The sequence below is a fragment of the Campylobacter sp. Cr9 genome (assembly GCF_020138295.1).
Classification (GTDB): domain Bacteria; phylum Campylobacterota; class Campylobacteria; order Campylobacterales; family Campylobacteraceae; genus Campylobacter_E.
The window spans coordinates 1-82747 of the sequence record NZ_JACGBH010000010.1 but is presented as its reverse complement, the minus strand read 5'-3'; the positions used below and the strand labels follow the sequence as shown (position 1 = coordinate 82747).

74 protein-coding genes, 1 tRNA gene, 1 other RNA gene and 2 pseudogenes are annotated in these 82747 nt (G+C 29.2%); 23 read left to right on the top strand and 55 right to left on the bottom strand.

What is annotated here, in order from left to right; all coding sequences use genetic code 11:
- From AVANS14531_RS06335 to mltG, 16 genes are all read right to left on the bottom strand, one after another.
- The coding region (locus tag AVANS14531_RS06335) for a cache domain-containing protein (protein ID WP_336611734.1) at positions 1-864 on the bottom strand (864 nt) is incomplete at its 3' end.
- 178 nt (positions 865-1042) lie between these two features.
- Positions 1043-1765: a fumarate reductase iron-sulfur subunit gene (locus AVANS14531_RS06330; protein ID WP_239818423.1), complete on the bottom strand. Its 723-nt coding sequence runs from the start codon at positions 1763-1765 to the stop codon at positions 1043-1045.
- On the bottom strand, positions 1758-3749 hold the full coding sequence (locus tag AVANS14531_RS06325) for a fumarate reductase flavoprotein subunit (RefSeq protein ID WP_239818422.1): 1992 nt from the start codon (positions 3747-3749) through the stop codon (positions 1758-1760). Before AVANS14531_RS06325 ends, AVANS14531_RS06330 begins: the two co-directional genes overlap by 8 nt.
- 18 nt (positions 3750-3767) lie before the next feature.
- Entirely contained in the window at positions 3768-4487 is a 720-nt protein-coding gene (locus AVANS14531_RS06320) for a fumarate reductase cytochrome b subunit (RefSeq protein WP_239818421.1), read from the bottom strand.
- 52 nt (positions 4488-4539) lie between these two features.
- Positions 4540-6018, bottom strand: a complete 1479-nt coding sequence (locus tag AVANS14531_RS06315; protein WP_336611733.1) for a DASS family sodium-coupled anion symporter — start codon at positions 6016-6018, stop codon at positions 4540-4542.
- Positions 6019-6724: 706 nt separating this feature from the next.
- A complete protein-coding gene (locus AVANS14531_RS06310; RefSeq protein WP_336611732.1) occupies positions 6725-7678 on the bottom strand; it encodes a hypothetical protein in 954 nt (317 codons plus the stop codon).
- Between the two features lie 30 nt (positions 7679-7708).
- Positions 7709-8200, bottom strand: a complete 492-nt coding sequence (locus AVANS14531_RS06305) for a flavodoxin domain-containing protein (RefSeq protein ID WP_336611731.1) — start codon at positions 8198-8200, stop codon at positions 7709-7711.
- Positions 8201-8316: 116 nt separating this feature from the next.
- Positions 8317-9900: a DASS family sodium-coupled anion symporter gene (locus tag AVANS14531_RS06300; RefSeq protein WP_336611730.1), complete on the bottom strand. Its 1584-nt coding sequence runs from the start codon at positions 9898-9900 to the stop codon at positions 8317-8319.
- A gap of 41 nt (positions 9901-9941) precedes the next feature.
- A complete protein-coding gene (locus AVANS14531_RS06295; RefSeq protein WP_336611729.1) occupies positions 9942-10514 on the bottom strand; it encodes a 2-oxoacid:acceptor oxidoreductase family protein in 573 nt (190 codons plus the stop codon).
- Complete coding sequence (locus AVANS14531_RS06290) at positions 10511-11365, bottom strand: 2-oxoglutarate ferredoxin oxidoreductase subunit beta (RefSeq protein WP_336611728.1); 855 nt, start codon at positions 11363-11365, stop codon at positions 10511-10513. Before AVANS14531_RS06290 ends, AVANS14531_RS06295 begins: the two co-directional genes overlap by 4 nt.
- Positions 11365-12489, bottom strand: a complete 1125-nt coding sequence (locus AVANS14531_RS06285; RefSeq protein WP_239816916.1) for a 2-oxoglutarate synthase subunit alpha — start codon at positions 12487-12489, stop codon at positions 11365-11367. Before AVANS14531_RS06285 ends, AVANS14531_RS06290 begins: the two co-directional genes overlap by 1 nt.
- A 2-nt stretch (positions 12490-12491) precedes the next feature.
- Complete coding sequence (locus tag AVANS14531_RS06280) at positions 12492-12794, bottom strand: 4Fe-4S binding protein (RefSeq protein WP_336611727.1); 303 nt, start codon at positions 12792-12794, stop codon at positions 12492-12494.
- A gap of 43 nt (positions 12795-12837) precedes the next feature.
- Positions 12838-13707, bottom strand: a complete 870-nt coding sequence (gene sucD, locus AVANS14531_RS06275) for a succinate--CoA ligase subunit alpha (protein WP_239816918.1) — start codon at positions 13705-13707, stop codon at positions 12838-12840.
- Positions 13708-13717: 10 nt separating this feature from the next.
- The gene (gene sucC / locus AVANS14531_RS06270; RefSeq protein ID WP_239816919.1) at positions 13718-14881 is read right to left on the bottom strand and encodes an ADP-forming succinate--CoA ligase subunit beta; all 1164 of its coding nucleotides are present in this window, start codon (positions 14879-14881) and stop codon (positions 13718-13720) included.
- Positions 14882-14890: 9 nt separating this feature from the next.
- Positions 14891-17062: an NADP-dependent isocitrate dehydrogenase gene (locus AVANS14531_RS06265; RefSeq protein WP_336611726.1), complete on the bottom strand. Its 2172-nt coding sequence runs from the start codon at positions 17060-17062 to the stop codon at positions 14891-14893.
- An 82-nt stretch (positions 17063-17144) separates the two neighbouring features.
- Positions 17145-18143 carry an endolytic transglycosylase MltG gene (mltG, locus tag AVANS14531_RS06260; RefSeq protein ID WP_442862404.1) on the bottom strand — a complete coding sequence of 333 codons (999 nt, stop codon included), beginning with the start codon at positions 18141-18143 and terminating at the stop codon, positions 17145-17147.
- On the opposite strand from mltG, the gene AVANS14531_RS06255 reads away from it, so the two are divergent.
- The 3 genes from AVANS14531_RS06255 (at position 18040) to AVANS14531_RS06245 (ending at position 22828) form a co-directional block, all read left to right on the top strand.
- Entirely contained in the window at positions 18040-20553 is a 2514-nt protein-coding gene (locus AVANS14531_RS06255; RefSeq protein WP_336611725.1) for a YhdP family protein, read from the top strand. The two genes, mltG and AVANS14531_RS06255, sit on opposite strands and share 104 nt — an antisense overlap.
- A 65-nt stretch (positions 20554-20618) precedes the next feature.
- Complete coding sequence (locus AVANS14531_RS06250) at positions 20619-21629, top strand: hypothetical protein (RefSeq protein ID WP_336611724.1); 1011 nt, start codon at positions 20619-20621, stop codon at positions 21627-21629.
- Positions 21630-21796: 167 nt separating this feature from the next.
- Complete coding sequence (locus AVANS14531_RS06245; protein ID WP_336611723.1) at positions 21797-22828, top strand: cytochrome-c peroxidase; 1032 nt, start codon at positions 21797-21799, stop codon at positions 22826-22828.
- A 136-nt stretch (positions 22829-22964) separates the two neighbouring features.
- On the opposite strand, the gene AVANS14531_RS06240 is transcribed toward AVANS14531_RS06245, so the two are convergent.
- From AVANS14531_RS06240 to mobB, 19 genes are all read right to left on the bottom strand, one after another.
- The gene (locus AVANS14531_RS06240) at positions 22965-23435 is read right to left on the bottom strand and encodes a tRNA (cytidine(34)-2'-O)-methyltransferase (protein WP_336611722.1); all 471 of its coding nucleotides are present in this window, start codon (positions 23433-23435) and stop codon (positions 22965-22967) included.
- Positions 23428-24489 carry a CCA tRNA nucleotidyltransferase gene (locus AVANS14531_RS06235; protein WP_336611721.1) on the bottom strand — a complete coding sequence of 354 codons (1062 nt, stop codon included), beginning with the start codon at positions 24487-24489 and terminating at the stop codon, positions 23428-23430. Before AVANS14531_RS06235 ends, AVANS14531_RS06240 begins: the two co-directional genes overlap by 8 nt.
- On the bottom strand, positions 24489-24851 hold the full coding sequence (locus AVANS14531_RS06230) for a CiaD-like domain-containing protein (protein ID WP_239816927.1): 363 nt from the start codon (positions 24849-24851) through the stop codon (positions 24489-24491). The genes AVANS14531_RS06235 and AVANS14531_RS06230 overlap by 1 nt, the downstream gene beginning before the upstream one ends.
- Complete coding sequence (locus AVANS14531_RS06225; RefSeq protein WP_239816928.1) at positions 24848-25090, bottom strand: hypothetical protein; 243 nt, start codon at positions 25088-25090, stop codon at positions 24848-24850. Before AVANS14531_RS06225 ends, AVANS14531_RS06230 begins: the two co-directional genes overlap by 4 nt.
- On the bottom strand, positions 25078-26127 hold the full coding sequence (gene leuB / locus AVANS14531_RS06220) for a 3-isopropylmalate dehydrogenase (protein ID WP_336611720.1): 1050 nt from the start codon (positions 26125-26127) through the stop codon (positions 25078-25080). Before leuB ends, AVANS14531_RS06225 begins: the two co-directional genes overlap by 13 nt.
- Positions 26124-26600, bottom strand: a complete 477-nt coding sequence (locus AVANS14531_RS06215; RefSeq protein ID WP_239816930.1) for a 3-isopropylmalate dehydratase small subunit — start codon at positions 26598-26600, stop codon at positions 26124-26126. Before AVANS14531_RS06215 ends, leuB begins: the two co-directional genes overlap by 4 nt.
- Positions 26601-26609: 9 nt before the next feature.
- Positions 26610-29837 (bottom strand): S8 family serine peptidase, encoded by a 3228-nt coding sequence (locus AVANS14531_RS06210; protein ID WP_336611719.1) that lies wholly within the window; start codon positions 29835-29837, stop codon positions 26610-26612.
- Complete coding sequence (locus AVANS14531_RS06205) at positions 29827-32553, bottom strand: S8 family serine peptidase (protein ID WP_336611718.1); 2727 nt, start codon at positions 32551-32553, stop codon at positions 29827-29829. The genes AVANS14531_RS06210 and AVANS14531_RS06205 overlap by 11 nt, the downstream gene beginning before the upstream one ends.
- 2 nt (positions 32554-32555) lie before the next feature.
- Complete coding sequence (locus AVANS14531_RS06200; protein WP_336611717.1) at positions 32556-32879, bottom strand: AzlD domain-containing protein; 324 nt, start codon at positions 32877-32879, stop codon at positions 32556-32558.
- A complete protein-coding gene (locus tag AVANS14531_RS06195) occupies positions 32864-33520 on the bottom strand; it encodes an AzlC family ABC transporter permease (RefSeq protein WP_239816934.1) in 657 nt (218 codons plus the stop codon). Before AVANS14531_RS06195 ends, AVANS14531_RS06200 begins: the two co-directional genes overlap by 16 nt.
- A complete protein-coding gene (locus tag AVANS14531_RS06190) occupies positions 33517-33669 on the bottom strand; it encodes a hypothetical protein (RefSeq protein WP_239816935.1) in 153 nt (50 codons plus the stop codon). The genes AVANS14531_RS06195 and AVANS14531_RS06190 overlap by 4 nt, the downstream gene beginning before the upstream one ends.
- 101 nt (positions 33670-33770) lie before the next feature.
- A complete protein-coding gene (locus AVANS14531_RS06185; protein ID WP_336611716.1) occupies positions 33771-35084 on the bottom strand; it encodes an oligopeptide:H+ symporter in 1314 nt (437 codons plus the stop codon).
- 63 nt (positions 35085-35147) lie between these two features.
- Positions 35148-35224 (bottom strand) — tRNA-Ile (locus AVANS14531_RS06180).
- Between the two features lie 153 nt (positions 35225-35377).
- The gene (locus AVANS14531_RS06175) at positions 35378-36778 is read right to left on the bottom strand and encodes a UDP-N-acetylmuramoyl-tripeptide--D-alanyl-D-alanine ligase (protein ID WP_336611715.1); all 1401 of its coding nucleotides are present in this window, start codon (positions 36776-36778) and stop codon (positions 35378-35380) included.
- Complete coding sequence (locus tag AVANS14531_RS06170; protein ID WP_336611714.1) at positions 36778-37614, bottom strand: hypothetical protein; 837 nt, start codon at positions 37612-37614, stop codon at positions 36778-36780. Before AVANS14531_RS06170 ends, AVANS14531_RS06175 begins: the two co-directional genes overlap by 1 nt.
- A 3-nt stretch (positions 37615-37617) precedes the next feature.
- Positions 37618-39498 carry a methionine--tRNA ligase gene (gene metG / locus AVANS14531_RS06165; protein WP_336611713.1) on the bottom strand — a complete coding sequence of 627 codons (1881 nt, stop codon included), beginning with the start codon at positions 39496-39498 and terminating at the stop codon, positions 37618-37620.
- Between the two features lie 8 nt (positions 39499-39506).
- Positions 39507-39692: a hypothetical protein gene (locus AVANS14531_RS06160; RefSeq protein WP_239816940.1), complete on the bottom strand. Its 186-nt coding sequence runs from the start codon at positions 39690-39692 to the stop codon at positions 39507-39509.
- Positions 39679-40542 carry a class 1 fructose-bisphosphatase gene (locus AVANS14531_RS06155; protein ID WP_336611712.1) on the bottom strand — a complete coding sequence of 288 codons (864 nt, stop codon included), beginning with the start codon at positions 40540-40542 and terminating at the stop codon, positions 39679-39681. The genes AVANS14531_RS06160 and AVANS14531_RS06155 overlap by 14 nt, the downstream gene beginning before the upstream one ends.
- Positions 40542-41012, bottom strand: a complete 471-nt coding sequence (mobB, locus tag AVANS14531_RS06150) for a molybdopterin-guanine dinucleotide biosynthesis protein B (protein WP_336611711.1) — start codon at positions 41010-41012, stop codon at positions 40542-40544. Before mobB ends, AVANS14531_RS06155 begins: the two co-directional genes overlap by 1 nt.
- Before the next feature lie 56 nt (positions 41013-41068).
- On the opposite strand from mobB, the gene AVANS14531_RS06145 reads away from it, so the two are divergent.
- Positions 41069-41464, top strand: a complete 396-nt coding sequence (locus AVANS14531_RS06145) for a hypothetical protein (RefSeq protein WP_336611710.1) — start codon at positions 41069-41071, stop codon at positions 41462-41464.
- A 43-nt stretch (positions 41465-41507) separates the two neighbouring features.
- Here the strand turns inward: AVANS14531_RS06145 and ald are convergent, their stop codons facing one another.
- From ald to AVANS14531_RS06120, 5 genes are all read right to left on the bottom strand, one after another.
- Entirely contained in the window at positions 41508-42620 is a 1113-nt protein-coding gene (ald, locus tag AVANS14531_RS06140; RefSeq protein ID WP_239816944.1) for an alanine dehydrogenase, read from the bottom strand.
- 98 nt (positions 42621-42718) lie between these two features.
- On the bottom strand, positions 42719-43276 hold the full coding sequence (locus tag AVANS14531_RS06135) for a manganese efflux pump MntP (RefSeq protein WP_336611709.1): 558 nt from the start codon (positions 43274-43276) through the stop codon (positions 42719-42721).
- Positions 43266-45857 carry a DNA gyrase subunit A gene (gene gyrA, locus AVANS14531_RS06130; RefSeq protein WP_336611708.1) on the bottom strand — a complete coding sequence of 864 codons (2592 nt, stop codon included), beginning with the start codon at positions 45855-45857 and terminating at the stop codon, positions 43266-43268. The genes AVANS14531_RS06135 and gyrA overlap by 11 nt, the downstream gene beginning before the upstream one ends.
- Positions 45858-45896: 39 nt before the next feature.
- Entirely contained in the window at positions 45897-46460 is a 564-nt protein-coding gene (locus tag AVANS14531_RS06125; RefSeq protein ID WP_336611707.1) for a phosphoribosyltransferase family protein, read from the bottom strand.
- A 61-nt stretch (positions 46461-46521) separates the two neighbouring features.
- Entirely contained in the window at positions 46522-47451 is a 930-nt protein-coding gene (locus AVANS14531_RS06120; RefSeq protein ID WP_336611706.1) for a ribose-phosphate pyrophosphokinase, read from the bottom strand.
- A 182-nt stretch (positions 47452-47633) separates the two neighbouring features.
- Here AVANS14531_RS06120 and AVANS14531_RS06115 point away from each other — a divergent pair, with 182 nt between their 5' ends.
- From AVANS14531_RS06115 to AVANS14531_RS06090, 6 genes are read left to right on the top strand one after another with little or no spacing between them, the layout of a single operon-like run.
- Positions 47634-49292, top strand: a complete 1659-nt coding sequence (locus tag AVANS14531_RS06115) for a lactate permease LctP family transporter (RefSeq protein ID WP_336611705.1) — start codon at positions 47634-47636, stop codon at positions 49290-49292.
- A 16-nt stretch (positions 49293-49308) separates the two neighbouring features.
- Entirely contained in the window at positions 49309-50241 is a 933-nt protein-coding gene (locus AVANS14531_RS06110) for a DMT family transporter (RefSeq protein WP_336611736.1), read from the top strand.
- Positions 50238-51122, top strand: coding sequence for a 3-deoxy-8-phosphooctulonate synthase (gene kdsA, locus AVANS14531_RS06105; protein ID WP_336611704.1), 885 nt, complete (start codon positions 50238-50240; stop codon positions 51120-51122). The genes AVANS14531_RS06110 and kdsA overlap by 4 nt, the downstream gene beginning before the upstream one ends.
- Positions 51123-51124: 2 nt before the next feature.
- Complete coding sequence (gene ribH / locus AVANS14531_RS06100) at positions 51125-51595, top strand: 6,7-dimethyl-8-ribityllumazine synthase (protein ID WP_336611703.1); 471 nt, start codon at positions 51125-51127, stop codon at positions 51593-51595.
- A complete protein-coding gene (nusB, locus tag AVANS14531_RS06095; protein WP_239816953.1) occupies positions 51585-51971 on the top strand; it encodes a transcription antitermination factor NusB in 387 nt (128 codons plus the stop codon). Before ribH ends, nusB begins: the two co-directional genes overlap by 11 nt.
- The gene (locus AVANS14531_RS06090; RefSeq protein WP_336611702.1) at positions 51968-52420 is read left to right on the top strand and encodes a prepilin-type N-terminal cleavage/methylation domain-containing protein; all 453 of its coding nucleotides are present in this window, start codon (positions 51968-51970) and stop codon (positions 52418-52420) included. The genes nusB and AVANS14531_RS06090 overlap by 4 nt, the downstream gene beginning before the upstream one ends.
- A gap of 42 nt (positions 52421-52462) precedes the next feature.
- Here the strand turns inward: AVANS14531_RS06090 and AVANS14531_RS06085 are convergent, their stop codons facing one another.
- The 3 genes from AVANS14531_RS06085 to AVANS14531_RS06075 are packed head-to-tail and all read right to left on the bottom strand — an operon-like array spanning position 52463 to position 55476.
- Positions 52463-53266 (bottom strand): Gfo/Idh/MocA family protein, encoded by an 804-nt coding sequence (locus AVANS14531_RS06085; protein WP_336611701.1) that lies wholly within the window; start codon positions 53264-53266, stop codon positions 52463-52465.
- The gene (locus AVANS14531_RS06080) at positions 53266-54384 is read right to left on the bottom strand and encodes a 5-methyltetrahydropteroyltriglutamate--homocysteine S-methyltransferase (protein ID WP_336611700.1); all 1119 of its coding nucleotides are present in this window, start codon (positions 54382-54384) and stop codon (positions 53266-53268) included. The genes AVANS14531_RS06085 and AVANS14531_RS06080 overlap by 1 nt, the downstream gene beginning before the upstream one ends.
- Entirely contained in the window at positions 54385-55476 is a 1092-nt protein-coding gene (locus AVANS14531_RS06075) for a DegT/DnrJ/EryC1/StrS family aminotransferase (RefSeq protein WP_336611699.1), read from the bottom strand. It lies immediately after the preceding gene.
- 142 nt (positions 55477-55618) lie between these two features.
- Here AVANS14531_RS06075 and putP point away from each other — a divergent pair, with 142 nt between their 5' ends.
- From putP to AVANS14531_RS06055, 4 genes are read left to right on the top strand one after another with little or no spacing between them, the layout of a single operon-like run.
- Positions 55619-57118, top strand: a complete 1500-nt coding sequence (gene putP / locus AVANS14531_RS06070) for a sodium/proline symporter PutP (protein WP_336611698.1) — start codon at positions 55619-55621, stop codon at positions 57116-57118.
- Positions 57119-57164: 46 nt separating this feature from the next.
- On the top strand, positions 57165-59705 hold the full coding sequence (alaS, locus tag AVANS14531_RS06065) for an alanine--tRNA ligase (protein ID WP_336611697.1): 2541 nt from the start codon (positions 57165-57167) through the stop codon (positions 59703-59705).
- A complete protein-coding gene (locus AVANS14531_RS06060) occupies positions 59699-60157 on the top strand; it encodes a hypothetical protein (protein WP_239816960.1) in 459 nt (152 codons plus the stop codon). Before alaS ends, AVANS14531_RS06060 begins: the two co-directional genes overlap by 7 nt.
- Positions 60158-60161: 4 nt before the next feature.
- A complete protein-coding gene (locus AVANS14531_RS06055; RefSeq protein ID WP_442862403.1) occupies positions 60162-62111 on the top strand; it encodes a penicillin-binding protein 1A in 1950 nt (649 codons plus the stop codon).
- Positions 62112-62164: 53 nt separating this feature from the next.
- On the opposite strand, the gene AVANS14531_RS06050 is transcribed toward AVANS14531_RS06055, so the two are convergent.
- Entirely contained in the window at positions 62165-62914 is a 750-nt protein-coding gene (locus AVANS14531_RS06050) for a hypothetical protein (protein ID WP_336611696.1), read from the bottom strand.
- A 52-nt stretch (positions 62915-62966) separates the two neighbouring features.
- Between AVANS14531_RS06050 and rnpB the strand changes: the two genes are divergently transcribed.
- The 3 genes from rnpB (at position 62967) to AVANS14531_RS06035 (ending at position 64110) form a co-directional block, all read left to right on the top strand.
- Positions 62967-63291, top strand: an RNA gene (gene rnpB, locus AVANS14531_RS06045) — RNase P RNA component class A.
- Between the two features lie 17 nt (positions 63292-63308).
- Positions 63309-63677: a YbgC/FadM family acyl-CoA thioesterase gene (locus AVANS14531_RS06040; RefSeq protein ID WP_239816962.1), complete on the top strand. Its 369-nt coding sequence runs from the start codon at positions 63309-63311 to the stop codon at positions 63675-63677.
- Position 63678: 1 nt separating this feature from the next.
- On the top strand, positions 63679-64110 hold the full coding sequence (locus AVANS14531_RS06035) for a low molecular weight protein-tyrosine-phosphatase (RefSeq protein ID WP_239816963.1): 432 nt from the start codon (positions 63679-63681) through the stop codon (positions 64108-64110).
- A 1007-nt stretch (positions 64111-65117) separates the two neighbouring features.
- On the opposite strand, the gene AVANS14531_RS06030 is transcribed toward AVANS14531_RS06035, so the two are convergent.
- Complete coding sequence (locus tag AVANS14531_RS06030) at positions 65118-66758, bottom strand: methyl-accepting chemotaxis protein (RefSeq protein WP_336611695.1); 1641 nt, start codon at positions 66756-66758, stop codon at positions 65118-65120.
- 180 nt (positions 66759-66938) lie between these two features.
- Between AVANS14531_RS06030 and AVANS14531_RS06025 the strand changes: the two genes are divergently transcribed.
- Both AVANS14531_RS06025 and gltS read left to right on the top strand, forming a co-directional pair.
- Positions 66939-67820 (top strand): formimidoylglutamase, encoded by an 882-nt coding sequence (locus tag AVANS14531_RS06025; RefSeq protein ID WP_336611694.1) that lies wholly within the window; start codon positions 66939-66941, stop codon positions 67818-67820.
- Positions 67810-69003, top strand: coding sequence for a sodium/glutamate symporter (gene gltS / locus AVANS14531_RS06020; protein ID WP_336611693.1), 1194 nt, complete (start codon positions 67810-67812; stop codon positions 69001-69003). Before AVANS14531_RS06025 ends, gltS begins: the two co-directional genes overlap by 11 nt.
- Positions 69004-69055: 52 nt before the next feature.
- Here gltS and AVANS14531_RS06015 read toward each other — a convergent pair whose 3' ends face one another.
- The 10 genes from AVANS14531_RS06015 to AVANS14531_RS05970 are packed head-to-tail and all read right to left on the bottom strand — an operon-like array spanning position 69056 to position 79305.
- The gene (locus AVANS14531_RS06015; protein WP_336611692.1) at positions 69056-70420 is read right to left on the bottom strand and encodes a uracil-xanthine permease family protein; all 1365 of its coding nucleotides are present in this window, start codon (positions 70418-70420) and stop codon (positions 69056-69058) included.
- Position 70421: 1 nt separating this feature from the next.
- Complete coding sequence (locus tag AVANS14531_RS06010) at positions 70422-71564, bottom strand: GDSL-type esterase/lipase family protein (RefSeq protein ID WP_336611691.1); 1143 nt, start codon at positions 71562-71564, stop codon at positions 70422-70424.
- Positions 71561-72493, bottom strand: coding sequence for a DUF459 domain-containing protein (locus AVANS14531_RS06005; protein ID WP_336611690.1), 933 nt, complete (start codon positions 72491-72493; stop codon positions 71561-71563). Before AVANS14531_RS06005 ends, AVANS14531_RS06010 begins: the two co-directional genes overlap by 4 nt.
- The gene (locus AVANS14531_RS06000) at positions 72493-73830 is read right to left on the bottom strand and encodes an MBOAT family O-acyltransferase (protein WP_336611689.1); all 1338 of its coding nucleotides are present in this window, start codon (positions 73828-73830) and stop codon (positions 72493-72495) included. Before AVANS14531_RS06000 ends, AVANS14531_RS06005 begins: the two co-directional genes overlap by 1 nt.
- Before the next feature lies 1 nt (position 73831).
- On the bottom strand, positions 73832-74812 hold the full coding sequence (locus tag AVANS14531_RS05995) for a UDP-N-acetylglucosamine--N-acetylmuramyl-(pentapeptide) pyrophosphoryl-undecaprenol N-acetylglucosamine transferase (protein WP_336611688.1): 981 nt from the start codon (positions 74810-74812) through the stop codon (positions 73832-73834).
- On the bottom strand, positions 74812-75987 hold the full coding sequence (locus AVANS14531_RS05990; RefSeq protein ID WP_336611687.1) for an FtsW/RodA/SpoVE family cell cycle protein: 1176 nt from the start codon (positions 75985-75987) through the stop codon (positions 74812-74814). The genes AVANS14531_RS05995 and AVANS14531_RS05990 overlap by 1 nt, the downstream gene beginning before the upstream one ends.
- Before the next feature lie 2 nt (positions 75988-75989).
- Complete coding sequence (locus tag AVANS14531_RS05985; RefSeq protein ID WP_239816974.1) at positions 75990-76211, bottom strand: hypothetical protein; 222 nt, start codon at positions 76209-76211, stop codon at positions 75990-75992.
- Positions 76201-77142, bottom strand: coding sequence for a UDP-3-O-(3-hydroxymyristoyl)glucosamine N-acyltransferase (gene lpxD / locus AVANS14531_RS05980; RefSeq protein WP_336611686.1), 942 nt, complete (start codon positions 77140-77142; stop codon positions 76201-76203). The genes AVANS14531_RS05985 and lpxD overlap by 11 nt, the downstream gene beginning before the upstream one ends.
- 1 nt (position 77143) lies before the next feature.
- On the bottom strand, positions 77144-77605 hold the full coding sequence (gene ilvN, locus AVANS14531_RS05975; protein ID WP_239816976.1) for an acetolactate synthase small subunit: 462 nt from the start codon (positions 77603-77605) through the stop codon (positions 77144-77146).
- Positions 77602-79305 (bottom strand): acetolactate synthase large subunit, encoded by a 1704-nt coding sequence (locus tag AVANS14531_RS05970; protein ID WP_239816977.1) that lies wholly within the window; start codon positions 79303-79305, stop codon positions 77602-77604. The genes ilvN and AVANS14531_RS05970 overlap by 4 nt, the downstream gene beginning before the upstream one ends.
- A 161-nt stretch (positions 79306-79466) precedes the next feature.
- Here AVANS14531_RS05970 and AVANS14531_RS09260 point away from each other — a divergent pair.
- From AVANS14531_RS09260 to AVANS14531_RS05955, 4 genes and pseudogenes are all read left to right on the top strand, one after another.
- A pseudogene (locus tag AVANS14531_RS09260) lies at positions 79467-80045 on the top strand (cache domain-containing protein); the annotation flags it as partial.
- Positions 80046-80153: 108 nt separating this feature from the next.
- Positions 80154-81146: pseudogene (locus AVANS14531_RS09255) on the top strand (methyl-accepting chemotaxis protein); the annotation flags it as partial.
- Complete coding sequence (locus AVANS14531_RS05960) at positions 81143-81919, top strand: tetratricopeptide repeat protein (RefSeq protein ID WP_336611684.1); 777 nt, start codon at positions 81143-81145, stop codon at positions 81917-81919. The pseudogene AVANS14531_RS09255 and the gene AVANS14531_RS05960, both read left to right, overlap by 4 nt.
- Before the next feature lie 82 nt (positions 81920-82001).
- Positions 82002-82466, top strand: a complete 465-nt coding sequence (locus AVANS14531_RS05955) for a hypothetical protein (RefSeq protein ID WP_336611683.1) — start codon at positions 82002-82004, stop codon at positions 82464-82466.
- The last annotated feature ends 281 nt before the right edge of the window (positions 82467-82747 follow it).

Below are 82747 nucleotides of genomic sequence, written 5' to 3'. Positions count from 1 at the left end.
TTTAATTAAACTTCCTAAGCTCTCATCAAATTCCCTAGCTTCACTTGTAGCACAAATAGTCCAGTTTAAATCATTATGGTAAGCACAAACTGCTACTTGATCAATATTATTAAGATTATATTCAATAGGAGTTATTTCACTTGACTTGTTTTTAGAAGTGCTTATTTCTTGTAATTTTCTAGTAACTTCATCTGCTATTGTTGCAGGTTTTAATTCTTGTTTGCTATCTGCATAAATTGTAAATAATTTTCTACTATCAAAAGCAAAGGTTGAACTTGTTCTTGATGGCTTAAGAGATAAGATATTTTCTCTCATTTCTTCTAATAAAACATCTCCTGCTATAACACCTACAATCTTGCCATTTTCAAACACAGGTGCTGCTATTGTTGCTGCATTTTTGCCTAATGCGTCATTATAAAAAACTTCATTTCCTATAATAACTCTACCTTCGCTTACAGCTTCTTTATACCAACTATCGTTTCTGTATTCTGTATTTTCTAAAACATTAGCTTTTTCTTCTTTATTTACTTTTTGAAAAATTTTGCCATCGCTAGCTCTTACATAAAAAATACCAGCCTTAAAGCCTGAAACATCATAGTATAAATCTAAAACATTTAATATGCCTTTGTCATTTTTACTATCAACTTCATCAAATTTTTCTACAAGTTCTGCTATAAAAGTCTTTTTTCCTGCAAAATAAGCATTTATATACATCATAGTAGAATCTAATGTGTTTTTCTTGCTTTGATTTAAAGCACTATAAGAATCGTTTTTAGAGCTTTCATAATTTACAACGCCTAAAACGATAAAACATAAAATCAGTGGAATCCCCACTAATAATGGAACTTTATTTGTAAGTTTCATTTATAACCTTTCTAAATAAGTGTAATTTGTTTAAAAAGGCGTAATTGTATCATTAAAAACTAATTTATAACTTATATAAAATAAAAAATTTAATTAATAAGAATTTAAAATCTAATTTTAAGGTTTAATTCCTATTTCAAATTCTTTTTGAAATTTGAAATAGGATTTTAAAGAAAACTTAATTCTTATTTGTAGCTAATTTGCGTCTTAAGTAAGCGATTTTTGTTTGCAATGGTAATTGTTTTGGACAATTATCTTCACAAGCAAGTAAGCTCATACAAGCAAAAATACCATCATCATCACCAATTAACTCATAAAAATCATCTAAAGTTCTATTATCATGTGGGTCTTGCTCGTATCTTGCAGCTCTCATAAGTCCAGCTGCTCCAATGAAGTTTGGTCTCATAACTTTAGTTGCACATGAAGCTATACAAATACCACATTCAATACATCTATCAAGCTCAAATGTTTCTTCAGCAATAGCAGGCTCAACCTTTTCTTCAATCTTAGAAATATCAGTAACTTTATCAGTATGTATCCAGCTTTCAACTCTTTTACACATACCTTCCATCCATTCACCTGTATTAACGCTTAAATCCTTAATATGCTTAAATGCAGGTAATGGCATAAGCTCAATTACTCCATCAGGATAATCTCTAGTTAAAGTTCTGCAAGCTAATTTTGGTTTACCATTAATCATCATCGCACACGAACCACAAATTCCAGCACGACAAACAAAGTCAAAGCTTAAACTCGCATCAAATCTTTCTCTAATCATATTTAAAACTATAAAAATAGTCATACCATCAGTTTCTTCTAGCTCATAAGTAGCAAAATGCGGTTTGCTTATTTTGCTATATGGATTATATTTAAATGCTTTTATTGTTAATTTTCTACTCATAATCAACCCCTATTCTTTGGTTTGGTGCTTTAAATTTAGCTTGTAATTCATAAGGCATTAACGCATCTTGAATTTCATATCTGTTTTTGCCTTCTGCTTGCATTTTTTCTGTTATTTCATCTACTTGCTTTTGGCGAACTTCGCTTAATGGGTTTTCTATGATATTTCCTTTTGCACCATATCCACGGAATGCTGGTGGCATTTCCATTTTCATGATATCTAAGTCTTCATATTCAACTCTAGGTAAAGTAGAACCTTCATCCCAATAAGTCATAGTTCTTTTCATCCAGTTTAAGTCATCTCTTTTTGGATAATCTTCTCTATAATGTGCTCCACGGCTTTCTGTTCTAAGTAATGCACCACGAGCTACACAAAGTGCAACTTTTAGCATTCTAGGAACTCTATAAGCTTCTTCAAGCTCTGGATTTGAACTATTTAATTCTTTATCTTTAATAGCTACTTTTGAGCTTTCTACTAATAATTCTTCAAGGCGTTTTACTGCATATTCTAAGCCTTCGCCTGTTCTAAATATAGCAACATGCTCCCACATAATATCTTTCATTTCATTTTTGATTTCAAAAATATTATATTTACCTTCACGATTTGCTATTTCTTTTAAATAATTTGCTTCTTTATTTAAAAACTCTTGAACCACATTCATATCAGCTACAATTGCATTGTTTTTGCAATACTCAGCAAAATAATCTCCTACAATCATACCTGCTACAACGGTTTCAGCACAGCTATTTCCACCAAGTCTATTAAATCCATGCATATCCCAGCAAGCTGCTTCACCAGCTGCAAAAAGTCCTTTCATGCGTGGAGTTTCTCCGTTTGGCTTAGTTCTAATTCCACCCATTGAATAGTGTTGCATAGGAAGAACTGGCGCCCAACCTTTTGGACCTTCATCAGCAGGGTCAATTCCGTTAAATGTCTTACAAATATCTTGAACATCTCTTAAGTTTTTTTCTACATGAGCACGACCTAAAATTGAAATATCAAGCCATAAATGCTCTCCATAAGGGCTCTTTACACCTTTTCCTTTTCTAATATGTTCCATCATACGACGACTTACAACGTCACGACTAGCAAGTTCTTTTTTCTCTGGCTCATAATCAGGCATAAAGCGATATCCATCAACATCTCTTAAAACCCCACCATCACCACGGCAACCTTCTGTTAAAAGTATTCCACTTGGAACAATCGGTGTTGGGTGAAATTGAACCGCTTCCATATTTGATAAAGAACAAATTCCAGTCTCAAGTGCCATTGCTGCACCTGTTCCTTCACAAATAACTGCGTTTGTGGTTTGCTTATAAACTCTACCATAACCACCTGTTGCAATCATTGTGCCTTTTGAAACAAAAGCTGTTAGGCTTCCATCAATCAAACTTCTTGCAACTACTCCTAAACAAACGCCATCTTTATGAATAATTCTTAAAGCTTCCATTCTATCTATGATTTTTACATTATGCTTTATAGCTTCATTTGCAACACCAAAAATCATACAATGCCCAGTAGCATCAGCTATATAACAGGTTCTCCATTTTTTAGTTCCACCAAAATCCCTTGCGTTTATTAGTCCGTGTGCTTCTGCTTTTTCTTCTATTGTTACTTTTTGAGCGTTGATTACAACACTTCTAGGACCTTTAGTAATTCTAGTCCAAGGCACACCCCAACTAGCTAATTCACGAACAGCTTTAGGTGCTGTTTGAGCAAACATACGAGCTACTTCTTGATCGCAACCCCAGTCGCTTCCTTTTACAGTATCAGCGAAGTGTAAGTCTTCATTATCGCCTTCACCTTTATTTCCATTAGCAAGGCTTGCTTGCATACCACCTTGAACTGCTGCTGAGTGAGAACGCTTAACAGGACAAATACTTAATAGCGTAACCGATTGACCACTCTTAGCAACTTCAACTGCAGACCTAAGACCTGCAAGTCCTCCACCAACTATCAAAGCATCACTAAATTCTACTTTCATTCTAAGCCTTTCTGTTTGTTATAAGCTCATTCCAGCTTTTATGAATACTGCTAAATTAGCAAGTCCTAAAACTATAAAGAAAATACTAATAATCCATTTTAATTTCTTAAGAGTTTTTCTTCTAGCTCTTGCAGTTTTTACATCTTCACCATCAAACCAACCCCATTTAACGCAAAGTCTATAAAGACCTATTCCGCCATGAAGTTCAACAGCAAATAATAAAATCAAATAAAACGCCCACATATTGTGATTTACAATTCTTTCAACAGCACCTAAGAATCTAATTGTCTCAGGATTAAAAAACATCATAGCAAGGTGCATTGATGCAAAGAAGAACATTAAAAATCCGGTACAGGCTTGAATAACCCATAAAGTTGTATCTTCATGCTTGATTAGTTTTGAATGCTCTCTTGTGATTTGCCATTGGCGATAAGTAATAGGTAATTTTCTCATTCCAAGCGCAGCATGAACAAAGAAAATAACAAAAATTACAAACACCATACAAGATACTATGGCAGGTTTTGGGGTATCAAAAATAGCTGAACCTTCAAAAAACTTAGCCGTAGCATTAAAAAAATCAGGGCTAATTAAAACGGTAGAAACAAATATCATATGTCCCCACATAAAAAGCCCTAGAATTAAACCAGTAGCACTTTGATAAAAGTCAAGCTTAGCAGGTAAGCGTGATTTTGTGCCATCAACTCTTTTGCCTAAAAAATTCTCAATTTTACTAGACACTTTTACTCCTTTTCTTAATTTTTTTTCATTCTACTAATGATTTATAAACGACTTACGAAAAAATATGTGGAATAATAAATTTAAACCACGGATAAGCAATAAGTGTGTAAATTAGTAAATAAATCGCTCCAAAAATAGCACCTAATTTCCAAAACTCACTACCTTTTATGTATCCACTTGCAAACCAAATCGGACTATGTCCTGTTCCATAAGGGGTTAATACGCTAATCATACCCATAGGAGCTAGTAAAAACATCATTATAAATGACGCATCAAAGCCTTCAATTTTGCCTGCAATAATCGCAAATACTCCAACAACTGCGGTAACATAAGCAGTGCCTGATGCGAAAAAATATCTTAATAAACAAAATACTAATAATAAAACAAACACAGCAGTAGTAGGTGAAAATCCACTTAATAAACTATCTGTATATTTTGATAAAAAGTCTAAGAAGCCAACATTTTTTAAACCCCCTGCCATAGTTACTAAAGTTGCAAACCAAGTAAGAACATTCCAAGCTGGTTTATTAGCTAAAAAATCATTCCAAGTAATAATATTTGTAACTATCATTAGAACAATTACAATTAAGGCTGTTGTTGTAGCGCTCACGCCGAATTTTTTTGAGCCTATCCATAAAATTAGAGCAAGAACTGAAATGCTTAACATTAATAATTCTTTTGGTTTAATTGAGCCAAGTTTAGTTAATTCTTCTTTAGCCCACGCACTAATTTTACTAGAGCCTTTTACTTCAGGCGGATAAATATAATATGTTAATAATGGTGTGATTAAAAATAAAATTATTCCAACAGGTAAAAAGCATAAAAACCAGCCCATCCAATCAACTACTGCTATTCCTGATTTTGATAAAATTTCTAAAGCAAGTGGATTTGGTGCTTGACCTGTTAGAAAAATTGAGCTTGAAATACAAGTAGTAGCAAGGCTTACCCATGCAATATAAGCACCTACTTTTCTAGGTTCTTTTTCTGGTGAGCTATCATACATGGTAGGAATACTCATAGCAATTGGATAGATTGTCCCTCCACTTCTTGCTGCATTGCTTGGGATAAATGGGGCTAAAATTAAATCAGCAATAGCAATTGCATAGCCTAAACCTAAAGTAGATTTACCCAATTTATTAACCAAAATTAAGGCAATTCTTTTTCCAAGACCACTATTTTGATAGCCTATTCCTATCATAAACGAAGCAAATATAAGCCATACAACCGAATTTGAAAATCCTGTTAGACCCCAGTTAATCGCAGCTTCTGCACTAATCTTTGCACCTACTTCGCCTGATTTTACTGGTCCAACCTTAAACAATACAGCTAAAGCAATAGCGATAATTCCTAAAAACGCAGGTGGCATAGGCTCTAAAATAAGCCCAACTACTAAAGCAGCAAAAATGCTAACAAAAATCCAAGCATTCATACTAAGCACCGAATAATCGGCGAAAATGTATGAACAAGCATAAACAAACAACCCAGTAAAGATAGGGGCTATAAGTTTTGCTAAAGAAACTTTGCCTTTCATACTAACTCCTAAAATTAAGTTTAAATTAATATATTACAAAAATCTAAAGATTTTCTTAAATTTTGTAATATTTTTGTAACTTTATTTAATTAATATTTTTTCTTTATATTTAATTAAGAATTAGTTTATTGCGTTAAATGTAAGCTTTTGATTTATTAGCTTTTGTTTAAAGAATTTGAATTAGGAATTTGCTTTTTTTGTTTTTGTAATATTTAAATATTGTTTTAAAATTCCTAATTCAAATTCTTTGTAAATTTAGAATAATAAACACTATCAAACAAACTAGTCTTAATTAATAAAACAGAATTAAAATCAAGCTTATATTTAATGTAAAACGAAAAGAATTAGGAAATAGAAATTTGCTTTTTAATTTGTGCAATATTTAAATATTAATTTGCGATTTCTAATTTAAGTTCTAAAGATTTTAGGATTATATCAATTGTGAGATTATCATAAAAATAGAAGAACTTATTTAATTTTAGTTCAAATTCCTATTTCAAATTCTTTAAAAGTTTAAATAAAACTACCGATAATCATTATTGGCTCGGAACTCAATCCAATCAGAACAACTAAGCACACAAACTAAACAATAAAAAGTGAAGTATTAGAGTTTAGAAAATATAAAAGAATAAAAGGAAAATATTCTGAGCTTATATTTATTTGTTAAAACAAAAAGAATTACAAAATAGGAATTTGCTTGACTTTTTTATTTAGAAGTTTTAGAAATTAAGTTTTGGCAAAAGTCTTGAAAAACCTTTAAATTTTCATCATTTAAATCATCTTTATTGATTTTAAATTTTAAATATTTTGTAATAATTATTAGATTTTTTAAATCAAATGATTTTATAGATTTGATTTTAAAAAGCCAAAATCCGCATTCAAATTCTAAAAAATCATCATAAAAATTAAGCCTAATAATATTAAATTTTAGCTCAAAAATCAGCGTAATTATAAGATTTAAGATAGTTAAAATATATATTATGATAACCTTATCTCTATATTTAAAAGCTGCAATTATAAAAACAAACCACATTAATAAAATCAAAAAATATTTATTAAAAGTCTTTAGTCTTATACTATGTCTTATCTGTGGTAATTCATAATTATTAGGGTATTTTCCCTTGATATTTAGCACATAAAAAATACTTGTAAAAAATATAAAAAATGGAAAAATATATTTTAATTTCTTATAATCATCTATTACTCTATATCGCTCATAAATATAGCCGTTTGATTCTAATTGCCTAACTACTGGATTGCTAATTTTGTTATATAATTCAAAATCAAAAAAATTAGGAATATAATAAACCACAACCCTTTGACCTTCTAATTTACTAGCATAACTTTTATATCCTTGCATAAGAAAAGCTTTTCGTTTATTATCATTATCGTCAAGCACTTCAATATACCAAGCTCTATTTTTATCACTATAAATATAAACTCCGGTATCAACTAATATTCCTTCAATTTTTTTAAGTTCATCAATGCTTTTTGTATGATCATTAATATACTCTAAGCTATACACTACCACCATAATAGACATTATAAAAACAAAAAATGCTGAGATTAATTGAAATAAAAATAATAAAAAATTACCTTTTTTATCATAACAAAGTCTAAAAATAAATATCAAATATAAGTGTTTAAAAAATGCTTTCATTACTAAAAAAGGAAGCTTAGCTTCCTTAAATTATAAATATTTTTTGATGTTTTCAACCCAAGCATTAATTCTTGCTTCGTTTTTATCGCCATCAGCTTTATCAAGGCAAAGTCCTCTTAAAGCGTTTCCATGCTGAAGTCTTGAGAAAGTGTATTTATAATCATTTGAGCAAACTTCACCTATAAATCTTGCTCCACTAAATGCTAATTTATCATAAAAATCAGCTACACCCGAGCAAAAACTATCAGGATGTCTTTCTTGTCCGCCAACACCAACAATAGCTACATTTTTATCACTAAAATCAATAGTATTTAATAATTTTACCTTGCTTCCCCAATCTTCTGCAAGTGCTCCAAAGAAATAGCTTGAACTCATTAAAACTAAAGTTTTATATTCTGCTAATGCGTTTATTTCAACATCTTTAATATTTATAACATCAGCACCGATTTTTGCTGCGATTTGCTCTGCGAAAGCTTTTGTTGTGCCGCCTTTTGTAGCGTAAAAAATACCAACTTTTTTCATCATTTCTCCTTGTAATTAAATTGTGTTTTTATTCTAGCCTAAAGAAGATAATCTTTGTGTTAAATTAGTCTTGGAATTTGAAATAGGAATTTCCTATTTCAAATTCTTTAAAAAAATTAATAAAATCCTAGTATTTTCCACCATACTAAGCCGACGCAAATCATTACTACAATATCAACAACGCTTACTATAAATCCTACTATCCACCATCTATTAAGACTTACATAACCACTTCCAAAAACCACTGGTGCAGTTCCTGTCGCATAATGAGTTAGCGCCATCATAATATTTCCTGCTGCTGCTAGCATAAAAGCATATAGCATAGGCGGTGCTCCTAAATCAAGCCCCGTTTTATAAAATACCAAAAACATCGCTGAAATGTGAGCCGTTGTGCTTGCAAAAAAATAATGAGAATACAAAAATGCTAAAGTAAAAAATATCATAATAAAAGTAGTGCTAAGTCCTAAAGATGAAGCTACTAATTTTAATTCTTGACCCAAAAACGCAGCTAAGCCTAATTTATCAAGCATAGTTGCAAGCATAATTAAAGCAGCAAACCATACTAAAGTATCCCATGCAGTTTTTTCTGCTAATAATTCATCATATTTTAAAACCCCAGTTAAAAGTGCAATAGCAAGTCCTAAAGCAGCAACACTAGCAGGATCAAAACTTAAAGCCTTTGAATACTCACTAAAGCCAAACCAATTAGCAAAATTGCTAGGCATTCCAGCCCATAAAAATAAGCATAATCCAAAAATACTAAGCATGATTTTTTCATCTAAACTAAACTTACCCATAGCTGCTAATTCTTTTTTAGCAAGTTCTCTTGCATCAGGCGTTTGTTTTAGCTCAGGTGGACTTAAAAAATATATCACTAAAGGCATTAGCAATATTGCACACATACCAGGAACAAACATTCCTAAAGCCCACTGCCCCCATGTAATACTAATATTTGTATTTGTTGCATCTGAGATTAATTTTACTACAAGTGGATTTGGTGCAGTTGCAGTAATAAACATAGCTGATGTAATTGGGTTTGATTGATAATTTACAAGACTAAGATATGTTCCTGCTTTATTTTGTGTAGGGCTATTTGGCTCTGAACCTAAAGCTTTAGCAATTGATTGAACAATAGGGTTAATAATACCACCACCCCTTGCTGTATTTGATGGAGTAATAGGAGCTAAGAATACTTCGCTTAAAGCAATTGAATATCCTATACCTAAAGTTTTTTTACCAAATATGCTTAAAAAATAAAACGCTAATCTTCTTCCAAGACCAGTTTTAATAATACCACGAGCAAGCATAATTGATATAACTATAAGCCAAATTAAGCTATTTGAAAACGCACTTAAAGCATCTTTAATAGCAGCTTTGCTTCTTGCAGCACCACTAATATCAGCACCCACACTAATTGTGCTTATTGCAACAAATGCAATAGCTATTAAGCTAACTGCGCCAAGTGGCATAACCTTTAAGATAATACATAAAATCGTAGCTATAAAGCAACCTAAATAAATCCATGCAAGTCTAGCATCACTTAAACTTAAACTAAAAATTTTTTCACTTGAAAAATCAGGATGAGCTTTTAATAAAGCTGCTTGTTTTATAGAAACTAAACTTTCAGGAACCGGAATAAAAACAAAAGAAAGAGCTATTAATATACATAAAATAGCTAATGGAATTTTGTCCTTTGACATAAGTTTTCCTTAAAAAGCCCCATTTAAGGGGCGAAATTAAATTATTCTCCTAAAGCTTCTTTAGCGTATTTAATACCTAAATCATAAGCTTTAGCATTTGCATCACGAGTTTTTGCTGGAACGTGGCTTAACATTACTTCTTTTACAGCTTCAATATCCATACATTTGCTCATATAAACAGCAATTGCAAGTGCTACAACTGATTGAGTTGCAACATTTCCAACTTCATCTTTTGCTATTGTAATAATAGGAATTTCAATTATTTTAAATTTCTTCCTATCTTCTTCGCTAGGTTTTACAAGGTTTGGTTCAACTACTATAATACCACCTTCGCAAACGCCATCTTTAAACCCTGCATAGCCTTTTTGAGCAGTTGAAAGCATAAAAGAAATTTCTCCTTCTACTGCGTAAGGAAATAATATTTCATTATCGTCTAAAATAATATCAACCTTAGTTGGACCACCACGAACTTGAGAAGTATAGGTGCTTGCTTTTATAGCATAACCACCATTATTATTGCTTCCGCCCTTTTCCATCCAAGCAGCTGCTAAAATTTCTCCTGCGGTAATTACACCTTGTCCGCCTTCTCCACCAAATCTTAGTTGGAATTTCATTTAGCACCTCCTAAAGCATTTAAATCTACCATTCTATTTGCTTGTGCTGCACGGCGAACTTCTTCATAAGCTTTGCAATACTCAGGCTTAGTTTTATTCTCATATAAAATTCCTGTTGGGAATTTATTTGCTCTTTCTTCTTCGCTTAATTTATCAAATTTTGATTTTTCTACTGAGCGATTACTAATCCAATCAAGCATTTGAACAGCTTCACCCATTTTGTTTTTACGACCTAGGTTAATATGGCAGTTACTAAAGCAATCAATAAAACTATAACCCTCATGGCTCATTGCTTTATAAATCATATTCTCAAGCTTATTTGCTTCAATTACATTACCACGAGCAATAAAACTAGCACCTGCAGCTTTTACAAGCTCACAAGCATCAAAACTTGGGTCAATATTACCAAATTGAGCAGTAACTGTATAAAATCCTTGTGGAGTCATTGGGCTTGTTTGAGAGTTTGTAAGTCCATAAATAAAGTTATTAATCATAATATGAGTTAAATCTATATTTCTTCTTGCTGCATGGATTAAATGATTACCACCGATTGCAGTTGTATCGCCATCTCCTGTTACAACGATTACATGCTTTGTAGGATTTGCTAATTTTATACCTGTTGCATAAGCTAATGCACGACCATGAGTAGTATGAACTGTATTGCAATTTACATAAGAGCTCATTCTACCGCTACAGCCAATTCCACTAACCATACAAACATCGTTCATATCCCAGCCCATTTTAGCAATAGCTTTAATAATACATTTTAAAACAACACCATCACCACAGCCCCAGCACCACTGAGTAGGCATTTTATCTACTCTTAGATATTCATCATAATTAAATGACATTAGAAACTCTCCTTTACTTTTGCTTCAATTTCACTTGGAGTAATAGGACGACCATTAGCTCTATGTAAGCTAGCAAAATCATCTCTTTTACTTGCTCTTTGAATTTCTTCTAAATATTGTCCCATATTTAGCTCTGTTACTAAAATCTTTTTAAATCTTGAACAAACTTCAGCTAATTTTTTCTCATGCACTGGATATAAAGTAATAGGTCTAAATAAACCAACCTTATAACCTTGTGCTCTAAGTCTAGTAATTGCTTCTTTTGCTGCACGAGATACACTACCATAAGCAATAATACAAATATCAGCATCATCTAGCATAAATTCTTCAAATAATGCAATTTCATCAACTTTATTTTTTACCTTACCTATAAGTCTTTTCATATTATAATCAACTATTTTTCCATCTTCTGTTGGAAAGCCTATATCTCCATGATGAAGTCCTGTTACATGGTAGCGATAACCTTTAAAGAATGGATTTAAAGTAGCTGGTTCATTCATTTCTGCTTTATATGGCTTATATTCTTTAGGATCACCTGTAAATTCACGGCGTGGTTCTATTTTTAAATCTTTTATTTCAGGTAAAATTGCCTTACCATTCATATGTCCAACCGTTTCATCCATTAATAAAAACACTGGAGTTGAATATTTATTCGCATAATTAAATGCAGTAATTGTTAGATTATAACTTTCTTCTAAACTTGCAGGTGCAATAGCAATACTTGCCATATCGCCATGACTTGGAGATTTAGCTTGGAATAAATCACCTTGAGCAACACGAGTTGGTAAGCCAGTTGAAGGTCCTCCACGCATAACATTTACTATAACGATTGGAATCTCAGCTATATAAGCAAGTCCGATTTGCTCTGATTTAAGGCTAATTCCTGGACCACTACTTGCTGTCATTGCTTTTGCACCACTCATAGCAGCACCTAAGGCAACACTAATTCCACTTATTTCATCTTCCATTTGTATAAATGTTCCATTATTTTTTGGTAAAAGATGGCTTAATTCATGAGCTATTTCACTACTTGGAGTGATAGGATAGCCACCAAAAAATGTGCAACCACAATCAATTGCAGCTTGAGCTATTAGGTTATTTCCTGTTGATATTACTTCTCTCATTGTTACGCCTTTAACTTTTTAAAATTATTAGCTTTAATTGCTGCAGCTCTGTCTTTGCCTTCTTGAGAAGGTTTTGCAAACTTAAAGCTCTTAGCATCAGCAACATTAATCGCAAAATCAGGGCAGTGATTTTCACAATCTCTACATCCGATACATGATTCTGGATTAACCACTTCAATCATTTGACCAAGCACTGCACTTGGCTCATCTCTCATAGCAATAACACCCATAGGACAATAGCTTACGCATATATTACAGGCTTTACATCTTTTCTCATCAACCCATACAGGAGCGTTAGTTTCCATTTGTTTTCCTTTCTTTTACCTAGCCAAAAGGCTAGGATTTAAATTACTTTAAAATTTCTTTGATTTTTTTACCGATATCTGCAGGAGAATCAACTACATGAACGCCATAGCTCTTTAAAGCTTCTTTTTTAGCAGCAGCACTCTCATCAGCACTTCCAACTATTGCACCAGCGTGACCCATTCTTTTACCTTTTGGAGCTGTTGCACCAGCAATAAATGCTACTACAGGTTTAGTTATGTTTTCTTTTATAAATTTAGCAGCTTCAACTTCTAAGCTTCCACCGATTTCACCTATCATAACAATAGCTTTCGTTTGCTCATCTTTTTCAAACTCAGCTAATAATTCTTTATAAGCAAGTCCTATGATTGGATCTCCTCCGATTCCAACTGCAGTTGTAATTCCATAACCACCTAAAACAACTTGATTTGCTGCTTCGTAAGTTAATGTTCCACTTTTTGAAATTACGCCGATATTTCCCTTTTTAAATATAAAGCCTGGCATAATTCCTAATTTACATTCATCTGCTGTAATAATTCCTGGGCAATTAGGACCTATAATTTTCATACCTTTTTTATTTGCATAAGCTTTTGCAAACATCATATCTTTTACAGGAGTGTGTTCTGTAATTACAACTGCAAGTTTAATACCTGCATCAGCTGCTTCAATAATACTATCTCCAACAGCAAATGGAGGAACGAAAATTAAGCTTGTATCAGCACCAGTTTTACTAACTGCTTCTTTAACTGTATCAAATACAGGTTTTCCAAGATGAGTTTCTCCACCTTTAAATGGAGTTACACCACCAACAATATTTGTGCCATAAGCAATGCATTGCTCTGCGTGAAATGTAGCTTCTTTACCTGTAAAGCCTTGAACTATTACTTTTGTATTTTTATTTACTAATATACTCATTATTTTCTCCTTACTTTACTAAGCTTTTTACGATTTCAGCACCATTTGCAAAGTCTGTTGCTGCGTGAATATTTTTAAGACCTGAATTGTCTAAAATCTCTTTTGCTTCTTTAGCATTTGTTCCATCTAGGCGAACAACCACAGGAATATCAATTTGCGTTGTTTTAGTAGCTTCTAATACACCATTTGCAATTCTATCGCATCTTACGATACCACCAAAGATATTGATAAAGATTACTTTTACATTTTTATCTCTCATAATAATTTCAAATGCTTTTGCAACCGTTTCAGCACTTGCTCCACCACCAACATCTAAGAAGTTTGCAGGTTTGCAACCACTATAATTAATAATATCCATTGTAGCCATTGCTAAGCCTGCACCATTTACCATACAAGCTACATCGCCATCAAGTTTTACATAGCTTAAGCCATATTTACTAGCTTCAAGTTCAGCTGGATTTTCTTCTGTTTCGTCTTTTAATTCTGCAATATCAGGATTTCTATAAAGACCGCTATCATCAAAACTCATTTTTGCATCAAGCGCGAAAAACTCACCTTCAGCAGTTTTTATAAGTGGATTTATCTCAACTAAATTAGCATCTTTTGCTAGATATAATTTATATAATTTATCAATAAATGTAATTAGTTTTTTACCTTCATCTTTATTAAGTCCTAGAACTTTTACAACTTCAAGTCCATGGAACATTTTAAAGCCGATTGCTGGGTCAATTGTAACTTTTGCTATTTTTTCTGGTTGCTCTGCTGCAACTTTTTCTATATCCATACCACCTTCGCTTGATGCTATGATTGTGATTTTTTCTTCCATTCTATTAAATAATAATGCTAAATAATATTCTTTTTCTATATTTGCACCGCTTTCAATATAAAGCTTTCTAACAAGTTTTCCTTCAGGTCCTGTTTGATGAGTTACAAGATTCATTCCTAAGATTTTTTCAGCATACATTTTAACTTCATCTAAACTCTTAGCGATTTTTACACCGCCACCAAGACCACGACCACCTGCGTGGATTTGAGCTTTAACAGCCCAAACACTTCCGCCTAATTCTTTAGCATTTGCTACAGCTTCTTCAACACTAAATGCAACCTTACCTTTTAATGTAGGCACACCAAACTTAGCAAAAATTTCTTTTGCTTGATACTCGTGTATATTCATTTTTACTCCTTAAATTGATTTTATAATATTATTAAATGTAACACTTGGTCTCATGATTTTTTCAGCTACTTCGCCTAAAACATAATAACCATCTAAATCCACAGCTTTTCCTTCTTCATTCATATATTCTTCAATAATTTTAGAAGAATTTGAATTCAGATTTTCAGCAATGTTTTTGAAGTGATTTTTCATATTTTCATCTTTATTTTGCTTAGCAAGTGCATTTGCTAAATAAATTGCAAAATAAACATGACTTGTTCTATTGTCATTTTCTTTTGCATTTCTACTAGGTGCTTTATTTTCATTTAAATAAGTAGCAATTGCCTCATCAAAAGCTTCAGCTAAAACCATAGCCTTAGCATTTCCTTTATTTCCTTCAAATTCTAATGAGCTTTGAAGTGCTAAAAACTCACCTAAACTATCCCATCTTAAGTGATTTTCTGTAATTACTTGCTCTACTTGTTTTGGAGCTGAACCACCAGCACCTGTTTCAAACATTGCTCCACCATTTAGCATAGGAACAATTGAAAGCATTTTTGCACTCGTGCCTAATTCTAAAATTGGGAAAAGGTCTGTTAAATAATCTCTTAAAACGTTTCCTGTAATTGATATGCAGTTTTTACCACTTCTAATTATTTCTAAACTTTTTTTGCAAGCCTCATAAGGACTTAATATTAAGAAAGTTTCTCCTAATTCTTTTTTAACTAAATCAATGATTATTCTATCGCTTGCTCTTTTACTATCAAGCCAGAATATTCCTTGCTCGCCACTTAATTCACATCTTTGTTTTGCAAGTTTTATCCAGTTAGCTATTGCATCAGGTTTAGCTAGATTTATTCTATAAATATCGCCTTTTTTAACATCATGTGAAATTAAAACTTCGCCATTTAGTTCTATTTGATAAGTAGCGTCTAAGTCAGCTATGAAAGTTTTATCATGTGAGCCGTATTCTTGAGCTTTTTTAGCCATTAAACCAACGTTGCTAACCGAACCAACCACGCTTGGATTAATTGCACCATTTGCTCTCATATCATCTAACACAGCCTTATAAATAGTTGCATAAGTTTGATCAGGGATAACTGCATTTGTATCCATTTCATTGCCGTTTTTATCCCATAACTTAGCACCATTTTTAAGCATTGCAGGCATTGAAGCATCAACTATTACATCGCTTGGAACGTGAAGATTTGTTATGCCCTTGTCAGAATTTACCATTGAAATTGGAGCTCTTGTATTTAAAATCTCTTCATATCTTTTTAGGATTTGCTCTTTTTTGCTTGAGTTTTCAACCTTGCTTAAAAGTTCGCTTAAGCCGTTGTTTGGATTTATTCCTAAATTTGCAAACTCATCGCCAAACTCAGCAAATAAGTCTTTAAAATATACCTTAAGTGCATGAGCGAATAACACAGGATCGCTTACCTTCATCATTGTAGCTTTTAAATGAAGTGAGAATAAAATATCTTCTTTTTTGCAAAGCTCTATTTGTTTTTCATAAAACTCATCTAATTTTGCAACATTCATAAAAGTTGCATCCATTACTTCGCCACTTACAACTTCAAATGATTTTAGTTCAGTTTTTACACCATTTACAACTTTAAATAATCTTGCTGTGCCATTTTCTTTAACTAAAACAGCTTTTTCATTTGAGAAAAAGTCATCGCTATTCATACAACTTACAAGGCTTTTACTATCTTTACTAAAGTTTTTAGTCTTATAAGGATTTGCTTTTGCATAGTCTTTAACAGCTTTTGTGCTTCTTCTATCTGAGTTTCCTTGTCTTAAAACAGGATTTACTGCTGAGCCTAAAACTTTTGCGTATTTTTCTTTAATAGCCTTTTCTTCATCGTTTTTTGGCTCATCTGGATAATTTGGAACATTTATTCCTTTGCTTTGCAATTCTTTTATGCAAGCTTTAAGCTGTGGAATTGATGCTGAAATATTTGGTGTTTTAATAACATTAGCACCATCTTTTTTAACAAGCTCTCCTAAATGAGCTAAAGCATCTTCGCACTTTTGTCCATTTAAGCACTCAGGAAAACTAGACATAACTCTAGCAGCAAGTGAAATATCTGCAACTTCAACTTCTAAATTAGCATGCTTTAAAAAAGCCTTTGCTATCGGTAAAAAGCTAAGAGTAGCCAGTGCCGGTGATTCGTCTGTGAAAGTATAAACAATACTCATTTTAACTCCTTTAAATTTGAATTTAAAGGAATGTATTACTACTCGGTAAATGGCAAGTAAGTGAATAAAAAAGCTAACTAGACTATCTTTGTCTAGCTACTTCTTGCTCGTGAGCTTGTAAAGTTGTGTTAAACTTGTGAGTTCCCGTTTTTTTATCTCTCATAAAATATAAATAATTTGTCTTAGCAGGAGAAATTGCTGCAAGTATTGCAGGGGTTGAAACGTTACAAATTGAAACACTTGGAAGACCTGAGTTTTTATATGAATTAAACTCTGAATTATCTTCTCTAATCATTTGTGGTGTTACTTTTACATGTGAATTCATTCCGTAATTTAGCATTCCGTCCATTTGCAACTTCATGCCCTTATTTAGTCTATTATAAATAACACTTGCTACAATAGGCATCTCGCTTTCGTTCGCTGCTTCTTTTTGAATAATACTTGCAACTATAACAAAACGATAAAATTTATATTCTGTATAATCTCCAAAAACCTTTTTGCTTATTGTTTCATTGCGTTTTTTCGTAAAATCTAGTAAATATTTTATAAATAATCTTTCGCTAATACCTAATGGAATTGAATAAGTATCAGGTGTAAGCATTCCTTCTTTTCTACTTGATTGAGAATATAATTCATCTAATAATTTATCAGGATTTAAGTTAAGCTTTTTAGCTGCAACTTCTCTTAAAAAATATTCACTTGTTTCGCCTGGAATTAATGTAATATTTACTAAGGCTGCTTTATTTTTCGTAAGTTCATTTAAAAACTCCCATCTTAAAAGCTGTGGTTTTGATATTGCTATCCATCCACTTTGAGGTTGTCCGAAAAATAATAATAAATATTGGTCTAATTTGCTAAATTGCAATTTTGTATTATTTAAACTTGTTATAATCTTTGCGTTTGAGCCTTGCGGAACATATACTACTGAGTTTGACTTCACAGGTTGCAATAAATAAAACAAAATAGCTAGGATAAAGATGAAAAAAACATCTAAACACATAAATAAAATAGTAAAAAGTCTTTTTATATTCATATTTTTAATAATTGCCTTTGTAATTGTATTAGCTAACGGAATTTCAATTAGGAATTTAGAATTACCAAATATTGAAATAACAGAGCTTTATATAAAACTTGATAAAAAATTAATATTAAATGCAAATAAAGTTTATATCAAAAAAGCAAACAGCAATGAAGATATAAACATCAATGCACTTAGAAAAAAAATCCTAGACTTAAAAGAATTTAAACAAATTTTAGCATTTTTTCAAAACATAAACATTAAAGAAGTTAAAGTAAATGATAGCGATAAAATACAAGTTTATTATGATCAAAAACATTTAAATATTTCTAGCAATGACATTGAAACAAATCTAATAATAAATCCATATTTAAATGAATTATTGATAAATATAAGTAGTTTAAGATATAAAGATTTGTATTTTTATGGAGATTTAAGAATTGCAAAAAGCATAGAAATAAAAGGCTATTTGCATTCTAAAAACAATGATTTAAATGCTAAATTAAATGTAATTAATAGCAAAAATGATTTTTCTTTGGATATAGAAAAATTAGAAATTAAAAATCAAGAAAAAGCTTTGGCTCATTTTGATAAATATTTAAAGCCTATTATGAAAGAATGGCTTATAGATAGGGTAAAATTTGAAAATTTTAAAGGTAGCTTTGCCTTTTATATAAAAAATAATAAATTAGAAAAATCATTAGGAGATGGAATATTTTTTAATGTAAATGTAAGATATAACGATAAAGCTCCGATAGCCTATGCAAAAGAAGTAAAACTAGCATTAAATGATATGCAATTAGACATTACAAGCTCTAATTTAAGTTCTTTAAATAATGTTAAAGTAGATAGTTTTAGCCTTAATTTTGATAATTTATTACGCCCTAATATTTTAATAAATATACAAGCAAATAATGTATTGTATAACGAAGGAATAGAAAAAATCATCAATGCTTATAATGTATTTTTAGGTTTAAAACAAACTAGTGGAACTTCAAAAGCAAATGTAAAAATAAGCCTAAGAAATGATAAAAAACACGATGTTTTAGTAAATGTCAAATCAAACGGAGCATATACTTTTAATAATCTTAAATTTAATGCTAATGTAAATGTTAGCGTAAATAATAAATTAGTAAATGTTACAGGAGATGCAAATACAAACGAGATTAAAATAACTAATGGTGTTTTTAAACTAGATGCAGGAACTAAACTAGCAAGCATAGAAGCTAAAAATCTAAATATTGATTATAAAGAATATTTTAATTTTAGTGATAGTGCTAAACTAAACCTTAATCTAAACACCAAAACACTTGAATTTCCTAAACTAAATTCCACGATTTATTTAGGCAATGATTTGCTGATTAAGAGCAAAATTGTTGATTTGTTGCCGTATTCTAAAAAACTTCAAAGTTTAAAATTTAGCAATGGAGAGATTGAATTAAGCAGTAAAAATGATGTATTTTTTGTAAATATTACTAATGCGATGTTTGATTTTAATATCTATAAAAATAATCCTAATAATTTAGATAATAATTATAAATATATTAAAGATGATTTTTATATAAGCATTAAAAAAGATGAAACAAAAATAACGACTAAAAGCAAATTAGTTGAACTTAGCTCAAAAAATAATAAAACAATTATAAATTTAAACAATGCAATAATTGATGCAAATAAACTAGATAACGATAAAAGCGATAATTCTAGCATAGAACTTAATTTAACTAATTCTAAGATTTTTTATAAAGATTTTAATCTTAATTTTGAAAAACTAAACCTTAATAAAAGCAATTATCAAACTATGATAAAAGCTACTTTTAAAAACGGCGGAGAATTATCGGCTAAAATTAGTAAAGATAGTTTTTTAGCTTATATTAGAGAGCTAAGCCACAAAACATTAAATGAAATCACAAATAAAGAAATCTTTATAAGTGGAGAAATTGACCTAGATGCAAATGGTAAAAATCTTGATGATTTTGAGGGTTTATTAAATGTTAGGGGGGCATATCTAGCAAATACAAAAAACTATATAAATCTAATAGCGTTTATTGAGAGCGTTCCTAGCATTATGACTTTAAATAAGCCTGGTTTTACTAAAAAAGGTTTAGGAATTAAGTTTGGCTCAATTGAGTTTAAACATAAAAACAACCTAATAAATATTGAAAATGTAAATATCTTAGGTTATAGCATTGATTGCAGTGGTAAAGGAATTATTAATCTTAATTCAAAAACAGCAGATATTGTTCTAAATATTTTTACTTTAAAAAATACAAATAAAATAATCAGCAATATTCCTATCGTAAAAGAGATTTTCATAGGTGGCAAGGATAATAAAATCGCAACTCAGCTAAAAATCAGCGGAAGTCTTGATAATCTTGAGTATAAAACTACTCTAGCTAAAGATATTTTAACAAGTCCCTTTGTATTGCTAAAAAATATCGTAACCTTGCCTAAAAACTTAATAATTAGGTGATTTATTTTTGGAATTTGAATTAGAAATTACGAAACAATCTAATAATTAATATTAAAGGAGAGTAAGTGCTTAAAATATTAACTATTTTACTAATTACAAATATTTATTCATATCAAATAAATAAGTTAAAAATAGAGCTAGATAGTATTTATAAAAGCTTTCCTTATATTACCAAAGAAATAAGACAAGACCAAGATGAATTTTTAAAAAATATTAGTGATTGTAAAGATGATAATAATTGCATTATAAATTCTTATAAAGCTAGGATAAAAGAACTTAGCACTAGTCTTGAAAACTCAAAAACCTATCCTAAAGAATTAATAGAACATATAAAAATAATTCAAGAAAACTCAACTGAGTGTTATAAGCGTAAATGCACAGTAGATTGCGAAGAGATATCAATAAATAATTTTTGGCAAGATTTTTTTAGATATAAGGATATAAAAATCAAACCAAAAATTGTAGATGCTAAGCCTTACTCAAGCCAAGAAGTAAAAGACACTCTTAAATACTGCTGGGATTTAGGGCTTGATAGAAAAGTTTATAAAAATTTAGGGCGTGATAATATCTATGGTGTTGATAATGATGTGAGTTATTCTTTTTTTGAAGTTGATAAAAATGGAGAGCTCTATTTTGCAAGTAAAATTAAGGGTAAAAAATACATAAAAAAACACAAAAATATAACTATTAGCGATGTAATTTTAAATGATAAAAATTACTTAGCTTTATTAGGTAAAATTGGAAATATTTTGTTTATAGAAAAAGATTTTTGCAATCATCCTATTAAGAATAAAAATCTGTTAGATGTCATAAAAAAATCTAATAGAATAAAAATATCAACAGATTTTCATGAGCTTACACAAAGAATTTTTACGATAAATTACAAAGAAAGAGATTATTTTTTGGTTTATAAGATTTACTATTATAATGCATATCCAACATATGAAATTTATATACATAGTATTGCAAATATTGTATCTAACGCATATTATCTTTACACAAGAGCATACCCTTATACATTTACTGAATTAGAATCTTTACATTGTGAAACAAATTTAAAAAAGGAGAAAGAATAATTTCTAATTCCTATTTCAAATTCTTTTAAATTTTAATACTTTTATGGCAGTAATTAAGATTTTTTATTAGTTAGTAAAATATAAATTTTTAAAAAATTATATAAATAATATTTTTTATTATCTAAAAAACTTTATAATTTTTCTACTTTATTTAAAAGGAGAAAGTAATGAAAAAAATTATGTTATCTTTAAGTTTATTAGCAAGTTTAAATGCTAGTAGTTTAATAGAAGCTGCAAAAGACGCAGGATTAGTTGCAATTCCTAGCGATAAAGCAAAGCTTGAAGAATTAATCAAGCAAAACGCACCTGATTATGTAGAATATCCAACCACAAAAGAAAGAGTTGAGCTAGGTAAGAAGCTTTATTTTGACCCTAGAATTTCAAAAAGTGGCATAATCTCATGTAACACCTGTCATAATCTAGGGCTTGGTGGAACAGATGGCATACCTGCTAGCACAGGTCATAAATGGTCGCCAAACCCACACCATCTAAACTCTCCAACGGTTTATAACTCTGTATTTAACTCATCTCAGTTTTGGGACGGAAGATCAGGTCATTTACAAGATCAAGCAAAAGGCCCTATTCAATCATCAGTTGAAATGGCAGCAGTTCCTAGCGAAGTAGTTAGCAAGATAACTTCTATTCCTGAGTATATTCAAGAATTTAAACAAGCTTATGGAAAAGATGTAAAAATTGATTTTGATTTAATTGCTACAAGTATAGGAATATTTGAAAGAACTTTAATCACTCCTTCAAGATTTGATGATTTTTTAAATGGTAATGAAAAGGCTTTAAGTGATGATGAGAAAAAAGGTCTAAAATTATTTATAGATAAAGGCTGCACCGCTTGTCATACAGGAATTAACCTTGGCGGAACTCTTCAAGCATTTGAAGTAGCTAATAAATATCAATACGCTAATATAGGTGATTTTAAAGGAGATAGCGACGGACTTATAAAAGCTCCAACTCTAAGAAATATAGCACTAACAGCTCCATATTATCATAATGGTGCGATTTGGGAACTTGAAGAAGCTGTGAAATCTATGGGTAAAATCCAACTAGGAATTGATATAAATGATAGTGATACTAAATTAATCATTTCGTTTTTAAAATCACTAACAGGTAAAATGCCAGAGATTAGCTACCCTATTCTACCTGCTTCAACAAACAAAACCATTAAGCCTGATTTAGAGTATTAAAAGTCTTAGGATGAAAATCCTAAGCCTAATTCTATTCGTAATTTCAGGAATTTGAATTAGGATTTTGCTTTTAATAATTTAAGTTTAATAATCCTTTATGTAAAGTTTTAATTCAAATTCTAAGATTTTAATTTGCTTATTCTAAAGTAAAATTTGAATAATTTTGTCTTAAAGCTTCACCACTTAAAAATGCTACACTTTGAGCTAAATTTAGCGACCTTCCATAGCTTTTCATAGGAATTAAAAAAGTATTTTTATCATCTAAAATAGCTTTAATTTCAGGTTGTGGAAGACCAAAACTCTCACTCCCAAAAACAATAAAATCACCCATGCTAAAACTAGCATTAAAATAGGCATTGTTTGATTTTGTGCTAGCGAATTTCATTTTTGAAATATCATTATTTTCTAAAAAATGCTTAGCATTATCCCAAAAAATAGGCTCTAATTTATCCCAATAATCAAGCCCTGCGTGCATAATCTTTTTGCTTGAAAAGTCCAAAAAATGAGGTCCAACTAAATGCAATTTAAAACCTAAGTTATAACACATTCTACCTATCGTACCTACATTTCCTGCAATTCTTGGCTCAACTAAAACTATATTAAACATTTTTTAAATACTCCTTGATAGCTATTTCTTCGCATTTTAATGCTTCTTCTTTTGAGCTTATATTTTCATATAAAACTTTTATTTTATCATCATAAATTCCTAGTTTTAAAGCTCTTTTTTTAATATCTTTATTAAGCCCTAACCATTCTTTTAAGGGCATTTTAATAGCGATTTTGCATAAATTATAATCATCTATAATGCTAATTTTTGGCTCTTTTGTTAAAAATAAAAGCATTTTTTTATAAGGCATTAATTGATAATATATATTAAAATAATCAATGAAATAAAAAAACATTAAAGCAAATCTTTTTTCCTTGCAAACTAAAAATTTATTATCTTTAATCTTTTTTAAAACTGAAAAAAAACTAGCTTTACTAACATTAAAACCAAAGCATTTTTCAAATAAATTAAGCTTATATAAATAATAAAGCCCTATTTCTGGGTATTTTGCTTCAAATAATTTTATTAATTCATTATAAATTCTATCTTTGCTAAGATTTGAAATATCAATTTTTTTTAAATATTCTAAATCTTTTTTATTAGTCTTTAATTTAAATCTAGCAATAAATTGAATGAATCTTAAAACCCTTAGCGAGTCTTCTTTAAAAGTATCATAATTTACTATTCTAATAAGCTTTTTTTTACAATCTCTTATGCCTTTATGTAAATCTAATACTTCTTTAGTAAAAATATTTATCATAATTGTATTCATACAAAAATCTCTTCTTAAAGAGCCTTTATATTCATTATTTTCAACTTTTACACTAAAATCTGTATGTAAATTGCCTATTTTTGTTTCGGTTCTTGCAAGTGCTAAATCGTAGTTTTCTTTTTTATATACAAAAAAACTTTTTCCAACACCTAAAGCATTTAATTCTTTAGCTATTTCTTCCATTTTACCTGGGCTTACATCATAAATTTCTATATCGTAATCATTTGTGTGATTGTTTAGGTAAATATCCCTAACACAACCACCTACAAAATAAGCTCTTTTTGTATATTTTGATAAAGTTGATTTGATTTCTAAAAAGGTCTTTTCATTCCAAGGAAGCATTAATTTTTTAAACGCTCTTCAATATTTGCTAATAAAAATTCAATAAAAGAAATTGTAATTTCCAATCTTTTTTGCAAATCTTCTTCATTTTGTTTTGTATTTAAAGCTTCAAAAAGAACCAAAATTCTTTCTTTAATCTTTAATAAATATTGCTTTTCATAGTTTGTTAGCATAGGAGTTTGTTCTTTGTTCTTTTGTATATCTTCAATTTTTGATATTAATTCTTCTTCTACGCTTTCTTGATTTATTATCTTAATATCTTCAAGTTTTTCTTCTTTTTTATTTTCATATTCTTTTTTTACTTCTTCGGCTGCAACTTGAGATAATCTATCTATCATTTGTGATAATTCTTCATTATTCATATATTTAATAACCACCTTTTAAACTCATTATATTCTTGTTCGCTTTTTGCATTCATAAAAAAATCATACATTAATAAATTAAGCTCTAATTTATGAACCTTTGCTCCACTTAATCTAAAAATACCTTCCTTAGCTGCTTGATTATTTTTATCTTTTTTTAAAATATTTTTATAAATCTCAAGGGCTTCAGCTCTTAGCCCTTGTTCTTCATATATTTTTGCAGCTGTTATTGTTTGCATTCACAATACTTTGCTATCAAATTACCCATTTCTTGAGTATTTAATTTAATCTTTGCATTAGCTAAATCAGCACAACCATAGCCTTCACTTATAGCTTTTTTAACTGCATTTTCTATTTTTGTAGCATTTTCTTCATCATTTAACGCAAATCTTAACATCATAGCAGCGCTTAAAATTGTAGCAATTGGATTTGCAATGCCTTGCCCAGCAATATCAGGAGCACTTCCATGAATTGGCTCATATAAGCCAACCTTACCACCTATACTTGCACTTGCAAGTAGTCCGATTGAGCCAACTACCATACTAGCTTCATCACTTAAAATATCTCCGAATAAATTTTCAGTTAAAATTACATCAAATTGCTTTGGATTTTTTACAAGTTGCATTGCAGCATTATCTACATACATATAACTAAGCTCAACTTCTGGATAATCTTTAGCTAATTCATCGCAAACTTCTCTCCATAAAGCTGAAGTCTCAAGAACATTTGCTTTATCTACCATACATAGTTTTTTACGGCGTTTCATTGCACTTTCAAAACCTATTTTTGCAATTCTAATAATCTCATCACGGCTATAAACCATAGTATTATAAGCTTTATCGTATGACTTTTCTCTTGGCTGTCCAAAATAAATCCCACCCGTTAGCTCTCTTACTACAAGTAAATCAACGCCTTTTACAACCTCAGCTCTAATTGTACTAAGCTCTTCAAGTCCTTCATACACAAAAGCTGGGCGAAGATTTGCAAAAACTCCTAAAGCTTTTCTAAGTGCAAGCAATCCACTCTCAGGTCTTAAATGGCGTTCTAAATTATCCCATTTAGCCCCACCAATTGCTCCAAATAATACAGCATCAGAATTTAATGCTGTATCGATTGTCTCTTGCGGCAGTGGAACTCCAACGCTATCAATTGCTGCTCCACCCATTAAACATTCTTTATATTCTAAATCAGGGCGAACAACTTTTAAAACTTTTATCGCTTCATCAATTATCTCAGGCCCTATTCCATCACCTTTAATCACACAAATTTTACTCATTTTGCCACCTTACTAGCGTATTCAATAAGCCCACCAGCTGCAAGTAATTCTTGCATAAATTCCGGAATTGGATTTATTTTATAGCTTTCGTTTTTTGTAATATTTTTAATAACACCATTTGTTATATCTATGTCTAATTCATCATTTTCTGCAATTTTATCAGTATCATTGCATTCAAGTATTAAAAGCCCTGTATTATATGCGTTTCTATAAAAAATTCTTGCATAAGTTTTTGCGATTACGCATTTAATATTTGCAGCTTTTATAGCTATTGGAGCATGCTCACGACTAGAACCACAGCCAAAGTTTTCGCCTGCAACTATACAATCATTCTCGCCAATTTCTTTAAAAAATCCCGGTCTAGCATCTTCCATAACATAACTAGCCAAAACTTTTTCATCGCTTGTATTTAAATATCTTGCAGCAATGATTAAATCTGTATCTATATTATCGCCAAATTTAAAAACTTTCATGTATCTCCTTTAAAAAATATAATTAATTCCAAACATAAATTCATTTGTATAATTCTTCAAATTTTTAGCTTTGTCAAAATCTGTTGAAAAATCAAAATGTTTTCCTTTATTTGTTGAATTATTATTATACATATAACTTAACTTATAGTTCATAATCATTTTTAATTGATTATTAAATAAATATTCTATGCCTATATTAGCATTACTTACGAGATTTTTATAAAAACCATCACTTATTTCAATTTTATTTAAATAATTTAAATTTCTTCCCTTTAGTGAATAATCTTTATAAAAATTATATTCTATATCAGTTCCTACTGATAATGATAAATTATCAAAATAAGTATTTAAATTAAAACCAAGATTAGCATAAGAATAAAATTTACTAAAACTATCAAGCCCTACGCTAAATTCATTTCCACGCTCATTAAAGCTATTTTGCCTACTATAAATCCCATTTATAGCAATATAAGGCTCAAACAGATTTGAAACAAAGCCATCGCTGTGTAATTTATAAGATAATTTTAATGTATATGCTAAAGAATTATCATAAAATTTTGCAAAATTATCAAATCTTTGGGTTTTATTTAAAGTATTTAAATAACTTAAATTATTTGATATTACTAGGTTACTTAAATCATAAGTTAAATTAGCCTTTAAACCTATTGTTTTAGCGTCATTTTTAAAATTATCATTATACATATTAACACTATCATAAACAAATCCAAAAGCAAGTTTTAAATCATCTTTAATTAAAGCATTACTTATTAAAGTTTTGCTTGAATTTGCTTTTAAATCATCAATACTATTATGTCCGAAACTTTGCTCAATATTAAAATTATTTTTTAAAGCACTTGCATGAATATTTTTAACTCTTGCAATATTCATAAGGCTGTTTTTATAAAAATCTGTTGCAAAAAGCTTATTAGTATTTTCTTCTAATTTATCTTTTGTAGTATTTAATACATTAGCATAAAACAAATCAGCTCTTTTTAAGTTATACTCAGCTTCACTTAAAGCCCCATCAAGATTGATTTTATTATACGCTAAATCATTGCTTGTTTTATCTTGTTTTTTACTCTCGTAATCTAAATAATTATCAAGTTGAGTGAATAATAATTGATAATTTTTCTTAGCAAAATCATTTAAATCATTTGCCTTATCTAAATCAATTCTTTTAACCATTACACTTACTTTATCGTTAGCATAAGTTGGCTCGTTAATTTCTAGAAAAGTTACTAATGATTGAACTGATTTAAACCTATCTTCAATGCTTTTTGCTGTTAATATATCAACATTTTGACCTTGAGCAATATTAACACCTGATTTTACTCCTACTAAATTAAATTCTCCATCTAGCTTAGCATTTCCTAAAACCCTAAAACTCTCACCTAAATTTGAATAAATCTTACTATTTGCACCTAATGTAAGACTTCCTAAAGTCACACCTTCATTTACTAAAACACTATTATTAGTAATGCCACTTACTATTGTATTGCTTAATCTTAATACACCATTTGTATTTGTAAAATGTGCTTGATTTTTCTTACCTGCTAGCCATAAAGTTCCATTTTTAATCTCACTTGCACCTGTAAAGGTATTATCTCCACTTAAAACTAAAGTTCCTATGCCATCTTTAATAAGACCATAACTACCTTTAATATTATTTGAAAATACATATAAATTATCTAAATCAACATTAGCATAAAAGTCTTTTCTAAACTCAGCTACTCCATTCATAGCACGAGCAGGATTTAAAATACCAACACCAAAACGAGCCTTTATTTCATCTTCTGTGCTAGTTGAACTAGTAACCTTAAATGCAGTTGTAAATAAACTTTCTTTAATATTATCATTACTCATCCAAGGATATTTTTCATAAATTAAAGCAGCCACACTAGCAGTTGCTGGAGCACTATAACTTGTGCCTTGATGTCCGTTTATTACAAAAGGAGCTGAAATACAATCATCCCAACCATATTTTTTGCAAGTATTTCCGTAATGATAAACTTCTTTAACAAGCCCATCATTATCTGTTATATAAAAATGCTTTCCATATTCATCTACTCTTGCTTTTTCTGTTTTATAACCTAATACAATCACCCAACCTTTTCTTAAAGGGCTATCAATAGGTAATGCGTGAGTTGTAAAAGGCTTATCAATATTATCAATAACATTTCCTGCTGCATTAAATACTAAGGCATTATTCTTCATAATTGCTGTATAAAACACACCTGTATTAGGACTTGAATTATTTAATTCGTGATATTCATAAGATTGATTAAAAAATCTAACTCCACTATTTGATAAAGCATCAATCGTAGCAGCTAGATTTATCTTATCGCCTTTCTCGTCTTCACTAATAGGACTTACTATATTTGCAAATTTTATTTTATTTGCAATAAGACTTGCAGTATCCATTACATTTTTGCCATGTAAAATAGGATTATTGTTGCTATCTTTTAAAAATGAACTTGAATATGCTTTACTTTTAAAATTCTCATTATTTAATCTATTTTCTAAGCTATTCCATTTATCATTTGTATTGTTTATATAATCATAATGCTCATTAAATAATACATTTGTTAAATCATTTGTCCCTGAATCATTTATACCTATAATAATTCCATTACCTAAAAAACCTTGATTCCAATTAGGACTAAATCCATAGCTTGATTGCTTTGCTTCTGCTCTTGAATTAACATCATTTATATTTGCTTTATCATTTGAGCTTTCATAATTAGAAACATTATTCGCTACACTAAAAGTCTTTAAAGAACTATCATAAAGCTTGCTAAATACTTCTACGGCTTCTTTATTTTCGCTTGTTAGTTTTGTGCTTAATTCAACTTTGTTTTCTATTTTAATGCTAGGTAAATTTGTATAAGTTTCTTTAATTTCTGCTTTGCTTATATTTGTATTAACAAGATTTAGCACTAGATTTGGCTCGTTTGTATTAGGAAGATTTGGCTCAACTAGATTTGGAATACTAGGTTCTGGCTTATTTGGAATTGGCTCAACTGGACTAGGAACACTAGGCTCTGGCTTATTTGGATTATTTAAATCCGGATTAATTGGAAGTGGATTAATAGGCTTTGGAGTAACTTGATTTGGACTACTTATAGGTGTTGCTTTTGGAGTGGAATTTGAAATCGGAACTACAACTCCACCACCGCCACCACAGGCGCTAAATAAAACCAAAATAGTGGCTAATGATAACTTGCTCTTAAAATTCATATAAAAATCCTAAATAAAATTTATTTGTATAATGCTTTTTTGCGAAAGTATTATAATAATGAAAATTAAAATTTATTTTATTATTTAAACGATAATCAAAACTAATTCCCAAATTATGCAAAAATCTTTTATAAAAACCATTTGAGATTTCTAAATTATTAGAAAAATCATATTTTGCTAAAAAATAAAAATCTTTATTAAAATTATATTCTAAATCAATAAAAGGCTTTATTTTGATATTTTGAAAATCAAAATTCACATTTAAACCTAAATTAGCATAATAAAAATCTTTTTTGAATTTTTCAAATTTTAAGGCTAATAAATCACTATTTTCACTAAAGGCTTTTTGATAATACTTTAAGTAATTAAGTCTTAAATAAGGGCTAATTTGATTATTTAATCCTAATTCACTTGAAAGAACAAGAGCTTTATTTTTAAAACTTGAACTTAAATTAAATCTATTTACATTATTTTTAATATCAAAATACGAAATCAAATTCTTTAAATAATAATCATTTAAATCTAGGTTATAACTAGCTAAAAATCCTAAAGTTTTAGCATTATTTTTAAAATTATCATTATAAATGTTTGCATCATTATATATAAAAGCAAGACCTAAATTATCAATATTATGAGCTATTTTAAAGTCATACGAGCTTTCTTTTAAATCGCTGATTTTATTGTAATTATAGCTTATGCTTGAAGTATCATTTAAATTTTTGCTTACGTTTTTAATCCTTGCGATATTTAATAATGAATTTGTATAAATGTCTTCTGCAAATAATAATTTCGTAGTAGGTATTAATTCATCTTTTGTTGTATTGATTATCGCACTTGCTACTAAATTATATTTTAAAAACTCATTTTCGCTTAAATTAGCATTTAAATTGGGCTCTTTATAATTTGCTGTATCTAATGGTAATTTAGTTTTATTATTTTCATAAAACAATCTATCAAAATGTGTAAATAAACTTGTGTAATTTTTCTTTGCATAAGCATTTAATTCAGGTAATTTGCTTAAATCTTCAATTTTATCAACCTTTATACTAAGCTTAGTGCTTTCATATTTTGGCTCTTTAATTTTTAAAAATACTGAGTTTGAAACTATATTTTTAAATTGTCCTTCAATACTTCCTGCTGTTAATAAATCTTCTCTTTCCTTATTTAAAGTATAATTGTATTTAACGCCAACTATATTCAAATCCCCATCAAGCTTAGCCTTATTCACCACATTAAATTTTTCACCTATATTTGTATAAATTTTACTTGTATTAAAAAGAGTTAAATTATTTACACTAAGCCCTTCATTAACTAAGGTTCCATAATTTGTAAGATTTGCAGCACTTGCATTACTCATTCTTAAAATTGCATTATTTATAACATTTGCTTTATTTGTATTACTAAGCCATAAAGTGCCTTTTTTAATATTTATATCACCTGTAAATGTATTTGCTCCACTTAAAGCAAGAGCTCCGATTCCATCTTTAATAAAATTTGCTGAGCCACTAATATTGTTTGAAAATACATATAAATTATCTCTATCTACATTAGCATAAAAATCATGCCTTAAACTTGCAACCCCATTCATTGCTTTTGCAGGATTTATAATGCCTTCTCCAAAATGAGCTTTTACATCATCTTCATTTGTTCCATAAACCTTATAAGCTGTAGTAAATATACTTTCTTTAATATTATCATTACTCATCCAAGGATATTTTTCATAAATTAAAGCTCCAAGGGTTAAAATAGCTGGGGTGCTAAAGCTAGTTCCCGCATTGCCATTTATTGAAAAAGGTGCTGCTATACAATCATCCCAGCCATATTTTTTACAAGTATTTCCTGCAGCATATACATACTTTTTTACCCCATTGTCCATAATATAATAAGTATCTTTATATCCTGATGGTTTTTTATCATAATAACCAAGTGCTATTATCCAGCCTTTTCTAAGTGGGCTATTTAAAGGAAGTGCATGGTTTGAAAAATCTCCAGTAGTTGGAGCGTTTCCAGCTGCACTAACAACAAGAGCGTTATTTTGCATAATCGCTGTATAAAAATCTCCTACATTATCTTCACTAGTATTAATTAATCCTGTTCTAGCAAATGAGCGATTGAAAAACCTTACCCCACTATTTGATAAATAATCAATAGTTGCAGCAAGATTTACATTATCTCCTGAGCTTAAATTATTTCCATCTGAATCAATTAAAGGTAAAGGCACATTAGCAAACTTTATGTCTTTAGCTAAATGATTTGCTGTATTCATTACTAAAGTTCCATGGTTTGCTTTTTCTTTTGTTTTTTCATTGATTAAAATAGAGCTTTTATAAGTTTTTTGAGTAAAATTAGCATTATTAGCTCTATATTCTAAATCGTTCCAATATAGTGTTGCGTGATTATTGTAATCATAATGATAGTTAAAAGCTAATTTACTTAAATCTTCTGTTCCTGAATCTAAAATCGCTAAAATTATTCCTGTGCCTAAAAATCCTTGATTCCAATTAGAACTAAATCCAACGCTTGTAGTATAAATAGAAGCATTTTTGCCCGCAACGAAGTTTAAATACTTACTATCATATAAACTGTTTCCTAAATCAAATTCCGCAGTGTTTTGATAATTTGAATAAGTTTTTACAACAGGTGTAGGTGAGCTTGCACCGCCTCCGCCGCATGCACTTAAAAATAATAAACTAGCTAATAAAATACTAAATCTCAAAATTAAACCTTAAAAATAATTTCATGTAAAATATAAAACACACCAGTAGCGGCGATTATGCTAATAAAACCTTTTTTAAAAATTATATGAGTAATCAAAGCTACAAGACCAGCGATTATATAATCACTTGCGTAAGGTGGATTTTCATAATCTAAGCCTTTATATAAAAAGCAAACTAAAATAACCATAATTAAAAGTGGCATATGTTTTTCAAGATACATTAAAAGCTCATTTGGTTTTTTTGTCCCAAAAAATATATAAGCTAAAGCCTTTAAAACAACAGCGCTAAAACCAGCAATTAGCAAAGCAATCATCGTATAAGACATAATTTCTTTCCTAAAATCAATATAAATATTCCTGAAAAAATACAGCTTAGCATCATATATTGCTTATCTATAAAAAATAAACCAACAAGCCCTAAAAATAATGCTATAAAAAATACTTTATTTTCTTTATGTTTTATGTAAAGCTCATAAGCTAATACAATAAATAAAGCGTTTAAAGAAAAGCCTAAAGCACTATAATCAGCTTTAGAGTAACTAGCTATAAAATATCCTAAAACACAGCCAAAAATCCAATATAAATGATTAAAAGTTAGGATTAAAACCGCAGTTTTTTTATCATAATCTTTTGCACTAAGTAATGCAAAGCTTTCATCGGTTAGAGCAAACATTGCATAATATTTTATAAATCCTAAATCTCTAAAATATTTTAAAGCTCCTAAAATATAGAAAAAATGTCTAAGATTTAGCAAACTTGCAGCTATTAAAATCTCTAATAAACTAGCACTCGCACTAAGTAATGATAATAATAAAAATTGCAATGAACCAGAAAAAACAAAAACAGCAGCAACAAATACTTCAAAAAATGTAAAAGAATTTGAATACGCAAGTATGCCAAAAGCAACACCTATTACAATGTATGCAACTGCAACTGCAAAAGTATCAACTAAAGCTTGTTTTATCATTTTGTGTACTTTTTGATATATTCGTCTACATCTACTTGTTTTTTAATAGTTTTTTCTTGTTTTACATTATTATCATCATCTTGAAAATAGATATAATCAATTCCAAAAAGAACACCAATAAAAATAATAAGTGGGATTAAAAATACCATCATTTCTCCTTTATACTCAAAAGAATAATAGCAAATATTTTTAAAGCAAAAAGCATTTTTTAAATTTTCAAATTCCTAATTCAAATTCCAAACACTAAAAACTAGATTTTTAAATATTTATGTAAAACAAAAATAATTAATGATAAAAATAATACAAAAAAACCTTGTATGCTAAGATAAACTTCATAACTAATAAAATCAATATATTTTACAATTATACCTTCAATTCCTTGAGCAGCAGCAGAACATAAAAACCAAATTCCCATAGTGCTAGTTTTAAACTCAACCGAAGATACTTTTGAAACAACACTAAGACCAAAAATCCCAACACAAGTTTGAGAAACGCCTAACATTAAATAAGCAAATAAAATAAAGACTGGATTTATGCTATCGTTCTTACTTAATTGACCAAGAAAAATAAATGAACTTGCAGCTACAAATAAAGATATTGCAATAATTAAAGCTTCATTTATATTATTATTTTTGCTAATTTTACTTAAAATCGTGCTTGTTACAATACTTACTAAAAACATAAAAGCTAAATACCAACTAGCAGGAACTAAATAATCATTCACATAAAACTGAACTTTATTTTTAATCAATATATTTAAAGTATTAAAACCTTGAAAAATAAGCATATAAAAAAACACAGCTGCTAATAAGTAGAATGCAAATTTTTTAAACTCACTTTTATTTTCAACTTTTTTATAAATAAAAAAATAAAAAAATATCAAGAGTAAAACCGAAACAATGCTTATTATTTTACTAATTGCTAAAAGATCAAAAAAGCTTAAAAATACCACAAAAGCTATGAAAAATAAAATCATTTTTATATTATTTTTAAAAAAGTCATATTTTATAGGCTCATCTGATATGTTTTTTGCATTGAAGATAAAAACTAAAATAGCACAAAATACACTTAAAAATGCTGTTAAAAAAGCCAATTTATAAGAATGAATTATAAGTAAACCTGCGCTCATTTGTCCTAAAAAGCAACCGATATTTACAAAGATATAAAAAATACTAAATACATATTCGCTATCATTTGGATATGTTTTTGATAATAAGCTCGTTATATTTGATTTAATCAAAACACTGCCAAGAAGAATAAAAATCAAAGCTAAAATTAAAAAATCAAAACTTAAAACCAAATAACCTAAAGCAATGAAAACAATTCCATATAAAACACATCTTTTAGCACCTAAACAAAAATCGCTTAAATACGCTCCAAACATTCCAAAAGCATAAATAGCAGCACCCAAACTAGCACTAATAGCACTAGCCTCACCTTTGCTAAAAGAAAAAACATCCATTAAGTAAAATACGAAGATTCCTAAAAAGCCTAAAAAGGCAAATCTTTCTAAGGCTTCTATATAACATATAGGTAATAATACTTTTGATTTATTTTCTAACATGATTTTCTCCTAAAGAAAAACCTAAGCCATAGAAAGATTTAATTCTATTAAATTTAAAGGAGGTGGTGGATTTACTAGGACTCGAACCTAGGACCAACCGGTTATGAGCCGGTTGCTCTAACCAACTGAGCTATAAATCCTCCGTGATTAAAAGCGTAATAGTATCTTTTTTTGCTTAAATAATTCTTAAAATTTTTATAATTTAATAAATTTTTTAATTCCTAATTCAAATTCCTTTATTTTTCAAAGGAATTTGAATTAGGAAATTGCTTTAAATTTTTTAAAGCAATTTATCAAATATAATTTGGTGCATCGTTTGAAAAAATTATTAAATCTTTTTCTTTGGTATTGTTTGCTAAAGTATTTATTAATTCTGCTTTATCTTTTAAAATTATTTTATCAATCTTTAGATTTTCATCATAAATTAAAGCATTGCTTTCGCTTGTAATTATCGCTAAATCAAAACATTCATTAATTACTTCGCAAAGCTTTATATTAAGCTCATCGCTAGCTTCAATAATTCCTGGACTTACTAAAACTCTTTTTCCAGCTTTATAATCCTTTATTATTTTATAACTATCGCTCATTCCATCATAGTTTCCATTAAAACCATCATCAATTATAAATTTTGGCTCTTTTGAGATAATTTCTAGTCTATGAGCTGTTGGCTTTATATTTTTTACTTCTTCTTTAATCTGCTCATAACTTAAACCTAAAGCTTTAGCTAAACTAATACAAGCTGCTAAATTACTAGCATTAAAACTACCTAATAAATTAGCAAAATAATCTTCGCCTTTATATTTAAAACTAAGCCCATCAAGGCTTGCATTAATATCGCTTAATCCATCATCATAAGAAGTGGTTTCATTTACACTACTATGCGTAATTGCAAGCTCAAGCCTTTCGCTTTGTAAGGCTTCTTTTTTTGTAGCTCTTGTGTTTTCTATATTTTTAAAATATTCTAAATGTGCTGTGCCGATTTGCCCTATTATTACATAATGAGGGCGAACTAATTTGGTGATTTCTAATATATCGCCTTGTTTTCTTGCACCTGCTTCAATGATTAATAACTCAGTATCAGGCTCAAGATTTTCATTAATATCTTTTATAAGCCCTAAAGTAGTGTTAATGCTACCTTTTGCATAGTGGATTTTAAAGTGATTTTGTGTAATTTGAGCTAAAAAATGCTTTATGCTGGTTTTTCCATAACTTGCAGTTATTAAAACTACTTTGCAATTATTTAATTTTGTAATCTTTTCGTAAGCTTTGTTATAAAAGCCCTTATTTATAAAATATTCACATATATAAGAACAAATAAACGCAAAAGCTAAAATATCAAGCGTATGTGGGTCAAGCTTATAATAAAAATGAAGTGGGCTAAAAATCAAAACACCTAATAAATTAAATGCAAAAAGCCTTTTAATTCTAGCTGTAAATACCAAAGGCTTATCAATATTTTTAGCTAGTAAAACAAGTGCTATTAAATAAACAATCATTAAAGCTAATGCTAAATAATGATTAATATCACAAGTGATTACATAGAGTAAAAAAGGAGCTATTAGATAATAAAAATGCCAACGCTTTTTGGCAAAATTAAAAATAACTCTTTTAAATTTATAACTATTTAGCTGTAAAACCAAAGCTAAATAATAAAGCATTAAAAACGAAAAAATCGCTGAAACAATATAAATCATCAAAATAACCCTTCATCACTTGTATTAAGCTCTTTTAAAAAATCAGTTTTGCTAATCTTACTAAGCATATAAGTATTGTTTGTAACCTTGCTTACTTCTACTAAATTAATATGTTTTTTAATCTCTTTTATAACCTCTATATTTTGCTCAAAAAATACAACCTTAGAGCCTTCACTCATCTTAACTATTTCATTATTTTCATTTAAAAAAATAAAATCTAATAATTTAAGATTTGAACAATTAATTTCTAGCTCTTTAATTGAGTGAATTTTTGCTAATTGCTCTGTAAAAATAACAGGTATAAAAACATTATAATAATATTCATCATTCAAGATTAAATCTTGATAAAAAAAGCTTGATCGCTTGATAATATTATAAGAATATTCTTGCTTGCTTACACTCAAACTCAGCTCTTTTAAATAATCCAAATCACTGCTAAAAAGCAAATCTTGTTTTAGTATTAATTCAAAATCTTTAAATAAATCATTGCTTAATACCGAAACATTAAGCCTTTTTAAACATTCTATGCCTAATTCATCAAATAAAATAGCTCTTTTATTCATAGAAGAAAAAGCAATTATTCTAAGCATAGAATGATAAAAATCATCAACCAATAAATAAGCAACTTCTTCATCAACAACCTTAAGCTTATCTGTGCTAATTATCGCATAAGCACCTTTATTTATAGCTTCTTTTGCTTCTTCTTCACTATTTGTAAAAAAAGCACTAGCCATAGTAACACTACTTAAGTTCGTGCAAAAATTACTAAGCCTTAAATTATTAGACTTATTTATAATTTTTGCATTAATTAATTCCGAAAAATTGCTTATTTGCAAGGCTTATCCTATAATTGCACCATTTTCGCAAGGACTTAATGGACTAAGTAATACTAAGCTCTCATCTGAGTTTTTAGCACTTAAAATCATTCCTTCGCTTAAATGTTTAAAGATTTTTCTACTTTCTAAATTAGCAAGTAAAATAATTTGTTTTCCAACTAATTGCTCAGGTTTATAATATTTAGCAATTCCACTTAAAACTTGGCGTTTTTCAGTGCCTAAATCAAGCTGAAATTTTAGTAATTTTTCACTACCTTCAACATTTTCACATTCTAAAACAGTTGCTACTTGCATTTTAATTTTTGCAAAATCATCAATTTTTATTTTTGGCTCTTTTATTTCTTCTTTAACTTCTTTAATCTCTTGCATATTTTCAACCTTTAATTCAACTCTAGAAAATAAATGTTCGCACTCGCTTACCTTAAAGCTATTTTGTAAAACAAACATATCATTATATGCTTTAGTATCAATGCTAATTCCTAAAGCATTTGCAATTTTTAAACTTGCTTTTGGCATAACAGGGCTTAATAAAATACTAGCATTCTTTAAAATATTAAAAATTACTACCAATAAGCTTTGAGTTTTTTCGCTTTCGTTATTTTTCATCATATTCCAAGGCTCATATTTTGAAACCATAGCATTTGCAACACTTAAAGCTTTTAAAACTTCATTTATATATTCATTCATTCTAAGCTCATTAATTGCATTTATACTTGCTTTAAAATGCTCGTTGGCTTCATTTAATTCTTCACTAAATCCTGATTTAAATTTCACGCTTAAATCAAAGTATTTTTTAGCCATTGAAATGCTTCTACTTAATAAATTGCCTAATTCATTTACTAATTCGCCATTTATTTTATTAACCATTGCCGCTTTGCTAAAATCTCCGTCATTTCCAAAAGGCATTTGAGATAGTAAAAAGTATCTTAAAGGCTCATTTCCAAATTCATTTTTGATATCTTGTGGATTTATAACATTACCTATACTCTTACTCATTTTCTCGCCTTCAACAGTCCACCAACCATGTGCTCCTATCATCTTAGGCAGTGGCAAATCAAGGCTCATTAAAAAGCAAGGCCAATAAATAGCATGGAATTTTAAAATATCTTTCCCAACTAATTGAACATTTGCAGGCCAAAAAGACATTTTCGCATCATCATCTAAGTATCCTAAAGCACTTAAATAATTACTAAGTGCATCAAGCCATACATAAATAATATGCTTATCATCATTTAATTCATCAGGTATTTTTATCCCCCATGAAAAGCTAGTTCTAGTAACTGATAAATCTCTTAAACCTTGTTTAACAAAGGCTATTACTTCATTTTTTTTACTTGCTGGCATAATACAAGTTGGATTTTCTTCATACCATTTTAATAATCTATCTTGGTATTTGCTTAATCTAAAAAAATAGCTCTCTTCTTTTAATATCCTTGTAGGCTTTTTACAATCAGGGCATTTATCTTCATCTAAAAGCTGAGTTTTAGTATGAAAAGTCTCGCAAGATACACAATAATGCCCTTCATATTCATCTTTATAAATATCGCCTTTTTCATACATTTTTAAAAATATTTTGCGAACAATTGCTTTGTGCTTTTCATCTGTTGTTCTTATAAAATAATCATTGCTAATTTCAAGTTCAGCCCATAAATCTTTAAAGCTTTTACTAACTTTATCAGCATAAGCCTTAGGACTTTCGTTATTTTTAATAGCACTTTCTTCTATTTTTTGTCCGTGTTCATCTGTGCCTGTTAAAAAAAATGTTTCATCTCCACGAAGTCTTGCAAATCTTGCAAGCGTATCTGCAATTATAGTAGTATATGCGTGTCCTATATGAGCTTTATCATTTACATAATAAATAGGAGTTGTAATATATGTTTTCATCTAAATCCTTAAAAGTTAAAGTCTTGTGAAGCACCTTGCGACATATTTTCATAAGTTGCTTTTACAAAAGTATCTCTTATTTCGCATTCGCAAAGTTTTTCACAATCTATACAAGATAATTTATTTTGTGTTTTTTGTTGGCAATCTTGCAAGGCAATTTTTGCAGCATGCAAATTACTCTCATAAATATTCATTCAAATAACCCTTTTCATACATTGAGCCTAAATAACAAGGCGTACTTGCATGAATTGTGCTAAATTTTAGACTTAATAAGCTTTCATATCCTTTTGAACCTTTTATGCCATCGCTTGAAAATCCACCAGCTTTTTCATAAATATAAGCGAAAGGAAATACTTCAAATAAAGCTCTAAGTTTTCCTAATTTACCATCATTTAGGGTTGCTTCGCTTGTATTTGGGTATGAAAATAAGCCACCACCTTTAATTAAGATTTGATGTAAATCACTAACCATAGCACCACTATATCTTAAGCGATATCCATCAGCAAATATCTTATCAATCATAGCTTTATGCTCTTTGCTCCAATCTTTTTGAGTGCCACCTGTTGCGTTTAATTTGCCTTTTTTTTCTAATTTTAAATCTTTTAGATAATTAAACTCTTTTCCATCATATTCATATAATTTTGGCTCGTTTATACAAATTACAAGCTGAGTTCTAGGTCCATAAATTGAATAAACAGCCGCTTTTAAATTAGCAGGTTCAGCTGTATTTTCATAGATTGCAAAAATACTTCCAACAGCAAAATTAACATCAAAAAGTGAAGAACCATCAAGTGGATCGTATGCAACAACATATCTTGCATCATCATATAAAAAATGTGGATTTTCTTTTTCTTCGCTAATAATTGCTTTTATAGAGCCAACTTTACTAAGCTCATTTGTAATTATCATATCGCTTAAAACATCTTGTTTAAGCTGTAAATCTCCACTAGCATTATTAAGCTCTGTATAACCATATTCTGGATTATCAAAACTTTGTTTAATTTTTAAAACACTTGCTTTTATAGCTTGAATTACTTCTTGCATTAAATCTCCTTAGCATTCTTTAGAACAAAATCGCTAATACTAGCAATATCATCTAAATTAAATTGAGTTAATCCGTAGTCTTTATTAGAATAACTTGCTAATGCTAAAGAATATTCTAAATAACTCTCATCAATTTCTTTACAAAATACGCAAAGTCTTGGCAGTGGTAAAATCTTAAGACCCTCAACCAAAACAATATCAGCACTAAATTGCTTAATAATTTGCTCAATTTCAAGTGAATGATGATAAAACATAGTAGTTTTATTTGGACTTAGCACTGCAACTTCTGCACCTGTTTGATAAAATTTAAAACTATCTTTACCATTAGTATCAAATACGGCTTTATCTTTTGGATCATGCTTAATTATTGCTACTTTTAAGCCTTGATTTTGTAAATATTCTGAAATTTTACAAATTAATGTAGTTTTACCCGAATTTGATGGGCCTGTGAATGCGAATGCTTTTTTCATTGATTAACCTTTTTTATTAAAAATTATAAAATTATAAATTAAACAAAGAAGAAGTTATGAAAAAAGCCATATTATTAATAATTTTTATATTTTTATCAGCTTGTGTAAAAGACAAAAATGAATTTTATAATTCTAAAGAAGAGATAATGCTAAGGTCTTATTATATAAAAGACTTTATTATAAGCTACTTAGGAGTTAAAGATAATAAAGATATATTAATTATCGCTAGTAAAACTAAATTAAACTCAATTTTGGTTGATAATATCAGTATGGATTTTGAGAGTATTTCTAAAGATTTATTCAATCTACCTTATCAAAATGATTTTTTATATTTTTATAAAACAAGCTTTGATTTAATAAATAAATCAGTAATAAATGTAATTTTAAACAATGATAACGAAACAAGTATAAACATTCAAAAGATTTCAAAATCTCTTGAATATCATTTGTAATTCCTAATTCAAATTCTTTTGGAATTTGAAATAGGAAATTGAGTTATTTTGCAATGAAATTATTAGGATTAAAGTATTCTAAATTAAATGCTTCTGCAACGCCTTCATGAGTGCAATGACCTTTATGTGTATTTAATCCATGTCTTAAGCTCTCAAAACAAGTAATCGCTCCAACTACTCCTAAGTTTGCTATTTTTATACCATAAGGAGTTGTTGCGTTTAATAAAGCTAAAGTAGCTGTTTTTGCTACTGCACCTGGCATATTAGCAACTGCATAATGAATAATTCCATCTACTTCATAAATAGGATTTGTGTGAGTTGTTGCACGGCTTGTTTCAAAGCAACCTCCTTGATCTATCGCAACATCAACAATTACAGCACCTTTTTTCATATGTTTTAAATGTTTTCTTGATAATAATTTAGGAGTTTTTGCACCAGGAACTAAAGCTGCTCCAATAACCACATCAGCATCTTTAATACTATCTAAGATATTTGAAATATTACTATAAAGTGTGGTGATTTTGCCGTTAAATACATGGTCAATATAATCAAGTCTATTTGCATCACGACCTAAAATTACAACTTCAGCACCCATTCCAAAAGCAAGTTGTGCAGCATTTAATCCAACCATACCGCTTCCTAAAATTACAACCTTACCTTTTTTAACCCCTGTAAGTCCGCTAAGAAGCATACCGTTGCCACCATAAGTTTTCTCAAGATATTTACAGCCTTGAATAACCGCTAAACGACCTGCGATAGCGCTCATTGGAGCTAGACAAGGTAAGCTTTTTCCTTCTTGAATAGTTTCGTATGCAAATGCTGAGATTTCTTTTTCTATAAGCATTTTTGTAAGCTTTTCATCTGCAGCAAGATGTAAATAAGTATATAAAATTTGCCCTTTTTTAAAGAATTTATATTCACACTCAATTGGTTCTTTAACTTTAACAATCATCCCTGCTTTATCAAAGATTTCTTCTTTTGTTAAAATTTTAGCTCCAGCTTTTATATATTCTTCATCACTTATATCAATTCCAGCCCCTGCTTTGCTTTCTACTAAAACTTCATGCCCATGATTAATATATTCAACAACATCTAAAGGTGTTAACCCAACTCTATATTCTTGGTCTTTAATTTCTTTTAAACAACCTATTATCATAAATACTCCTTATAAGTTAAAGGAGTATGATATATAAAAATAAAAAATCTAAAAAGAAATTTTTTAAAAAAATATGAAAATTGTTACAATTTTACAAGTTATATGTCTTCTAATATATGCACAATAACTATTTTGCAAGCTAAGAATAATAAAAGCAAACTTCCTATGGGTTGTAAAATCTTTTTGTTAGCCTTAATTTTACTAATTAAAAAACTTGAAATACACATTAAAAATGTAATGCTAAAAATTAAAATAATAGACATTAACAAATCATATTTTAATGAAAAAATCATAAGTCCAGCACCTAAAGCATCAATACTTGTAGCAATACTTAGCATAAATAAAGAAAAATAATTTATATTAATTTCTTCTTTATTTTCATCTAAAAATTCTTTAAATAACTTATAAGATAAAAAAGCAAAAATAAAAAATATTAAATAATGATCAATTGCTTGAATTATCTTCATATATTTTGTATTTAGATAATAAGTTATGTAATAACCTATAATAGGCATAAAGGCTTGAAAAAACGCTGCTAAAGAGCTAAAAACAATTAATTTTTTTATATTGTTTCGTAGCACCAAGCATATACTAAGTGCTACGAAAAACGCATCTATTCCTAAAGAAAAGGCTAAGATGATTAAATCAATTATCATCAAATAGCCCTGTTTCTTCTTCTACAACTTCTTCTTCATCTTCTTCTTTAGGACATTTTGCAATACTTACAACCTCATCGCTTCCAACATTTACAACGATAACGCCACTTGTATTACGCCCTGCTTTTCTAATACTTTGCATATCAGTTCTAATCATCTTACCACTACTTGTAAGTGCCATTAAATCCATAGTATCATCAACGATTACAATACCTACTAAATCTTTAGTCTTTTGAGTAAGTTTCATACAAATTACACCCTTACCACCACGACTTTGTAAGCGATACTCACCAGCATCGGTTCTTTTTGCGATACCTTTTTGACTTACGCTTAAAATTTCTTGTTCGTTATTTTCAATCACCACTGCACCTATTACACAATCATCTTTTTCTTTAAAGCGAATTGCAGTAACACCACGAGCTACACGACCAATTTGGCGAACTTTTGTTAGCGGGAACTTAATACACATACCCTTTTTAGTAGCTACAAAAATCATTGTTCCAACATTTTGATTTTCTTCATTATTTTCTACATTTTCTTCGTTTTCTTCAATGATTTCTACATTATTTTCAGTATTTTCTTCGTTTTCTTCAACTTCTATTATCTCACTAGCATCATTATATGCTATTAAAACGCTTACTAATTCATCATTTTCATCAAGATTAATTGCTCTTACTCCAACTGAACGAATATTGCTATATTCACTCAAATTAGTGCGTTTAATTAAACCATTTTTCGTAAAGAACGCTAAAGATTTTTCATTACTAAAATCAGTAGTTGGAATAATTGCCATAATTTTTTCATCAGGAGATAAATTGATTAGATTTACAACAGCTTTTCCTTTTGCTGTTCTACTACCTTCTGGGATTTTATAAACTTTTAACCAATATAACTGACCTTTATTGGTAACAAACATTAGTGTATCGTGTGAATTTGCTGTAAAGAAGCTTTCAATAAAGTCATCATCATAAGTAGTAACTGCAACCTTACCTTTACCACCACGCTTTTGTTTTTCATAAGATTTTGTAGGAACTCTTTTAATATATCCACGATGAGTAATTGTAATTACCATAGGCTCATTTGGTATTAGGTCTTCTACATCTATTTCATCATAATCATCAACAATTTCTGTAATTCTTGGAACTTTATATTTATGTTTAAGTTCTAATAATTCATCATTAATAATTTCTTCAATTTTTTCTTCGCTTTTTAAAATAGCGTTTAATCTTTCAATAGTAGCTAATAATTCTTTTAATTCTTCTTCAAGTTTATCACGCTCAAGACCTGTTAATCTGCTTAGTCTCATTTCTAAAATAGCACTAGCTTGAACTTCGCTTAAAGCAAATTTATTCATCAAGCCTTCTTTAGCGCTTGCTGTATCTGCACTTGATTTAATAAGCGCAATAACTTCATCAATATTATCTAATGCAATTTTTAAGCCTTCTAAAATATGAGCTCTCTTTTTAGCTTGTTCTAGTTCATAAATTGTTCTTCTAATAATTACTGTTTTTCTATGATTTAAGAATAAATCAAGTAATTCAATTAATGAAAATACTTTAGGCTCTTTATTATGAATTGCAAGCATAATAACACCAAATGTAGTTTCCATTGTGGTGCTTTTAAATAAGTTATTTAAAACTATTTCACTCATTGCATCACGCTTAAGCTCAATTACAAGGCGGATTCCATCTCTATCGCTCTCATCTCTTGTTTCACTAATGCCTTCTATTTGCTTTTCTTTAACAAGCTCTGCAATTTGCTCATGAAGTCTTGCTTTATTTACTTGATAAGGTAATTCATCAATTACTATTAGTTCTTTATTGCCTTTTTGCTCTATGTGAGTTTTCGCTCTTACTTTTATTCTACCACGACCTGTTTTATAAGCTTCAATTATTCCTTTTTTACCAAAGATTATTCCACCGGTAGGAAAATCAGGGCCTTTTATAAATTGCATTATTTCTTCTACTGAAGCGTTTTTGTTTTTAAGTAAATATAAAAGTCCATCAACTAATTCATCTAAACTATGTGGCGGAATATTAGTTGCCATACCAACAGCAATACCACTAGAACCATTTAAAAGCAAGTTTGGAACTCTAGTAGGTAATACATCAGGTTCAAACTCTCTTCCATCATAGTTTGGAACAAAATCAACTGTATCTTCATCAATATCTTTTAATAAATCTTCAGTTAAATCACTCATTTTAGCTTCAGTATAACGCATAGCAGCAGCACCATCGCCATCAACCGAACCAAAGTTACCTTGTCCTTTAATAGTTGGATATCTCATAGAAAAATCTTGAGCCATTCTAACCAAAGCATCATAAACAGCAGTATCTCCATGTGGATGGTATTTACCTATTACATCACCCACTATACGAGCTGATTTTACAAATCTTGTTCTAGCACCAACTTCTGGCTTATTCATAGCATATAAAATTCTTCTATGAACAGGTTTTAATCCATCTCTTGCATCAGGTAATGCACGACCTATAATTACTGACATAGAATAATCTAGATAACTTGTCTTAATACTATCTTCAATATCTACAATAGTAATTTCACTATTATCAAATAAATTCATTGTGTTCCTTTAAGTTAAAGATTTTTTTATACTAGCAAACTAAACTTTCGCATCGGCTAATACAACGGCAAAAAGAACATTTATTTTTGCTTTTTTAAGCACTGCGTGAGCTTGTTTTAAAGTCTCACCTGTTGTAATAATATCATCTACTAAAATCACAGGTTTATCAATATTTTTTAATAATTCAAAATTTCTTTTATTTTTCTTTCTAAAAGCAAGGCTTTTACCTTTATAAATCACCTTGTTTTTAGCTTTAATCACGTTATAACAAGGGATAATATTATTTGCTTTCATATTTTTTAACAAAATCGCTGTATGTGAATAGCCTTCTTTTATATCATCATCTAAACCTATCGCATAAGCTAATTCGTTTTTAAACCTAAATCTTTTATAAGAATATGAAGCTAATTTATTTAAAATAAAATATCCACTTATATAGTGTTTATGACTTAAAAGATTTTTAATTTTTGAATATTTATAAAAACTTATAACTTCTAATCCATCATCTAAAATTCTTCTTTTACATTCAAGTTGTTTAAAATCTTTTTCGCATTTAGAACAAAATATTTTAAATGTTGGCTTTGAGCAGTTATAACATAGCATATATTAACTTTTAAGCACCGAAAATTACTCGGTGCTTTTGTGTAAGAATTTGAAATAGGAATTATGAAAATAATCCATTCACGCTTTCATTATGATAAACACGGCGAATTACTTCTCCAAACAATGGTGCAACGCTTAAAATTGTTATTTTTTTGCATTCTTTTGCAAGTGGTATTGTATCAGTTACTATTAATTCATCTAAAGCACCATTTTCTATTCTATCGTATGCAGCTCCACTTAAAACTGGATGAGTACAGCAAGCAATTACACTTTTTGCCCCTAATTTCTTAAATACTTCTGCAGCTTTAACAATAGTTCCAGCAGTATCAATCATATCATCAACAATAATTACATCTTTACCATTAACATCACCAATTACGTTCATAACTTCGCTTTCATTTGCTTTTTCACGGCGTTTATCAACGATAACTAAATCTAAATCAAGTGCTTTTGCAACACTTCTTGCACGAACAATTCCACCTGTATCAGGGCTTGCTACTACGGCTTTACTTAAATCTCTTTGTCTTAAGTGTTCGTTAAAAATAATACTTCCATAAAGATTATCAACAGGAATATTAAAAAATCCTTGAATTTGTCCTGCATGTAAATCAATTGTAGCTACACGACTAATTCCTGCAGTTTGCATTAAATCAGCAACTAATTTTGCACTAATTGGAACTCTTGGAGCTGCTTTTCTATCTTGTCTAGCATATCCAAAATATGGAACCACAGCTGTAATTGAATTAGCTGAGCTTCTTTTTAAAGCATCGCTTAAAATTAATAATTCCATCAAATTATCATTTGCAGGAGCACAAGTGCTTTGGATAATAAAAACATCTTTACCACGAACACTTTCTCCTATTTGAACGCTAATTTCGCCATCGCTAAAGCGTTTAATCCCTGCATCACTTAATCTGCAATCTAATCTTTGAGCAACTTTATTTGCAAAATCAAGATTAGCAGAGCCTGAAAAAATAGTATAACCTCTCATAAAATAACCTTTCAAAAAAATAATTACTAAAATATTTTAACAAAAAAAACTTATAAGTTAATTTGTTACAAATTGTAACAAGTTTTAAATTTAATTACTTTTTTACCTATGTATTTTATTATTCTGTGCTAAATTAAGCCTTTTATTTTAAAATACCTTAAAACTTTATTGAAAGGAAAAACATGGAATTTACACCTAACTTTAATCCATTAGGTAATATTTGGTTAAGTGCTTTTGTTGCATTCTTACCAATATTATGCTTCTTCCTTTGTCTTGTCGTATTTAAGACAAAAGGTTATGTAGCAGGATTTTTAACCGTTGTTGCAGCTATTTTAGTAGCTGTTTTTGCATACAAAATGCCTGTAAATGCAGCATTTGCTAGTATTATAGTAGGATTTACTACTGGTATTTGGCCTATTGCTTGGATTATTATTGCAGCTATTTTTCTTTACAAATTATCTATTAAATCAGGACAATTTGAAGTAATTAAGCAAAGCATTATGACAATAACTCCAGATCATCGTATCCAAGTAATCATCATTGGATTTTGTTTTGGAGCATTCCTTGAAGGTGCTATTGGTTTTGGTGGCCCTGTTGCAATTACTGCAGCACTACTAGTAGGACTTGGACTAAGACCTTTACAAGCTGCTGGATATTGTATGATAGCAAACACTGCACCTGTTGCTTTTGGTGCTATTGGGGTTCCAATTCTTGCTATGGCAGGTGCTTTAGGGCTTGATCCTCATCCAATTTCTCAAATGGTAGGAAGAATATTACCTCCACTTAGTTTTTGTGTTCCATTCTTTATAATATTCTTAATGGATGGCATGAAAGGTATTCGTGAGACTTTCCCTATCGTATTCGTTGCAGCAGCATCTTTTGCAATAGCTCAATTTTTCTCATCAAACTTTTTAGGTGCAGAATTACCTGATATTATTTCAGCTGTTGTTTCATTAGTATGTACAACTGTTGCTGTAAAAGCATTTAAAATTAAAAATATTGTAAGATTTGATGGTAAAACTGATTTTAGTGATGTAAAAACTCTTAGCTTAGGCGAAGTTGTTTATGCTTGGTCTCCATTTATTTTATTAATTATCTTCATTGTTGTTTGGACACAACCTTGGTTTAAATCTTTATTTGGAACTGATGCAGCTTTAGCATTTACAAACCTAAAATTATCATTTGCTAGTTTAGGTGATTTAGCAGTAATTAAACCATCACTGGTTGAAGGTGGTAAAGCAGGAACTCAAGCACTTAGCGTAGGAATTCCATTAATTAATACTCCAGGAACAGCTATTTTATTTGCTGCAATTGCAAGTATTTATATTCTAAAAGTAAAAGTTGATGATGCTAAAGTTTGCTTTAACGATACTTTAAGAGAAATGGCTTTCCCTATTTTAACTATTGGTTTAGTTGTAGGTTTTGCAAAAATTACTGATTATAGTGGAGCAAGTGGAACATTAGGAATTGCATTATCACAAACTGGTGGAGCATTTACATTCTTCTCGCCTATTATCGGATGGATTGGAGTGTTCTTAACAGGTTCTGATACAAGTGCAAACCTTTTATTTGGTTCATTACAGCAAGTTACAGCTCATCAATTAGGTTTTGCTGATTCATTATTCTTAGCGGCAAATAGTGCTGGTGGTGTTGTTGGTAAAATGATTTCTCCACAAAGTATTGCAGTTGCTTGCGCTGCTGTTGGACTTGTTGGACGCGAAAGTGAGTTATTTAAATATACAATTAAATACTCAATTGCTATGATTATTTTAATAGGTCTTTGGGTAAGCTTTATAGCATACTTTATGCCTTATATAATTCCAGCAACTAAGGTTTTATGATAATTAAATGAAAAAAATTAAAAAAATTATCAGAAAAAATCTTGGGATTTATTTTATGGTAATTGCTAGTTTTGCATTTGCACTCATGGGGTGCAGTGCAAAACTACTTGCAAACGATATGCCTAGTGTTGAGATTATGTTTTTTAGAAATGTAATCGGAGTAATTTTTATCGCTTATTTAATTTATAAAATTCCACATAAAAAATCAGGTGGCAAGTTTTTTTTATTGTTTTTTCGTGGTCTTATCGGAACAATCTCTTTATATTTTTTCTTTTATAATGTTGCAAACATTTCTTTAGGTGGAGCTTTTGCTTTTCAAAAAACAAATCCTTTATTTGTTGCACTAATTGCGTTTTTGTTTTTTAAAGAGCAACTAGGAATTAAAAGTATTTTATATTTATTTTTAGCTTTTAGTGGGGTTATGTTAATAATTCAGCCACTAGCACCAGAACACTTGCATACTGGTTTTGATATAAAGAACTCAATTTTAGGAGTTTTAAGTGGTCTTACAGCAGCTCTAGCTCTTACAAGTGCAAGAGAACTTGGAAAATATTATAATACCGAAGTTATAGCGTCGAGTTTTTTTATATTAGGAACTATTTTACCTATAATATCAATGCTTGGTGGAGAATATTTAGATCCTGATTTGATTAAGCATTTTGATTTTGCTTTTGCAAAATTTGTAATGCCAAATGATTTTAAATTATGGATATTGATAATTTTAATGGGAAGTCTTTCAATTGTATATCAAATATATGTTACAAAAGCCTATAAAGCAGCTAAAAAAGCAGGGGTTGTAGCAGGGGTTGGTTATATTGATGTTGTCTTTACATTATTACTAGGGATACTTTTAGGAGATGATTTACCAAGTTTAATGGTTTTAGCGGGTATAATCTGCGTTTTAATAGGCGGTATAGGAATAAGCTTAAGTAAGGATAATAAAAAATGAGAAAAATTATATTATTTGCAGGACCTTGCGTTATTGAAAGTCCTGAAGTTGTTATGGAAGTGGCAAAAAGATTAGAAAAAATAGCTAAAAATCCACAAATTGATTTTTATTTTAAATCAAGTTTTGATAAAGCAAATCGCACAAGTTTAGATAGTTTTAGAGGACCTGGACTTGAAAAAGGTTTGCAAATTTTAGCTGATGTAAAATCTAAATTTGGTTATAAATTAATAACTGATATTCACGAAAGTCATCAAGCTAGCATTGCAGCCGAGGTTGTTGATACACTTCAAATTCCTGCGTTTTTATGTAGGCAAACGGATTTATTAGTTGCAGCTGCGAAAACAAAAGCTATTATTAATATTAAAAAAGGACAATTCTTAAATCCAAACGATATGAGATATAGTGTTGCTAAGATTGCACAAACTAGAGGATTTAACTATACAACTAATGATGAAAGCTTTTTTGCAAGCTCTGATTTAGGTGAAAGAGTTTATAATGATTTAGCTGATAGTGATTTCTCACTTGCTCATCAAATGGCAAGAGAAGCTAGTATTTTAGTGGTTGAAAGAGGCACTAGTCTAGGATATGGCAATTTAGTTGTTGATATGAGATCGCTTAAAATTATGAGAAATTTCGCACCTGTTATTTTTGACGCAACTCATAGCGTTCAAATGCCTGGAGCTGCAGGTGGAAAAAGCGGTGGAGATAGCTCTTTTGTAATGCCACTTGCTCGTGCTGCTGCTGGGGTTGGTGTTGATGGATTTTTCTTTGAAACACACTATAATCCAAAAGAAGCTTTATGTGATGGACCTAATATGATAGCAACTGATGAGCTTGAAGCAAAGGTTAATTTATTATTAAAAATACTAAATAAAGGATAATTATGAATATTATTGAAGGAAAATTAAAATTAAATGGCAATGAAAGATTTGCAATTATAAATGCTAGATTTAATAGTTTTATTACTGATAAATTAGTTGAAGGTGCAAAAGATGCTTTTGTTCGTTTTGGTGGGGATGAGAGCAAACTTGATTTAATACTTGTTCCTGGTGCATTTGAACTACCTTTTGCATTAAAACAAACTGTTAAACAAGGATATGATGGAATAGTTGTTCTTGGTGCTGTTATTCGTGGAGATACACCTCATTTTGACTATGTAGCAGCAGAATGCACTAAAGGAGTCGCAGCAATTACTCTAGCAAATGATACTCCTATTAGTTTTGGTGTGCTTACCACTAATACGACAGAACAAGCTATGGATAGAGCAGGAATTAAAAGTGGAAATAAAGGCTATGAAGCAATGGTAACTACTATTGAAATGCTAAACTTAAAAAGAGTTCAAAATGGCAACTAGACATCAAGCTAGAATGACCGTTGTAAGTTTGCTTTATTCGTTTGATTATGTTCAAAATAGCGAACATGTGAATGATTATCTAGAAGAGCATAAAATTAGAAATGCAATCCGTGAATGGGCGTTAGAATTATTTAATGGAGTTCAAAATAATTTAAGCAAAATTGATGAATGCTTAAAAGGTATTTTAGAAAGCAACGAAGTAAATAATCTAGGTGGTATGGAAAAAGCCATATTAAGACTTGGGGTTTATGAATTATTATTTACAAAAACAGATAAAGCAGTAATTATAAATGAAGCAATAGAACTTGCAAAAGAATATGCAAGCGATAACGCACCAAAACTTATAAATGGTGTTTTAGATAAGGTAAGGGCTTGAAAAAAGCTTTTACCATAATTGAGCTAATTTTTGTAATTATTATAATCGCAATACTTGCTTCGGTTGTGATTTATAAAATAAGTAGCATTAGAGATGATGCACACAATGTAGCTCAAGTTAATAATTTTAAAACCTTAATAAATGATTTAAATACTTATTATGTAAGTAAAGGTAGTTATTTTAAAGATGATGAAGGTATAAACATCTCAAAAATGACTAATGTGGGTAATAAACATACTCATTATTACGAATTTAATTCAAGTGATAACAAACCTTGCTTTATACTTATGTTTGTAAAAGATGAATTATATATTCAACCAGCTTTCAATCCTAAGAAATTACCTAGAGCTTGCAAGCAATTGCACGAAATGTTTTTAAGCTATAATATAGACTTTTTAAAAGACGATTATAAAGCACTTTTATTTTCTCATAAAGACAAAACAAAATAATCAAATTCCTATTTCAAATTCTTAAAGAATTTGAAATAGGAATTATAAAATTTGTTGAGTATAAATAGCATCATCTACGCTTGCTAAATATCCTAAATTATTTGTTTTTATGTAGTTAATAAATTCATCTTGCTCTCTTGATAAACTTGAATGGCTTTTAAGTTCCATTACAACTTCATCTTTAATCAATCTTGAGTTTAAAAAGTCTAGCTCATAGCTTGAAATATTTGTATTAATAAATGCTTTTCTAATTCTACTATTAAACTCCCATGAAGCTAAAATATCAAGATTATTAGAATTAAGTTTAATTTGCGTGCAAGGATTATTAATCTTGCTTATATTAAACTCAGCTTTAATTCCAAAAAAATTAGCCAAATCAATATCATGAACGCAAAGGTCTAAATCAACCCCAACATCACTAATTCTTGCTGGTTTTTTAGATGCTCTTATAAAACTTGCATATTTTATCTCTTCACCTTGACTTTGTTTTAAGAACTCCAAGCTAACAGGATTAAATCTTTCACAAAAACCAACAGCAACATTTACTCCACTTTGCTTAATTGCGTAAGCTTCATCTAAATTAAAGCTAAGTGGCTTTTCTATTAATATATATTTTACTTTTTCGCTTAATTTTAAAAATACTTCATAATGATATTTAGTAGGAACTACAATAATAGCTCCATCAATTTTATTGCTTAATAATTCATCTAAGTTAGAAAAATAAAGCTCATCTTCTATCCATTCAGGCTTTATCACATCATAACAAAATAAATTTATATCTTTTTTTCTAAGCTCGGTATAATGGTTTTTCCCCATTACACCAAGCCCAATTAGTGCTATATTCATTAAAATCCTTGATTTTCTAAAGTTTCATTTAATTTATTTAATAAATTAATCTTTTCCCATTGAGTTGCCATATCAATTTCATTTCCTTCTTCGGTAGAGCTAAAGCCACATTGTGTGCTAAACTCAATCTGAGAAGATTTTAGATATTTTTTAGCTTCAAATGCTCTTGATACCAACTCATCTAAACTAGGACTTTCTTTTACTTTCGTAGTTAAAAGTCCTATAACTACTCTTTGATTTTTAATATATTCTAAAGGTTCAAATCCACCAGCTCTATCGCTATCAAATTCTAAGAAAAACTTATCTATATTAAGCTTTGCAAATAATTCTTTTGCTACTTTAATATATCCACCACTTGCACTAAAATGGCTTCTGTAATTTCCCCTACAAATATGAATTGCTGTTGTAATATTTTTTGGCATAGTTTCTAGGCTTTTGTTTAAATACTCTACATATTCTTTAGTGCATTCATCTGCGTTTAGACCATTTTTTTCTAAATTTGCTCTAAAATCATTATCACAAAACGAACCAAAGCTAACATCATCAAGCTGTAAATAAACCCCACCTACTTTGCTAAATTCATTATAAAAATCTTCGTAAGCTTTTAAAATATCAGCTTTAAGCCTTGCATAATCTTTGCCATAATATTCAAATTCCACATTAAATCCACCCCTAATAAATAGCATATAAATAAACATTGCTGGGCTTGGAATTGTAAGTTTTAAACGATTTGTGTCTATATTTAGCTCTTTTGCAATCTGCACTAATCTTGCAAAATCTTTTATAAAAGGATGATTTTTACACTCAATTTTGCCAACTATTTTTACGCCTTCAGCTCTTGTTTCAATACCTTTAAATACATAGCCTTTTTCTTTAATAATCTTAATAACCCCACTAAATCCCCAATAAAAGTCTAAATGCCACCAAGAGCGTCTAAATTCTCCATCGCTTAAATAATAAACATTATTTTTATCACACTCAAGTAGTAATTCTTTAATACACTCATCTTCAATAACTCTAAGTTCTTCTTGACTTATTTTTCCATTTGCTAAATCGCTTCTTGCAGCCTTTAATTTCGCAGGTCTTAAGAATGAGCCTACTTGGTCTAATTTTCTCATTTATTCTCCTTTATTAAAAATTTCAATTACCCTTTCTTGATCCTTTATATCTAAAAATGCCGAAAATGGCAATGATAAAATCTCATTAGTTACATCTTCGCAAACTTTAAAATCTTTTTCATTATATTCTAAATATTTAAAACAAGGTTGTTTATAAAGAGCGATAGGATAATGAATAGCTGTTGGAATGCCATTTTCATTTAGCTTTTTAATCACTAAATCTCTATTTTTAACCCTTACGCTATATTGGGCCCAAACGCTTAAATAATTAGCCTTTACTTGTGGAGTAATGCAGTTTTTTAGATTTTTACTATAAGTATTTGCTAAATTAACTCTTTTTGTAATTTCTTCATCAAAATACTTTAATTTTACATTCAATACTGCAGCTTGAATTGCATCAAGTCTTGCATTTAAGCCTATAATTTCATGCTGATATCTTATTTCACTTCCATGATTTATAAGTAATTTTACTTTTTTAGCTAATTCATCATTATTAGTAAAAATAGCACCGCCATCACCATAACAGCCTAGTGGTTTTGATGGGAAAAAACTAGTTGTGCTAATATCAGCAATATTACAAGAAAACTCTTCTAAATCATTTTTAGCCCCAAAGCTTTGTGCTGCATCTTCTATTAAATAAAGATTATGTTTTTTACATATCTTTTTCAAAGAATTTAAATCAGGCATTTGACCAAAGATAGAAATAGCTAAAATAGCTTTAGTTTTAGGACTAATCTTTTCTTCAATTTTGCTAATATCAAGGTTATAATCAATATCACTAATATCAACAAAAACAGGCTTAGCACCTATTAAAGCTATCATTTCAGAGCTTGCAATAAATGTAAATGGGCTAGTAATTATCTCATCGCCTTCTTTAATACCTAAAGCTTTTAAAGCTATATATAAAGCGCTTGTTCCATTTGAGCATGAATATGCGTATTTTGATTTTACAAAATTAGCTAAGTTTTCTTCTAATAAAGCAACTTCAGCCCCACCTATAAAACTTGAATTATTTAATATATTTTGAATTCTTTCATCAATTTCGTTTTTGTATTTTAAATATTGAGATTTTAAATCACAGAATGCTAACATATGTTGTCCTTAAAAAATAAAAGGCTAATTGTATTTAGATAACTTAAATTGTAAGTAAAATAAGCTTTTAAAAATTAAATTTTTGTTTTAAATGATTTTTAAAAATTTTTTTATATATTAAAACTTTTGCAAAAGGAAAATAATGAGTAATTTAGAAAATATTGAACTTAGTTTGCCTATCATAATTGATTTTATTGCTTATAGCTTGCTTATGATAGGAATTGGCGTTTATTTTAGAAGAAAAAACAAAACTTCTAGCGATTATTTTGTAGGAAACAAAAGCTTAGGTCCTGTCTTATCAGCTCTTAGTGCAGGTGCATCTGATATGAGTTCTTGGCTGCTTATGGGCTTACCTGCTGCTATTTTGCTTGACGGATTAGCAAAATCATATATAGCAATAGGACTTAGCATAGGAGCTTTATTAAACTGGCTATTTGTAGCAAAAAGACTTAGAATTTATACTGATATTAAACAAAATTGTATAACTATTCCTGATTTTTTTGAAACTAGATTTGATGATAAAAGTGGAATATTAAGAATAATTTGTGCCTTTGTAATACTTATATTTTTTACTATATATATTTCAAGTGGCTTTGTGGCTGGTGCTAAATTATTTGAAGAAGTATTTAATATAAATTATTTTTATGGGCTTTTTATAATAACTTTTATAATAGTAACTTATACTTTTTTAGGTGGATATAAAGCAGTTTGTTGGACTGATTTAATTCAAGGCTTACTTATGATGCTAGCTTTAGTAATTATTGCTGTTGTTATGCTTAAAGCATTAGGTGGAGTAAATAATACAATAGAAATTATTGAAAAAGTAGGAACAAACAATAATAAAAACTATATTTCAATGAGCCAAAATACAATGTTTATAATCTCATCTTTAGCTTGGGGTTTAGGGTATTTTGGACAACCTCATATTCTAATAAGATTTATTTCTATAAGAGATATTAAAGATATTCCAGTAGCAACACTCGTTGGTATTTCTTGGATGGTTATATCGTTATTTGCAGCTATTATGATAGGGTTTTTAGGTATTGCTTATTTAGATGAGTTTAAATTAAACTTAATGGATAAAGATAGAATTTTTATTCTAATGAGCCAAATATTATTTAATCCTTGGGTAGCAGGAGTTTTACTTAGTGCAATACTTGCTGCTATTATGAGCACTGCTAGTTCTCAGCTTTTAGTATCAAGCTCTGCTATTGTTGAAGATTTTTATAAAAAAGTTTTAAAAAGAAAAGCAAGTAATGAAAAGATTATGTTTTTATCAAAACTTAGCGTTTTAGCAATTTCTTTTATTGCACTTTTAATATCATTTGATAAAAACTCAAGCATAATTGATATTGTAGCTCATGCTTGGGCTGGGTTTGGCGCTTCATTTGGTAGTGTTATTTTATTTGCTTTATTTTGGAAAAAAACTTCAAAAATTGGTGCAATTAGCGGAATGAGCTCTGGAGCTATTTGTGTTTTAATATGGGAAAATCTAAAAGATTTTGGTGGTATTTTTGAGCTTTATTCAATTATACCTGCATTTTTAATTGCAAGTATTTTTATAATAATTACATCTTTAGTTTTTAAAACAAGCAAAAACAATGAAGAAACTTATGAAAAAATGTTAAGCAATATTCAATAAGTTAAAAAAAATTGATATGATTTAAGAAAATTTATAAGGATATAAAATGGATATAAGAAAAGAGTATTTGGATTTTTTTGCAAGTAAAGGTCATGAGATAACCCCATCAAGCCCACTTGTTCCTGATGATGCAACATTGCTTTTTGCAAACGCAGGTATGGTTCCGTTTAAAAGTATTTTTACAGGTGAAGTGCCGAGCCCTTGTCCACCTAGAAAAACAAGCTGTCAAACTTGTATTCGTGCAGGTGGAAAACACAATGACTTAGATAATGTTGGTTATACTGCAAGACACCATACATTTTTTGAAATGTTAGGAAATTTTAGCTTTGGTGATTATTTTAAAGAACAAGCTATAGCATATGCATGGGAGTTTGTAACTGAAGTTATAAAATTACCTAAAGATAGACTTTATGTAACAGTTCATGAAAACGATGATGAAGCATATAATATGTGGCAAAAACATATAGCAAAAGAGCGTATTTATAAATTTGGAGATAAAGATAATTTCTGGCAAATGGGCGATACTGGTCCATGTGGTCCATGTAGTGAGATTTTTTACGATCAAGGCGAAGAAAATTTTAAAAGCGATGAAGATTATATGGGTGGAGATGGAGATAGATTCCTTGAGATTTGGAACTTAGTTTTTATGCAATTTGAAAAACACCCAGATGGAAGCATGACAAAACTACCAAAACCTAGCATTGATACAGGTATGGGGCTTGAGCGTGTGAGCGCTATTAAAGAAGGAAAATTTAGTAATTTTGATAGCTCATTATTTATGCCAATAATCAATGAAATTGCAAAACTTGCTAATAAGACTTATGAGTATAAAAGTGGTGCAAGTTTTAGAGTAATTGCTGATCATATTCGTTCAGCTACATTTTTATTAGCTCAAGGTGTAACTTTTGATAAAGAAGGAAGGGGCTACGTTTTACGCCGCATTGTAAGAAGAGCTTTAAGACATGGATATTTGCTTGGCTTTAAGAGTGCATTTATGTATAAATTAGTAGATGTTGTATGTGAATTAATGGGTAATCACTACACATATTTAAATGAGAAAAAATCTTTCGTAAAAGAACAATTATTAAGCGAAGAAGAAAGATTTTTAAACACAATTGAAAATGGAATGAATATATTTAATGAAGAGCTTAAAAATACAAAAGATATTTTTAGTGGTGAAGTAGCATTTAAATTATATGATACTTATGGTTTTCCGCTTGATTTAACTCTTGATATGCTAAGAGAAAAAAATCTTAAAATTGATGAAGAAAAATTTAATGAATTAATGGCAAAACAAAGAGAATTAGCTAAAGCAAACTGGAAAGGTAGTGGAGATAAAGCAACTCACGGAGATTTTAAAGAGCTTTTAGATAAGTTTGGGGTAAATGAGTTTGTTGGCTATGAAAATACTGAAATTAAAGCAAAATTATTAGCTGCTTTAGATGAAGAATTTAAAATAGGAATTAAGAGTAAAAAAGCTTGGTTAATGTTTGATAAAACTCCGTTATATGCTACAAGTGGTGGACAAAATTACGATTTAGGTAGCATTTATAAAAATGATAAATTAGTGGCAAATGTACTTCAGGTTGAAAAGTTTTTTGATATTAATTTAGCTTTAGTTGAAATTGTTGGCGAGTTTAATATAAATGATGAATTAATAATCAAGATTGATACCGAAAGAAGAGCAGAGATTGCAAGACATCACAGTGCTACTCACTTATTGCATTATGCATTAAGAAAAGTTTTAGGCGAAAATGCAACTCAAGCAGGTTCATTTGTAGATTTTAATAGACTTAGATTTGACTTTAACTTCACTCGTGCATTAAGCGAAGATGAATTAAAGCAAATTAGTGATATTGTAAATGATATGATTTATAAAGCTGATGATGCAAAAATACAAATAACTGATATTGAAAGTGCTAAAAAATGTGGTGCAATGGCATTATTTGATACAAAATACGGCGATAAAGTAAGGGTTTTAAGCTTAGGAGATAGCATTGAACTTTGTGGTGGAACTCACGTTAAAAATACAGCTGTTATTGGAGATTTTATTATTCTTAAAGAAAGCGGTGTTAGTGCAGGTGTTAGAAGAATTGAAGCAATAGCAAGTAAAGCAGCTAAAGAATATACAAAGAATTTAATTTCGGAATTTGAAAACATTAAAAAAAGCCTAAAAACTAATGATATTTTAAAAAGCGTAGAGAGTTTAAAAGCTGAAATTAAAGAACTAAAACAAGCTTTAAAAAACGGCTCAAATAATTTAAATAATGAAGTAATAAACGGAGTTAATGTTTGTGTAAGTGAATTTAATGGCTTTGATATTAAAGCAGACATTGATGAGTTTAAAAATAAATTTGATAAAGCTGTGATTGTTTTAATATCAGGCAAAGATGATAAAGCAAGCATAGCAGTTGGTTCAAAAAATACAAATATTAAAGCTGGTGCTTTAGCTAAACAAATCGCACAATTTTTAGGTGGAAACGGCGGTGGTAGAGATGATTTTGCTACTGCAGGTGCAAAAGATACTAGCAAATTAAACGAAGCTTTAGCTTTAGCAAAAGATGAGATTAAGAAGGCTTTATGCTAGGGCTTGATAGCTTAATTTTACCATATATACATTTATTAGCAGGCATTTGCTTTATAGGTCTTCATATAGGCATTAGGGCAAATGCTAGTTTTTATTTATGTGAAAACGAAGAAGATTTGCAAAAAACTTTAAAAAATTTAAAAAAACAAATCTATGCTTTTTTTATCTTAATGGCGATAATGGCTTTTAGTGCTGTTTTTGTTATGATAAACAATAGCAATGACCCGTTATTTAGCACTTTAGCTTCTACGCAATGGTCGCTTTATGCTTTTGCTACACTAAACTTATTATATATTTATTATCAATTTATTTTATGTGAAAAAGAAAAAGAAAATAAATTATTAGTATGTAGCGAAAAAATTGCATTAATTGTTTATTATTTCATACCATTAAACATTTTGATTTCTTGTATAGGTGTATTATTTGCTTTGCTAATAAGCACGATGATTTAAGGAGATTTTATTGAAATATTTTGTTTATTTTATAGCTATTTGTGGAATTATAGGTTGCTTAATTTTAGGATATTTTCTAAATGTAGTAGAAAGTAAAGATATTGATTATAAGGAATTTGATTTAGACCTTACAACTCAATTTTATGATAGAAATGGCAATCTACTTGCGAATGTATTTAATGAAAATAGAGCTTATGCTAAATTTGAAGAAATTCCACCAAGACTTATTGAAGCGTTAATTGCTATTGAAGATACTAGCTTTTTTGAGCATGAAGGAATTAATATTGATGCGATTTTTAGAGCAATCATTAAAGATATTCAAAAAGGTCGCTTAGCAGAAGGTGCATCAACCTTAACTCAACAGCTTGTAAAAAACCATTATCTAACAAATGAAAAGAGTATTAAAAGAAAAATAAATGAAGCACTAATTAGCTATGAAATTGAAAAAAACCTAACAAAAGAGCAAATTTTAGAAAGATATCTAAACTTTATCTTCTTAGGACACGGATATTATGGGATAAAAACAGCTGCAGCTGGATATTTTCATAAAGAATTAGATGAATTAAGCCTTAAAGAAATGGCAATGCTAGTAGGCTTACCAAAAGCACCAAGCACTTATGATCCAACAAAAAGAATAGATTTATCGCTTTCTCGTGCTAATGCAGTGCTTAAAAGAATGTATGATTTAGGTTGGATTAGCGAAGCTGAATATAAACAAAACGTAGCCTTAAAACCTATTGTATATGATGAGAGTTTAACTCAAAATAAAGCTCCTTATGTTGTAGATGAAGCTATAAGACAGCTTCAAGCAATGGGAATAAGTGATATTAAAACAGGTGGATATAAGGTTGAGCTTAGTATTGATTTAGATACTCAAAAAATCGCAGAAGAAGCTATTAAATTTGGTTACGATGAGCTTATTAAAAGAGATAAAGATATTGATTTAAACCAAATAAATGGTGCAATGATTGTAACTGAGCCAAAAAGTGGAGATGTTTTAGCTTTGGTTGGTGGGGTTGATTATTATAAGAGTAATTTTAACCGCGCTACTATGAGTAATAGACAAGTTGGCTCAAGCTTTAAGCCTTTTGTATATCTTAGTGCTTTAAATCTTGGCTACTCACCTGCTAGTGAAATAGCAGATATTGCAAGAGTTTTTGAAACTCGTGATGCTCAAGGTAAAAGAATGATATGGAAGCCTAAAAACTACGGAAGAGATTTTAATGGTTTAATTACTTTAAAAGAAGCATTAACTAAGAGTAGAAACTTAGCTACAATCAACCTTTTATTAGATACAAGCCTTAGCTATGTTCATCAAACAATCACAAAATACGGCTTTACTAATGTTCCACAAGATTTATCGATAGGTCTTGGCTCATTCGGAGTTAGCCCTTATGAATATGCTGAGCTTTATAGCATTATTTCAAACTACGGAACAAAGCAACCTATTAAACTAATTACAAAAGTAACTGATAAATTTGGCAATGAAGTTAAACTAGAAACTAAAGAAGCAGTTGAGTTTGTAAAACCTGAGCAAACTTATTTAATGATAGATATGATGAAAAATGTTGTTGCAGCTGGAACTGGTGGCGGTGCTAGAGTTGCAGGAATTGAAATAGCAGGTAAAACAGGAACTTCAAATAAAAGCGTAGATGCTTGGTTTGTAGGCTTTACTCCTAGTATTCAAGTAATTACTTGGTATGGAAATGATAATAATAAACCTATGAAATATTACGAAGGCGGTGCTAGAACTGCCGCTCCTGTATTTAGATACTTTATGCAAAAATACTTAGCAGCACATCCAAATATTAAAAGAAATTTTGATATTCCAAAAGGTGTAAGTAAAAGAGTAATAGATGGTAAATCTTGGTTTTATACTGACAAATCTCCTTTACCAAAAGCTAGCAGAAACGATATCTTAAAACAGCAAGAAGAAGATGGATTAATGTTCTAAAGAGCTTAAGGCTCTTTAGTTAAATTCTTAAAGAATTTAGAATAGGAATTAGCTTAAGTAATATCTTCAATAATTGAACTAATCTCAATCAAATCATCAACTTTTCTTAAAAACAAATACTCATTTGATGGTTGTTTTAAAGCTAAATAATCTTTATTTAAAATCTTATTAATATATAAAAAGCTAGAAAAACTTCCACTCCCACAAGCACTCTCGTAAAATAAAGTTTTTATATCTCTTACCCACACAATAGGCTCTAAGCAATTATTATGTAAATACATAAAACCACAAGCCTTTTTATCTAATAAATTATGCTCTTTAAAATAAGAATAAGCATATTCTTTTAAATCAATTTTATTTAAATCTAATTCTTTAGTATAAACAACATGAAAAATATCGCCTAAATCAACGAAATATTCATAATCGCTCATTTTATTAATCTCATAATTATCGCTAATTCTCATATAATAAAATTTTTTATTTTCATATTTTTGCCTAAGTTCGCTTTCTTTTATAAAAGAATTATCATTAATTCCACATTGATATTCTTTATCATTCATTTCAATAATTGTTTCTTTTGTATCATCAAAATCTAAAATAAATTTTGCTGCACACCTTAAAGCATTAAAACAAATCTCTCCACCTGCCATTCTAAGCTTATTCATAAATATAAAACCAACTTGCTCTACATCTTTATGCTTAGCTAAAATCTCATCATTTATTTGCTTAAAATCTAAATCATTGTAACCAAAAACCAAAGCTGTGGTATTTCCCGCTGGGTAATGTAAAACATATTTATACATTTTTGCTCCTTTAATTTTCTTTATCTTAAACAAGCTTGGTTAAAATGGCGTAAGAGTATGGCGGATAATCGCTTTTAATTAAGAGGAAAGTCCGGGCTGCAATAAGATAAGGTTCCATCTAACAGATGGCTAGGGCAACCTAAGGGAAAGTGTAACAGAAAACAGACTACTAAGAAATTAGTAAAGGTGAAACGGCGGGGTAAGAGCCCACCAGTGATTTTGCAAGGAAAAGCAAATCAGCTTATAAACCCAACCTGCAGCAAGAAGGGGTGGTTTTAATCTTATATTTTTAACCCTTCGCTAGAGTGCTATTGTGAAATAGCAAGTAGATAAATGATTATCCAAGACAAAACCCGGCTTATAGCCATACTCTTTACTTACAAAAGGAAATAACATGCAAATTAGAGTTTATTATGAAGATACTGATTGTATGGGAATTGTCTATCATACAAATTATTTAAAATATTGCGAAAGAGCTAGAAGCGAATGGTTTTTTGCAAATGAAGGTAAGAATTTTTTAGAAAACAATCCTTTTGCATTAAGAGAAATAAAAGCAATTTACAAAGCTCCTGCAAAATTAGGAGATATTTTAGAAGTTAAAAATATTCCTATGGGATTTGATAAATACTGCTTAGAATTAAAACAAGTTATTTATAAAGATGATAAAGCAATTTTTGAAGCTATCGTAAAATTAGTTCATGTAAAAGATGGAAAACTAGCTCCGATTGGTAAAGATTTACAGGATTTTTTAAATGGAAAATAAAATGAAAATTATGTTTGTTTGTTTAGGTAATATTTGTCGCTCTCCTATGGCTGAGTTTGTTATGAAAGACTTAGCAAAAGATAAAAATTATATAATCTCAAGCTCAGGAACTGCAGGTTATCACGACGGAGAAGATATGCATGATGGAACGAAAAAACTTCTAAAATCAAAAAATATAGCTTGTAGTGGTTTCGTATCTAAAAAGCTTAGTTTAAAGCACTGCGAAGAGTTTGATTTAATACTTACAATGGATGAGAGCAATTACAATAATGTAATTTCAGCATATCCTGAGTTTAAAGACAAAGTAAAGCCTATTTGTAAATATTGCGATTTAGGTTATAAAAATGTTCCTGATCCTTGGTATACAGGTAATTTTGAAGAAGTTTATATGATTTTAAACAATTCTTGCAAAAATCTATTAAAAGAGCTTTAAAGCACAAAGTAATTCCTATTTCAAATTCCTAAAAATAAAAGAATTTGAATTAGGAATTTGCTTTAAAATTTATTTTAGCACTTGCAAAAATATTCTTAAAAAGTTTAGAAATTAGCTTTTTAATTAATGCCTTTTTTCTATAAAGTCTAAATATTTTTTAGTAATTCCTATTTAAATTCTTTAAAAGTTTAAGCAAAAATTACTGATAATCATTATATGCTCGGAATCAAACCAAACCCGAGCAAAAGTTAAAAAAGAAGAAATATAAAAGTATTTAAAGCTTAATATAAAAGAATTTGAAATAGGAATTAAGTTTTAAATTTGTTCTAAGCACCCGTAAGATTATTTTTAAAATTTAAAATAATTTAGTTTGTTTTTATATTAAAGTAAAAATAAGCTTTTTTAGTTTTATAAAGTCTAAATATTGTTTTTAAATTCCTATTTCAAATTCTTTAAAAGTTTAAGCAAAAATTACTGATAATCATTATATATTCGGAACTCAATCCAACTCAATCCAACTCAATCCAACTCAATCCAACTCAATCCAACTCAATCCAACTCAATCCAACTCAATCCAACTCAATCCAACTCAATCCAACTCAATCCAACTCAATCCAACTCAATCCAACTCAATCCAACTCAATCCAACTCAATCCAACTCAAGCAAACCCGAGCAAAAGTTAAAAAAGAAGAAATATAAAAGTATTTAAAGCTTAAAATAAAAGAATTATGAAATTAGAATTTGATTTTTAATTTATGTAAGGTCTAAATATTGTTTTAAATTCCTAATTCAAATTCTCTTATTTTTAAACTTTAAACTCTTGCTCGAAGTGGTTTGAATAAGCTTTGTTGGATTTGTTAGAGTTTTTTAGTTTTAAGCAAATTAAGTTTGGTTAAGTCCAAACATATAATGATTATCAATAATTTTATTTAAATTATCAAAGAATTTGAATTAGGAATTACGATTTTAACTTTTAGTGAAAGAAATTAATTCTTTCACTATCTTTTTAGATTTTAAAATAATTTATATGATTTGTAAGCATATTTGCTATGTCTTTTAAATGGCTTGCTGCTTTTGTATTATCTTGCATTGATTTATGTGTATTTTCTGCACTATTTGTAATACTTAGCATATCATTATTTAAATTATTTAGCTTATCTGCTTGATTTTTTGCAGCATTACTTACTTCATTTGCTTTTTGCAATGAATCATTTGCTTGGATATTAATTTGCTCTAACACATTGTTTGCTTCATTAGCTAATCTCATTCCATTTTCTACTTGCGGAACTGTTTTAAGTATCGCTTCTACCGTTGCATGAGTTTCGTTTTGAATAATTGAAATCATATTTGAGATTTCATTCGTAGCAATATCAGTCTTTTCTGCTAATTTTCTAATCTCATCAGCTACAACAGCAAAGCCACGTCCATGCTCACCTGCTCTTGCTGCTTCAATTGCTGCATTTAGTGCTAATAAGTTTGTTTGCTCTGTTATTTCTTTGATTAATTCTGCACTATTACTAATTTCTGTTGTATGTTTATCAAGCATTCTGATTTGCTCTGAAGAATAATTAACGGTTTGAGTGATTTTTTCTATTTCATTAATAGTTGTTCTCATTGAAGCAATTCCAGTTTTTGATAATTCAACTGATTTTAAAGAATTATCCTTAGTTTGATTAGCTATGTTTAATACTTCTTGCATATCAACTCTTGCAACACTAATGCTCTCAAGCGATACTTTTGATTTTACTTGCTGTTCGTTTGCAAGTTTGTTTGCGTTATTTGATGCGTTTGTAACTTCTTTTGCACTTGTCTCAAGCTCTCTTGAAGATTCTATTACTTCGCTTACGATTTCTTTTAATCTATTTTGCATTTCTTTTAAAGAATAAAGCATACTATCTTTATATTTTGTATCTATTTTAGTGTTTAGATTTCCGTGAGCTATGCTATTTACAATCTTTACTGCATCTTTTGGCTCTCCACCTAATGAGCTTATGATTAATTTACTTATATAAAGCGCTAAAAAAATAGCAACAACAAAGGCAATAATCGTAATAATCATACTATTACTTAAAAAGCCTGAGATTGTTCCTCTTGCTTGTTTTGTTAAAACTTGATTTTTAGCTTCTTGATAATCAATAAATTCATTAATCACATTTAGCCATTCAACGAAACTAAATCTTGCTTTATTAAGTAGCAATTCATTAGCTTCATTGAAAGCCTTTTTGTCTTTTAGATTAATGATTTCTTTAATTAAAGGAAGAGTTTTTGTTTCTACATTTTTAATTTTTGCTAATATTTCTTTATCTTTTTCATCTACTAAACTAGGGTTTAAAAAGATTTTATCCATATTATTAGCTGCGATTTCATAATTATTTTCAAGTTTATTGATTGAAGAAATAGTATTGTTTATTTCATCTTTAGAATTTAATAAAACAACATCTCTAATAGCAATAGCTCTATCATGCACACTACCCCTAAAATCAACTGCATAACGCTGTTTTAGAGCATTTACATCACTAATGGTATTTAAATCATTTTCAACGCTTTGTATTTTTATAAAGCCGTTAAAAAATATAACCAAAATAAATGCAAGAATACTTGCAAAACCTATAAATAATTGTGATTTTAAAGAGAGATTTTTTCCCATGATTTAATTCCTTTGATAATATTTATTTAATTATAATAAAAATTATTAATTGATAAAATAACAATATAAAATTTTTTCCTATTTTTTTGTTACCAAGTTACACATTAAATAAATTTATTATGAATTTTACACAAATCTTAATTTAAAAAATTTTAAACTAATTTTTTAAAAGGAGAAAATATGTGGAACGGACGAGATGATGGAAATGAAATTATCCATAAAAGACTTTTCAAATGCCTTGATAAGACTTCTAAAACAAAATTATTAGGCTTTTGCTCAAGCCTTGGAGTAGAAAGAAACAAAGGCAGAATTGGTAGCGAGAATGCACCTTTAAAGATTAGAGAATTTATGGCTAATTTTGCAATTCATGATGATTTTATTTTTGATGATTTAGGAAATATAAGTGAATTTAGCGATCTTGAGAGTGCTGATGAAATGCTTTATGAAAAGGTTTTAAACTCTCTTAAAAATAATGAATATTGCGTTATTTTAGGTGGCGGACACGAAAGCTCGCTTGCACCTATCAAAGCTTTGCTTGATAGTAAAAAAAGCGTAGGAGTTATTAATTTTGACGCTCATTTTGATGTTAGGATTCAAGATTTGCATACTTCGGGCAATTCTTTTTATAAAGCTTATGAATACGCAAAAGAAAATAATTATAAATTTAATTATCTTTGCTTAGGTGCAAGTTCTTTATCAAATACAAAAGCTCTTTTTAATACTATGAATACGATGGGAGCAAAATATGTTTTAGATTATGAGTTTGATAAATCATTTGATGTTTTAAAAGACTTTTTAAATGCAAACGATTATATATATTTAAGCATAGATATTGATGTATTTTCTTTAAGCATTGCTCCTGGAGTTAGTGCTCCTGCTGTATTTGGGATTAGTCTTAAGCAAATAATTCCTTTATTAAATCTTATATTTGATTCTAAAAAACTTTTGCTTAGTGATATTTGTGAATTTAATCCTTTGTATGATGTTGATAATCATACTGCAAGACTTAGTGCCTTTTTGGCATATTATTTATTAAGAAAGGAAAAATTGTATGAAATTTGATAGTTTGAGTGTTTTAGCAATTAGTATAGGTGTTTTATTGTTTGGAATGTTTTTAAAGAAAAAAATCAATTTTTTAGAAAAATTTTGTATTCCTGCTCCTGTTGTAGGAGGCTTTTTGGTAAGTATTATTGTATGGATTTTAAGCTTTGCTGATATAAAAATCACATTTGATAATACCCTACAAACTCCTTTTATGGTTGTGTTTTTTACGGTTGTTGGTCTTAGCGGAAGCTTTAAATTATTAAAAGTTGGTGGAAAAATACTTTTAATCTATTTGGCATGCTGTTGGTTTATGGCTATTATGCAAAACTTCATTGGTATTTCTATGATGAGCATATTTGATTTAAATAAACTTTATGGAATATTATGTGGAGCTGTTGCACTTGAAGGAGGTCATGCAAACGCAATAGCGTTTGGTAAAATGGTAGAAGAATTAACAGGGCTTAATAATGCAAAAGTTTTAGCAATAGCAGCTGCTACATTTGGCTTAATTAGTGGCTCATTACTTGGTGGTCCTGTTTGTAGATATTTAATCAATAAACACAAGCTTGAGATAAAAACAAATGAAAATATTCAAGATATTGACCCATTAAAGCACGAAATTCACATAGCAAGCTATCAAGACTTTTTAAAATCTTTATTTTTAATTTTATGTATTATGTGTGTTGGATTTTACTTAAGTGCTGAATTTAGCAAAGCTAGTGGGTATTCTTTACCTAGCTATGTTGGTGCTATGCTTATAGCTATTATTGTAAGAAATATTAATGATAATTTTGAGATTTTTAAACTAAATCAATACACAATAGATACTATAAGTGAGCTTAGTTTAGGAATATTTTTAACAATGGCTATGATGAGCCTTAAGATAAATGAGCTTAGTGCAGTTGCGACTCCTTTATTTATCACTTTATTTGTTCAAGTTGTGATTTTGCTTTTATTTGCTGTTTTTGTAGTATTTAGAGTATGTGGTAAAAACTACGATAGTGCAATAATGTGTGCAGGACTTATGGGGCATGGCTTAGGTGCTACACCTAATGCAGTAGCTAATATGAATGCAGCTTGTAATAGATATAATCTTGTTTCAAAACAAGCATTTTTAATAGTTCCATTATGTGGGGCTGTTCTTATCGATATTGTTGCAATTCCTTTTAATACATACTTAATCAACTTATTTGCAAACTAAAATCAAGGAATTTGAAATAGGAATTAAAATAATTTTAATTCCTATAAAAAGTTTATTTTTCTTCTTTTGGTAGTAAGATTTCAAGCAAAATCGCACTAAATCCAGCAGTTGCAACAGCTGAGCCAAAAAGATTTTTTAAAAAATCAGGCAAATGCTCTAAAATAAGTGGCTGAGTGCTAACTCCTAAGCCTAGAGCAAGTGAGATTGAAAGTATCATTACAGAACGCTTGTTTAATTCTTCTCTTGAAATTATCTTAATTCCTGTTGCTGCAATTGTTCCAAACATTACTAAAATCGCACCACCAATTACAGGCTCAGGTATTCTTAAAGCAAACTCCGCAACAATAGGAAAAACACCACAAATCATAAGCATAATACAAACAATATAGCCAACATAACGGCTTGCAACCCCACTAAGTGCGATTACTGCATTATTTTGCCCAAAGCATGAATTTGGAAATGTATTAAAAAATGCCGATACTAAAGAGTTAAACCCATTAGCAAAAACACCGCCCCTTAGCCTTCTTTCATAAAGTTCTCCACTCATAGGCTCACGACTTAGCTCACTTGTAGCACTAATATCTCCAATGGTTTCAAGCGAAGTAACTATAAAAATGATTGCAAAAGGTAAAATTAAGCTAAGTTCAATACTAAGACCATAATATAAAGGTTCAGGAACTATAAATAAACTTGATGTGTGAAGATTGCTTAAATCAAATCTATTTAAAAATATAGCTAAGATTAATCCTATTATTATAGAAAAGAACAATGCCCCTACTCTAAAAATAGGCTTTTTAAAAGAGTTAAATATCACAATAGATAGCAATACAACTCCACTTAAAGCAAGGTTTTCAAGGCTTGCAAATTGTAAATTAGGTGCTAAGTCTTTATTCATGCTTGAAAAGCCACCCCCTGCACTAACAAGACCAGCGCTAATTAGAGTAAGTCCTATTATGGTTACGACGATTCCGCAAACTAGATTTGAAATTATTCTTTTTACATATTTTAGGCTAATTGATACAAGCATTTCAGTAATGCTACATAGCATTAATGTTCCAAAAATTGCTGCTAAAATCTCAGCATCACTTAAATCTTGCTTTCTTAATATTAATCCCCCTGCAATAATAGCGCTAACAAAGTTAAAGCTAGTTCCTTGAACGCTAAGTAAGCCTGAGCCTATTTGAAACTTACCTATTCTTAAAGTCATCATTTGAATAAATCCTGCAACCCCACTTGCAAACAATGACATAGACACTATTCTAGTCGCATTCTCAGGACTTAATCCTAAGCCTTTTCCAATTATAAGTGATGGAGTAATAACAGCTACAAACATAGCTAGTAAATGAACAAGAGCAGCTAAAATTGCACGAGATAATGGCGGTTTATCATTTAAATGATAAATTAATTCATCTTTCATTTTAATCCTTTGTAATCTTTAAAAATTCTAATAATTTTAAGGCTACATAATCGTAACCCAACTTGCTAAGATGTGTATTTTTTAATGATTTTTTATTAGCTATCCAAGCAGCTTTACCCCCTTCTTTTTGCATAAGCTCATCTATATTAAAAACATAAGCACCATTTTCCTTTGCCACTTTTTTAATAAGAGTTCTTACTAGCTCATTATTTTCTCCTTTTACATAGTTTTTATTCACATACAATGTAGGTTCTGGTGGAATTAGAAGAATTATTTTTGTATTTGTTGATTTGAAAATATTGATGATTTTTTTGTAATTATTTAAAAACATTTCTTGATTTATCTTATTTGAAACGCTTTCGTTAGTCCCAAAAGAAAAAACAACCAAATCATAATCTAATTTCTCAGCGACTTTAAACGCTAATTCATCATCAATTCTTAAATAATTAAAAATACTAGCACCATTAATTCCAAGATTATCAATATAAGAAGAATTATTGCTTAAAAATCCCCCTATTTTTGATGAGCTTAGCTTAAAATTAATCTTATTTGTATTCTTTTTATAGTTTTTAAAATTCCAAATTCCTGATTTAAATTCCAAATATTTAATATCATTAGCCATAAAGCCTAAATCTATATTTATCTCGCAATTATCTAAGCAGTTTGCATTAATTCCACTAAAACTTAAATTATCTTTTGTATTTATCAAATACTCTACTTTAAAGCCTGAATTATTATATTTTGCTAAATATTGATTATGCCATTTAGGTAAAATCGCAGGAATAAATCCTAAAGAATGAATGCCTAAAGCATTTCTAAAATAAGCGCTTATATAATCACTTGCAAAGTGTGAATCACCTACAAAGGCTATTTTTTTATAAGGTAGTTTTATATTTTTAATAGGAATTTGTTTTTTAATTTCTTGTTTTACTTCTTTTTTTATATCTTGCTTTTTTTCTTCTTTTGTAATTTTTATAATATTTGTATTTACTTTAGCATCTTTTACTATCAAGCTTTCTTGATGTGTTTTGCTTGATTTTTGTGGAGCTTTTACTTCTTGCTTTTTATAAATTATGCTATTTAAAACAGAAGAGCTACAAGATGAAAATAAAAATAAAGCTATAAAAATACTTAAAATTCTCATTTTATTTCAACTGCTTTAAAAAAATCTTGTGAAATCAAATCATACCCAAGTGGTGTGAAATGTATGCCATCGTTTGACCTTATCCTTTTGCTTTTGCCTTCTATCTTTATATAAAAATCAAAATGCTCGGTTAATAATGAGCTTAATTTTATAAATTGATAATTGTTTTGTTTAGCTAATTCATAAAATACTTCATTTAAGATTTTTATCTTTTCGTTTTGTTCATCATTTTTTACCACAGGTAATTCATACCAAAAAATATTCGCATCATTTTCTCTAGCGATTTTTACTAATTCATCAATTCTTTTAGCATAAAAGGCTTTCCACTCGCTTTTACCAAAAATTAAAAGCTTATTATTTTCATTAACATCCCACAAATCATTAACACCTACTAAAATTACTATATTTTTAATCTTAGAATTATTCAAAGAATTTTTTAAAACCTTTGCATAATCGTAGTATTTTTTTCTAAGCAAGCCTGTGCTTTGCTTTGCAAGATTTTCACATTTTATATTATGCTTTTTTAGATTATTACAAATCGCAACTCCAACGCCTTGCATTAAGCTATCGCCTAATAAAATCACCCCGTTTTCTTTGCTAAGACTTAGAGTTTTTGCTTTTGCTAATGTATTTTCATTTAATTTATATGGCAAATAGCATTTAAGCAAGATTTTATTTTTTGCTTTTTTGCTGATTTCATCTTTTGTTGGTTTTGTTTCTTTTACTATTTCTTTAATTTCTTCTTTTTCTTTTACAAAAAATACTTCATATTCTAAAAAGCTTTTAAATTCGCTTAGCTTTTTTGTAATTCCTGATTCAAATTCTATGCTTTTGTGATAGGTTTGTTCGTAGTATTCTTTTAGCGAATCGTTAAATAAAGCTATAAAAATCAAACTAGAACTTATAATTATAAAAACAAACTCTCTCATCAAAATCCTGCATAAATAAAATTTGGAATTCCACTTGGCATATACATAAACACAACTAATAAAACTAAATTAATAAAAATAATTTTTACAAAAATATTCAAACGCCTTAAAAAATTAGTAAATATAGCTAAATGGTTTTTAGAATAAAAATTAATTATAAATAAAACAAATATAGTTAAAAATACTAATAATTCTTTATTATTTATACTATTAAAGGCTAAAAAGCTTAAAAAATATTCTTTAACTTGCGAAAAATCAGCAAAATAAAAAAAGCTCCAAACAATGCTAACATAAGTAAAAGTAATAAATGAGGCTAAAAATTTATTAAATTTGTAAGAAAATAAAGAAATAAAAATAAGCCCTAAAGCATGAGCTAAACCCCATAAAGCAAAATTATAAGTATTTCCGTGCCAAATACCAGAAATTACAAAAGCGATTATTATATTTAAGCTTGTTCTATTTACCCTATTTCCACCTAATGGAATATAAATATAATCACGAATAAAATTTGATAAGCTAATATGCCATCTTTTCCAAAAATCTTGGATATTTCTAGCTTTAAAAGGATTGTTAAAATTCCTTGGTAATTTAAATCCTATCATAAAAGCAAATGCACTAACTAAATTAACATAAGCGCTAAAATCTAAATATAATTTAAGTGAATATAAATAAAAGCAGTTTAATAAACCTAAAAAGCTAAGAGTATTTAACTCATCTAAAAAAGCATAAAAATATTTATCTACAAAAGGAAGTATCAAAAATACTTTGCTAAGTGCAAGCAATAAATTAGCTATTATTAAATCCTTATGTTTAAAGCGTTTTAATCTTAAAAACTGCTCTTTAAAATTAGCAAATCTAAAAATAGGACCGCTCACAAAAGTAGCAAAGAAACTAAGATAAGTAAATAAAAACGCAAAGCTAACTGGTTCTCTTTTTTCTTTATAAACCCACACTATATAAGTAATTGCATTAAATGTATAAAAACTAAGCCCTAAAGGAAAGATTAAATCAGCAATTTGAATATTTAAAAGACTTAATACATAATCAAAACTATCTTTTATACTAGAATAATATTTAAAAACACAAAGGTTTAAAACAATTAAAGCTAATGCTAAAAAAGTAATGTTTTTGGTATTTCTAACATAAACACTTAAAGCTAAAAAATGTATAAATATACTAAAAACAAAAACAACCAACAAGCAATAAGGATTAAATAAATAAAGCACTAAGGCATTAAATCCTAGTAATAATAAATTTTGTTTTTTTATATCAAGTTTATTAAATAATATAAAAAATATAAAAATTAATATCAAAAACTCTATTGAAAAAAAGCTCAAATCAATATTCCTTTAAAATATCTGCTAAAAATTTTGCTCCATTTATGTTTTTGAAATTATATAAATTATCAGCGTATTTTAAACCTTCATTTAAGATTAGATCTAATGCTAATTCCGAATTCAAATTCTTTTCTTCACACATAAAAGCTAGCTCTTGATTTACCAAATACAAAGCATTAAAATATTGATGATTTTTATAAGCATATTTGTATGGCACAAAAAGAGTTGGAATAGCTGCATTTATAAGCTCAAAACTAGCACTTGCTCCAGCCCTACTAATAGCAAAATCAGCTTCTTGCATATATTTTTCAATTTCATTTGAAAAACCTATTAAGGTTGGCTTTATTTCAAATTTTTCGTATTCTCTTTCATATTTTTCTAATTCTTTAGCACCACATTGATGAATTAATTTAATGTTATTTTCTAATAATTTAGGATATAAGCTAAGTGCAAATTCATTTAAAAATCTAGCACCTTGAGAGCCACCTATGATTAAGATTGTTTTTATTTCATTTCTTTTTCTTTTAATATTAAAGAATTTCTCTTGCACAGGATAAGGGCAAAGCTCTTTTTCATAAGCTGAAAAAAATCTTGTAGCAAAAGGCTTTGTAAGGCGATTTGCCAAACCCATTTTTGAGTTTTGCTCATGAATTATTAATTTGCGAAATGAAATAATAGCAGCAAGACTAGCAGGCACGCTAGAATACCCACCGACACTTAAAACACAAGTAATTTTATGTTTTTTAAATATTTTTAAACACTCATAAACTAAAGCAATTAAAGAAAAAATTACCTTAATTTTGCCTAATATTCCTTGATTTACAAAGCCACTACTTTTTAAAAAATAACAATTTTCTCCACTAAACCATAAAGTATCTTGTCCTTTAGTGCTACCTATATAAATAAACTCATCTAATTCTTTTGAAACAGCCTTAGCTACTGCTAAATGACCACCCGTTCCACCACCAGTGATTGCTATCATTACATACTTCCTACATAATTTTCTTGAGAATGTTTAAAAATGCTTAATAAAATTCCTATCGCAATGGAGTTAGCTAGCATCGAGCTTCCACCATAGCTAAGAAATGGCACTGCAATTCCTTTTAAAGGAATTAATGAAATAATTCCACCTACATTCATTAAGAATGTAAAAAACATACAAGAGCCATATCCTATGCAAAACAAATAATCTCTTTTAGTTTTCATATAAGTTGATAGTTTTAAAATAGAAGCTACTAAAAAACTAAACAATAAAATAACTACAAAAAATCCAAAAAAGCCTATTTCTTCTGCAATACCTGAGAGAATAAAATCCGTATGAACTTCACTTAAAAACCCTAATTTAAACACGCCTAGCCCAAAACCTTGCCCTAAAATATCTCCGTGAGTAATTGCGTTTAAGCTATGCGAGATTTGATAAGGCTCACTTGCGTGTGCTATTCTTAAACTTTCTTGAATACCTTCAGGAAACATAGGCAAGATAAAATCTTGAATACTTCCCCACCACTCAAGCCCTCTTTCAAGTCTTCTAGGATGCAGTGCTATTAAAGATACCCCACAAGCAATAGCGGCTATGAATAAATAAAAAATATGCTTAAAGCTAATTCCAGCAGCTAAAGCCATAACAAACATACTAGCAGCAACCACAACACACTGACCTAAATCATTTTGAGTAACATAAACATAACCAAAAATCAAGCAATAAGCACAAAGAGTTGGCAATAATAAAAATAAATCTTGTTTAAAAGTTCTTTTAATTGCATCAATTTTTCTTGAATATGTAAGAGCTAATATAGAAAAAGCTGAGATTTTTAAAAACTCCAATGGTGCAATAGAAAAACCAAGCAACCTAATCCATCTTCTAGCCCCCTTAGTCTCAACAACCAAAGAAGCTGGCAAATAAGGCATAATCATACAAGCGATTAAACTAATTATAAAAATTGCATATAAGATTTTATAACAATATTCTTCTTTTATGAGTTGAAAAACTACAATAATCAAAACGCCTATTACTGCAAATAATGTTTGAGAAAACAAAAATCCATAAGGAGATTTTTGTCCTACATAAGTAAAAAATCCCATTGAAAATACAAAAACAATACTAATCATCATAAGAATTAGCACAATTTCAAAAATTCTCAAATGGGTTTTAATCAATTTTATTGCCTTTTATCGCTAATTGATTGTAAAGCTATTATTAATTCGTCTAAATTTTCATAAGGCACATGGATTTTCCACTCTGGCTCGTTTTCTTTTAAGCATATTGCTATGCTTAATACTTCGCTACTGCCTTCTCCATAAGGATTTTTAATATTTGCTAATGAGATTTTACCACTTTGAGTGCCTTTAAGTAAAATTGAGCTAATTAACTCAGCCTTCATTATTCATCCTTTTTAATTTTGCTTGCATTTTTAACCATTCTCTTTGCTCCATTATAGGAAAACCACCATAAACTTTGCCGCCTGCTAAGTCTTTACTAACTCCGCCCCTAGCAGCAATAATCGCACGATCACCTATTTTTAAATGACCGCTTGTAGCACTCTGACCTCCCATTACAACAGCATTTCCAAGCTCACTTGAACCTGCTAATCCTGTTTGAGAAACCACTAAGCAACCTTGACCTAAAATGCAATTATGCCCTATTTGAACTAAATTATCAATTTTAGTTCCTGCTTTAATAAGAGTTTTTGAAAATACAGCCCTATCAATACAAACGCAAGAGCCAATCTCAACAAAATCTTGCAATTCTACATAACCATTATGATAAATCTTAAAATGTCCCTTAGCGTTACTTGCATATCCAAAACCATCGCTTCCAATAACACTTCCTGCGTGAATTATGCAATGATTTCCTATGATAGAATCGTTATAAATTGTAACATTTGGATATATTATTACATTATCTTTAATGCAAACTCCATCACCAATATATGCACCTGCCATAATAGTACAATTATTTCCTATACTAGTGTCTTTTCCTATATAAACATTTGGCATAATAGTTGTATTTTCGCCTATAACAGCATTTTTGCCAGCTCTTATTAAATCTTTTGCAAAGACCTTGCTAAGAAGTGCAAAAGCATATTTCGGATCATCACAAATTATCGCAATCACATCACTAGGTAAAAATTTAGCTAGTTTTTCATCAATTAAAACCGCTGCTGCTTTTGTAGTTCTTAAAGCATCATTATCTTTTACACAAAAACTAAGCTCATTTTCTTTAGCATCTTCTAAGGAATTAAGAGCCTTAATTCCTATTTCAAATTCTGTTTTTATTCCTATAATTTCACATAATTCTTTTAAATTCTTCATCTTAACTTTCCATTAAAACAACGCCACTTCTAGCACAATCTTTAGGATTATATTTTTTGATAGTTTTTAAGAAATTATCAATCCTATCTCCTGTATCATTTACGCAAAGCGTTATATATTCATCATTTGAATGTGCTATTGTGCCATTATAACCTTTTAATAAACTATCAAGTCCAGCTAAATTTTGATCTATACTAATTTTAACCAAAGCACATTCACGCTCAACAAACTCGCAATTTTCAAACACTTTATAAGTGCTAATTAATTTATGAAGTTGTTTAGTGATTTGCTCAAATACTGCTTCATCTCCGCTAGTAATTATACTAATTCTAGAAAACTCAGTCCCAGCAATTGGTGCAACGGTTAAGCTATCTATATTATAGCCCCTACCTGAAAACAGCCCTACAACTCTACTTAAAACTCCATGTTGGTTTTCTACTATTACACTTAAAGCTCTTTTCATTTGCTATCCTTTGCTATTAATTTTTGTGGTAATATCATATTATAAATTGCAGCACCTGCTGGAACCATTGGCAATACATCTTCAAATCTTGAAATTATAACATCAATTACACAAGGTCTAGGGCTTTTTAAACATTCATTGTAAGCTTTTATAAACTCATCTTTAGTTTTTACTCTAAAACTATCACAACCAAAACTTTTTGCTAGCATTTCATAATCAGGTTGAACATCTTCAAGATTTGTTTCTGAATACCTTTCATTATAAAATCTAGTTTGCCACTGGCGAACCATTCCTAAATAAGCGTTATTTAAAATAATATTAATTACTTTTTTACGCTCTGCTGTAAGCGTCATTAGCTCTTGAACATTCATCAAAAACGAGCCATCACCTGCGAAATTAAGCACAACTTCATTATTTTTTGCAAAAGCAACACCTAAAGCAGCAGGAATTGAATAACCCATAGTTCCTAATCCACCACTTGTACTTAATCTTCTTGGTTCATTAAATTTAAAAAACTGAGCCACCCACATTTGATGTTGTCCTACATCTGTGATTACATTTGCATTTGGGCTAATTTTTGCACATTCATTTATAACCCATTGTGGTTTTAATACTTCATCGCTATCTTCATAACTAAATGATGGATATAAAGCTTCGTGTCTATCTAAAATACCATGCCAATTTCCTAAATCAAATTCCATATCTTTAATCTCAGCTAAAAGCTCACTTAAAACATTAGCAACATCTCCAACGATAGGAAAATCAGCTTTAATTATCTTAGAAATTGAAGTTGGGTCTATATCTATATGAGCTATTTTTGCTAATTTTGCAAACTCACTAGTCTTACCCGTAATTCTATCATCAAATCTAGCACCTAATGAAATTAGCAAATCACATTCACTCATAGCCATATTAGCTCTATAACTTCCGTGCATTCCTGCCATTCTAAGGTTGTATGGATTATCGTGTTCTAATACACCTAAGCCCATTAGAGTGCAAACTGCAGGTATTTTAGTCTTTTTAACAAACTCACGAATAACTTCACTAGCATTTGAACTAATACAGCCACCACCTATGTATAAAAGCGGCTTTTTAGCTTCGCTTAATGCAAGTGCTAGGCGTTTTATTTGTCTTGGATTGCCTTTATAAGTTGGCTTATAAGTTTTCATATTTACTTCACTTGGATAAGAAAACTCGCCTTTAATTGCTGTAATATCCTTTGGAATATCTACATGAACAGGACCTGGGCGACCACTTCTTGCTATATAAAATGCTTCTTTTAAAACTCTTGGTAATTCTTCAATAGTTTTTACTAAATAAGAATGCTTTACACAAGGCCTACTCATTCCAACTGCATCAATTTCTTGGAAAGCATCTGTTCCTATTAGCGAATTTGCAACTTGAGCTGAGATTAAAACCATAGGAATACTATCAGCATAAGCTGTTGCGATACCTGTTAGGGTATTTGTAAATCCTGGACCACTTGTAACTATCGCAACACCAACCTTACCACTAGCTCTTGCATAGCCATCAGCAGCATGTGCAGCAGCTTGTTCGTGGCGAACTAATACATGCTTAAAATCATCTTGCTTATAAAGCTCATCATAAATATTAAGCGCAGCTCCACCAGGATAACCAAATACTACTTCAACACCTTCAAGCCTTAAAGCTTCACAAATCATCTTTGCACCTGTAATCATACGACCTCCATTAAGTTTTTTCCTAGGATTTAATCAAATTTTGCTTATTTAATAATTAATACGAATTAAAAAGAACAAAAAATATAAAAAAATAAAATTTAATTAATAAAAAATTTATATAAAAAAATTATTATTAACAAAAATTTTTTGAAAGGTTACAAATGAAGATTTCATTTAAGATAAGTTTATTAGTCTTTTGCTCTTTGTTTTTATTAGCTCTATCCTTAAGCATAAACTCAAGCAAAATGTTTGACAAATTAGAAACTAAAATGCTAAGCGAAATAGAAAACGAAAGCATTTATCTTAGAAAAGAACAAGTAAAAACTCTGGTAGAAAGCATTAGTCAATATGCAGGAAATACTTACGATGATTTAGAAAGACAAAATAAGTTAGATAGGTTTAAAGAATTATTACAAAATCAATTAGATAGAGTAAGATATGATAATAATTCTAAAGGTTTTTTAGTTTTTCAAGATGATGGAATGGTAATTTATCACGTTTTAAGCGACTGGATAGGTGAAAACAAAATAAACTCAGTAGATGCAAATAATAAAGCTTTCATAAGAGATATTATAAACGCAGGTAGAAGCGGCGGGGGCTTTAGTGAATATGAGTTTAGATACCAAAATGGAAGCACTAAAAAATTTTTAGCATATTCTTTACAAGATAAAAAGAGTGGTTATATTTTTAGCACAGCTGTTGATTTAGATAATGTTTATAGCTTTTTAGATAAAAATGCTAAAGAATTAAGCGATGCTCAATTTGATGATTTTATAAAATTTATGTTTATTAGTTTAATTAGCTTTATTGTTTTAATGATAATTGCTTATATTTTTACAAATACATTTATATCAAAACCTTTAAAAGTATTAGAGAATAAAGCAGTTGAATTAAGTAGTGGAGATGGTGATTTAACGAATAAACTAGTTGTAAAAGGAAATGATGAAATAGCTCACGCTTCAAAAGCTATTAATGAATTTTTAGAAAAAATTAGAGTTTTAATAGCACAAGCTAAAACAATTTCTACCGAAAATGCTTCAATTGCTAGTGAATTAGGAAATACAAGCTTACAAACAGGTAAAAGAGCTGAAGAAGGAAGCCTAATAGTAAGCGAAATAGCAAATAAAGGTCAAAATACTAAAAACGCTTTAAATATTGGCGTTCAAAAAGCTAAAGATGCTACTACTTCATTAGATAATGCTTTATTAATGATAGAAAACTCAAACAAAGAAATAGATACTCTAAGTAGTAAAATAATAAATAGTGCAAGCATTGAAAGCGAACTTGCTATGAAAATAGAAAGACTTAGCGTAGATGCTGATAATGTAAAATCAGTACTTGAAATAATCAATGAAATAGCAGACCAAACAAATCTATTAGCACTAAATGCTGCTATTGAAGCAGCTCGTGCAGGAGAATCAGGTCGTGGATTTGCAGTAGTTGCTGATGAGGTAAGAAAACTAGCTGAGCGAACCCAAAGAAGCTTAAGCGAAGTAAATGCTACTATAAATGTTATCGTTCAAGGTATTAAAGATACAAGCGAACAAATGAATATAAACTCAAATCAAATGCAAGATTTAAGCAATATCGCAAATGTTACAAAAGAACACATGCATACAATGAAAGAAAGTGTAACAAATGCTATAAATCAAAGCGAACAAACGGTTCATGATTATATAAATACAAGCGAAGATATGGAAAAAATCTTAAATAATTTAAACAATATGAATATAATTACGAATGAAAACGCAAGAAGCGTTGAAGAAATCGCAGGGGCTGCAAGTCATTTAAGCGAGATGACTGAAGAGCTTAATAAGAAATTACAAGAGTTTAGAACATGAAGAAATTATTATTAGTAATGAGTTTTGGTTTAATTTTAGGTGCTGATTATTTAAGCGATTGTGAAGAAAGCAAAATCGCTGCAGCTTGTTATAATCAAGGCGTGGCTTTATTTAATCAAAATGATTTAGATTCAGCGACTAAGTATTTTATAAAGGCTTGCGATGGTGATATTAGCAATGCTTGTTATAACTTAGGTGTTATTTATAGCAAAAATAACGATAAGCTAAATGCTAATAAGTATTACAATAAAGCTTGTGAAAATGGCAATTATGAAGCTTGTTTTTATGCTGGGATTTACGCTAGTGATTTTAATCAAGCAAAAGAGCCTTTAACCAAAGCTTGCGAAAATAATTATAAAGACGCTTGTTATAATCTAGGTGTGTTTTATAAAAATAACCAAAATTTAGATAATGCAAAAATATTTTGGAAAAAAGCTTGTGATGAAAACATCATGCAAGCTTGCTATGGTTTAGGTAGTTTATATGCTAACGAAAAGAATAATAATCTAGCTATCAAATATCTTTCAATTGCTTGCTCGGCAAAGGATTATAATGCTTGTTATAATCTAGGAAATGTATATTATGAGCTAAAAGATTATGATAAAGTTGCTATTCTTTGGGGACAAGCTTGTGATAATAAAGACGCTTATGCGTGCAATAATTTAGGCGTTTTATTTCACGAAAAAGACAAAAATATGGCTAAGTTATATTATAAAAAAGCTTGTGATTTAGGCAATAACATAGCTTGTGAAAACTACAATATCTTAAAATAAGCTAAGAAATATTATTCTTAGCTTAAAACTTAATAAAACAAATGCTTTTATCTAAAGATTAAGAAAATTATATGGATTTAGCATGTTAGAATGGATATATAATAAATTAATAAAAGTTTTTATTGCAACTTGCTTTAAAGTTTTAATATTTCTTGTTTTATTATATGTAATTTCTTGGTCTTTTTTAATGTTATATATGGATACTTTTATACTTACTTTAATACCTTTAAGATACTTATTGCCATGGTTTTTTATAGATGACGATGATGCTTATACTCGTGGTTTTTTATTAGGTTTTTTGTTGCTTATGATATGGAGTTATTTTAGTATATCTGCGACTAAAATCTATTGTAAAAATATTATTAATTTTTATAAAGGCGAGAAAGATTTAGGCTTTTTATTTCATTTTACCTTATTTAGTATTTTAAATGCCTTTTTTAAATTTTGCTTTTTAAAATTAGGAGATATTCATAATAGCACTTTAACTCTTGCTATGGCTTTAATATCTACGATTTTAATTTATTTTTACATAAAATCTAAAAAATAATAGCCGTAATCACAGCTATTTTTAGCGATAAAATAAATCAAAATAAGTCTAATTCCTATTTCAAATTCTTTAAAATTTTAAACAAAAATTACTGACAATCATTATAAGCTCGGAATAAACCACCCAAACACCCAAAACACCCAAACCAAATCCAACCTAGCTAAGTAATAAGTACTGGAATTAAAAGAAATATAAAAGTAGTTAAAACTTATATTTAAGTATTTAAAAATAAAAGAATTTAAATTAGAAATTTAAAAACAATATTTAGACTTTATAAAGTT

Coding starts and splice junctions, on each gene's coding strand:
- AVANS14531_RS06240 (WP_336611722.1), bottom strand. CDS start 23,435: ATGTTTAATATAGTTTTAGTTGAGCCAAGAATTGCAGGAAATGTAGGT.
- AVANS14531_RS06075 (WP_336611699.1), bottom strand. CDS start 55,476: ATGTTAGCATTCTGTGATTTAAAATCTCAATATTTAAAATACAAAAAC.
- AVANS14531_RS05985 (WP_239816974.1), bottom strand. CDS start 76,211: ATGAAGGCTGAGTTAATTAGCTCAATTTTACTTAAAGGCACTCAAAGT.
- AVANS14531_RS06325 (WP_239818422.1), bottom strand. CDS start 3,749: ATGAAAGTAGAATTTAGTGATGCTTTGATAGTTGGTGGAGGACTTGCA.
- leuB (WP_336611720.1), bottom strand. CDS start 26,127: ATGAGTAAAATTTGTGTGATTAAAGGTGATGGAATAGGGCCTGAGATA.
- AVANS14531_RS06160 (WP_239816940.1), bottom strand. CDS start 39,692: ATGAATATTTATGAGAGTAATTTGCATGCTGCAAAAATTGCCTTGCAA.
- AVANS14531_RS06175 (WP_336611715.1), bottom strand. CDS start 36,778: ATGATTTATATTGTTTCAGCGATTTTTTCGTTTTTAATGCTTTATTAT.
- ilvN (WP_239816976.1), bottom strand. CDS start 77,605: ATGAAAAGAGCTTTAAGTGTAATAGTAGAAAACCAACATGGAGTTTTA.
- sucD (WP_239816918.1), bottom strand. CDS start 13,707: ATGAGTATATTAGTAAATAAAAATACAAAAGTAATAGTTCAAGGCTTT.
- AVANS14531_RS05960 (WP_336611684.1), top strand. CDS start 81,143: ATGAAGAAATTATTATTAGTAATGAGTTTTGGTTTAATTTTAGGTGCT.
- AVANS14531_RS06135 (WP_336611709.1), bottom strand. CDS start 43,276: ATGATAATTGATTTAATCATCTTAGCCTTTTCTTTAGGAATAGATGCG.
- sucC (WP_239816919.1), bottom strand. CDS start 14,881: ATGAATATACACGAGTATCAAGCAAAAGAAATTTTTGCTAAGTTTGGT.
- AVANS14531_RS06120 (WP_336611706.1), bottom strand. CDS start 47,451: ATGAGAGGTTATACTATTTTTTCAGGCTCTGCTAATCTTGATTTTGCA.
- gltS (WP_336611693.1), top strand. CDS start 67,810: ATGAAATTTGATAGTTTGAGTGTTTTAGCAATTAGTATAGGTGTTTTA.
- AVANS14531_RS06330 (WP_239818423.1), bottom strand. CDS start 1,765: ATGAGTAGAAAATTAACAATAAAAGCATTTAAATATAATCCATATAGC.
- AVANS14531_RS06300 (WP_336611730.1), bottom strand. CDS start 9,900: ATGTCAAAGGACAAAATTCCATTAGCTATTTTATGTATATTAATAGCT.
- AVANS14531_RS06030 (WP_336611695.1), bottom strand. CDS start 66,758: ATGGGAAAAAATCTCTCTTTAAAATCACAATTATTTATAGGTTTTGCA.
- AVANS14531_RS06025 (WP_336611694.1), top strand. CDS start 66,939: ATGTGGAACGGACGAGATGATGGAAATGAAATTATCCATAAAAGACTT.
- ribH (WP_336611703.1), top strand. CDS start 51,125: ATGAATATTATTGAAGGAAAATTAAAATTAAATGGCAATGAAAGATTT.
- AVANS14531_RS06125 (WP_336611707.1), bottom strand. CDS start 46,460: ATGCTATGTTATAACTGCTCAAAGCCAACATTTAAAATATTTTGTTCT.
- AVANS14531_RS06060 (WP_239816960.1), top strand. CDS start 59,699: ATGCTAGGGCTTGATAGCTTAATTTTACCATATATACATTTATTAGCA.
- AVANS14531_RS06195 (WP_239816934.1), bottom strand. CDS start 33,520: ATGATAAAACAAGCTTTAGTTGATACTTTTGCAGTTGCAGTTGCATAC.
- AVANS14531_RS06050 (WP_336611696.1), bottom strand. CDS start 62,914: ATGTATAAATATGTTTTACATTACCCAGCGGGAAATACCACAGCTTTG.
- AVANS14531_RS06235 (WP_336611721.1), bottom strand. CDS start 24,489: ATGCTTCCTTGGAATGAAAAGACCTTTTTAGAAATCAAATCAACTTTA.
- AVANS14531_RS06035 (WP_239816963.1), top strand. CDS start 63,679: ATGAAAATTATGTTTGTTTGTTTAGGTAATATTTGTCGCTCTCCTATG.
- AVANS14531_RS06280 (WP_336611727.1), bottom strand. CDS start 12,794: ATGGAAACTAACGCTCCTGTATGGGTTGATGAGAAAAGATGTAAAGCC.
- AVANS14531_RS06230 (WP_239816927.1), bottom strand. CDS start 24,851: ATGAATAATGAAGAATTATCACAAATGATAGATAGATTATCTCAAGTT.
- AVANS14531_RS06310 (WP_336611732.1), bottom strand. CDS start 7,678: ATGAAAGCATTTTTTAAACACTTATATTTGATATTTATTTTTAGACTT.
- AVANS14531_RS06015 (WP_336611692.1), bottom strand. CDS start 70,420: ATGAAAGATGAATTAATTTATCATTTAAATGATAAACCGCCATTATCT.
- nusB (WP_239816953.1), top strand. CDS start 51,585: ATGGCAACTAGACATCAAGCTAGAATGACCGTTGTAAGTTTGCTTTAT.
- AVANS14531_RS06115 (WP_336611705.1), top strand. CDS start 47,634: ATGGAATTTACACCTAACTTTAATCCATTAGGTAATATTTGGTTAAGT.
- alaS (WP_336611697.1), top strand. CDS start 57,165: ATGGATATAAGAAAAGAGTATTTGGATTTTTTTGCAAGTAAAGGTCAT.
- AVANS14531_RS06185 (WP_336611716.1), bottom strand. CDS start 35,084: ATGTTAGAAAATAAATCAAAAGTATTATTACCTATATGTTATATAGAA.
- AVANS14531_RS05970 (WP_239816977.1), bottom strand. CDS start 79,305: ATGATTACAGGTGCAAAGATGATTTGTGAAGCTTTAAGGCTTGAAGGT.
- AVANS14531_RS06225 (WP_239816928.1), bottom strand. CDS start 25,090: ATGCAAACAATAACAGCTGCAAAAATATATGAAGAACAAGGGCTAAGA.
- AVANS14531_RS06255 (WP_336611725.1), top strand. CDS start 18,040: ATGAAAAAAACATCTAAACACATAAATAAAATAGTAAAAAGTCTTTTT.
- AVANS14531_RS06245 (WP_336611723.1), top strand. CDS start 21,797: ATGAAAAAAATTATGTTATCTTTAAGTTTATTAGCAAGTTTAAATGCT.
- lpxD (WP_336611686.1), bottom strand. CDS start 77,142: ATGAAGAATTTAAAAGAATTATGTGAAATTATAGGAATAAAAACAGAA.
- AVANS14531_RS05995 (WP_336611688.1), bottom strand. CDS start 74,812: ATGATAGCAATCACTGGTGGTGGAACGGGTGGTCATTTAGCAGTAGCT.
- kdsA (WP_336611704.1), top strand. CDS start 50,238: ATGAGAAAAATTATATTATTTGCAGGACCTTGCGTTATTGAAAGTCCT.
- gyrA (WP_336611708.1), bottom strand. CDS start 45,857: ATGAATTTATTTGATAATAGTGAAATTACTATTGTAGATATTGAAGAT.
- AVANS14531_RS06080 (WP_336611700.1), bottom strand. CDS start 54,384: ATGAGAAAATTAGACCAAGTAGGCTCATTCTTAAGACCTGCGAAATTA.
- AVANS14531_RS06005 (WP_336611690.1), bottom strand. CDS start 72,493: ATGAGAGAGTTTGTTTTTATAATTATAAGTTCTAGTTTGATTTTTATA.
- AVANS14531_RS06215 (WP_239816930.1), bottom strand. CDS start 26,600: ATGAAAGTTTTTAAATTTGGCGATAATATAGATACAGATTTAATCATT.
- AVANS14531_RS06265 (WP_336611726.1), bottom strand. CDS start 17,062: ATGAGTATTGTTTATACTTTCACAGACGAATCACCGGCACTGGCTACT.
- mobB (WP_336611711.1), bottom strand. CDS start 41,012: ATGAAAAAAGCATTCGCATTCACAGGCCCATCAAATTCGGGTAAAACT.
- AVANS14531_RS06295 (WP_336611729.1), bottom strand. CDS start 10,514: ATGAAATTCCAACTAAGATTTGGTGGAGAAGGCGGACAAGGTGTAATT.
- AVANS14531_RS06190 (WP_239816935.1), bottom strand. CDS start 33,669: ATGGTATTTTTAATCCCACTTATTATTTTTATTGGTGTTCTTTTTGGA.
- AVANS14531_RS05955 (WP_336611683.1), top strand. CDS start 82,002: ATGTTAGAATGGATATATAATAAATTAATAAAAGTTTTTATTGCAACT.
- AVANS14531_RS06315 (WP_336611733.1), bottom strand. CDS start 6,018: ATGAAAGGCAAAGTTTCTTTAGCAAAACTTATAGCCCCTATCTTTACT.
- AVANS14531_RS06040 (WP_239816962.1), top strand. CDS start 63,309: ATGCAAATTAGAGTTTATTATGAAGATACTGATTGTATGGGAATTGTC.
- AVANS14531_RS06085 (WP_336611701.1), bottom strand. CDS start 53,266: ATGAATATAGCACTAATTGGGCTTGGTGTAATGGGGAAAAACCATTAT.
- ald (WP_239816944.1), bottom strand. CDS start 42,620: ATGATAATAGGTTGTTTAAAAGAAATTAAAGACCAAGAATATAGAGTT.
- AVANS14531_RS06200 (WP_336611717.1), bottom strand. CDS start 32,879: ATGTCTTATACGATGATTGCTTTGCTAATTGCTGGTTTTAGCGCTGTT.
- AVANS14531_RS06145 (WP_336611710.1), top strand. CDS start 41,069: ATGAAAAAAGCCATATTATTAATAATTTTTATATTTTTATCAGCTTGT.
- AVANS14531_RS06290 (WP_336611728.1), bottom strand. CDS start 11,365: ATGTCATTTAATTATGATGAATATCTAAGAGTAGATAAAATGCCTACT.
- AVANS14531_RS06305 (WP_336611731.1), bottom strand. CDS start 8,200: ATGAAAAAAGTTGGTATTTTTTACGCTACAAAAGGCGGCACAACAAAA.
- AVANS14531_RS06155 (WP_336611712.1), bottom strand. CDS start 40,542: ATGCAAGAAGTAATTCAAGCTATAAAAGCAAGTGTTTTAAAAATTAAA.
- AVANS14531_RS06210 (WP_336611719.1), bottom strand. CDS start 29,837: ATGAATTTTAAGAGCAAGTTATCATTAGCCACTATTTTGGTTTTATTT.
- putP (WP_336611698.1), top strand. CDS start 55,619: ATGAGTAATTTAGAAAATATTGAACTTAGTTTGCCTATCATAATTGAT.
- AVANS14531_RS06285 (WP_239816916.1), bottom strand. CDS start 12,489: ATGAGAGAAGTAATATCAACAGGAAATAACCTAATAGCTCAAGCTGCA.
- metG (WP_336611713.1), bottom strand. CDS start 39,498: ATGAAAACATATATTACAACTCCTATTTATTATGTAAATGATAAAGCT.
- AVANS14531_RS06010 (WP_336611691.1), bottom strand. CDS start 71,564: ATGAGAATTTTAAGTATTTTTATAGCTTTATTTTTATTTTCATCTTGT.